Source organism: Rheinheimera tilapiae (genome assembly GCF_042432165.1).
Lineage (GTDB): Bacteria > Pseudomonadota > Gammaproteobacteria > Enterobacterales > Alteromonadaceae > Pararheinheimera > Pararheinheimera tilapiae.
The window spans coordinates 228,480-343,822 of sequence record NZ_JBHLXP010000005.1; the positions used below are offsets into that span (position 1 = coordinate 228,480).

109 protein-coding genes, 3 tRNA genes and 1 riboswitch (1 of these 113 only partly in view) are annotated in these 115,343 nt (G+C 50.5%); of the genes, 30 read left to right on the forward strand and 82 right to left on the reverse strand.

Translation table 11 applies throughout. From position 1 onward, the window contains the following. Positions 1 to 174: 174 nt before the first annotated feature. The 6 genes from rluB to ACFFJP_RS17350 all read right to left on the reverse strand — a co-directional run bounded on the left by rluB (position 175) and on the right by ACFFJP_RS17350 (position 4,690). Positions 175 to 1,125, reverse strand: coding sequence for a 23S rRNA pseudouridine(2605) synthase RluB (gene rluB, locus ACFFJP_RS17325; RefSeq protein WP_377247140.1), 951 nt, complete (start codon positions 1,123 to 1,125; stop codon positions 175 to 177). Then, on the reverse strand, positions 1,122 to 1,721 hold the full coding sequence (gene scpB, locus ACFFJP_RS17330; RefSeq protein WP_377247143.1) for an SMC-Scp complex subunit ScpB: 600 nt from the start codon (positions 1,719 to 1,721) through the stop codon (positions 1,122 to 1,124). The genes rluB and scpB overlap by 4 nt, the downstream gene beginning before the upstream one ends. A 63-nt stretch (positions 1,722 to 1,784) precedes the next feature. Beyond that, complete coding sequence (locus ACFFJP_RS17335) at positions 1,785 to 2,612, reverse strand: segregation and condensation protein A (protein WP_377247146.1); 828 nt, start codon at positions 2,610 to 2,612, stop codon at positions 1,785 to 1,787. Between the two features lie 11 nt (positions 2,613 to 2,623). Beyond that, positions 2,624 to 3,244 carry an L-threonylcarbamoyladenylate synthase gene (locus ACFFJP_RS17340; protein WP_377247149.1) on the reverse strand — a complete coding sequence of 207 codons (621 nt, stop codon included), beginning with the start codon at positions 3,242 to 3,244 and terminating at the stop codon, positions 2,624 to 2,626. Positions 3,245 to 3,329: 85 nt separating this feature from the next. Next, positions 3,330 to 4,271 (reverse strand): RNase RNM, encoded by a 942-nt coding sequence (gene rnm, locus ACFFJP_RS17345; protein ID WP_377247152.1) that lies wholly within the window; start codon positions 4,269 to 4,271, stop codon positions 3,330 to 3,332. A gap of 113 nt (positions 4,272 to 4,384) precedes the next feature. Further along, positions 4,385 to 4,690: a TraR/DksA family transcriptional regulator gene (locus tag ACFFJP_RS17350; protein ID WP_377247155.1), complete on the reverse strand. Its 306-nt coding sequence runs from the start codon at positions 4,688 to 4,690 to the stop codon at positions 4,385 to 4,387. Positions 4,691 to 5,246: 556 nt separating this feature from the next. Between ACFFJP_RS17350 and ACFFJP_RS17355 the strand changes: the two genes are divergently transcribed. From ACFFJP_RS17355 to trpA, 6 genes are read left to right on the forward strand one after another with little or no spacing between them, the layout of a single operon-like run. Next, a complete protein-coding gene (locus ACFFJP_RS17355; RefSeq protein ID WP_377247158.1) occupies positions 5,247 to 6,869 on the forward strand; it encodes an anthranilate synthase component 1 in 1,623 nt (540 codons plus the stop codon). Next, positions 6,866 to 7,462 carry an aminodeoxychorismate/anthranilate synthase component II gene (locus ACFFJP_RS17360; RefSeq protein ID WP_377247161.1) on the forward strand — a complete coding sequence of 199 codons (597 nt, stop codon included), beginning with the start codon at positions 6,866 to 6,868 and terminating at the stop codon, positions 7,460 to 7,462. The genes ACFFJP_RS17355 and ACFFJP_RS17360 overlap by 4 nt, the downstream gene beginning before the upstream one ends. After that, a complete protein-coding gene (trpD, locus tag ACFFJP_RS17365; protein WP_377247164.1) occupies positions 7,459 to 8,511 on the forward strand; it encodes an anthranilate phosphoribosyltransferase in 1,053 nt (350 codons plus the stop codon). Before ACFFJP_RS17360 ends, trpD begins: the two co-directional genes overlap by 4 nt. Continuing rightward, positions 8,501 to 9,955: a bifunctional indole-3-glycerol-phosphate synthase TrpC/phosphoribosylanthranilate isomerase TrpF gene (gene trpCF / locus ACFFJP_RS17370; RefSeq protein ID WP_377247167.1), complete on the forward strand. Its 1,455-nt coding sequence runs from the start codon at positions 8,501 to 8,503 to the stop codon at positions 9,953 to 9,955. The genes trpD and trpCF overlap by 11 nt, the downstream gene beginning before the upstream one ends. Beyond that, complete coding sequence (gene trpB / locus ACFFJP_RS17375; protein WP_377247170.1) at positions 9,952 to 11,175, forward strand: tryptophan synthase subunit beta; 1,224 nt, start codon at positions 9,952 to 9,954, stop codon at positions 11,173 to 11,175. The genes trpCF and trpB overlap by 4 nt, the downstream gene beginning before the upstream one ends. Next, on the forward strand, positions 11,175 to 11,981 hold the full coding sequence (gene trpA, locus ACFFJP_RS17380) for a tryptophan synthase subunit alpha (protein ID WP_377247173.1): 807 nt from the start codon (positions 11,175 to 11,177) through the stop codon (positions 11,979 to 11,981). The genes trpB and trpA overlap by 1 nt, the downstream gene beginning before the upstream one ends. Positions 11,982 to 12,305: 324 nt before the next feature. On the opposite strand, the gene ACFFJP_RS17385 is transcribed toward trpA, so the two are convergent. The 5 genes from ACFFJP_RS17385 to ACFFJP_RS17405 form a co-directional block, all read right to left on the reverse strand. Beyond that, the gene (locus ACFFJP_RS17385) at positions 12,306 to 12,593 is read right to left on the reverse strand and encodes a hypothetical protein (RefSeq protein WP_377247176.1); all 288 of its coding nucleotides are present in this window, start codon (positions 12,591 to 12,593) and stop codon (positions 12,306 to 12,308) included. A 132-nt stretch (positions 12,594 to 12,725) separates the two neighbouring features. After that, on the reverse strand, positions 12,726 to 13,229 hold the full coding sequence (locus tag ACFFJP_RS17390; protein WP_377247179.1) for a hypothetical protein: 504 nt from the start codon (positions 13,227 to 13,229) through the stop codon (positions 12,726 to 12,728). Between the two features lie 81 nt (positions 13,230 to 13,310). Continuing rightward, positions 13,311 to 14,087, reverse strand: a complete 777-nt coding sequence (locus ACFFJP_RS17395; RefSeq protein WP_377247182.1) for a hypothetical protein — start codon at positions 14,085 to 14,087, stop codon at positions 13,311 to 13,313. Positions 14,088 to 14,537: 450 nt separating this feature from the next. After that, complete coding sequence (locus ACFFJP_RS17400) at positions 14,538 to 15,020, reverse strand: hypothetical protein (RefSeq protein ID WP_377247185.1); 483 nt, start codon at positions 15,018 to 15,020, stop codon at positions 14,538 to 14,540. A gap of 90 nt (positions 15,021 to 15,110) precedes the next feature. Further along, positions 15,111 to 15,524: a hypothetical protein gene (locus ACFFJP_RS17405; RefSeq protein ID WP_377247188.1), complete on the reverse strand. Its 414-nt coding sequence runs from the start codon at positions 15,522 to 15,524 to the stop codon at positions 15,111 to 15,113. Between the two features lie 455 nt (positions 15,525 to 15,979). Next, a riboswitch (TPP riboswitch) is annotated at positions 15,980 to 16,080 on the forward strand. Between the two features lie 285 nt (positions 16,081 to 16,365). Between ACFFJP_RS17405 and thiC the strand changes: the two genes are divergently transcribed. The 9 genes from thiC to ACFFJP_RS17450 all read left to right on the forward strand — a co-directional run bounded on the left by thiC (position 16,366) and on the right by ACFFJP_RS17450 (position 25,869). After that, positions 16,366 to 18,195, forward strand: a complete 1,830-nt coding sequence (gene thiC / locus ACFFJP_RS17410) for a phosphomethylpyrimidine synthase ThiC (protein WP_377247191.1) — start codon at positions 16,366 to 16,368, stop codon at positions 18,193 to 18,195. Beyond that, the gene (locus tag ACFFJP_RS17415) at positions 18,182 to 19,765 is read left to right on the forward strand and encodes a thiamine phosphate synthase (protein ID WP_377247194.1); all 1,584 of its coding nucleotides are present in this window, start codon (positions 18,182 to 18,184) and stop codon (positions 19,763 to 19,765) included. The genes thiC and ACFFJP_RS17415 overlap by 14 nt, the downstream gene beginning before the upstream one ends. Further along, the gene (locus ACFFJP_RS17420; RefSeq protein ID WP_377247197.1) at positions 19,755 to 20,639 is read left to right on the forward strand and encodes a HesA/MoeB/ThiF family protein; all 885 of its coding nucleotides are present in this window, start codon (positions 19,755 to 19,757) and stop codon (positions 20,637 to 20,639) included. The genes ACFFJP_RS17415 and ACFFJP_RS17420 overlap by 11 nt, the downstream gene beginning before the upstream one ends. A 2-nt stretch (positions 20,640 to 20,641) precedes the next feature. Then, entirely contained in the window at positions 20,642 to 20,842 is a 201-nt protein-coding gene (gene thiS, locus ACFFJP_RS17425) for a sulfur carrier protein ThiS (RefSeq protein WP_377247200.1), read from the forward strand. A 1-nt stretch (position 20,843) separates the two neighbouring features. Continuing rightward, positions 20,844 to 21,626, forward strand: coding sequence for a thiazole synthase (locus tag ACFFJP_RS17430; protein ID WP_377247203.1), 783 nt, complete (start codon positions 20,844 to 20,846; stop codon positions 21,624 to 21,626). Continuing rightward, positions 21,626 to 22,753 carry a 2-iminoacetate synthase ThiH gene (gene thiH, locus ACFFJP_RS17435; protein ID WP_377247206.1) on the forward strand — a complete coding sequence of 376 codons (1,128 nt, stop codon included), beginning with the start codon at positions 21,626 to 21,628 and terminating at the stop codon, positions 22,751 to 22,753. Before ACFFJP_RS17430 ends, thiH begins: the two co-directional genes overlap by 1 nt. Positions 22,754 to 22,936: 183 nt before the next feature. Then, complete coding sequence (locus ACFFJP_RS17440; protein ID WP_377247209.1) at positions 22,937 to 23,950, forward strand: efflux RND transporter periplasmic adaptor subunit; 1,014 nt, start codon at positions 22,937 to 22,939, stop codon at positions 23,948 to 23,950. After that, the gene (locus ACFFJP_RS17445; protein ID WP_377247212.1) at positions 23,950 to 25,122 is read left to right on the forward strand and encodes a sensor histidine kinase; all 1,173 of its coding nucleotides are present in this window, start codon (positions 23,950 to 23,952) and stop codon (positions 25,120 to 25,122) included. Before ACFFJP_RS17440 ends, ACFFJP_RS17445 begins: the two co-directional genes overlap by 1 nt. A gap of 6 nt (positions 25,123 to 25,128) precedes the next feature. After that, entirely contained in the window at positions 25,129 to 25,869 is a 741-nt protein-coding gene (locus ACFFJP_RS17450) for a LytR/AlgR family response regulator transcription factor (RefSeq protein WP_377247215.1), read from the forward strand. 139 nt (positions 25,870 to 26,008) lie between these two features. Here ACFFJP_RS17450 and ACFFJP_RS17455 read toward each other — a convergent pair whose 3' ends face one another. Further along, positions 26,009 to 27,382 carry a serine hydrolase domain-containing protein gene (locus ACFFJP_RS17455; protein ID WP_377247218.1) on the reverse strand — a complete coding sequence of 458 codons (1,374 nt, stop codon included), beginning with the start codon at positions 27,380 to 27,382 and terminating at the stop codon, positions 26,009 to 26,011. A gap of 105 nt (positions 27,383 to 27,487) precedes the next feature. Between ACFFJP_RS17455 and ACFFJP_RS17460 the strand changes: the two genes are divergently transcribed. Continuing rightward, the gene (locus ACFFJP_RS17460; protein ID WP_377247221.1) at positions 27,488 to 27,613 is read left to right on the forward strand and encodes a M35 family metallo-endopeptidase; all 126 of its coding nucleotides are present in this window, start codon (positions 27,488 to 27,490) and stop codon (positions 27,611 to 27,613) included. 296 nt (positions 27,614 to 27,909) lie between these two features. On the opposite strand, the gene ACFFJP_RS17465 is transcribed toward ACFFJP_RS17460, so the two are convergent. From ACFFJP_RS17465 to ACFFJP_RS17480, 4 genes are all read right to left on the reverse strand, one after another. Then, the gene (locus ACFFJP_RS17465) at positions 27,910 to 29,694 is read right to left on the reverse strand and encodes a M14 family metallopeptidase (protein WP_377247224.1); all 1,785 of its coding nucleotides are present in this window, start codon (positions 29,692 to 29,694) and stop codon (positions 27,910 to 27,912) included. Between the two features lie 276 nt (positions 29,695 to 29,970). Next, positions 29,971 to 30,765, reverse strand: coding sequence for a putative porin (locus tag ACFFJP_RS17470; protein ID WP_377247227.1), 795 nt, complete (start codon positions 30,763 to 30,765; stop codon positions 29,971 to 29,973). Positions 30,766 to 30,970: 205 nt separating this feature from the next. After that, the gene (gene uvrB / locus ACFFJP_RS17475) at positions 30,971 to 32,965 is read right to left on the reverse strand and encodes an excinuclease ABC subunit UvrB (protein WP_377247230.1); all 1,995 of its coding nucleotides are present in this window, start codon (positions 32,963 to 32,965) and stop codon (positions 30,971 to 30,973) included. Further along, on the reverse strand, positions 32,949 to 34,328 hold the full coding sequence (locus tag ACFFJP_RS17480; RefSeq protein WP_377247233.1) for an MATE family efflux transporter: 1,380 nt from the start codon (positions 34,326 to 34,328) through the stop codon (positions 32,949 to 32,951). Before ACFFJP_RS17480 ends, uvrB begins: the two co-directional genes overlap by 17 nt. A 555-nt stretch (positions 34,329 to 34,883) precedes the next feature. Between ACFFJP_RS17480 and ACFFJP_RS17485 the strand changes: the two genes are divergently transcribed. The 12 genes from ACFFJP_RS17485 (at position 34,884) to gloA (ending at position 44,543) form a co-directional block, all read left to right on the forward strand. After that, a tRNA-Asn gene (locus tag ACFFJP_RS17485) sits at positions 34,884 to 34,960 on the forward strand. A 27-nt stretch (positions 34,961 to 34,987) separates the two neighbouring features. Beyond that, positions 34,988 to 35,064 (forward strand) — tRNA-Asn (locus tag ACFFJP_RS17490). 31 nt (positions 35,065 to 35,095) lie between these two features. Then, positions 35,096 to 35,172: transfer RNA gene (locus ACFFJP_RS17495), tRNA-Asn, on the forward strand. Positions 35,173 to 35,459: 287 nt separating this feature from the next. Continuing rightward, positions 35,460 to 37,385, forward strand: coding sequence for an EAL domain-containing protein (locus tag ACFFJP_RS17500; protein WP_377247236.1), 1,926 nt, complete (start codon positions 35,460 to 35,462; stop codon positions 37,383 to 37,385). Positions 37,386 to 37,549: 164 nt separating this feature from the next. Beyond that, positions 37,550 to 38,131, forward strand: a complete 582-nt coding sequence (gene rsxA / locus ACFFJP_RS17505; protein WP_377247239.1) for an electron transport complex subunit RsxA — start codon at positions 37,550 to 37,552, stop codon at positions 38,129 to 38,131. 1 nt (position 38,132) lies between these two features. Then, positions 38,133 to 38,690 (forward strand): electron transport complex subunit RsxB, encoded by a 558-nt coding sequence (rsxB, locus tag ACFFJP_RS17510; protein ID WP_377247242.1) that lies wholly within the window; start codon positions 38,133 to 38,135, stop codon positions 38,688 to 38,690. Next, positions 38,691 to 41,108 (forward strand): electron transport complex subunit RsxC, encoded by a 2,418-nt coding sequence (rsxC, locus tag ACFFJP_RS17515; RefSeq protein ID WP_377247245.1) that lies wholly within the window; start codon positions 38,691 to 38,693, stop codon positions 41,106 to 41,108. Then, positions 41,105 to 42,163, forward strand: coding sequence for an electron transport complex subunit RsxD (gene rsxD, locus ACFFJP_RS17520; RefSeq protein ID WP_377247248.1), 1,059 nt, complete (start codon positions 41,105 to 41,107; stop codon positions 42,161 to 42,163). The genes rsxC and rsxD overlap by 4 nt, the downstream gene beginning before the upstream one ends. 3 nt (positions 42,164 to 42,166) lie before the next feature. Beyond that, positions 42,167 to 42,790, forward strand: coding sequence for an electron transport complex subunit RsxG (gene rsxG / locus ACFFJP_RS17525; protein WP_377247252.1), 624 nt, complete (start codon positions 42,167 to 42,169; stop codon positions 42,788 to 42,790). A gap of 7 nt (positions 42,791 to 42,797) precedes the next feature. Beyond that, entirely contained in the window at positions 42,798 to 43,493 is a 696-nt protein-coding gene (locus ACFFJP_RS17530) for an electron transport complex subunit E (protein ID WP_377247255.1), read from the forward strand. Positions 43,494 to 43,499: 6 nt separating this feature from the next. Next, positions 43,500 to 44,132 carry an endonuclease III gene (nth, locus tag ACFFJP_RS17535; RefSeq protein WP_377247258.1) on the forward strand — a complete coding sequence of 211 codons (633 nt, stop codon included), beginning with the start codon at positions 43,500 to 43,502 and terminating at the stop codon, positions 44,130 to 44,132. A 9-nt stretch (positions 44,133 to 44,141) separates the two neighbouring features. Continuing rightward, positions 44,142 to 44,543 carry a lactoylglutathione lyase gene (gloA, locus tag ACFFJP_RS17540; protein ID WP_377247261.1) on the forward strand — a complete coding sequence of 134 codons (402 nt, stop codon included), beginning with the start codon at positions 44,142 to 44,144 and terminating at the stop codon, positions 44,541 to 44,543. Between the two features lie 63 nt (positions 44,544 to 44,606). Here the strand turns inward: gloA and ACFFJP_RS17545 are convergent, their stop codons facing one another. The 6 genes from ACFFJP_RS17545 to ACFFJP_RS17570 all read right to left on the reverse strand — a co-directional run bounded on the left by ACFFJP_RS17545 (position 44,607) and on the right by ACFFJP_RS17570 (position 48,176). Next, positions 44,607 to 45,509 (reverse strand): aspartoacylase, encoded by a 903-nt coding sequence (locus tag ACFFJP_RS17545; protein ID WP_377247264.1) that lies wholly within the window; start codon positions 45,507 to 45,509, stop codon positions 44,607 to 44,609. A gap of 123 nt (positions 45,510 to 45,632) precedes the next feature. Further along, entirely contained in the window at positions 45,633 to 45,854 is a 222-nt protein-coding gene (locus tag ACFFJP_RS17550) for a (2Fe-2S)-binding protein (protein WP_031571178.1), read from the reverse strand. Positions 45,855 to 45,927: 73 nt separating this feature from the next. After that, positions 45,928 to 46,326 (reverse strand): DUF2750 domain-containing protein, encoded by a 399-nt coding sequence (locus ACFFJP_RS17555; RefSeq protein WP_377247267.1) that lies wholly within the window; start codon positions 46,324 to 46,326, stop codon positions 45,928 to 45,930. Between the two features lie 83 nt (positions 46,327 to 46,409). Beyond that, positions 46,410 to 47,300 (reverse strand): peptidylprolyl isomerase, encoded by an 891-nt coding sequence (locus ACFFJP_RS17560; protein WP_377247270.1) that lies wholly within the window; start codon positions 47,298 to 47,300, stop codon positions 46,410 to 46,412. Next, the gene (locus ACFFJP_RS17565) at positions 47,300 to 47,746 is read right to left on the reverse strand and encodes a YqaA family protein (RefSeq protein ID WP_377247273.1); all 447 of its coding nucleotides are present in this window, start codon (positions 47,744 to 47,746) and stop codon (positions 47,300 to 47,302) included. Before ACFFJP_RS17565 ends, ACFFJP_RS17560 begins: the two co-directional genes overlap by 1 nt. A 16-nt stretch (positions 47,747 to 47,762) precedes the next feature. Next, on the reverse strand, positions 47,763 to 48,176 hold the full coding sequence (locus ACFFJP_RS17570) for an MAPEG family protein (protein ID WP_377247276.1): 414 nt from the start codon (positions 48,174 to 48,176) through the stop codon (positions 47,763 to 47,765). Positions 48,177 to 48,345: 169 nt separating this feature from the next. Between ACFFJP_RS17570 and ACFFJP_RS17575 the strand changes: the two genes are divergently transcribed. Together ACFFJP_RS17575 and ACFFJP_RS17580 are read left to right on the forward strand one after the other, a co-directional pair. Continuing rightward, a complete protein-coding gene (locus tag ACFFJP_RS17575) occupies positions 48,346 to 48,924 on the forward strand; it encodes a thymidine kinase (protein WP_377247279.1) in 579 nt (192 codons plus the stop codon). A gap of 12 nt (positions 48,925 to 48,936) precedes the next feature. Beyond that, entirely contained in the window at positions 48,937 to 50,049 is a 1,113-nt protein-coding gene (locus tag ACFFJP_RS17580) for an MJ1255/VC2487 family glycosyltransferase (RefSeq protein WP_377247282.1), read from the forward strand. Positions 50,050 to 50,119: 70 nt separating this feature from the next. Here the strand turns inward: ACFFJP_RS17580 and ACFFJP_RS17585 are convergent, their stop codons facing one another. From ACFFJP_RS17585 to ACFFJP_RS17880, 60 genes are all read right to left on the reverse strand, one after another. After that, positions 50,120 to 52,078 carry a polysaccharide biosynthesis protein gene (locus ACFFJP_RS17585; RefSeq protein ID WP_377247285.1) on the reverse strand — a complete coding sequence of 653 codons (1,959 nt, stop codon included), beginning with the start codon at positions 52,076 to 52,078 and terminating at the stop codon, positions 50,120 to 50,122. Between the two features lie 116 nt (positions 52,079 to 52,194). Beyond that, the gene (locus tag ACFFJP_RS17590) at positions 52,195 to 53,379 is read right to left on the reverse strand and encodes a polysaccharide pyruvyl transferase family protein (protein ID WP_377247288.1); all 1,185 of its coding nucleotides are present in this window, start codon (positions 53,377 to 53,379) and stop codon (positions 52,195 to 52,197) included. Continuing rightward, the gene (locus ACFFJP_RS17595) at positions 53,369 to 54,388 is read right to left on the reverse strand and encodes a nitroreductase family protein (RefSeq protein ID WP_377247291.1); all 1,020 of its coding nucleotides are present in this window, start codon (positions 54,386 to 54,388) and stop codon (positions 53,369 to 53,371) included. The genes ACFFJP_RS17590 and ACFFJP_RS17595 overlap by 11 nt, the downstream gene beginning before the upstream one ends. Before the next feature lie 527 nt (positions 54,389 to 54,915). Further along, positions 54,916 to 56,367: a Slr4 family S-layer protein gene (locus tag ACFFJP_RS17600; RefSeq protein ID WP_377247294.1), complete on the reverse strand. Its 1,452-nt coding sequence runs from the start codon at positions 56,365 to 56,367 to the stop codon at positions 54,916 to 54,918. 175 nt (positions 56,368 to 56,542) lie between these two features. Next, positions 56,543 to 58,639 carry a secretin GspD/PilQ domain-containing protein gene (locus tag ACFFJP_RS17605; protein ID WP_377247297.1) on the reverse strand — a complete coding sequence of 699 codons (2,097 nt, stop codon included), beginning with the start codon at positions 58,637 to 58,639 and terminating at the stop codon, positions 56,543 to 56,545. Positions 58,640 to 58,677: 38 nt separating this feature from the next. Beyond that, positions 58,678 to 59,085 (reverse strand): hypothetical protein, encoded by a 408-nt coding sequence (locus ACFFJP_RS17610; RefSeq protein ID WP_377247300.1) that lies wholly within the window; start codon positions 59,083 to 59,085, stop codon positions 58,678 to 58,680. Between the two features lie 92 nt (positions 59,086 to 59,177). Further along, on the reverse strand, positions 59,178 to 59,717 hold the full coding sequence (locus ACFFJP_RS17615; protein WP_377247303.1) for a hypothetical protein: 540 nt from the start codon (positions 59,715 to 59,717) through the stop codon (positions 59,178 to 59,180). Next, a complete protein-coding gene (locus ACFFJP_RS17620; RefSeq protein WP_377247306.1) occupies positions 59,707 to 60,867 on the reverse strand; it encodes a hypothetical protein in 1,161 nt (386 codons plus the stop codon). The genes ACFFJP_RS17615 and ACFFJP_RS17620 overlap by 11 nt, the downstream gene beginning before the upstream one ends. After that, on the reverse strand, positions 60,864 to 61,751 hold the full coding sequence (locus ACFFJP_RS17625; RefSeq protein ID WP_377247309.1) for a type II secretion system minor pseudopilin: 888 nt from the start codon (positions 61,749 to 61,751) through the stop codon (positions 60,864 to 60,866). The genes ACFFJP_RS17620 and ACFFJP_RS17625 overlap by 4 nt, the downstream gene beginning before the upstream one ends. Beyond that, a complete protein-coding gene (locus ACFFJP_RS17630) occupies positions 61,748 to 62,449 on the reverse strand; it encodes a type II secretion system protein (protein WP_377247312.1) in 702 nt (233 codons plus the stop codon). The genes ACFFJP_RS17625 and ACFFJP_RS17630 overlap by 4 nt, the downstream gene beginning before the upstream one ends. Beyond that, a complete protein-coding gene (locus tag ACFFJP_RS17635; RefSeq protein ID WP_377247315.1) occupies positions 62,449 to 62,865 on the reverse strand; it encodes a prepilin-type N-terminal cleavage/methylation domain-containing protein in 417 nt (138 codons plus the stop codon). Before ACFFJP_RS17635 ends, ACFFJP_RS17630 begins: the two co-directional genes overlap by 1 nt. After that, positions 62,862 to 63,248: a prepilin-type N-terminal cleavage/methylation domain-containing protein gene (locus tag ACFFJP_RS17640; RefSeq protein ID WP_377247318.1), complete on the reverse strand. Its 387-nt coding sequence runs from the start codon at positions 63,246 to 63,248 to the stop codon at positions 62,862 to 62,864. Before ACFFJP_RS17640 ends, ACFFJP_RS17635 begins: the two co-directional genes overlap by 4 nt. After that, positions 63,248 to 64,450: a type II secretion system F family protein gene (locus ACFFJP_RS17645; protein WP_377247321.1), complete on the reverse strand. Its 1,203-nt coding sequence runs from the start codon at positions 64,448 to 64,450 to the stop codon at positions 63,248 to 63,250. Before ACFFJP_RS17645 ends, ACFFJP_RS17640 begins: the two co-directional genes overlap by 1 nt. Further along, the gene (locus tag ACFFJP_RS17650) at positions 64,450 to 66,117 is read right to left on the reverse strand and encodes a GspE/PulE family protein (RefSeq protein WP_377247324.1); all 1,668 of its coding nucleotides are present in this window, start codon (positions 66,115 to 66,117) and stop codon (positions 64,450 to 64,452) included. Before ACFFJP_RS17650 ends, ACFFJP_RS17645 begins: the two co-directional genes overlap by 1 nt. Further along, a complete protein-coding gene (gene gspG / locus ACFFJP_RS17655) occupies positions 66,117 to 66,515 on the reverse strand; it encodes a type II secretion system major pseudopilin GspG (protein WP_377247327.1) in 399 nt (132 codons plus the stop codon). Before gspG ends, ACFFJP_RS17650 begins: the two co-directional genes overlap by 1 nt. Positions 66,516 to 66,566: 51 nt before the next feature. Beyond that, positions 66,567 to 67,406: a glycosyltransferase gene (locus ACFFJP_RS17660; protein ID WP_377247330.1), complete on the reverse strand. Its 840-nt coding sequence runs from the start codon at positions 67,404 to 67,406 to the stop codon at positions 66,567 to 66,569. A gap of 189 nt (positions 67,407 to 67,595) precedes the next feature. Next, entirely contained in the window at positions 67,596 to 68,600 is a 1,005-nt protein-coding gene (locus ACFFJP_RS17665) for an MraY family glycosyltransferase (protein ID WP_377247333.1), read from the reverse strand. A gap of 26 nt (positions 68,601 to 68,626) precedes the next feature. Further along, a complete protein-coding gene (locus ACFFJP_RS17670) occupies positions 68,627 to 69,583 on the reverse strand; it encodes an NAD-dependent epimerase/dehydratase family protein (protein ID WP_377247336.1) in 957 nt (318 codons plus the stop codon). Continuing rightward, positions 69,576 to 70,712 carry a glycosyltransferase family 4 protein gene (locus ACFFJP_RS17675; RefSeq protein WP_377247339.1) on the reverse strand — a complete coding sequence of 379 codons (1,137 nt, stop codon included), beginning with the start codon at positions 70,710 to 70,712 and terminating at the stop codon, positions 69,576 to 69,578. Before ACFFJP_RS17675 ends, ACFFJP_RS17670 begins: the two co-directional genes overlap by 8 nt. Then, complete coding sequence (locus ACFFJP_RS17680) at positions 70,713 to 71,867, reverse strand: glycosyltransferase (protein ID WP_377247342.1); 1,155 nt, start codon at positions 71,865 to 71,867, stop codon at positions 70,713 to 70,715. Further along, positions 71,864 to 73,828, reverse strand: coding sequence for an asparagine synthase (glutamine-hydrolyzing) (asnB, locus tag ACFFJP_RS17685; protein WP_377247345.1), 1,965 nt, complete (start codon positions 73,826 to 73,828; stop codon positions 71,864 to 71,866). Before asnB ends, ACFFJP_RS17680 begins: the two co-directional genes overlap by 4 nt. Before the next feature lie 56 nt (positions 73,829 to 73,884). Beyond that, a complete protein-coding gene (locus ACFFJP_RS17690; RefSeq protein ID WP_377247348.1) occupies positions 73,885 to 74,994 on the reverse strand; it encodes a glycosyltransferase family 4 protein in 1,110 nt (369 codons plus the stop codon). Beyond that, entirely contained in the window at positions 74,995 to 75,969 is a 975-nt protein-coding gene (locus tag ACFFJP_RS17695; protein WP_377247351.1) for a hypothetical protein, read from the reverse strand. A 160-nt stretch (positions 75,970 to 76,129) separates the two neighbouring features. Further along, positions 76,130 to 77,644, reverse strand: a complete 1,515-nt coding sequence (locus tag ACFFJP_RS17700; RefSeq protein WP_377247354.1) for a lipopolysaccharide biosynthesis protein — start codon at positions 77,642 to 77,644, stop codon at positions 76,130 to 76,132. 374 nt (positions 77,645 to 78,018) lie between these two features. Next, the gene (tviB, locus tag ACFFJP_RS17705) at positions 78,019 to 79,296 is read right to left on the reverse strand and encodes a Vi polysaccharide biosynthesis UDP-N-acetylglucosamine C-6 dehydrogenase TviB (protein ID WP_377247357.1); all 1,278 of its coding nucleotides are present in this window, start codon (positions 79,294 to 79,296) and stop codon (positions 78,019 to 78,021) included. 13 nt (positions 79,297 to 79,309) lie between these two features. Continuing rightward, positions 79,310 to 80,254, reverse strand: coding sequence for a Wzz/FepE/Etk N-terminal domain-containing protein (locus tag ACFFJP_RS17710; RefSeq protein WP_377247360.1), 945 nt, complete (start codon positions 80,252 to 80,254; stop codon positions 79,310 to 79,312). Positions 80,255 to 80,264: 10 nt separating this feature from the next. Further along, positions 80,265 to 83,060, reverse strand: a complete 2,796-nt coding sequence (locus ACFFJP_RS17715; protein ID WP_377247363.1) for an SLBB domain-containing protein — start codon at positions 83,058 to 83,060, stop codon at positions 80,265 to 80,267. A 111-nt stretch (positions 83,061 to 83,171) separates the two neighbouring features. Continuing rightward, the gene (locus ACFFJP_RS17720; RefSeq protein ID WP_377247366.1) at positions 83,172 to 84,188 is read right to left on the reverse strand and encodes an SDR family oxidoreductase; all 1,017 of its coding nucleotides are present in this window, start codon (positions 84,186 to 84,188) and stop codon (positions 83,172 to 83,174) included. Between the two features lie 13 nt (positions 84,189 to 84,201). Next, on the reverse strand, positions 84,202 to 85,338 hold the full coding sequence (gene wecB, locus ACFFJP_RS17725; protein ID WP_377247369.1) for a non-hydrolyzing UDP-N-acetylglucosamine 2-epimerase: 1,137 nt from the start codon (positions 85,336 to 85,338) through the stop codon (positions 84,202 to 84,204). Positions 85,339 to 85,489: 151 nt separating this feature from the next. Then, complete coding sequence (locus ACFFJP_RS17730) at positions 85,490 to 85,933, reverse strand: DUF2802 domain-containing protein (RefSeq protein ID WP_377247372.1); 444 nt, start codon at positions 85,931 to 85,933, stop codon at positions 85,490 to 85,492. A 10-nt stretch (positions 85,934 to 85,943) separates the two neighbouring features. Next, positions 85,944 to 86,438 (reverse strand): chemotaxis protein CheW, encoded by a 495-nt coding sequence (locus ACFFJP_RS17735; protein WP_377247375.1) that lies wholly within the window; start codon positions 86,436 to 86,438, stop codon positions 85,944 to 85,946. Positions 86,439 to 86,509: 71 nt separating this feature from the next. Then, complete coding sequence (locus ACFFJP_RS17740) at positions 86,510 to 87,253, reverse strand: chemotaxis protein CheW (protein ID WP_377247378.1); 744 nt, start codon at positions 87,251 to 87,253, stop codon at positions 86,510 to 86,512. Beyond that, positions 87,246 to 88,034 (reverse strand): ParA family protein, encoded by a 789-nt coding sequence (locus ACFFJP_RS17745; protein ID WP_377247381.1) that lies wholly within the window; start codon positions 88,032 to 88,034, stop codon positions 87,246 to 87,248. The genes ACFFJP_RS17740 and ACFFJP_RS17745 overlap by 8 nt, the downstream gene beginning before the upstream one ends. A 1-nt stretch (position 88,035) precedes the next feature. Further along, entirely contained in the window at positions 88,036 to 89,055 is a 1,020-nt protein-coding gene (locus tag ACFFJP_RS17750) for an OmpA family protein (protein ID WP_377247384.1), read from the reverse strand. Position 89,056: 1 nt separating this feature from the next. Beyond that, positions 89,057 to 89,800 (reverse strand): flagellar motor protein, encoded by a 744-nt coding sequence (locus tag ACFFJP_RS17755; protein ID WP_377247387.1) that lies wholly within the window; start codon positions 89,798 to 89,800, stop codon positions 89,057 to 89,059. Further along, positions 89,793 to 90,938 (reverse strand): protein-glutamate methylesterase/protein-glutamine glutaminase, encoded by a 1,146-nt coding sequence (locus ACFFJP_RS17760; RefSeq protein ID WP_377247390.1) that lies wholly within the window; start codon positions 90,936 to 90,938, stop codon positions 89,793 to 89,795. The genes ACFFJP_RS17755 and ACFFJP_RS17760 overlap by 8 nt, the downstream gene beginning before the upstream one ends. A gap of 11 nt (positions 90,939 to 90,949) precedes the next feature. Further along, on the reverse strand, positions 90,950 to 93,205 hold the full coding sequence (locus tag ACFFJP_RS17765) for a chemotaxis protein CheA (protein ID WP_377247393.1): 2,256 nt from the start codon (positions 93,203 to 93,205) through the stop codon (positions 90,950 to 90,952). 15 nt (positions 93,206 to 93,220) lie between these two features. Continuing rightward, positions 93,221 to 93,973, reverse strand: a complete 753-nt coding sequence (locus ACFFJP_RS17770; RefSeq protein WP_377247396.1) for a protein phosphatase CheZ — start codon at positions 93,971 to 93,973, stop codon at positions 93,221 to 93,223. Between the two features lie 26 nt (positions 93,974 to 93,999). Beyond that, entirely contained in the window at positions 94,000 to 94,371 is a 372-nt protein-coding gene (gene cheY, locus ACFFJP_RS17775) for a chemotaxis response regulator CheY (RefSeq protein WP_206099418.1), read from the reverse strand. 53 nt (positions 94,372 to 94,424) lie between these two features. Beyond that, a complete protein-coding gene (locus ACFFJP_RS17780) occupies positions 94,425 to 95,144 on the reverse strand; it encodes an RNA polymerase sigma factor FliA (RefSeq protein ID WP_377247399.1) in 720 nt (239 codons plus the stop codon). After that, positions 95,141 to 96,004, reverse strand: coding sequence for a MinD/ParA family protein (locus ACFFJP_RS17785; RefSeq protein ID WP_377247402.1), 864 nt, complete (start codon positions 96,002 to 96,004; stop codon positions 95,141 to 95,143). The genes ACFFJP_RS17780 and ACFFJP_RS17785 overlap by 4 nt, the downstream gene beginning before the upstream one ends. Before the next feature lie 10 nt (positions 96,005 to 96,014). Next, entirely contained in the window at positions 96,015 to 97,451 is a 1,437-nt protein-coding gene (gene flhF / locus ACFFJP_RS17790) for a flagellar biosynthesis GTPase FlhF (protein ID WP_377247405.1), read from the reverse strand. A 10-nt stretch (positions 97,452 to 97,461) separates the two neighbouring features. Continuing rightward, complete coding sequence (gene flhA, locus ACFFJP_RS17795) at positions 97,462 to 99,564, reverse strand: flagellar biosynthesis protein FlhA (RefSeq protein WP_377247408.1); 2,103 nt, start codon at positions 99,562 to 99,564, stop codon at positions 97,462 to 97,464. An 84-nt stretch (positions 99,565 to 99,648) separates the two neighbouring features. Beyond that, a complete protein-coding gene (flhB, locus tag ACFFJP_RS17800) occupies positions 99,649 to 100,779 on the reverse strand; it encodes a flagellar biosynthesis protein FlhB (protein WP_377247411.1) in 1,131 nt (376 codons plus the stop codon). Positions 100,780 to 100,791: 12 nt separating this feature from the next. Next, positions 100,792 to 101,565, reverse strand: a complete 774-nt coding sequence (gene fliR / locus ACFFJP_RS17805) for a flagellar biosynthetic protein FliR (protein WP_377247414.1) — start codon at positions 101,563 to 101,565, stop codon at positions 100,792 to 100,794. 1 nt (position 101,566) lies between these two features. Continuing rightward, positions 101,567 to 101,836, reverse strand: a complete 270-nt coding sequence (gene fliQ / locus ACFFJP_RS17810; protein ID WP_377247417.1) for a flagellar biosynthesis protein FliQ — start codon at positions 101,834 to 101,836, stop codon at positions 101,567 to 101,569. A gap of 1 nt (position 101,837) precedes the next feature. After that, positions 101,838 to 102,581, reverse strand: a complete 744-nt coding sequence (gene fliP, locus ACFFJP_RS17815; protein WP_377247420.1) for a flagellar type III secretion system pore protein FliP — start codon at positions 102,579 to 102,581, stop codon at positions 101,838 to 101,840. Positions 102,582 to 102,590: 9 nt separating this feature from the next. Next, on the reverse strand, positions 102,591 to 103,037 hold the full coding sequence (gene fliO / locus ACFFJP_RS17820; protein ID WP_377247423.1) for a flagellar biosynthetic protein FliO: 447 nt from the start codon (positions 103,035 to 103,037) through the stop codon (positions 102,591 to 102,593). A 1-nt stretch (position 103,038) separates the two neighbouring features. After that, positions 103,039 to 103,431: a flagellar motor switch protein FliN gene (gene fliN, locus ACFFJP_RS17825; RefSeq protein ID WP_377247426.1), complete on the reverse strand. Its 393-nt coding sequence runs from the start codon at positions 103,429 to 103,431 to the stop codon at positions 103,039 to 103,041. Then, a complete protein-coding gene (gene fliM, locus ACFFJP_RS17830; RefSeq protein ID WP_377247429.1) occupies positions 103,431 to 104,528 on the reverse strand; it encodes a flagellar motor switch protein FliM in 1,098 nt (365 codons plus the stop codon). The genes fliN and fliM overlap by 1 nt, the downstream gene beginning before the upstream one ends. 27 nt (positions 104,529 to 104,555) lie before the next feature. After that, positions 104,556 to 105,110 (reverse strand): flagellar basal body-associated protein FliL, encoded by a 555-nt coding sequence (gene fliL / locus ACFFJP_RS17835; RefSeq protein WP_377247432.1) that lies wholly within the window; start codon positions 105,108 to 105,110, stop codon positions 104,556 to 104,558. Between the two features lie 104 nt (positions 105,111 to 105,214). Then, positions 105,215 to 107,197, reverse strand: a complete 1,983-nt coding sequence (locus tag ACFFJP_RS17840) for a flagellar hook-length control protein FliK (protein ID WP_377247435.1) — start codon at positions 107,195 to 107,197, stop codon at positions 105,215 to 105,217. A 121-nt stretch (positions 107,198 to 107,318) separates the two neighbouring features. Further along, positions 107,319 to 107,771 (reverse strand): flagellar export protein FliJ, encoded by a 453-nt coding sequence (gene fliJ, locus ACFFJP_RS17845; protein WP_377247438.1) that lies wholly within the window; start codon positions 107,769 to 107,771, stop codon positions 107,319 to 107,321. A gap of 2 nt (positions 107,772 to 107,773) precedes the next feature. Next, a complete protein-coding gene (fliI, locus tag ACFFJP_RS17850) occupies positions 107,774 to 109,123 on the reverse strand; it encodes a flagellar protein export ATPase FliI (RefSeq protein ID WP_377247441.1) in 1,350 nt (449 codons plus the stop codon). A gap of 18 nt (positions 109,124 to 109,141) precedes the next feature. After that, positions 109,142 to 109,954, reverse strand: a complete 813-nt coding sequence (gene fliH, locus ACFFJP_RS17855; protein WP_377247444.1) for a flagellar assembly protein FliH — start codon at positions 109,952 to 109,954, stop codon at positions 109,142 to 109,144. Positions 109,955 to 109,993: 39 nt separating this feature from the next. After that, the gene (fliG, locus tag ACFFJP_RS17860) at positions 109,994 to 111,031 is read right to left on the reverse strand and encodes a flagellar motor switch protein FliG (protein WP_348734388.1); all 1,038 of its coding nucleotides are present in this window, start codon (positions 111,029 to 111,031) and stop codon (positions 109,994 to 109,996) included. After that, positions 111,024 to 112,730, reverse strand: a complete 1,707-nt coding sequence (gene fliF, locus ACFFJP_RS17865; protein WP_377247447.1) for a flagellar basal-body MS-ring/collar protein FliF — start codon at positions 112,728 to 112,730, stop codon at positions 111,024 to 111,026. Before fliF ends, fliG begins: the two co-directional genes overlap by 8 nt. A 14-nt stretch (positions 112,731 to 112,744) precedes the next feature. Continuing rightward, on the reverse strand, positions 112,745 to 113,080 hold the full coding sequence (gene fliE / locus ACFFJP_RS17870; RefSeq protein ID WP_377247450.1) for a flagellar hook-basal body complex protein FliE: 336 nt from the start codon (positions 113,078 to 113,080) through the stop codon (positions 112,745 to 112,747). 266 nt (positions 113,081 to 113,346) lie between these two features. Beyond that, positions 113,347 to 114,696 carry a sigma-54-dependent transcriptional regulator gene (locus ACFFJP_RS17875; RefSeq protein WP_377247453.1) on the reverse strand — a complete coding sequence of 450 codons (1,350 nt, stop codon included), beginning with the start codon at positions 114,694 to 114,696 and terminating at the stop codon, positions 113,347 to 113,349. Further along, on the reverse strand, positions 114,683 to 115,343 hold the 3' portion of the coding sequence (locus tag ACFFJP_RS17880) for a sensor histidine kinase (RefSeq protein WP_377247456.1). It continues 518 nt past the right edge of the window; only the last 661 of its 1,179 coding nucleotides appear in the window; its start codon lies beyond the right edge, outside the window; the stop codon is at positions 114,683 to 114,685. The genes ACFFJP_RS17875 and ACFFJP_RS17880 overlap by 14 nt, the downstream gene beginning before the upstream one ends.

Here is a 115,343-nt window from a genome sequence, read left to right on the forward strand (position 1 = left end):
AGGGCGGTGTATCTGTCGGACTTACATGACCAAAGTAAACACTTCGCGGTCAGCTTTGATGATTTGCAGGATGAACCACAGATCCATCAGAGCTCTGATATTTATTATTGACTCGGCTGCTTCAGACGAAAAACGCAGCCGAAGCTGCGTTTTTTGATTGTCGCAAAACAGTGGTCAGATCCGCGTCCGGCTTTTGCCTTTAAACGGAGTTTTACCTGGCTTTTTCTCATCCGTTTTCGGCTTTTCAGCACGCGGTTTTGCCGCAGGCTTTTCGCCTTTTTCCACCAACTTCTGATTCACCTGATACTTCCGCACCGCGCGTTTAATTGACGCCATGCGACGACGACGCTCATCACGATCTTCGGCTTTGGCCAGCGATTCAGTTTCCAGTGACAGATGCACCAGTTTGCGCAGGTAATTTACATCTTCAAGGCCCATTTCGGTATAACCACCAGCCGGTAAATGCTTCGGCAGCAGCAGATCACCATAACGGATCCGGATCAAACGGTTCACCACAGTACCCTGGGATTCCCACATCCGCCGAACTTCGCGGTTGCGGCCTTCGGTCAGCACCACGTTAAACCAACGGTTGACCCCTTCGCCACCCATCGCTTTGATTTTTTTGAAGTTGGCTTTGCCGTCTTCCAGTTCAACGCCAATTCGCAGGCGCTGGATAATAGCGTCATTAACTTCGCCAAATACCCGCACTGAGTATTCGCGCTCTACTTCAAATTTCGGGTGCATCAAGCGGTTGGCCAGCTCACCGTCAGTGGTGAACAGTAATAAGCCTGAGGTATTGATATCGAGCCGGCCGATCGCAATCCAGCGCGCGCCGCGGATATTAGGCAGACGGTCAAACACAGTTGGACGACCATCCGGGTCGGTACGGGTACAAATTTCGCCTTCTGGCTTGTGGTAAGCCACCACGCGGCAGACTTGTTCTTCTTCGGTGGCGATTTTGACCGGATGACCATCGACGCGGACCAGTTGATTGGCATTGATCCGATCCCCAAGATGCGCCACTTTGCCATCCACTGTGACGCGGCCGGCGCTGATCACAGTTTCCATTTCGCGGCGTGATCCGACACCACTGCGTGCCAGGACTTTCTGTAGTTTTTCACTCATGTTTGCGACTCCTCAGTCATCGCGACTGTGTGTTCAGAGATTGAATTAAATAAAGGTCCCAATGGAACCAGTTCAGGTAATGGCGGTAGCTGATCGAGCCGTTTCACGCCAAAATAATCGAGAAATTCTTTAGTAGTGGCATATAAACCCGGCCGCCCCGGCACTTCTTTATGTCCGACGACTTTGACCCAACCGCGGTCGAGCAAGGTCCGCATGATCTGGCTACTGACCGACACCCCACGCACCGCTTCAATTTCGCCGCGCGTAATCGGCTGACGGTAGGCAATCAATGCCAGCGTTTCCAGCACCGCTCTGGAATAGCGCGGTGAACGCTCCGGCCACAGTCTCGCCAGATAAGGACTCCACTCGGACTTGGTCTGGAACTGCCAGCCACTGGCCGTTTCTACCAGGCCAATACCACGGCCCTGATAATCCTGCTCCAGCCTGGTTAGCGCTGCCTGCAGCCGTTTTTTGCTAAGCTGAAAATCAGCCAACACGGTTTCCAGCAATTCAGTCTGGCTCAGCGGTTTCTCGCTGGCAAATAAACAGGCTTCTAACAGCTGAACCAGCTGATCATCCTGAATTTTTGTTGCCATCGGTGCCCCTCTTCTGCCGTGCGTCGCCCGTCGCCTGTTCCAGCGCCGAAAAACGGCCGCGCATTATGCCAATTTCAGGTGGATCTGACCATAAGATTCAACCTGGGTCAGTGTGATCAATTTCTCTTTGACCAACTCCAGTACCGCCAAAAAGGTCACGACGACGCCCTGCCGGCCTTCCTGCAACGCAAAACACTGGCCAAACGCCAGTACCGGCTGTTGACGCAGCAATTCGAGAATGCGGCTCATCCGTTCCCGCGTTGATAATTGTTCTTTTTGGATCTGGTGATGCTGAAAATCTTTAGTGCGTTTGAACACGTCTTGTAATGCCAGCACCAGCTCGGCCAGACTGACGTCCGGCTCGATGACAAAAGGCGCAAAATTATCAGCCAGCGCGGCATGGGTAGGGAAAAAATCCCGTTCTTGCCGTGGTACTGCGTCGAGCTGCGTGGCCGCCAGTTTAAACTGTTCGTATTCCTGCAGCCGGCGCACTAATTCTGCGCGCGGGTCCAGCTCTTCAGTCTGCTCAGCTTCGCGTTTAGGCAGGAGCAGCCGGGACTTTATTTCCGCCAACATCGCCGCCATCACCAGATACTCAGCGGCCAGTTCGAAATTCAGCTCCTGCATCAAGTTGATATATTCCATGTACTGCAGCGTGATTTCATTGACCGGCAAATCGACAATATCGAACTTGTGACGGCGGATCAGATAAAGCAAAAAATCCAGCGGGCCTTCAAAAGCTTCCAGTAACACTTCCAGCGCGTCCGGCGGAATAAATAAGTCTTCCGGCCGCTCCAGCACCGCTTCGCCGCGCACAAACGCCAACGGCAGCACTTGTTGTACCGTCAACGGACTGAGTGATTCTGCTTCGGTTGATGTTGTTGCGGGCATCGACGGCGCTGTTATAAAAACGGCTGCACGGCACCGGCGCCTTCACGCACCACTACCGGGTTGTCATCAGACAAATCGATCACCGTGGTTGGATTACCGGCCAGAACGCCACCATGCAGAATCAGATCGACCTGACGTTCAAGTTGATCGCGCATTTCTTCCGGATCGGATTCGGCAAACTCGCGTCCCGGTAAAATCAACGAGCTGGACATCAAAGGTTCACCAAGCTCGGCCAATAACGCCAGTGCGATTTTATGATCAGGAATGCGCAGACCAACGGTTTTTTTCTTCTCGTTCAGCAAGCGCCGTGGCACTTCTTTAGTTCCGCGCAGAATGAAGGTATAAGCGCCCGGCGTGTTGTTTTTAATCAGCCGAAACGCGGTATTTTCAACTTTGGCGTAGATAGATAATTCGCTGAGGTCGCGGCACATAATGGTGAAGTGGTGTTCACCGCTGATATGACGGATTTGCAGAATACGTTCCAGCGCGATTTTATCACCGAGCTGACAGCCAAGCGCATAACCGCTGTCGGTTGGATAAATCACCACACCACCCTGTTTGATGATGTGGACGGCTTGTTTCATCAGCCGGCTTTGCGGTGTTTCCGGATGAACGTAGAAAAACTGGCTCATGCCTGAATCCTTATTGCCTGCGGCAAATCTTGAAAATGAATGGAGATCAGCAGCTTAAATCGAAACTGCAACCATTTACTACAGCTTAGCTGCAAAGCGCCGGCTTGTCAGAGCTTTCGAGATGTACAGCTTCAGCTGCAAGTTCTGGTTGCGCTTCCGGCTGTGGTTCTGGTTGCGCCTCTAATTGCGGAAAAAGCGCCGGAAATTGTTGCCAGACGGTGCGGATATCGTCGGTCAGATACAAACCACGGCCCAGATCGCTCCAGTCGGTCGGCTGATGGAAATCCGATCCTTGTGAAGCGACCAGACCAAATTGCTGGCACAGAGTCCAGACGTCGCGCTTTTGTACCGGTGTCAGCTGGCAACTTGCCACTTCGGCAGCATCACCGCCCGCAGCAGCAAATTCCCGCATCAGCTTGGTCAGCCATTTGCCATTAAGGTTATAACGCAGCGGATGCGCCAGCACGGCGATGCCGCCGGCGTCATGGATCCATTGCACGGCTTCAGGCAACGTGACCCAATTATTTGGTACATAACCGGCTTTGCCACGCGCCAGATAGTGTTTAAATACGCCTGCCATCGAGGTCGCTTTACCAATGGTCATCAAATGACGGGCAAAATGAGTGCGCGTCACGGCGCCGCCATTCGCCAGAGCCATCACTGCGTCGAAGCAATCCGGAACATTGTGTTTGGTCAGACGCCGCGCCATTTCGCGGGCGCGTTCCAGCCGGCGCTCTTGCTGACTGACCAGCCGTTGTTGCAGGCTTTCATTGCTCGGATCTATCGCAAGACCAACGATATGGATCTCAAATTCATACCAGCTGGTTGAGATCTCCACGCCATCCACCAGCCGGATCGGTAATTCGCCATCAGCAATAGCGGCGCGGGCAGGCGCCAGGCCTAATAAGGTGTCGTGGTCGGTGATCGCCAGTACATCGACTTTGCGCTCAATTGCTCTTGCCAATAAATCGGCAGGACTGAGCATACCGTCGGAATAAAAAGTGTGACTGTGCAGATCAAATTTCATGAAAGACTCAATTGACGTGAAGAGCGCGCCGGAACACGGGCGCTGACGCGTCAATTGTGCCACAGAAGCGCTGCTGCGGCTATCGGCACCGCCCGCCTAACCCAGCCATCACCTCAGGCGCAATGCTGGCAACGCAAGGCAAACGGCAGTAGTTTCAGCCGCGCCGGCGCAATAGCTGCACCACATTGCTCACATAAACCGTAGTCACCACGCTGCTGCCGCTCCAACGCCAGATGCAGTTGCAACAGCTCGCGTTGTAATTGCTGTTCCAGCTGTTGCAGCACTTCATCATTTTCGCGTTGCTGCGCTTGTTCGGCGCTATCTGCATCATGACCTTGACGTAAGTCACGCTGCACGGCACTTAAACGTTGTTGTAGTTGTTGTTGCAAATCCAATAACTGTTGGCGTTGTTCGGACATGGGGGTGCTCCCTGACGTTGCGCTGTGAACTAGCTCTGTAAAGATGCATTTAATCTATCCGCTCAGCCAATCTGCGTGTTGATCCAGCGCAACAGCATGCCGGGTAAAGACAATAATTTCAGACATCCAGACGCCTTTACGGTTTTATTTTCCGATTTCGCCGATTTTTGCTTGACGCCATCCCTGCATTTGCGGTTTTATGTGGGCCTGACCGATATCCGGTCGCAGTATTCGAGGAATAGACAATGGCCGTTCCACACACTCTCAGCGCAACTCAGCTGATCACTTGGTGGTGGCATACTCCTTAACGGGCGTGTGTTGGCGGTGTATTCCGAAAAACCAAAGGCCCGTTCTCACAACGGGCCTTTGTCATATCTGGCGAAACAAATTTTTAAGCGTGGAGTTACTAATGAGCACAACAGCACTGATTTCCTGGCGATGGTGGCAATTTTCAAAGGGCAATTGTGGCCCGGCTTTGGACTATTGTCGTTTTAATTAAGGTCAGCTGACCGCCCGCACTGGCAACGCAGCTCAGCGGGTATACAGGAACTTCCGGATGATTTTCAGTCATATCACACAGACACCGGGCGAAGTCGCATCTATTGCTACCGCCATCCCCTACCAGAGCGACGCGCTCGGCTGCTATCAGCAGTTAAGCCGGCTCAGCCCCTACAGTTTATTGCTCGAATCGGCCGAAATTGACAGCAAAGACAATCTGAAAACGCTGTTACTGCTGGACGCGGCGCTGCGCATTGAATGCCAGGACTTAACCGTTCAGGTCGACGCCGTTTCTGACAATGGCCTGCCGCTGCTGGATTTTCTAGCCGCTAAATTAGACTCCATCGCCCGCGTGAGCCGCAGCCCACGCCAGCTCAGCGTGCAATTTAGCCGGCCAGACCCACTGTGCGATGAAGCCAGCCGCTTATTGGCTCCTACACCGTTATCGGTGCTGCGCTCGCTGCAGCAAGGCTTGTGCAGCCACAGCGACGAACCTTTCGCGGTATTTTTAGGTGGCGTCATCGGCTACGACTATGTCGCCAGCGCAGAGCTGCTGCCAGACGTGCCGGTTGGCAACAACGCCTGCCCGGATTTTGTGTTTTATCTGGCTGAAACGCTGCTGGTGCTGGACCACCAACGTCAGCAAGCTCGCCTGGTCGGCAATGTATTTTGTGGTGAACAGGCGATGCAAAGCTGTTTTGGCATCGGTAAACGGTTGGAGCAACTGAACCGCGCTTTACAGGGCGCCTGTGTGTTTGACCCGGCACTGGAAAGCCGTTCAGCTGTAAGCCCGGCCGATTTACAAGTCGATATCAGTGATGCGGCATTTACCGCGCAGGTGGAACAACTCAAACACAATATCGTCGCTGGCGACGTGTTTCAGGTGGTACCAAGCCGCTGTTTTTCACTGCCCTGCCCGTCACCGCTGGCCGCTTATGCCCGGTTGAAGCAACAAAACCCCAGCCCTTATATGTTTTACCTGCAGGATCCGGCGTTTGTGTTGTTCGGTGCCTCACCAGAATCGGCACTGAAATTCGATGCCGCCAATCGGCAGGTAGAAATCTACCCAATCGCCGGCACCCGCAAACGTGGTTTTAATGCCCAAGGCCAGTTAGATCGTGACCTCGACAGCCGGATCGAACTGGAACTCAGACAAGACGAAAAAGAAAAAGCCGAACACCTGATGCTGGTGGACTTAGCCCGTAACGACGTGGCGCGTATCAGCGTGCCGGGCAGCCGTTATGTTAAAGAGCTGCTTAAAGTCGACCGCTATTCTTATGTGATGCATTTAGTCTCCCGCGTCGTCGGCACGTTAAAAACTGAATTAGATGCGCTTCATGCCTATCAGGCCTGTATGAACATGGGCACGTTGGTTGGCGCCCCAAAAGTGCGGGCGGCTGAACTGATCCGCCAGGTCGAAGGCAAAAAACGCGGCAGCTACGGCGGTGCGGTCGGTTATTTATCCGGCAACGGCGATTTTGACAGCTGCATCGTGATCCGCAGTGCTTATGTGCAAAACGGCACCGCTTATGTACAGGCCGGCGCTGGCGTCGTATTCGACAGCGTGGCGCAGGCTGAAACCGAAGAAACCCGCAGCAAAGCGCAGGCGGTATTAAGTGCCATTCTGGCGGCGCATGCCATCGACAGTGTGGCAGCAACAAGCACTGGAGGTGCCGTATGAGCCTGGTGTATTTGCTGGATAACAAAGATTCATTTACCTACAACCTGGTCGACGAACTGGCGCAGCTGGGCTGTCGCCTGAAGCTGTACCGCAACACAGTGCCGGCCGCTTATATCTTCGAAAAAATGTGTTTGGAAACCGAACCTGTGGTGCTGTTGTTGTCCCCTGGCCCCGGCGCCCCTAAAGATGCCGGCTCGATGCCGGAGCTTATCCGCCGCTGTGCCGGCCGTTTTCCGATGCTCGGTATCTGCCTCGGCCATCAGGCGTTAGTAGAACATTATGGCGGCGTGGTCGGCCGTGCCGGTGAAACCGTGCATGGCAAAACCTCACTGATTGAGCTGGCCGACCATCCGCTCTTTGCCGGCCTGCCGCGGCCTTTTGCTGTGGCGCGTTATCACTCGTTGATGGCAATCGAAGTACCAGCCTCTTTACAGGTGATTGCCAACTACCAGCATATTCCGATGGCGGTGCTACATGCAGAGCATAAAGCACTGGGTTATCAGTTCCATCCGGAATCGATTCTGACCACTCAGGGTAAACCGCTGTTGGCGCAGAGCCTGGCGTATCTGACGCAAACGGAGGCCGCGCTATGACTGCAATACTGAACCAAGATCTGACACCGCGCGAACTGGAGATTGCGACAGTCAGCCAGCTGTTGAACCGTGAGTCGTTAAGCGAAGCGCAAAGCGAAACGTTTTTTGCCGCCGTGGCGCGCGGCGAGATTGACCCTATTGTGCTGGCAGCTGTGTTAACAGCGCTGAAACTCAACGGTGAAACCGCGGCAGAAATCGCCGGCGCCGCCAAAGCGTTTCGCGCTGCCGCCACGCCATTACCAGCGACAGACCTTGCCGTCATCGATTGCTGCGGCACCGGCGGTGATGGCAGCAATACCATCAATATTTCTACCACTGCAGCCATTGTCGCTGCAGCGATGGGGCTTAAAGTTGCCAAACATGGCAACCGCAGTGTGTCGTCGCAAAGTGGCTCTGCCGACTTGCTGGAACAGCTCGGCATTGCCATTCAGATGAGCCCGCAGCAAGCCGCGCAGACACTGGCAACAGCAGGCGTCAGTTTTTTATTTGCGCCGGTCTATCACAGCGGCATCCGCCATGCGATGACGGTCCGAAGTGCCTTAAAAAGCCGGACTTTGTTTAATTTGCTTGGGCCTTTATTGAACCCAGCAGCGCCGAAATTTCAGCTGCTGGGTGTCTATGACAAAGCGTTATGCCCGGTGTTGGCGCAGGCGCTGCTGCAACTGGGCGTTGAACGCGCCTGGGTGGTGCATGGCGAAGGCTGTGATGAAATTGCGCTGCATGGCGTCACCGATGTCTGTGAAGTCCGCGACGGCCAATTGCATCAGTTCCGCTTAACCGCCGCCGATTTTGGTCTCTCGCCGGTGCCGCTGGAAGCACTGCGAGGCGGCAAACCGGCCGAAAACGCCGACGCTACCCGCAATATTCTGGCGGGTAAAGCACCGCAAGCACATCGGGATGCCATCGCGGCCAATGTCGCCGCCATGCTGAAGATCTGTGGCCAGGGCGAAGATTTGGCCGCCAATACCCAAGCCGTACTTGACCTGCTCGCGACCGATCAGGCGATGACCACCTTACAGCAGTTCCGGGAGGCCAGTCATGGCAACTAATCCGACCCCAATCACCAATTCAGTAACAGCTTCGGCAACGGCTTCCACAGCCAAGCCGAACATTTTGCAAACCATCATTGCGCATAAAACGCTGGAAGTGGCTGAAGACAAAATCGCGCTGCCGCTCGATAGTTTTATCGCCAATGTAGTACCGACCAACCGCAACTTCCTTAAAGCGCTGACTGCGCCGGGTGCGCGTTTTATTCTGGAATGCAAAAAGGCTTCGCCATCCAAGGGGCTGATCCGCGCCAATTTTGATTTAAAAGAAATCGCCGGCGTCTATGGCAAATATGCCGACTGTATTTCAGTGCTGACCGACAAAAAGTTCTTTCAAGGCAGTTATGACTATCTGCGCACGATGCGTGATCTGGTCGACCAGCCGTTGCTGCACAAAGATTTTATCATCGACGAGTATCAGATTTACCGCGGCCGCGCCTGTGGCGCAGATGCGGTGCTGCTGATGTTGTCGGTGCTGGACGATACGCAGTATCAACAACTGGCGGCGCTGGCGCACAAGCTGAACATGACCGTGCTGACCGAAGTCAGTAACGAAGACGAAACGCTGCGCGCTGTTGCGCTCAAAGCTGAACTGATTGGCATTAATAACCGTAACTTACGCACACTGGAAACGGATTTAAATACCAGTTTCCGGCTAGCGCGGCTGGTGCCGCCATCGACCCCGCTGGTCAGCGAATCCGGCATTTATTTTAACCATCAAGTGCGCCAGCTGGGTAAAGTGGCGACGGCCTTTTTAGTCGGCAGTTCGCTAATGGCCGAACCGGACTTAGACCGGGCTGTGCATGCACTGACCCGCGGTGAACACAAAGTCTGTGGCCTGACGACGCCAGAACAGGCACAACAGGTCGCCGCGGCTGGCGCTTTGTACGGCGGGCTGATTTTTTATCCGCCGTCCCCGCGATTTGTCACGCAGCAACAGGCTAAAGCAATCCGCGACAGCGCAGCTTTGAGGTTTGTCGGTGTTTTTGTTAACGAAGCGCCGGCCCAGGTGGCCTTGGTTGCCCGTGAACTGCAGCTAGCCGCAGTACAGCTGCACGGCGATGAAGATGAAAGTTATATCGCCGGTTTAAAAACCTTATTGCCCAAAGGCTGTGAGATTTGGAAAGCCTATCGGGTGAAAGACACTCTGCCGCAATTTAGCCACAGCGCAGACAGGATTTTGCTGGATGCTTACCAGCCGGGGATCCCGGGCGGCACCGGTTTGTCGTTTGACTGGAACCTGCTTGGCGAGCGTATTTTACATAAACCAGTGATGCTGGCCGGTGGTCTTAATCCCGACAACGTCCAGCATGCCTTAAGAACGGCCGCCAGCGGTCTTGATATGAATTCCGGTTTGGAATCGGCGCCTGGCGTCAAAGATCCGGCCAAAATTCTCACAGCATTTCAACGTATCAGAGCTTTCAGTTTCGGAGAAACCCAGTTATGACAGCACCCAAGCTTAATCCTTATTTCGGTGACTACGGTGGCATGTTTGTGCCTGAGTTGCTGGTTCCGGCCCTGCTGCAACTCGAGCAGGCTTTTATTGACGCGCAGCAGGATCCGGCTTTTCTCGCCGAGTTCCAGCAGCTGCTGAACGAATACGCCGGCCGGCCGACGCCACTGACGCTGACCCGCAATATTTCGCCAAATCCGCTGGTGAAAATCTATTTAAAACGTGAAGACTTGCTGCACGGCGGCGCGCACAAAACCAATCAGGTGCTGGGGCAAGCATTACTCGCCAAACGCATGGGCAAAAAAGACATTATTGCGGAAACCGGCGCCGGTCAGCATGGTGTTGCCACGGCCTTAGCCTGTGCCCTGCTCGGCCTTAATTGCAAAATTTACATGGGTGCCAAAGACATTGAGCGCCAGCAACCGAACGTGTTCCGGATGAAACTGATGGGCGCGACGGTTATTCCAGTGACCGCTGGTTCCGGTACGTTAAAAGATGCGGTCAATGAAGCGATGCGTGACTGGTCCGCCAGCTATGCCACCAGCCATTATCTGCTCGGCACTGCGGCCGGCCCGCATCCGTTCCCGACTATCGTGCGCGAATTCCAGAAAATGATTGGCGAAGAAGCCAAACAACAAATTCTGCAGGCTGAAGGCAAACTGCCGGACGCGGTGCTGGCTTGTGTCGGCGGCGGTTCGAATGCCATCGGTATGTTCGCTGATTTTATTCCGGAAACTGGTGTGCGGCTGATTGGTGTTGAACCGGGCGGTATGGGCATCAATACCCATCAGCACGGTGCGGCGCTGTCGACCGGCAGTTTCGGTATTTTGCACGGTGCCTTCACCGCCATTATGCAAACGGCGGATGGCCAGATTGAAGAGTCCTATTCAATTTCCGCCGGTCTCGATTATCCGGCGGTCGGCCCGCAGCATACTTATTTATCGTCGATTGGCCGCGCCGAATATGTCGCCATCAACGATGACGAGGCGTTAGAAGCCTTCCAGTTGCTGGCAAAATCTGAAGGCATTATTCCGGCGCTGGAAAGCTCACATGCGTTAGCGCACGCGCTAAAAATGGCCAAAGCTGCGACCGAACCTATGGTGCTGCTGGTGAACTTATCCGGCCGCGGCGACAAAGATTTAGGCCATGTCATGTCGGTGCTGGCCGCACAGCAGCAAACCAAGAATGAAGCGAATACAGGGAGTGCCCACTGATGCAACGTTACGACCAAATGTTCAGCCGCTTAACAGCGGCCAATCAGGGCGCTTTTGTGCCATTTGTCACCTTGGGTGATCCGACTGCTGAGTTGTCATTTGACATCATCAAAACGCTGATTGATAACGGCGCCGATGCGTTAGAGCTCGGCATTCCGTTTTCCGACCCTATCGCGGACGGCCCGACCATTCAGGGTGCCAATATCCGTGCTTTAGCCGCCGGTGTAACGCCAGCTGATGCCTTTGCCATTATCGCTAAAGTGCGCGCCTATGCACCGGACCTGCCGATTGGTTTGTTGCTGTATTCGAACTTAGTGATGGCGCGCGGCATCAGCCATTTCTATCAGCAAGCCAAAGCGGCCGGCGTCGACTCGGTGCTGATCGCCGATGTGCCTTTAATTGAAAGCCTGCGCTTTCGTCAGGCGGCGCTGGCAGAAGACATCGCACCGATTTTTATCGCAACGCCCAACGCCACTGACGAGACCTTACAGGAACTGGCCAGCTATGGCCGCGGTTACACCTACCTGTTATCGCGCGCCGGCGTCACCGGCACCGAAACGGTGGCCGCAATGCCAGCCGATGCGATGCTGAGCAAGCTGAAAAGTTATGGCGCAGCACCGGCCCTGCTCGGCTTTGGTATTTCCAAACCAGAACATGTTAAAGCCGCGCTCGATTCAGGTGCAGCCGGCGCGATTTCCGGTTCGGCTATTGTCCAGCTGATTGAAAAAAATCTGGCGGCACCGGCGACGTTGCTGCAGGAACTGGGCGATTTTGTCCGCGGCATGAAAGCGGCAACGCAGCACTAAGCAGCGTTTCATTTGAGCAAAAGGCCTGAAATTTCAGGCCTTTTTTACCTTTGCCGCGCTGTTTTGATCAAAAGCGAGCGCACCGCAGCTGCTGCTGCCAAGGCCGTTGCACAAGCCGAAATGCAAAGCTTGTAGCTGTCATGTCACTGAGCCAATATTCGGCGCCGTAAAGCATTCAGAGCAAAACCAACCTAAAACATCAATAGATCAGGACCAAGCTTATTTGGCGTAGGCTGATAGGCTCGCTTACGCTGAGCGCACGCGCGGAAAACTGCAGCGCAGTTGACGTCGCTGCGGCCGCAGGCCGCAAAGTGCCGCGATTTGTTAGCTGTTATGCATACCATTTTGTTTCACTTTGTTCAGGATAAAGCCATAAATCATCGAGCTAATTACAATCACATATATAGCAAGCAAAAAAAAGCCAACTGCCTCTAACGCATCAGGTTTGCACTCGTTTTTTAATATTGAGCAATAAAAAAAATCAACGACAAATGGAGACGCCACTCCAAGCACAAAAATTAGTAAAAAACTCAACCATACCCTTAATTTTAGTGAAATCACGATTGATAGAACAATAAGAACTGGTAATCCAATAACTAGGATTGTTGTCATAAGATTCGTCCTTGTCGGTTCTGACAGCTAACGCTTTGCTAATTGACTGCCGCAGCACAGCGTAAGCAGTCCAGTGGAGGCCACGCTGTTTGTGGCCGGAACGAAATTAAGCAACTTGTTAGAAATGTTAACCTATCTTGGTAAGGCATTTGACAGCTGCTGCTGAGTAATTTTTATTTTTCCTACAGTTTCACTGAATAGTGATAAAAGTTTTTCCGTACTTGGTAATGTAGGGTCTGTAAACAGTGAAACCAGAGCAGGTTCTGTTGAACCTAATGGTTGATAATGAACTTTGCCTTGTTTTGGTATCAGATCGCTATGGGCAAGAACTTTATCCCGAAGCTCCATCACAACTTTATGAAGATAAAAATTTTCTTTTGATAATTCAGGAGGCGTCAATTTATACCTGTATTTCACGCTGCCAAACGCTGAAGTATATGCTTTTGCATATTCAATAATAGCTAACCTTGTTGCGGCATCCTGCAAAGTCGTACTTATCATATCAACATGACCATCCAGCTCCTCTAGAATCTTAATAGCTCTCTCAAAGCAGCTCAAACAATTAACAAGATGAAAGTACTCTTCTTCCCTTTCTGTTAACGGTTGATAATTCTGTCGCGGTGGCTGAAAAATCAAAGAACCTCCAAAATTTCTAACGCCTCATTAAGAGGCTAAATATAGTGGGCTATAATTGAGCGGAGCGAGAGCCCGCTGTATTTAGTCCAGCTTGAATGACTTGTTATGTATTCCACTGATAATACCGTTGGCTAGCCCATTGAGATATTCTTTAGCAATGCCTGCTATGAATGAATGTGCTTCTGATAACTCCATACTTGGAGTTTTGTTTTCTTTAACAGCTTGTTTAAACCCATGCCTAGAATCCAGGCCTGACAAGGTATAGTTGTTAGCCGTATTCGTAAAAGCTGTTCTTAATTTCTTATCTACTGAAATTTCTATACCTGTTTTTTTTGATAGAGTCTCTAATGTCTCAAGAGTTTTATAATAATTGATAAAACTTCCTTCAACTGCGAAATATTTCAATATCAAATAAGCATCTTCACGCTCAGCGGCCAAGTTCATCATAAAGAAACGAACATCTGATTTTTTTACTTTTTCAAATTCCTGATTATATAGATAGTCTGAAATATTTGGTTTCCCTAATAAGGCTAAGATATTTCTTTTTTGGGGTTTTCCAACTCTAACACCATGATGCAATAAGTCGGCTAACTCCAGTTTCCGAACATTTTCAGATAATATTGACGAAACTCCATTGTATAAGCTTGCTAGCTCATACCCTATTTGCCACACAACTTCAGGATCGTCCTCGTCATCAAAATATACAGATGAAAGGCGGAAGTCATCATTCATGCAATCATGGTAGTGATCAATCCCACCATAAATATCAAAGTACAAATTCTTGCGTCCCTCAGAGTAGCCTCTAAAATATCGAGAATCTCCGTCTAAATAGAATTCCCACTTTACTGCTTCGGTCAAAATTCGCTCCTGATACATAACGCTGAGCGCACGCGCAGCAACTGCATCGCAGTTGACGACGCTGCGGCCGAAGGCCGCAAGTGCCGCGATTTGTTAGCCGAAAGCCCGGATAAGGGCAACGCAAAAACTCTAAGAACGCCGCACGTGCAAATTTAAAACTTACCCCACAAGCAGCTGACTTTTGCAGCTTGCTGCCACAAAGCGCTGAGCGGAGCCTGTAAATAATTGGTGAACACCAAACTACCAGAAGGGAAACGAAGAACACAATTTCCGTTTGCACTTTACCCAAGCAACGCACTGCCCGAACAAAGCCACCTTCCTGGTGTTGGCTGCACAACCAGCCAAAAACTTTAAAACCGATTAACGGCTAACTATGCGCGCACGCGCGCGAACCATGGTGAGCGTCGCTGCGGCCGCAGGCCGCAAAGTGCCGCGCTTTGTTAACTGTACTTACCAAAATTGCCACCATGGCTTTTTTACGCCATTGTGAGTTACTTTTAAATATTGTGGCTCGCTTTGACCTCCGTCTTTAGAGACTGCGACTATTTTAAGGGTTATGTCTATAGGCTCCTGCTCGGTAGTACGGCCATCATTCCATATAAAAAAGTATTCATCCGTTCCAGTGTGGCCGCTCTCTAAAATCATCGGTTCAGGATAAAAAAGTTGGTCTTCAAATTGGCCTTCTTCAATGGAAAATATAAAGCCAGTGTCTTTCTCGGCAGAGGTTGTAACTAAAGTAAGTACTCCTGCATCAGCACAGGAACCGGCACTACCGTTCTCTCCACGTGAAATTGACTTCACTGAGAACGATGGTGTTTTGGGAATGGTATTGCCTTCATTGGTGTGTTCAAAATCAATAAACGGTCTGTCAAACGAACAAGCAAACGCGTTCCCATAAAATAAAACCGCTGAAATAGTTACAAAAAACTTCATGGAGTTTCCTAGTACAGTTAACTATAAGCGCACGCGCGCGAAACGCAGTGAGCGTCGCTGCGGCCGAAGGCCGCAAAGTGCCGCGCATTGTTAGCTAACATGTTGAGTTTTCCTATCTTTATAAAAAGCACGATATATCAGCGCAATACAAATCACCGCAAAGACATTTATCCCAAAACCCCAATCTACTTTTGCGAGAGGATCGTTGAATGCGCCATCCATAAAAATGCGTCTCCAGTAGAAATTGATTCCGGCTGAAAACTCAAACTTTTGTTCTCCAATATAAAAGCTCAGCAATTGCGGGATATAAAAAAGCAAAAATTCGAAGCCTGTAAATTTCATTTTTTTGATGTACTTATAAATTATAAATGCACCAATTATCGAGAAATAAAAATTGCTGTATGGAGCTACTAGACCAGAGCTTAGATCCACAAAAATGAAAATAAAATTCCCTAAAAATAACAGAGCAGTAAGAACAAACAGAGAAAGGCCAAACTTGTTCAAAATATATTCCTTGTGCATAGCTAACAATTTCATCAAAAGGAAAAAGCACGCTTTTAAGCAGGGGTAACCCTTTTGAGTTTTTTAACATCCTGCAACGCTACCGTAAAAATTCATCAATCTCAAGCTCTTGGCTACTTAGGCGTTGTGATGAAAAAAACAAAGCGCGGATAAACCCGTTAAGTTATTTGATAACACATGTTTTACATTTGAAGTGTTATGTTGCCTCAACCGCTAGGACGTTTTTAACCTCTTGCTGAACTTTTACCAGCCATCTGTTCGATTGGTGGTTACGGTTGGGGCTTTGCGATTGCTGATTTTTCCTCAGATGGCGAATCAATAATCTCGACCTTGCCGTCTTTGCCCTGTTGGCGTTTACGCAGCATTTTCAGCTGATGAAAATACAATTCCGCCACAAAACATCGGTTGTCAGCCTGGATTTTTTTTGCTTATACTGCGCGCACTTGTCGGAGTGCCCACTGGGCTGAGACCGCGAAAGCGGATACCGTTGAACCTGATCAGGTTAGAACCTGCGAAGGGAAACAAGGGGATCACTGCCACCCTGCTGCCACAGATCCATTCAGTGTCAAACCTTTGAGAGAAGGTGTTGCTGGATGCGAACTTGCAGCGGAAACTGCAGTTGTCTGTGCTGTTGGAAAGCTTTAATACCAGCCTTTACCGTCTGCTATCGATTAAATTCGAGCTAAGCCGGTCATTGCCGGTGGCGTTCCTGTAGCACTGGCTATTTATCAAATGTGTACCGCAGCGGGTGCTTTTTGCGCCTGCGTTGCTGCACGCGTTTGCCCCACTCCGGACAAGCAACTCAACTTTATTGGAGCTTGCTATGTCTGACTGTACTACCACCCCAAAAATTAATGCTGCACCAGCCAGCCGTCGTGATAAACGCGAAGCGGCGCGCCGGTATATTGTCGATTTTAAAACCGCCGCCCATACCGGTTCACGCCGGATTTACCTGCAAAGTGCTGATGGCACTGTCGCAGTGCCCTGCCGTGAAGTGTCGTTACACCCTTCGCCGGATGGCAGTAACAATGCACCGGTGCCGATCTATGACTGCAGCGGGCCTTATGGCGATGCCGATTATCAGGCCGATGTCAGCCGAGGTTTGCCACCACTGCGAGCGGATTGGATTGCTGCACGCCAGGATACGACCTTTTGCAGCACGCCGCTGTCGGCCTTAGCGGTGGAGCTGGACGCGCAACAAGGTCAGTTTCAGCATCAGGTCCGTCAGGCGCTACCAGGTTGTCGCCCGACGCAGCTGGCCTATGCCCGGGCCGGCATCATCACAGCGGAAATGCAGTTTGTTGCGCTTAGGGAAAATATGGCGCGCGCTGCGCAGCAACAAGCCGCCAGCGATTTACAACCCCAGCACACCGGGGAAGGTTTTGGTGCCGGCATTCCGGCGCAAATTGACGCTGAATTTGTCCGTGCGGAAATCGCCGCCGGCCGCGCCATTTTGCCAGCCAATATCAATCACCCCGAAGCCGAGCCAATGATTATCGGCCGCAATTTTCTGGTCAAAGTGAACGCCAATATCGGTAATTCGGCAGTCAGTTCCAGCATCGAAGAAGAGGTGGAAAAGCTGCTGTGGTCGGTGCGCTGGGGCGCCGATACCGTGATGGATTTATCCACCGGCCGGCATATCCACCAGACCCGCGAATGGATTTTGCGCAATTCACCGGTGCCCATCGGCACAGTGCCGATTTATCAGGCGCTGGAAAAAGTGCGCGGTGATGTAGAAAAACTGAGCTGGGAGCTATATCGCGACACGCTGATTGAGCAGGCAGAGCAAGGCGTGGATTACTTCACTATTCATGCTGGCGTGCTGAAAGATTTTATTCCGCTGACCGCCCGGCGCATCACCGGCATCGTGTCGCGCGGCGGCGCTATTTTGGCGCAGTGGTGTCAGCTGCACGACCGCGAAAATTTCCTGTACCAGCATTTTGCCGAAATTTGCCAGATCTGTGCGCAGTACGACGTGTCGCTCAGCCTTGGTGATGGCCTGCGACCGGGCTGTGTTGCCGACGCCAATGACGCCGCGCAGTTTGCCGAGCTGCGCACTTTAGGTGAACTGACCAAAATTGCCTGGGCTTATGATGTGCAGGTAATGATTGAAGGCCCGGGCCATGTGCCGCTGCAACTGGTGCAGGCCAATATGACGGAGCAGCTGGCGCATTGTCACGGCGCGCCGTTTTACACGCTGGGACCGCTGATCACCGACATTTCACCGGGTTATGACCATATCGCCTCCGGCATTGGCGCGGCGCTGATCGGCTGGTTTGGCTGCGCCATGCTGTGTTATGTCACGCCAAAAGAGCATTTGGGCCTGCCGGATAAAGAAGATGTAAAACAAGGGCTTATCGCATACAAAATTGCCGCCCACGCCGCCGATTTAGCCAAAGGACATCCCGGCGCGCAGCTGCGCGACAACGCCTTGTCCAAAGCCCGCTACGAATTCCGCTGGCTCGACCAATTTCATTTATCGCTCGATCCCGACACCGCCAAAGCCTACTACCAGGCGGCGCTGCCAGAAGGCGCCGACACCGAGTTTTGTGCCATGTGCGGGCCGAAATTTTGTTCGATGAAACTGAATCAAAGTGTCAAAGCCAGTACCTTGTCGGCACCACCGGCGGAGCGCGCAAATGAACCTGCCTGAACCCGGTCTGATTTGGCTGATTGGTGGCTCGGATTGCAGCGCGTTGGCCGGTATCCAGGCTGACCTTGCCACAGCGCAGGATTTAGACGTGCCGGCCGTGACAGTGCTGACGGCCGTCACCGCGCAACATAACGGCGCCGTACTGGCGATCAATCCAGTGACTCCTGCTGTGCTGCAGTCCCAGCTTGATGCGCTGACAGCAACTGGCCAGCCGTTGCCAGTCGCGATAAAACTGGGTCTGGTGCCGGATCTCGCCACGCTGGAGCTGCTGATTGACTGGCTCGGCCGGTTTAAGCATCAACATCCGCACATTTGGATCATCGTGGATCCGGTGCAAGTGGCCAGCAGTGGTGATGTATTGCAGCGCCTGAGTCCCTCAACTTTTGCCCCCTTGCTGGCCCTGACTGACGTGCTGACGCCCAATGGACCGGAACTGCGGGCACTGGCCGGTTTAGCGGCGGACGCTGATGCAGAACTTGCAGTCCAACTGCTGTTGGCCCAAGGAGTGAAAGCCATCTGGTGTAAAGATGGTCACGGTAGCGGCGTGATGCTACGTGAAAGTCTGTATCTGCATCCGGCGGCCACTCAGGCCTTTAAACTCTGGCCGGCACAGGCGCAGAACAACACTTTGTCGGCCGGTGCGCCGCAAAGCGCGTTGCAACTGGAAAAACCACGCCAAACCGGTAGTTGGCGCGGTACCGGCTGTAGTTTTGCCACCGCACTGGCCTGTGCTTTGGCGCAGCCGATGTTATTGCCCGATGCATTAGTGCTGGCAAGCCTGTATATGCAGCAATGCCTGCAGCGCCCGGCGACCAAGCCGTATCTGCTTGGCAGAGCCGGCTGGCCGCTGGCCTTGCAACCACAAGACCAAATCACGTTGCGTGGGCCGCTGGCCGGCGTTACGAGCATGTCGACGACAGGCTTTGCATCGCTGCAACAGGCGCCCGGCATTTACCCGGTGGTCAGCAGCTTTAGTCAGCTGTTTGATGTCGCCGCTGCGGGTCTGCGCACTGTGCAGCTGCGGCTGAAAACCGGTAGCGAGGAACAGCTCCGACAGAGCCTGCGCGCTGCCATCGCATTTGGTCAGGAACATCAGCTACAACTGTTTATCAATGACCACTGGCAACTGGCGCTGGAACTCGGCGCTTACGGCGTGCATCTGGGCCAGGAAGACTTACAAAGCGCCGACCTTCCGGCTATCCAGCGTGCTGGCCTGCGCCTTGGTATTTCCACACACGGTTATCTGGAGCTGCTGCAGGCGCTGCAAATACGTCCGTCTTACATTGCGCTTGGCCATCTGTTTGCCACGCCCACCAAAGATATGCCGTCGATACCACAAGGTCTGCGGCTCGTTGGCCTGCAACAGCAGCTCTGTCAGCAGCAACAGATCCCGGCGGTGGCGATTGGCGGCATCAACGCGTCACACCTGCAGGCACTGCGCGTCATGGGTCTGTCCGGTGTCGCGATGGTGCGCGCAGTTGTAGCTAGTGACGATATCCGCGCCACTTGCCAGCAACTGTTGGCCCTATGGCAGCAGCCAATGCTGCGGGAGGAGCGCCATGCCTACTGAGACCAAACACGCTAAAACGCAGCGCTCTGATATACAGCATGCGAAGGCCACACTGTCCGACGCTGAATTTATCCGTTATAGCCGCAGCCTGATGCTGGGGGATGACGGCGACAAACGGCAACTACGGCTGAAAAATGCCCGCGTATTGCTGTTGGGTTTAGGTGGTCTGGGCTGTCCGGTCGCCACCACGCTGGTTGGCGCTGGCATTGGCCAGTTGATACTAGTCGACGGCGATAAAGTCGAGTTATCCAACCTGCCGCGCCAGAGCCTGTATCAAACGACCGACATCGGCAAGCCAAAAGCCGAAGTCGCCGCCGTCAGGTTGCATCTGCATAACCCGCATCCGCGGCTGACCGTGCTGGCCTGTCGGCCGGACGATCAGCAATTGCGCCAGGCTATTACCGCTTGTGATGTGCTGGTCGATTGCAGCGACAACTTGCCGACCCGGCTGCAGCTAAATCGGCTGGCGCGTGAAGCCGGTAAGCCACTGTTTGCCGGCGCGGTGAGTGGACATTCCGCGCAGTTGTATCTGCTCAGTCCGGCGACGGCCTGCTACCAGTGCCTGGTCGACCCCGACTGGCAAGCACTGCAAAACTGCCGAACGCTGGGGGTTGATCCGGCGCTGGTGGCGCTGACCGCCCAGCAGCTGGCGTTGTTACTGCTGCGCTTTTTACAGGCCGAACCTGTGCCGTATGCCGACGTCGCACAGCACGATACCGGGCTGCCGTTTGGTCACTATGCCCGGTACCAGCAATGGAGCCAGGGCCAGAGTACAGTCAGCGGTTTTCACTGGTACGCGCTACAGACCAATCCACTTTGCGACTGCTGCGCCCACGCCACAGCCGCCAACCACTTTACTGCGACAGGAGTCTGAACATGCTTTATGTCAACCAACAGCCACACACGCAGGTAGCCAACACAGTGGCCGAACTGGCCGAAACGCTGGCGCTACCCGCGCAAGGCATCGCGCTGGTGCTGAACCAACAACTACTGCCACGCACGGTCTGGGCACAAACGCCATTACCAGACAGCACAGATCACCATATCGAAATTTTTCATTTAGTAGCCGGGGGTTAACATGCTGACGATTGCCGGTACCACTTTTCAATCGCACCTGCTGCTTGGCAGTGGCAAATTTCACAGCGCGTTACAGATGCAGCAAGCTGTGATCGCCAGTGGTACTGAACTGGTGACGCTGGCACTCAAACGCCTGCAGCCGGGACAGCCGCAAGATGATATCTACAGCCCGCTCAAAGCCCTTGGCGTGCAGCTACTGCCAAACACTTCAGGCGCGCGCACGGCAGAAGAAGCGGTGCAGGCTGCCTTGCTGGCTCGCGAAGCGGTCGGCACAAACTGGCTGAAACTGGAAATCCACCCGGAACCGAAGTATTTATTGCCAGATCCGCGTGAAACCCTCAAAGCCGCCGAACAGCTCTGTGCGCTGGGTTTTGTCGTGTTGCCCTACTGCAGCGCCGATCCGCTGCATTGTAAGCAACTCGAGCAAGCCGGCTGTGCCGCGGTGATGCCGCTGGCGGCGCCGATTGGTTCCAATCAGGGCCTGCAAAACCGCGCCATGCTGGAAATTATTATTGAGCAGGCCAATGTGCCGGTGATTATTGATGCCGGCATTGGCGCGCCGTCGGACGCGACGCTTGCGCTCGAGCTGGGCGCCAGCGCCGTGCTGGTCAATACTGCTATTGCTTCGAGCCGCGATCCGGTGCGCATGGCACAGGCTTTTCGGCTCGCCGTCGAGGCAGGTGTCTGCAGTCAACAAGCCGGTCTGGGCCGCAAGCAACTGCTGGCAGATCCCAGCAGTCCGTTGCAAGCCAGTTTTGCCCAAGTGCTGGCGGGGTTAAGCTGATGCTGCAACGCCCCATTTTCCGCATTGATCAAGCGCAGTTTGACCGGCTGCAGCGCCAGAGTTGTGCGCCGGATCGCCAAGCAGTGTTGCAGGCGCTGAGTAGCGCCAAGCCCGATTTCACCGATCTGCAGGCGCTGTTAAGCCCGGCCGCGGCCGAATTTTTACCGCAGATGCTGGCACGGGCCACGCAGCTGAAGCGTCAGCGCAGCGGTTTGACGCTGTCGTTATTTGCGCCGCTGTATCTGTCGAACCTATGCAGCAACGAATGCAGTTATTGTGGTTTCTCCAGAAGCGTTGCGGTGAAACGGCGTATTTTAACCGTCGACGAAGCACTACAGGAAACAGCCGCCATTCAAGCGCTGGGGATCTCACAGCTATTGCTGGTCACCGGCGAACACGAGCGCAAAGCCGGGGTCGACTATTTATTGGCGATGACCCAGGCGCTGCGTCCGCAGGTGGCGAAACTGATGCTGGAATCGCAGCCGCTTGCCGTCAGAGACTATCAGCAGCTGCGCGTCGCCGGGATCGATGCGGTGATGCTGTATCAGGAAACTTACGACCCGCAAAGCTATGCCCGCCATCATACTTTTGGCGCCAAAGCCGACATGGCCTACCGGCTGGATGCACCGGCAAGAGTGGCGGCCGCCGGCATTGCTCAGCTCGGCATGGGCGTGTTACTTGGCCTCGCTGACTGGCGCACTGATGTGCTGCTATTGGCGCAACATCTGCGTTTTTTACAGCAGCATTGGTATCAGCTGGCCTTTACAGTGGCGCTGCCACGGCTAAAACCCTGCGCCGGCCAAAGCACGCAACAAAGTGGCGTATCCGATCGCGATTATCTGCAACTGCTGTGTGCGCTGAAAATCTTTGCGCCGGAACTCAGTCTCAGCGTCTCTACGCGCGACAGCCCGCAACTGCGCGATTTACTGCTGACCAGCATCGCCTGCTCGGCCAGTGCCGGCAGTAAAACCCAGCCTGGCGGTTATACCGTGGCGCCGCAAAGTCTGGCCCAGTTCAGTATCGACGATGAGCGTAGCCCGGCCGAGATCGCCGCGATGCTCAGACGCAGTGGCATTCAACCGGTGTGGCAGGACTGGCATCCGTTGTTGGGCCGCAGCAGCGTCTGACTAGTCATTGATCGCAGCAAAACAACAGCCCTAGGGAACTTGTTGGCGTTGCTGCTGGTCAATGGCCGGTGTTTTGGGTATAAGAACCCATATAGTCCAAACGTCGGGGGAGACATGCCGCAGTTGTTGAAAAAATGCCGTACCGCCTTGAGTCTCTGCGCCCTCCTGCTGCCGGTGGTTACCGTGCACGCCGCGCCAGAAAAAACCGTGTTGACCGACGAGGTCTTGGCGCATCATGCCGCCGTGGTGCATCCGCTCAATTGCACCATCACCGCGCCACAAAGCTTTCGGATCTCCAGTCATGCCACCGCTGAACTGCTGCAGATGTTGCCGGTCGGCAGTTCAGTGAAAAAAGGCCAGCAGGTTGCCAAGCAAGATGACGCCTATCTGCAGCGCCAGATCAACATTATCAAAACCGATATCGAATCGGCGCGAGTGGCGAAAAACTTCGCCAGCGAAGAATTCCACCGGATGAACCGGCTGAGTAAATCCGGCCTCACGGCCGCTACCGAAATCAACAACCTGAAGTTTCAACTCGACAGTTCAGAACTGAAGATCCAGCGGCTGGAGCAGGAACTGCAACTGGCGCAGATGAAACAAAAACGCTTGAGCCATTTTGCGCCTTTTGACGCACAGGTGATGAGTGTCAGCTCTGAGCCGGGCTCGCAGCTGGTTGAAGGCCAGCCGATCATGCAGCTGTTGTCGACGCAAAATAAACAGCTGGAATGTCTGCTGCCAGTGATCAGCTACAGCAGCAACGCTGAATTAAAACGCCATCAGTTTATCTTGCAAGGCAAAGCGTTAAGTTTGCGCGAAGTCAGCCAGCAATTGGATGCCAAGGCCGAACATCTGACCTTATATTTTGACCATCCGGCGTCAGATCGCAGTAATTTATTGGTCGGCCAGATCCAGCAAATTGATATGCAGGTACAGTCGGAAACCATCACCAAAGTACCCAATGAAGCGATTGACTTAGAAGGCGAAGTGTTTCGCACCTGGAAAATAGGCAAAGACGACAAGGCCGAACGGGTCACACTGAAAATTCTGTCGACGCTGGACACTCATTACATCGTGGAATCGGCGCTACGGCCCGGTGACAAAGTGGTGATCCGCGGCCAGCATGGCTTGCAAAATGGCCAGGCCGTCAAAGCAGACAGCAAGCCGGAAGCAGGCCGCAATGTGCCGAGTTATGAATAATGCCTCTGGCCAAAGTGCTGACAAACAACGTCACTGACCGCGTCCAGCCTGCCCCCAGCGGCTTTTGGCTGTATCAAAGCGCCGGTTGGAGCTTGTTTGCCTTATTGCAATTATTAATGCTGGGCAGTGACGAACCGCTTAGCCTGCACACCCTATTTCCGGCAATGTTATTGTTAGTGCTGGCGCTCAGCGTTAGTTTGGTTTTACGCAGGCTGTATCAGCGCTGGCGGCAACAACAGCATTCACAGGGTGCAACACTTGGGCTGCTGGTTGGCGCTGCGCTGCTGTGCGCTTTAGTGGTCGACTGGCTGCATTATTGGCTGTTGTGGCCCTTGGCACAGCTGCCGCTGCTGTGGCAGGGCCAGGTATTTGTCTGGTTTGATGCGCAGCCTATGGGGTCGAAACTACCGTTGTTGCTGCTGTTGTATCTGGTCTGGAGCATGTTGTACCTGACCTTAAGCCGTCAGCAGGATGTCCGCCATGGCGAACAACAGCGTCAGCAGTTAGAACTGCATATGACGGAGGCGCGGCTGAGCAGCTTATTAGCGCAGCTAAGCCCGCATTTTATGTTTAACTGCATCAACAATATTCGTGCGCTGATTTTGGAAGACAGCCACAGTGCGCGCCAAATGCTGACCCATTTTGCCGATTTACTGCGTTATCAAATTCAGGCGCAGTCCGACGCGTTGGTGCCACTGCGGGAGGAGTTACTGGTGCTGGATGATTATCTGGCCTTGCTACGCATTCAGTTTGAACAGCGGCTGCAATGGCAGGCAGACGTCGCGCCCGACTGTCAGGCTCGGCCGGTACCGCGTCTCGCGCTGCAGTTGCTGGTGGAAAATGCCGTCAAACATGGTATTGGCCGCCGCCAGGCCGGCGGTTGTATTGAACTGAAAGTCGAACGGCTGGAGTCGAAGCAGTGGCTGCTGCAGGTCAGTAATCCTGGTCTATTGACCGCGCATATCGCACCGCAAGGGCTGCAAGCCCCAGATCCTGGCAATACCGGCACCGGTTTAGTCAATTTGCGCCAACGGCTGGCCCTGCTGTACGGCAACGAGGCCAGTCTGCAGCTCGTCCAGGATGGCGACTGGGTGCGCGCACGGTTAATCCTGCCGTGGCAGGCTGGAAGCACAGCTGCCGGAGCCGCAGTGCAGACATCAACTCAGGAGTAACGCTGAATGCGGGTAGTGATTGTCGAAGATTCAAGATTGGCGCGGCTTGAATTAAAAGAACTGCTGCGGGCCCACCCGGCACTGACCTTGGTCGGCGAGGCGGCGAATGTACCGGACGCGAAGGTGCTGATCGAGCAACAACAGCCGGACCTGGTGCTGCTCGATATCGATCTGGCCGGCGACAGCGCCTTTGATTTGTTAGCGCAGCTGGTGTTTATTCCACGCATTATCTTTACCACTGCTTTTGCCGAACATGCGTTGGCGGCCTTTGATTATCCGACTGTGGATTATCTGTTAAAACCGGTCAGCAGTGCGCGCCTGGCGCAGGCAATCGCCAAACTGCCAACCCTCAACACACCAGATGACCACCCGCCAGAACCAGCCTCGGACGCAGCCGCCAACGGGCCTTTGCTTGATTTAGACGCAACTTTTTTTGTCAAAGACGGTGAACGCTGTTTTTTGTTGCGTTTGGGTGATGTGCAGTTATTTGAAGCCATTGGCAATTACAGCAAAGTTTGGGCGGGAACGCAGGCACCTATGGTGTACCGGTCTTTAGGCAATATTGAACAACGCTTGCAACCGGGTTTGTTTTTCCGCGCCAACCGGCACCAGCTGGTCAACCTTAAAGCTATCAGTGCGATTGAACCCTGGCTCAATGGCGGGCTGTTGTTAAAGCTGCACTCTGGTCAATCGATCGAAGTGTCGCGCCGGCAAAGTGCCCTGCTGCGCCAGCAGCTGAGCCTGTAAAGCGCCAGCGGCTGAGCCTATATTGGGCCTGCGGCTGAGCGTGCACAGCGCCTGCGAAGCATCACGCCAACGAGCTCTGTATCCCTGAAATAAAAAAACCGCAGCATCGATTCGCGACACTGCGGCTTTTTGCTATTTATCAGGATTTCGGCACGACTTTTTTACCATCCTGCTGCGGAAATCCGCGCATCATCAGCTGCAATTCAGTGCCGGCCGGATTAAAGGTCAGGTAGGTAAAGTCCCCTTGCAGATAAAACTTCCCTTCCGCTGTTGGGATTAACGTCATCTGCGGCATGTCCGGCGCCTGATACACCAGTTCATTACCCTGCTGGCGAATGTGATGCACAGATCCATCCGCCAGCTGATAGCTGCCCGCCAACACTTTCAGCCGCGTTGGATTCAACGCAATCGCTTTGGGTTCAAACGGTTTGCCGATGGCAATCGCTGCCAGCTTCACGGCCAGACTGTAAGTGTCGGCTTCGGCACTGTTCGCCAGTACAGTGACGTAGACCTGCTCAGATGGAATGCGGATGATGTATGAAGAAAATCCTTCGATACCACCACTGTGTTCCTGACTCGGTACGTCCTGTAAATCGGCCATCATCCAGCCATAACCATAAGGCTGTGGTGTACCGTCCAGCGCTTTATGCCGGACAAATGATTGCTGTAACAGCGGCTGCTTCACCAGTTTGTCGGTATAGAGCGCCTGGTCCCACAGGTTCAGGTCGTCGACGGTGCTGTATAAGGCACCAGCGCCTTGCGGCCGCGTCATGCTGATGGTGCGGGCATTTACCAGTCCTTCCGGTCCTTGTTCATAACCGCTGGCGCGTTTTAGCAGGATTTTACTGGCGCTATCATAGCCACTGTGTGCCATGCCGAGCGGCGTGAATACATGCTGCTGCAGATAGTCGGCATAACTCTGTTCACTCACAGCTTCAATAATGGCCGTCAACAACACATAGTTTGAGTTGGAGTAGCGGAATTGGGTGCCGGGTTTAAACTCCAGTGGCAAGGTTGAAAACAGCGCCACCATCTCCGCCAGCGTGGCATCTTTGGGCTTGTTTTCGCGAAATTCCGGTAGCCGGCTTAAATTTTTCAACCCTGCGGTATGAGTCAGTAGCTGCTGCACCGTTAAATCACGGCCGACAGCCGGATAGTCTTTTAAGATGCTGCCAACGGTATCGGTCAGCTTCAGTTTACCAGCCTGCACCAGTTGCAGTACCGCCACGGCGGTGAACTGTTTAGTTTGTGAAGCGATGCGGAATTTCATATCGGCTTGCATCGGTACACCGAGTTCCAGGTTCGCCATGCCATAACCACCACGGCTCAAGACTTCATTGCCCTTGCGCACCAGTACGGCAAAACCGGGCTGATCAGCTTGCTGGGTTTGTTGCAGCAGTTGCTGCATTTTGTCCTGCATCTCAGTATTCGTCATGCCAAATACCGGGCACAGATTCAGCGCCAGGCTGGCTAACAGCGTTTTCACAATAATTTTTGGACCTGTGTTCATCATGGATTCCTCAGTAGTGACAACAAATGGACTGAGGGCAGATTAAGGCGAGTCAGCGATCCCTGCGCCAGATTTATGTTGAGCGGTATTTTTGCGATGTGAGTGGTCGTGGGGGCCACCATCTGGCAACTATGGAGCGCCGCCAAATCACTGGCGCTCAGTAACCCGACGCAAGCGGTGAAAAACGCCGACAGCCATGAGTATTTTGCCGAGAACACCCCGGCACAGAACTGACGCTGCACCGACAAGCTCTGGGTACCACGTACCTGCATTGTCGGCGTACCGTACATCCATGAACATCGCCGAAAAAGCTCTGGGTACCACGTACCTGCATTTTCGGCATACCGTACATCCTGTACATCGCCGAAAAAGCTCTGGGTACCACGTACCTGCATTTTCGGCATACCGTACATCCTGCACATCGCCGAAAAAGCTCTGGGTACCACGTACCTGCATTTTCGGCATACCGTACATCCTGTACATAAAAAAGCCCTGTCAAGACAGGGCTTTAGCTATCAACAACTACAGATTTAACGCTCTATCAATACCGGATATTTCAGGTAAGTCTGGTCATAAAACGGTGAGCGTTGATAAAACCAGTGCAGCCGCGCCTGACCATCTTTAGCCAGCTTCGGATCAGCTTTCACTGCCGCGGCAAAATCGGTGGCCAGCGTTTTATTGGTCTTCAGTTCCTGTTCAATCCACGGCAACATCGCATAGGTTTCAAAGTACTCGGTCCGTTCAAACATACCGTGGAAAAAACCCCAGCTGAACAATGAATCCGGCCCTTCCGGCTGCAGCAACGCCACCGCCAATGCACCTAATGGCTGATCTGTACTGACCCGCACCGAGCCTGCCGGCAACGCAAATTCACTCCAGCTTGGCGTGAACGTGGCTTTGACGCCGACCCGCCCTTCAAATGAGCGGCTGGCCAGCTCGTGACTACTGGCACTGAGTTGCTGCAACTCCAATTTGCCAGATTTTTCCAAGCGGCTGAATTGAATGCCATGGTGCTGCAGACGCGTGATCACGTCCTGATACTGTGGTGGGATCCAATAGGCTTTGGGCACTTCCACTTCAACCGCTGGCACTTTCTCCCAAAACACCGGCAAAGCTTCGTACTCTTTCGGCTGACCTGTCCATTTCACATAAGGCCCGTTGATAATATCGCTGTGGGCGATTTCATAACTGATGCCTTTAAACGGGATCAGATCCGGCTGTTCGGCCGCTTTAAATGCCAATACCTGACGCTGTGGCCGGGCATTTTCATCGGCCTTTTTCGCCAGTTGCAGCGCTTTGCCCTGTTGCGCTAACAGCTGCAGACTGTGCTCCAGCAGCACATAAGTGCCCAGCACGCGCTGGCGATATGGTTTTAAACTGTGATTCTCTACCAAAATAGTCGGCAGATGACGGACATCGCCATAGCCGGTGGAAAAACGTGGGGTCGAGGTCGAGCCCTGTAGTCCTTTGGCAAAATCCATTGGATCTAAAGCAAACACCAGCGGCCCCGGAATATGGCCCGCCGCACTGAGCGCCTGATCTAACGCTGGCCGGTAGACTGAAGCCAGCCAACTGGCACCATTCGGGCTCTGGCTGGCAAATGGCTCATTGAAGCCATAAGTGATGTCGTACTGATAATCTTCGCCGTCAGTGACATGCACATCCATATACAGATCCGGCTGGTAACTGTTGATGGCTTTGAGTACCGCCTGCATTTCCAGACTGTCGGCTTTGGCATAATCGCGGTTCAGGTTCAGGTTTTGTGCCGTACTGCGCCACCCCTGCTCGACCGGTCCCCGCTGGTTCATCCGGTTAAACTTGCCTTTGCGCTCATGCGCATCGACGGACAGGATCGGAATAAACAAAAAATCGACCTGCGCCAGCAGAGATTGCTTATCGCCATGCACAATGTCGCGCAACAGCATCAGACCCGCGTCTTTGCCGTCAATTTCACCACTGTGGATCCCGGCCTGCACCAGCAAAGTCGGCCGGCCGCTTTTTCCTTTATCCTTGCCAATCAGTTCTGGCTGCATGCTGGCCTTGATTAACCAGATATCACGGCCTTGCGGACTTTTGCCAATGGATTCCATCCGCAGCAATGCACTGCTAGCTACCAGTTTTTGCAGATAACTGACGGTGGCGGCGTAATCCGGCGTTTCGGTTAAATTACTCAATTCCGCTGGTGTGACCCAAGGGTGTTTTGGCTGGATCAGGCTTTCAGTACTGCCTTGCCAGGGCAGCAGCGGAGGTAAAATATCAGCTGCCAGCGCACCGGCCGACAGCAGCATCAGAGGTAAAATCACACGAATAGTCATCGAAAATCCCGTCAGAACACAGCAGCTGATAGGCTTGTCGGAGCTGCTGAAAAAAAGAGGGTCAACATAACAGAGACAGGCCAGCTACTGTCAAGCGCTGTTGCGGGCAACAGACAGTTGCTGCGCTGACTTGCAGGAACATCGCACTCCTTGGCCCAACGTCACGGGATTGCGGTGTGACTCAGGGTAAGCATTTCATTTGGTCAGTTCCGGTGCAAATGACAAAAAAAGCCCCGCGATGCGGGGCTAAATCAGCTTGGAACTATGTAACACAAATCAGAAGCGGTAGCTGGCGCCTACTGCGAACTGGTTTTCATCGTCAGCGCCAACATCAACCCGGCTAAGGGCTCCACGCAGTGCCAGTTGTGGCGTAACAAAATATTCAGAACGCAGTTCAACGCTGTCACCAAACACATTTTGCAGCGTTTGCATGTCATTCCGCACCGCTAAACCAACAGACCAGTATGGACGGATGTAATAATCTGCTGCGACGGCGTGACCATTGCCTTCTTCGAAATCAGCGAAACTAGCCGTCAACACCACGTGATCGCCATTCATCACCGGCACAATCGCTTTAGTACTCACACCATAGTCGGTGCTGCTACCTTCGTTATCCGGGTTACTGTGATAAACATCCAGTGCCACCAGCCAGTTTTGCTGCACAAAGAAACCCAGCTTGCCAGTAGCGCCGAAGCTGTTATCACCGTTTAAGAAGTTCACATCTAATGCGGCGTAGAAATCATGGCTGTTGCTCATGTATTCGCCGCCGATGCCCCATGAATTCAGTGAGTCATCTTGATTGGTGCCGTCGGTTTCAATGCGGTTATACGTCAGATTGGCACTGCTGCTACGGCTTAAGAAGGCCGCTTCACGCCATGGCTGGTTGTCACCGTTTTGCAGTGGCGACAGGAAATATTGCTGGCGTATTTGCATGCCGTTGACGTCGGCTGGACCCAGATCTGCACTGTTGTAATCAGCATCAGTCTGGAACTGGAAACTTTGCGCATGGGCGCCGACTGCGATGGTTGAGGCTAAAACGGAAACAACAAAAGGAATAACACGAGCTTTCATAAAATGCCCTCCGGCAGTTAAACAAGTCGGGGGCACTTTATGATTTTGAAACTTAATTGAATCTGAACACGAAAATGAACCGAAATATGATTCCCGTTCATTTATATAAATTTATTCCAATAAATTTAGCAACTTAAAAATATTTCCGCATTTTTATTTCAGACGAAAATGCGTATTTCAAACATTTTGTTACAAAGATAACTGTTTAAATCTCCAACAATGCTGCTTTTAACGCATGAACCTGATCGCGTAGCGTAGCGGCTTGCTCAAACTCCAGATTTTTCGCGTGTTGCAGCATTTGCGCTTCCAATTTTTTAATTTCTGCCTGCACCTGATACGGCGTCTTACCTTTAATCAGTTTTGCATGCTCTGCCACTTTCGGCAGTTCAACATCATCCTGACCTAAGTCCATCACATCACCGACTTTTTTGCGGATCTGTGTTGGCGTGATGCCATTGGCTTCGTTAAAAGCCACTTGTTTGGCGCGGCGCCGATCGGTTTCATCCATCGCCCGTTGCATCGAGCCGGTGACACGGTCTGCATACAAAATCGCTTTGCCATTGACGTTACGCGCCGCCCGGCCAATGGTTTGGATCAGCGATCGTTCCGAGCGTAAAAAGCCTTCTTTATCTGCGTCCAGAATGGCCACTAACGACACTTCCGGGATATCCAGACCTTCGCGCAGTAAGTTAATGCCGACCAATACATCAAACACGCCAAGGCGCAAATCGCGGATGATCTCGACCCGCTCCACCGTATCCACATCCGAGTGCAGATAACGCACTTTGACATTGTGACCGGCGAGATAATCGGTCAGATCTTCTGCCATCTTTTTCGTCAGCGTCGTGACCAGCACGCGCTCGTTCAGACCGGCACAGCGCATCACTTCAGACAATAAATCATCGACCTGAGTACCGACCGGGCGGATCTCAATGATCGGATCAATCAGGCCCGTTGGCCGCACCACCTGCTCGGCGATATCAGTGCCGGATTTTTCCAGCTCATAAGCGGCCGGTGTCGCCGATACATAAATGCGCTGTGGCGCGATGGCTTCAAATTCTTCGAACTTCAGCGGTCTGTTGTCCAGCGCCGACGGCAGACGGAAACCATAATTGACCAGATTTTCTTTGCGGGAGCGGTCGCCGCGAAACATGGCGCCAATTTGCGAGATGGTGACGTGTGATTCGTCGATAAACATCAGGCCGTCATCCGGGAAATAATCCAGCAAAGTCGGTGGCGGTTCACCTTCGGCCCGGCCGGACAAATAACGCGAGTAGTTTTCAATCCCGGAGCAATAGCCAAGCTCGACCATCATTTCCAAATCAAACAAGGTGCGCTGACCAATGCGCTGCTCTTCAATCAGTTTGTTTTCCGCCAGTAGCTGCGCACGTCGTGCCGCCAGCTCGACTTTGATTCTGTCTACGGCTTCGAGGATCTTCTCGCGCGGCGTAACATAGTGCGTTTTTGGATAGATGGTGTAGCGAGCGACTACGCGGTCAACGGCGCCGGTCAGCGGATCAAACAAACTGATGCGTTCAATCTCTTCATCAAACAACTCAAGCCGCACCGCAAGCTCGTCGGATTCGGCGGGATAAATATCAATGACATCGCCCCGTACCCGGTACGTCGCGCGTTCAAACGCCATATCGTTGCGCTGATATTGCAGCTCGGCGAGGCGACGCAGAATAAAGCGCTGGTCCACCACATCACCAACGCGCAGATGCAGCAGCATTTTCATGTAGGACTCAGGATCGCCGAGGCCGTAGATCGCCGACACTGACGCGATGATCACGACGTCGCGTCGCTCCATCAGCGCTTTAGTTGCCGACAGCCGCATTTGCTCAATATGTTCGTTAATTGAGGCATCTTTTTCGATAAAGGTATCGCTGGCCGGCACATAAGCTTCCGGCTGATAGTAGTCGTAATAAGAGACAAAATATTCGACGGAATTGTGCGGGAAAAACTCTTTCATCTCGCCATACAGTTGCGCCGCCAGTGTTTTGTTATGCGCCATGATTAAGGTTGGACGGTCGACCTGCGCAATAATATTGGCCATGGTAAAAGTTTTACCGGACCCGGTGACCCCCAATAAGGTCTGATGTGCCAGGCCCGACTCTAAGCCATCGACCAGTTTAGCGATCGCCGTTGGCTGGTCGCCGGCCGGCTGATAGGGCGAATGTAACTCAAACTGCTTTGCCATCAACGGCCTCTTTTTGTTGCAAACCGTTCAGACTACGCTGGAACCACAAATAAGCGATCAGCGCGATAAACACATTGGCACTAAGCGCACCACCATAAACGCCAAGCACACCAAACAATTTGCCACCTAACCAGGCGATGGGTACATAAAACACAAATAGCCGTACGACACTGAGCGCCAGCGCACGCATTGGTAAATGCAGAGCATTTAATGACGAATTAGTCAGGATCACCACGCCCTGCAAACCATAACCGAGCGGCAGAATCCAGATAAACCAGCAGATCAACCGCTCGACTGCCGGCTCAGTGGAAAACAGATGCGCAATAAAGGGCGCGGTCAACGCCAACAGCAGATACACCGCGAACTGCCATTTCAGTACAAAGCGGATACAGAGCTGATAACCGGCTTCGACACGACCAAGTTGACAACCGCCCAAATTCTGGCTGACAAAAGGCGGCAAAGTCATCGACAAGGCCAGCACCACCAGACAAGCAATGCTTTCAATCCGGGCGCCAACACCAAACGCCGCAACGGCATGCGCACCATAACTGGCCATCACCGCAGTTAGGATTGCCATCGCCAACGGCGTCAGCATATTGGCGCCAGCTGCCGGCAAGCCAATTTGCAGAATACGCCGGCTGATGCGGATAAACTCAGCCGGGCTTTGATGGCCGCCGTCGACCAGCTTGCGCCGCACCACAATCAAATACAGGATCAGGCTAAAACTGACCGCCCAGGAGATCACACTAGCAATAGATGCACCTTCCACACCCATTGCCGGAATGGGTCCCCAACCAAAAATCAAAATCGGGTCCAGTATGGCGTTGATGACACCGGAACTTGCCATCATCAGACTAGGGGTTTTGGTATCGCCGGCGGCGCGCAGTACCGCGTTGCCAATCATTGGCGTGATTAATAACACTGAACCGGCAAACCACCAGCTCATATAGTCGTGAATAAAAGGCAGCGTGTCGTCGGTCGCGCCCATCAGACGGAATAAAGGTTCCATGCCGAGATAACCCAACAGAGACAATATCGCGACCAGATACGCCGATAACCACAACGCCGCCAGTCCATCCGCGCGCGCCATCGCACTGTCACCACTGCCATGGGCTTTGGCGATTAATGCTGATGTACCGATGCTCAAACCAATCGCCAGACTGATCACAGTAAAAGTGACCGGGAAAGTAAAACTGACCGCCGCCAGCTCATGGGTCCCCAACATACTGATAAAGAAAGTGTCGACCAGGTTAAAAGACATTAGCGTGATCATGCCAAACAACATCGGGATGGTCATCCGGGTCAGGATCTGGCGGATATCGCCTTGGGTCATATCGATTTTGGCACTTTGCACTGCGGACATAAAAACCTGCGGGACAACAGAAAGTAGCCATTGTAGAGAAAAGCCGGCGGCGGCTCTATCTACATCAGAAAAAAACTGTGTAACTCGGTGTGTTGCCGGCAATTCCGCCGCTTTGCGCCTAAAAATAGTTCACAAGCCGACACATTGCTGAAATATACAGCTGCTTGTGGATTATTCAGCATTCAGCCAACTGCAGACTATTTGCATCCTATTGTTTTTATTGAACTTAATTTTTTTCGCATTTAATCTTGATCTGGCTGCAAGCCGCATTTTCATTGGTCTTACACAGGGGCAACACGGCTCATGCACAGAGTTATCCACAGATTCTGTGAGTAAGATCGGCCAACCCGCGCCACTCCTGCGTTTGCCGTAACAGGCGATTTGACTCTATGCACTATTGCACGAGAAAAGCTGCATAGCGGTAACAGAACGCTGTCAATTTCACCGGTTTGGCTAAAGATCCAGCGCTTGAATCACATCACCCGAAAAGCGCAGGCGAAAGTGTTGACAGCCTGTTTAGGTGGCATTAGTATTGCGCCCCGTTGCAGACACAGTTCCTCAGTAGCTCAGCCGGTTAGAGCGGCGGACTGTTAATCCGTAGGTCGTTGGTTCGAGTCCAACCTGGGGAGCCACTGTAGTCTACAACACGTTATTTCAGTTCCTCAGTAGCTCAGCCGGTTAGAGCGGCGGACTGTTAATCCGTAGGTCGTTGGTTCGAGTCCAACCTGGGGAGCCAACTGAAATAACATCACATAACCGCGTACATTTCCTCAGTAGCTCAGCCGGTTAGAGCGGCGGACTGTTAATCCGTAGGTCGTTGGTTCGAGTCCAACCTGGGGAGCCATAACGCCAAATAGCACTTGCTGTTTTGCGTCTCAAAATATGCTGAACACAGCAAACACAATCGCCTTTTACCCATTGCCATCAAGTATTGCTTCAACATCAGCAACATCACTTGGCATGTTACCTCCCCCATCGTCTTGTCTATTGCATGGTTAAATCTACGGTCACATGGCTGAAACTGCGGCCTTCAGTTTATTTTCCCGCAATTTTTTGTTTTAATTAGCTTTATCCGTATCAACGCAGCCAGACTTCTGGTCTGATGGCGTATTCAGCCAACAAAGAAAAATAATGATGAAAAATCTCCGGGTCTTTTGGTTTATCCAGCTTTGTGGCGCCTTAGTGCTGCTGTTGGTGTCGATGATCACTTTACTGCAATCGGCACAGCGCAATACCGACAACATCACCCTGTTGCATCAGCAAGTGATTAAGCAGCTCAGCAATCAGTTTTCCGGTGATGACTATAAGATGCTGGTGCAGCAAATCCGCAATAGCCTGAACCCGCAACAACTGCAAATTAAAACCGCCGATGGCAAAATCGTGCACGAACACAATACCGCGACGGCTGTTTCTTCAGGGGCGGAGCAAATCCTGAGAGTGTTCGGTTTTTCCCGCGAAAACAATCAACTACAAAGCACTGATGGCCAGTTAACCATCAGTTTTAAAGCCAATCTGGATGATGTGGACGCCCAGTTCGTCACGCAATTTTGGCTGGCGTTACTGCTGCCATTGTTGTTGGTAATTGTACCTTTATTAATAGTGCCGGTTCGCCAGCAAGCTCAACAGAAAACGCTGTCCCGCCAAATCGCCAACGCTTTAGATCAAATTGTCAGCAGCGACAACAAGCTGCAGCCCGACATCCACTTACCGGATACGTTTGAACAAACTCGGCTGACGTTATTAAAAGTGGCTGATTTTCACCATAAACGGCAAGCTGACCTGCTCAAGTCTGCCCAGCAGATGACGGAAGATGCCGCCAAAGATACAGTGACGGGTTTACCGAACCGGAACCGCTTTGTACAGTTTTATGAAGAAACCCTGCGCGACACTAAACATGTCGATTTTGGTATTTTTGCTATCACCCGTTGTACTGAACTGCAAAATATCAACCAGAGTCGTGGCTACCACGAAGGCGACAAGTATGTGATCCAAGTCAGCGATCTGATCCAGCGTGCAGTTGCCGGTTATCGCGATTTTAAAATCTTCCGGCTGAACAGTTCGGATTTTGGCATTATTCTGCCGCGCATCACGGCCAAAGAAGCTGAGAACTTTGGTTCACAACTGCAAAGCCGGCTCAGCGAATATCAAAAATTGGCTGAACTGGATTCCGTCGCGTATACCGGCATGGTCAATTACGCCAGCGGCAAAGTACTTGGCGAGTTGCTGGCGATTGCCGATACCGCGATTAGTCTGGCGCAAACCCGCCAGAGCAATGGCTGGCATCTGGTTAAAGATGACGGCTCGGTCGATCAGACTGCCTTGGGTTTTGGCAACCAGAACTGGCGCCATGTCATTGAAGATGTACTGGAAAACAATAAAATCCATTTATTGGTACAACTGATCCAGCCGGCATCCCGTAGTGCTAAAACCTATTCTGAAGTGCTGGTGCGTTTTTACAGCGAAGAAGATCAGTTGTTGCCCACGGCGTCGTTTTTGGCGATGGCAGAAAAGCTGGATAAGATCATCGAAGTGGACCGGCTGATTGTCGAAACCGCGCTCAGCACCATTAAGAATAAAAACCTGCAAGATCAGTATTTTGGCTTGAATTTGTCGTCGCGCTGTATTCACGATGACCACTTCTTAATCTGGTTAGAACGGCGGCTATTAAAAGATGCGGCGATCGCCAGCAGATTGGTGTTTGAAGTCAGCGAATATGGCATGCAGCAGAATCTGAAAACCAGTAAACGTTTTATCGACATGCTGCACCGCAATGGCGCAAGGCTAACGGTAGAAAAATTTGGTACTGGCATGACGTCATTTAAGTTTTTCCGCGATATCAAACCCGACTTTATCAAAATGGACGGCAGTTATACCCGACACATTGATGACGACAAAAACAATCAGTATTTCATCCGCTTAATGGTGGATTTGGCGCATCGCATCGGTGTCGGTGTATTTGCTGAAAGTGTCGAAACGCAAGAAGAAAAACAAATGCTGGAATCGCTGTTTATCGACGGAACCCAAGGGTATTACATCGGTAAACCACAACCTATCTAAGCGACGGCGCGTAAACAGCAAAAACCACAAAACGGTCGCGGTTGTTTGCGCCGTCACAACAACGCATAATAGCGCCCCCTGTAGCATCTGGGGCGGAAACAGGCCTGTCACTGACAGGCCTTTGCGCATGACAAACTGCATCTGCAGCGCAGTGAGACAGCAATATGACTGAATTTTTCTTACTTCTGATCAGCACCATCCTGGTGAATAACTTTGTATTGGTGAAATTTCTTGGCCTCTGCCCCTTTATGGGGGTGTCGAATAAACTCGATTCGGCACTGGGCATGTGTCTGGCGACCACCTTTGTACTGACGCTGGCGTCATTGTGCAGTTATCTGGTCGATCACTATGTGTTGCTGCCGTTAGACCTGGCGTATTTACGCACGCTGACGTTTATCCTGGTGATCGCCGTCGTGGTGCAATTCACGGAAATGGTGGTGCACAAAACCAGTCCGGCCCTGTATCGCGTATTAGGGATCTTCCTGCCTTTGATCACGACCAATTGTGCCGTACTGGGGGTTGCGCTGCTGAACGTTAAAGCCAATAACAGCCTGTTTCAGTCGGTAGTATATGGTTTTGGCGCATCCGTTGGTTTTAGCCTGGTGCTGGTGTTGTTTGCCGCCATGCGTGAACGACTGGCGGCCGCCGATGTGCCGCTGCCGTTTCGTGGTGCCTCCATTGGTCTGGTAACGGCAGGCCTGATGTCTTTAGCCTTTATGGGCTTTACCGGACTGGTGAAATCCTGATATGTCGATGTTAACTGCCCTGCTGGCGCTTGGTGCGCTGGCGCTGATCTTCGGCGCTATTCTTGGTTATGCCGCGCTGCGTTTTAAAGTCGAAGCCGATCCACTGGTCGATCAAATCGACGATATCCTGCCACAAACTCAATGTGGCCAATGTGGCTATCCCGGCTGCCGGCCTTATGCCGAAGCCATCGCCAACGGCGATGCAATCAACAAATGCCCGCCTGGTGGCGACGCTGCAATCAAAAAACTGGCTGATTTATTGGGTGTTACGGCGCCCGCTTTGGACAGTGCGCAAACGCCTGCGGTGAAGCGCGTCGCTTTTATCCGCGAAGACGAATGTATCGGCTGCACCAAATGTATTCAAGCCTGTCCGGTCGACGCCATTGTCGGTGCGTCCAAACAGATGCATACCGTGATTAGCAATGAATGTACCGGCTGCGACTTGTGTGTCGAGCCCTGCCCGGTCAACTGTATCGATATGGTGCCACTGCCGGTGACTGTTGAGCGCTGGAAGTGGGACTTGCAAGCCATCCCGGTCACTATCGTGGAGAGCAATTAAGTGCCGTCGTTGTTTCAACAAATTAAAGCCGGTCAGCTATGGGACTTTCATGGCGGCATTCACCCGCCGGCGCGAAAAAAACTAACCAGTCAGGCGCCGATTGGCCAGATGGCGCTGCCTGAGCGGCTATATATCCCATTGCGCCAACACATCGGCGTGGCTGGAAAGTTACTGGTGAAAGCCGGTGATCTGGTACTCAAAGGCCAGCCTTTGACCGCTGCCGACAATGCGATGGCTATTCCGGTACATGCGCCAACGTCGGGTCAGGTACTGGCGATTGAAAACTATCCGTCAGCACACCCTTCGGCGCTGCCAGAACCTTGTCTGGTGTTGCAACCGGATGGCCTCGAGCAATGGCGGCCGCGCCACGCGCTGGATTACCTCCACACTGAGCGCCCGATGTTACTGGCCCGTATTCAACAGGCCGGCATCGCTGGCATGGGCGGCGCCGGTTTCCCGACCCATATCAAATCCGGCGCCAGTACCGGCGTGGATTACCTGATTGTCAACGCGGTGGAGTGCGAGCCTTACATTACCGCCGACGATGTGCTGATGCAGCACCATGCGGCAACTATTGTGCGCGGCATTGAGATCCTGTGTAAGTTACTGAATCCAAAAGCGGTACTGATTGGTATCGAAGATGACAAACCACAGGCTATTGCCGCGATGCAGCGCGCCTGTCAGGGCAAAGATGACTATTTGCTGCGTGTGGTACCGGCGAAATACCCATCTGGTGGTGAAAAACAACTGATTAAGCTGTTGACCAGTAAAGAAGTGCCGAATGGCCGCCGGCCGCTCGATATCGGCATCGTGATGCAAAACGTCGGTACTGTGTTTGCCATCGCGCAAGCGATAGAAGAAGACATCCCGCTGATCAGCCGGATCGTCACAGTGGTCGGCCAGACGCTGCAACATAGCCAGAATATCCGTGCCTTGATCGGTACACCGGTCGGCGCCTTGCTGGACGCCTGTGGTTTCGCCGCAGAACCGCAACAACGGGTCATTATGGGCGGCCCGATGATGGGATTTACCCTGCCCACGCTGCAAATCCCGCTGGTAAAAACCACCAACTGTATTATTGCGCCCACCAAACATGAACTGCCGGCCGCGGGCACTGAAATGGACTGCATCCGCTGTGGTGCCTGCGCTGAAGTGTGTCCGGCAGTATTGCTGCCGCAGCAGTTGGTCTGGTACGCCAAAGCCAAAGATTATGAACAGCTCAAATCACACCATTTGGCCGATTGTATTGAATGTGGTGCCTGTTCTTATGTCTGCCCCAGTGAAATTCCGTTGGTACAGTATTATCGGGTCGCCAAAGCGGAGATCCGTGAGCTGGCACGGGAGGAACTAAAAGCCGAACAAGCCAAAGCACGGTTTGAAGCGCGTAATGAGCGGCTGGAGCGGGATAAACAACAGCGTGCCGAGCGTAATCAGGCATTGGCCGCCCAGCGTCAGGCCATGCTGGCTGAGCAGCAAAAACAACAAATTGCTGCTGCGCAGCAACGCGTCGACACTGCTGCGCCGCAAGAACTGAGCAAAGAACAAATTATCGCGGAGCGGGAACGTAAAAAAGCTGAAGCACGCGCCTATCAGGCCGCCAAAGCCCAACCGGCAGACGAAAAAACAACCAGCGCAGGTACAGCGCCGGACAGCACTCCAGATCCGCGCGCAGCAGCCGTAGCTGCAGCCATTGCCCGTGCCAAAGCGAAAAAATCCGCAGATGCCGAGCCACCTGCGGCACCGGACAGTCCATTGCCGGATAGCGCTGAAGTCACTGCGACCGACGACCCACGCAAAGCAGCCGTTGCTGCAGCCATTGCCCGCGCCAAAGCGAAAAAACTGGCCGAAGCCGAGCCGGCAGCGCAGCCTGAAGACACACCAATCACGGCTGAGCCCGCAGCTGAAGATCCACGCAAAGCTGCCGTAGCAGCAGCCATTGCCCGCGCCAAAGCGAAAAAACTGGCCGAAGCCGAGCCGGCAGCACAGCCTGAAGACACACCAATCACGGCTGAGCCCGCAGCTGAAGATCCGCGTAAAGCCGCCGTTGCTGCCGCCATCGCCCGTGCGAAAGCGAAAAAGCTGGCCGAGGCCGCACCGGCAGCACTACATGAAGACACACCAATCACGGCTGAGCCCGCAGCAGAAGATCCGCGTAAAGCCGCCGTGGCAGCAGCCATCGCCCGCGCCAAAGCGAAAAAGCTGGCCGAGACTGCAGCAGCTGAGCCTGGCGGCGCAATGATTTCAGCCGACGAGCCAACCGAATCGCCAACCGAATCGCAGAGCGTCGCCGCCAGCAACGCTGAAGCAGCGCCAGCCGTCTCGGCAGAAGATGCCAAAAAAGCCGCAATTGCCGCAGCGATCGCGCGGGCCAAAGCACGTCAACAATCAAAACCGACAGATCCGGAGCAGCCGTCATGAGTTTTCGTATCGCGACCTCACCGCATCAGCACTCACTGGCGCAAACGCCGGCGCTGATGCGTACCGTGGCGCTTGCCTGTCTGCCGGGGATCGCAGCCCAACTGTACTTTTTTGGTTATGCCGTGCTGATCCAGATCGCCCTAGCGATTGTTACTGCCTGGGCCAGCGAAGCACTCATGCTGAAAATACGCAACAAGCCAGTACTGCTGCGCTTAAAAGACCATAGCGCGCTGGTCACAGGTTTGCTGCTTGCTCTCGCCATTCCCGCTGCCGCGCCCTGGTGGATCATTGTGCTCGGTACGGCCTTTGCGATTATTGTCGTGAAACAGCTGTATGGCGGGCTCGGACATAATCTGTTTAACCCGGCGATGGCCGCTTATGTATTGCTGCTGATCTCCTATCCACAGCAGATGACCAGCTGGTTGCCGCCTACAACCTTGCAACACCATGCGATGACGGGCGCAGATCCGGTTTGTCTGGTATTTAGCGGATTCAGCTGCCAGGGCTTTTCGGTGTCACAGCTCAAAGCAGATGTGGACGGCCGCACTATGGCTACAGCACTGGACACCTTGCGCAATGATTTGACTGCCGGTAAAACCGTCAGTGAATCAATGCAACAACCGGTGTTTGATGGCTATTCCGGTCTCGGCTGGAGTTGGATCAACTTCGGTTTTTTAGTTGGCGGCTTATTTCTGCTGCAACGCCGGGTGATCCAATGGCGCATCCCGGTGGCAGTGCTCAGCAGCTTAGTGTTGTGCTCCAGCATTGCCTGGTTGTCCGACAGCGATCGCTTTGCCACGCCGCTATTCCAGTTATTCAGCGGCGGCACTATGCTGGCGGCTTTTTTCATTGCCACAGATCCGGTGTCAGCCTCTACCACCGCGAAAGGCCGGCTGATTTATGGCGCATTAATCGGGCTGCTGGTGTTTGTGATCCGAACTTTTGGCGGTTATCCCGATGGCTGGGCTTTTGCAGTGATGCTGGCCAATCTGTCGGTACCGCTGATTGACGCTTATACCAAACCACGCACGTACGGCCACAGGTCGGGGAATTAACTCATGCTGAAGTTTGTCAGTAAAAACGCCTTGTTACTGAGTATTGCTGCGATTGGCTGTGTGGCCGTGATCGCCGGTGTGAATCAACTCACCGCATCGCGCATCGCAGAGCAGACGCAAGCAGAAAAGCTAAAAGTGCTGCGTGAAGTGTTGCCGGCGGACCATCAGGACGATGCGCTGCTGGCTAATTGCCTTGAAGTCAGTGCCGTAGATGCATTTGGTGTGACGCCAACCAAACTTTACCGCACCTTTGTCAATGCTCAGCCCGTCTATGTCAGCGAGACCGTAGCGCCTGACGGTTATAGTGGCAATATCAGTTTACTCGCCGCGATCAGCGCTGACGGCACAGTGTTGGGGGTCAGGACTGTCGCACACAAAGAAACACCAGGACTTGGCGATAAAATTGAAGTCAAACGCCACCCATGGATCCTGAGCTTTGCCGGTCAACAAGTGGAATCGGCAGATGACAAACGCTGGGCGGTGAAAAAAGATGGCGGCGAATTTGATCAGTTTACCGGTGCGACCATCACTCCGCGAGCAGTGGTTGGAGCGGTAAAACGCGCAGCACTCTATATCAAAGCGCATCCGGACCTGGCGACTATGGCCACCGGCTGCAGCGCAGAATGAGGTGAATATGCAACAATATCAGGAAATTATCCGTAACGGCTTGTGGCAAAACAATCCGGGCCTGGTGCAGTTGCTGGGCTTGTGTCCACTGCTGGCCACCAGCTCATCGCTGACAAATGCCTTGGGTCTTGGCTTTGCCACTATGCTGGTGCTGGCCGCCACCAACGGTGTGATCAGCCTGTTCCGCCAGCATATTCCAAACGAAATTCGCATCCCGGTGTTTGTCATGATCATTGCGTCCGTTGTGACCGCCATCGAACTGCTGATGCATGCTTATACCTTTGCTTTGTATCAATCGCTCGGGATTTTTATTCCTTTAATTGTGACCAACTGTATCGTCATTGGCCGGGCTGAAGCTTTTGCCTCGAAAAATGCCGTGTTGCCATCGATATTTGATGGCCTAATGATGGGTACCGGGTTTTGTGCTGTGTTAGCCACTCTAGGGGCTATTCGCGAAATTCTCGGCCAGGGCACTTTGTTTGATGGCGCCGATTTATTATTTGGCCCTTGGGCCACTGTACTGAAGATTGAGCTGTATCAGGCGGACAGCCATTTCCTGCTGGCCATTTTACCGCCAGGTGCCTTCTTAGTACTGGGAGGCCTGATCGCCGCGAAAAATGCCATCGAAGCGCGGCGTAAAGCACGTCAGCAGCACAAAGGCAGCATCCAGCGGGCGCGTGTCACCCATGTCAGTACGAATTAAATCGCGATGAATAAAGATAAACGGATCGCCATTTTAAGCCGGTTGCGCGAAGCCAACCCAACGCCCACCACTGAACTGGAGTTCAGCAGTCCATTTGAACTGCTGATTGCTGTGTTGTTGTCGGCACAGGCCACCGATGTCAGCGTCAATAAGGCCACCAAAGGCCTGTTTGCCGCAGCCCCTACTCCATCTGCCATGCTGGCGCTGGGTGTCGACGGTGTGAAGCAGCATATTAAAACAATCGGCCTGTTTAATACCAAAGCCGAAAACGTGATCAAAACCTGCCAAATTCTGCAGGACCAGCACGGCGGTCAAGTGCCGGAAAACCGCGAAGCGCTGGAAGCCCTGCCGGGCGTTGGCCGCAAAACCGCCAACGTAGTCCTCAATACCGCCTTTGGCTGGCCGACCATCGCCGTGGACACGCACATTTTCCGCGTCAGCAACCGGATGAAATTTGCGCCGGGCAAAAACGTCGATGAAGTTGAACAGAAATTACTGAAAGTGGTGCCGGCCGAATTTAAGATCGACGTGCATCATTGGCTGATCCTACATGGCCGCTATACCTGTGTCGCGCGCAAACCGAAATGTGGCTCTTGTATTATTGAAGATCTGTGTGAATTTAAAGAAAAAACCGAATAGGAACATTCCATGCGTATTCTGCACACTATGTTAAGGGTCGGTGACCTACAGCGTTCTATCAGCTTTTACACTGAAGTACTTGGCATGTCCTTGCTGCGCACGTCAGACAATCCGGAATACCAGTACACGCTGGCGTTTGTTGGCTATGGCGATGAAGCCAGTGGCGCCGTGCTGGAGCTCACCTACAACTATGGCGTCACCAGCTACGACAACGGCAATGCCTTTGGCCATATTGCGCTGGAAGTGGACAACGTCTATAGCGCCTGTGATTTAATCCGCGCCCGCGGCGGTGTGATCAGCCGCGAACCAGGCCCGGTCAAAGGCGGCACCACTGAGATTGCTTTTGTGCGCGATCCAGACAACTATGCGATTGAGCTTATTCAGAAAAAAACCAGCTATCAGCAGCTGTAATTTCTCCATATCAGCCATAAAAAAAGGCGACCAGTGGTCGCCTTTTCTGTCTCAAAGACCTGATTACTCGACGTCAATCCAGACTTTGTCGTTTAGCGACATGGCCAGATTGTTGTCGTAATAAGCCGCTTCATTGATAAAAGTCGGATACACCACTTCAGTGCCGTCGTAGTCGATCTCAGAACCATCAAACAAAGCGAACAGTGGCGCGCCCGGCTCAATTGGCTGATAGTCGCGGTCCTGAATATTCTTGTGCACCATGCCCAGGCGCTCGCCGTTTGCAGACAACGGCAATTTGATTGAATGCAGATAACGGAAGGCTTCAACGCGTTTTGGCAGTTCAGGTAAGGCATTGGTATTGTACAGCTCGATAAAGTCCAGAATGTGCTGGGTCATCTCATGCATTTGTTCCAGCACGTCCTGCCGTAAGACTGACTGCGGCTGCGGCCCGACTTCGACGATCACGCCAAAAGTACCCACTGTGCAGAGCAGCGCATGATCTTCGGCAGCAAAATGATCTTCATCCCGCGAAATCACCGCATCTGGCATTTTCAGTTTGACGTATCCGGCCAGCAAGTTATAGATCCGTCCGGGTTGGGTCAGGATCAGGCAAGCGCCCATATTGCTGGTGGTGTTGTGCAGGTCAATGACAAAGTCAGTTTTAGCCGCGCCTTTTGGCCCAAGCTCAGCGTTAATCACTTTGGCCCGGCTTTGTTCGTAGTTGCTTAACAAAGGATTGGCCAGATCCGCAGTTTTAAACTGACGGTTTAAGTCACTTTGTACATAACGTTTATTAGCTGCATGTGCTTCTGGATTGGCAAACAAAGTACGGCAACTGAAGCTACTGCGAGTCATCAGTTCCGGCTGCTGGCGATAGCGTTTTTCCAGATAAATGCCGGAGAATTCATTGCCATGGGTGCCGCCGACGATAGCAACAGTGCGGATGGGGAAATGGGCTGTATTCATGATGACCTCAAGGCTGTGGCAAAACGACGCGGTATTATGCCCGTTTTTAGCACGATGAGGCAGAGAAAATGCGGTTATATCAATACAAATGCAGTTTTACTGCATATAAAACCAAAAACCGGCTCAGGCGGCCGGTCTTTGCATAATCACCTGACAAGGGATATGTAAGGCTGAATGTTGTTGCTGCAGACTTTTTTGCAGCACGTCCTGGGCAGTTTGCACGCACTTACCGCACTGACTGCCAACGCCCAGGCATTGTTTCATTTCACGCATTGAGGTCATACCCTCAGCAACGTGCGCCCGGATCGTTTTGTCGGTTACGGCTTTACAAACACAAACGTACATATGAGCTCCGGCACAAGGTGTCGGCGCTCATTGTAATAGTATTGCGAATTGTTATCAATAGCGTAAAGGCAGATTAGTGTTCGTTTTCTTCTTGCGTGGCTTCGAGCAGCGTCTCAGACAGTTCGGTTGGCTCCACCACAATGCCCGGTTCGTCCGCATGTGGGAATACCGCAACCATCAGCTCATCACCATCCAGACCTGACGTCCATTTGTCCAGCCAAGTGGCGATATCAACAGCCTGTGCCTGACAATTTGCCCAATCGCCTTCAATCCACAGGTTGGCGATTTCAGCATGTGGCCATACCGGAATACAACGTTCGTCTTCCGCTGTAACCAGCACAAACCCTTCTTCGTCGGTCAGGATCCAGATCTGTTCCAGATCGGCGACTGCATTAATAAAATACTCGTAACGCTGTTCGGCATCGAGTTTAGTGATTTTTTGAATATCGTCCGGGGTCAGTGCGTATTCCATGCTGAATTACCTTTTATGTTTTTAGATACCACATGATGACGCAAAGCCGCGTTTGCAGCCAGTGCTTTGTCATGCAGCCGCTGTTACTGCTCTGATTTTAACCGCACCGGTGCGCCGAGATAGCAGATATCCAGCTTGCCGTTGCCTTTATATTGATAAAACTCGTCAGCCCGCTCCCGCCGCCGCTGCAGCATTTGCTGAAAATCAGCGCTGTTGGTCAGTTGCTGCTGCAACGCTAACTGTTTTGAAGCGGGCAGCTCTGTGCCTAAACGGGCACTCAGAATCGCCCCCCGACGTTGTTGGGCGCTGAGGATCCCGCCACTGGCTTTCTCACCGCGCGGCAGCAGATTTAGCTTTTCGGCGCCCCAAACCACCCGGGCAAATACGTTCATATTCTGATCAAGATGTCGTGGAGCCTGACCCTGCATGATGGCAAAATCTGTGGTGGCGCTGGCAGGGTTAGCGTCACGCGCCATATTGACCAGATTCGGGCAATGGATCAACCATTCGCGACCTTTAGCCCGGCCGACTGCAAAGCCCTGATTAAAACCGGTTTCTTCGGCAAGCAGATCGCCGCTTTGCACTGGCGTATATGGGTCGGCGCTACGCACCGGCCAACTGAATTCAGCTGGCAAAGCCGGATAGCTTTTTTTCAGTTGCTGTGGGTGCGATTCACCTTCCGGTAAGCCCGCCTGCAACACAAACTGATCAATCACTCGATAAAATGGCAGGCCATCATAAAAGCGCTGTTGGACTAACTGGCGAAACCGCGCACTGGTCAAAGGCGTAAAAGCATCGGCAAGTTGCAGCACCACAGTCCCCTCCCGGCCAGCCGCATCGCTGACTTGCAGATACACCAGCTGCTGCTGCGAAATGTCCTGCCAGGGGCTGGTGTCAGCCTGCACCAGCTGTGATATGCCGAGCAGCAAAGCGCTACTCCACAGTTTTAGCAATCGCGATGACGTTGATGCCATTAAACAAATCCTTTTAATAACGTATCCGCAGCCAACAGCAACACACCATAACGCGCACCTTTAGCAATAAACACCAGCAGAATAAATTGCAAAATCGGGTAACGCAGAATGCCGGCCACGACGGTCAGCGGATCGCCGACCACGGGCAACCAGCTGAGTAAAATCGCATAAGGGCCAAATTTAAAACTCCACTGCTGCGCACGCTGAATTTGTTCCGGGGATGCCGGAAACCAGCGCTTATGCTGAAAACGCCCTACCTGGGATCCCAGCCACCAATTCAGCACAGAGCCGGCGCAATTCGCACAGGTGGCCACCAGCCAAAGCAGCCATAGGTCGTAGCCTTGGTACCACAAGGCGGCCAGCACCACTTCTGAACTGCCGGGTAACAAACTTGCAGACGTAAAAGCGCTGAGCGCCAACAATGCATAACCAGATAAATCCCACATCGTTACCAGTATCCTATTACCACATCACTACAACCAGCCGCAGCCAGAACGCCCACAATACTACGCAGCTGAGCAAAAACAGGTTAAAGCGCATCCGCACCTGATTGCTGGTCACGTGCACCAGACTGTGCAAAGTACGCAACGCGACATAAACACCTGCCAGCAACACAAACACCAAATCCGCCTGTCCCTGTTGTAGAACTGCCAGCACGCCGGCAAAAAACAACACCGGCATCTGTAACAAGTTGTCGAAGTTGCGACTGGCGGTAATGACTTTTTCATTGGCGCCAGCTAAATCCATGGTGCGAAAGGCACTTAAATGAATTTCGCGGTTTCGCGCCGCAGCAAAACGACGCCGGCCCATCAACAGCATGATACCGCTGGTTAGTAACACCTGCAGAAACATAATTAATACCAGATACTTATCCATAGACCCTCTCCTGTTGTTGCCATTAGCCTAATCCATTCGGCACGACGACACCATACGGCTGCGTTAAATCGTCATCTGGTTGCCATCAGTCTGCAATCCAACACTGACATCTTGGGTCCAACCACCGGCTTTGGGTATACTGGCGTTTTTCCGACGCGGAGTCTGCCTGATGGCGCAGCTGTATTTTTATTATTCGGCGATGAATGCCGGCAAATCGACGGCCCTATTGCAAAGTGCTTACAACTACCAGGAACGTGGTATGCAGGCGGCCATTTTCACGGCGGCGTTTGATGACCGCTTTGGCCTTGGCAAAGTCAGTTCACGCATTGGCTTGTCAATGGACGCCTTGTTGTTCGACGAGGAACTGGATTTTGTTGAACGCTGCCAGCAACTTCGCGAAACGTTGGGCCGGCTCGATTGTGTGTTGATCGATGAGGCGCAGTTTCTGAGCAAAGCGCAGGTTCGCCAGCTGACCGATGTCGTCGACCAGCTGGATATTCCGGTGCTGGCGTTTGGTCTTCGCACCGACTTTATCGGTGAAACCTTTGCCGGTAGTCAGGCACTACTGGCCTGGGCTGACAAGTTAATTGAATTAAAAACCATCTGTCATTGTGGCCGTAAGGCCAACTTCGTCGTACGGCTTGACGCTGACGGCAATGCGGCACGCGCTGGTTCGCAGGTCGAGATCGGCGGCAATGATCGATATGTCTCAATGTGCCGGCTGCATTTTAAGGAGCTGGTCTGGTAACAAGGAACAGGCATGCGGCTGTTATATGGCGTACAGGCGACAGGCAACGGTCACATCAGCAGAGCACGGGCGATGCAACAGGCGTTGGCTCCACTCGATATTCAGGTCGATTTCTTATTTAGTGGCAGGCCAGTCGGTCAGTTATTTGACATGGCCGCCTTTGGTAACTTTCAATGGCGACAAGGGCTGAGCTTTGTCAGTAAAGCCGGCAAGATAAGCCATTGGCATACTTGGCAACAAGCTAACCTTCGCCAGTTGTGGCGAGACATTCATCAGCTAGAAACTCGCCGTTATGATGTGGTGCTGACAGATTTCGAGCCAGTCACGGCCTGGGCAGCCCGCCGCCAAGGTACGCCGGTGATTGCGCTCGGTCATCAGTATGCACTGAACCCACCAACGCCACTGTGTGGTATGGACTGGTTTCAACGCAGCTTGCTCGCTTATTTTGCGCCAGCCCGACACAGTATAGGCCTGCACTGGCATCACTTTGGTGACCAGCCACAGCAAAACCGGCTGATTTTACCCCCGATCGTTGACCTGCCAGCCCATAACAATGGTGTAGTCGACGCGGACACTGTACTAGTCTACCTGCCGTTTGAAGACCCGGACGATGTTGTTAAATGGCTGGCGCCGTTACAGCAGTATAAGTTCTGTATCTATGGCGCTGGTTTACCAGCGCACTCACTGCCACATCTGCAATTCTGTCCGCCTTCGGTTCATGCGTTTAAACAAGATTTAATCCGTTCCGCAGCGGTGATCAGCAATGCTGGTTTTGAGCTGATCAGCGAAGCGCTGCAACTGGGTAAGCGGATCATGGTAAAACCATTACTTGGACAACCGGAGCAGCGCAGCAATGCCCTGGCATTGCAGCAGCTTGGTCTGGCCTCTGCACAGAATCAGCTCAGCAGCCAATGTATCGTTAAGTTTCTGACCGAGTTTCAGCCAGCACAATCAGTTCGCTATCCTGATGTGGCAGCGGCGATCGCACATTGGCTGGTTAAAGGTGATTGGTATGACCATTCTGCCCTACAACAGTTGTGGCAGAAGGTTCTATTTCAACCAAGAGATGTCCGCGCAGATTTACCAGACACGGTAGACGCCACAAACACTATAGGTGTCACCTAAATCTGTGTCTTCGCAAGTAAGATTGAACGACAGGCATCCGGCCAGTACCGCTGGGCAACAACCACAGAATTTAACTCAATCTTGCCATCGCGACCGGTAACTCGGTCAGTTCAGCAGTCTTGAGCGGAAACTTATCTACTGGTTGCAGCACAGGTTGTAAGTCAACCAGATCACAGACGGCACTGCTATGACTAAACCCTGTTGGCGCTTCAGTGATCAGTTGCACAATACGCTCGACCGCAAAATGGTCGCAATGATGTTCCAGCTGGCGCAATAATTCCGCCATGTCCTTCCAATTCAACGATACCTCATTGGCGGCCATAATGCGCGGATGTGCGGTCTGACGTACATTTTCGCCAATGAGCAATTCTTCATATAATTTCTCACCAGGCCGCAGGCCCGAGAAACAAATTTCGATATCGCCATCCGGGTGTTGCGCGTCTTTTACTTCGAGCCCCATTAGGTGCACCATGCGACGCGCCAGATCAGCGATACGCACCGGTTCGCCCATATCAAGTACAAACACATCCCCGCCTTTGCCCATGGCGCCGGCCTGGATCACCAGCTGTGCGGCTTCGGGGATCGTCATGAAATAGCGAATAATTTCCGGGTGCGTCACGGTAATTGGCCCACCATTACGGATTTGTTCACGAAACAGTGGGACAACTGAACCAGAAGAGCCCAACACATTGCCAAAACGCACCATGCAAAAGCGCGTGCGGTTTTGTCTGATCGCCAGCCCTTGTAACACCAACTCAGCCAGGCGTTTTGAAGCCCCCATAATATTGGTTGGACGTACCGCCTTGTCGGTGGAAATCAACACAAAGGTTTCCACTCCGGCTGCCACCGCCGCTTCAGCGGCCCGCCACGTGCCAAACACATTATTAAACACACCTTCGACCACGTTATATTCAACCAGTGGTACGTGCTTGTATGCAGCTGCGTGATACACCGTCTGTACGCCGAACTTCGCCATCACGGCCTGCACACGTGCTTGTTTTTGCACGTTGCCAAGCACCGGCTTTAACTCAACATCGAGTTTTTCGTCCTGTACCAGAGCCCGCAGTTCCTGTTCGATGCTGTACAGGGCAAACTCTGACAGTTCAAACAATACCAATGCCTTTGGTTCATATTGCACAATCTGACGGCACAATTCAGAACCGATAGACCCGCCGGCACCGGTGACCATCACCACTTTATCTTTGATATTTGCGTGCATCAGTTTGAGTTTGGGCTCAACCGGATCACGCCCTAACAGATCTTCAATTCTGACGTCCTGCAGCTCATCAATCCGCATCGAACCGTCAACAATATCGCTCATGCCGGGTACTGTCTGCACCGGAATTGGCATATTCCCTAAGCTTTCAAGCACTTCACGCCGACGGGCGCGGCTTGCCGACGGCAGTGCCAATAAGATACGACTGATATTTTTTGACTTAATAATGGCGGAGATTTGGCCAGGGCTACCAACATGGATCCCCAGAATAGTGGAACGTTGCAACGTGATGTCATCATCAACAAATGCAACCGGATGGAACTGCTCACCGTTCAGTAAAGCCTGTGCTAACTGACGCCCCGACGACCCGGCGCCATAGATTAATACGCGCTCTTTATGGCCGTTATGGCGCTGAAACAACACCATCCGTGCCACTAGACGCAAACCGCCGGCAGTGACTAACGCCATGATAGCGTATACAAAAATCAGATTGCCTTTATCGCTGATACTGGCCAGCTGAAATAACATCGCCAGCAACAAGGCATTGCTGATAATGCCCGCAAGCACAGCACCAAGCGCATGTTGACCAATATAGCGAACAACTGCGCGATACAAACCCAGTTTAGTAAAAGCGATAATAGTGGCCGGAACGGACAATAAGAAAATAGGCAAGGTCTGACCCAAACTGCTAACAGGGTCGGCCTGAGTTGCAAACAGAGCGACTAGCATTGAGCCGCTGAGAAATACCAAATCTGCCATGACGGAGATAAAGCGTTTAGCGTATCTGGGTAAGGACAACAACCACTCCAGCATCAGCAAAGCTCCTTTTTATTCTTATGGTTCCGAATACAGCTCATCAGAATCGGTATGAAAACACCCGCTATTATAGCGGAACGTAGTACAGAATTACTATCGATGTCTGTGCGGTATCATGCGCGCTTTATTTGAACCTTACCTGAATCGATCGCTTGCTGAATTTTTGTGAACACCAGCTGCCATAGATCGTCAGAGTGAATTTTCCAAAACGCGGCACGTTGCTGCAGTACCTGAAGATTCTCTTCAGTCATCACTCTGGCGAACAAAGCGCTTAGCTCTGTTTCTGACGTTTCTGGCTTGATCAAAGCATCTTGTTGCTCGTACTCCGCGAATAACATTTCATACTTATGGCTCCAACTAGTTCCTATACATGGAACACCAGACGACAAAGCGCTGACACAGCCATGAAAGCGTGAACAGACTACTAATGTTGCCGCCGCGATCCAACCTTTAACTTCGGCAGGATGAGCCGGACTCACAAGTTGTAGACCATCCACTGCAGCAAGCAATTGGTGACACAAAGCTGCGTCCGCTTCTCCTTCGTGATTCAGCACAATCGGTATGATACCGAGCTGCCGCATCAAGGTAGCGCTGGTGATCAATTGATGTACATAGTGTTCGCGCCAGGCGCTATTGCGATTGCGCGGACCCAACATCGCGGAGTTTGGGATGATCAGGCCGTAACGCTGTGGTTGTTGTAAGCTAGCCGATACCTCAGGCAAGCGTGGCGCGACTAAATTGGTAAAATCAGCAAACTGCTGAATATCAGCATCCGGCGCACTATCTTTCAGGTATTGAAAGCTTTGTTCATCACGCGCACAGACCAGCAAGGCTTGTGGTAAACCCTGCGCCAATGCCTGCTTATCAGCCGGTTTACTGAAAGGTCCAAATGCCTGTGGCAACAAAATATAACCAGCCTTGTGACGTTTCAGACGTCGAATCTCGGCACCAAGCAAACGGACATTCCGCCCACCCCATTGATCTCCATATGCGAAACCTGAGGCGTCGATGACTAGATCTATATCGGATTCGAAGACGAACCCGAACCAATGCCGCAAAAAGTGCTTTAACTTCGAAGGGATAAAGTAGCTCAACACATTCAAGTCAACTCCGCGAAAGCGGAACGACACTTTCTGAAATGCCCCGATGGAAGCACGCGATAAAAAAGGCGAGTTTTTATTTGGCGCCAAACAGATCTTCGCCTCTGGATAATGGCTTCTGACCTGTTCAAGGCATGCCACAAGCATTAAATAAGCGCCTTTATTTACAAATTGAACACCCCGGACTTCAATCAGCATCTTTGTCCTCGATTTGAGTCGACCTAAACGGTACCAGAAGCTGGGCGACAGATTTTTTTGCTGAAAACGGAACGCCTCCAGTGGGATCCGGATAGCCAACAGCAATCAACATTACAGGTCTTTGCCACGGTTTCAAATGCAAAAAAGCATCCATTTTGCGTTCGAGAGCCTCGACATCCGGCCAATTAATCGGGCAACTCGCAAGGCCTAAAGTATCAAGTGACAACATCAGCTGCATACTGGCCAGTGCGCCGTCAATGTAAATGACATGGCGGTCACGCTCAGCTGGATAAGCACTTAAGTCACCCAACACGACCAGCAACGTTGGGATCTGAGCTGCGAATCCTGTAGTTCCCATGGCGAAGCCTGCAGCTGTGGCAGCGTCATCACCGCTGAGCTGGATAAATTTAAAGGGTTGACGATTACAAGCAGATGGAGCAAGTGCAGCGGCCTGAGCCGCCTGTTCTAACAACAGTTGTGGAACTGGATCTGCTAAAAACCAACGGACCGAACGACGCCGCTGACAAAGCAGGAAAAAATCTTGGTAATTGATACTAGGCTTAGGAAGATCAGCATAGAGATATGGCACCGCAGTATGATTCTCGACGGGTTGCGGATTTTGTTTAAAGACCAACGCAAACATGCTTCGCGCTTTGGTAATGTCTCCACGATCTTCTACAGTGTCAAAATATTGCGCTAGAACCTGCAAAGCCCACTCCCGCTCAGCCACTTCTAGAGTAAGAATATTTGTCTGCAAAGCAGTAACTGTCTCATAAATATAATCTTCAGCAAACACCGCTCGACGTGGCCGCATAATAAGCCCCTTCTCAAGACGATGAATATTGCGACGTAGTAGTGCACTGGAGCCGGACGCTGCGGTTAAGGCACGGGCATACTCGGTTCTGCCAGCAAGCACTGAGTGCTGTTCACGACGGAAGGATGCGTTAATGCACAGGTAATAAACGCTGCTGAGCCAGCCAAAACCGGAAAATAGCCTGGCAAAGTTCATTTGGCACGAGTCCAGTAGGGATTTTATACGAAGCTTTTGTCGGGCTGTTAACCTCGACAGTAGAAAAGATCTAAACATAATGACTTTATTTGGCTATGGACATGGCGAGGTTAACATAAGTTGTCCGATTTCAATCTGAATTATCCGCCGGACTACAATGTATCAGGCTTAGCATCAGGCTCAAATACCTCCGACAAGGCGCACTGTGACGAATTACGGGCAAAAAAAACCCAACTCAAAAAAGGTTGGGCATTAAAATGAAATTGAATTCAGTCCAAGTTAAGTGTATCGCAACTTCACGCAAAAAGCTGCAGTTTATTTAGCTCCGACCATATATTTTTTTACATCAGACTGCCAGAGTCTTATGCTAAAACAACGAATTACAAAATTATAACCGCCAACATAAATGACCACAGCTAAAACGGGCCAAAAGCCCGGGATTGGCTGGTGGGATCACTGCAACCATCCCGCCTTTTAAAAAGCAAAAAAAAACGGGCTAAAGCCCGTTTTTTATCAGTCAACTAAAATTACTTAGTTTGAACTTTAGAATCGTTGTTCACGATTGCACGCTCGCCACCGTTCTGAGAATCGGTGTAAGCAGAGTAAACCAGTACATCAGCAGCTGGAACGTTAGTTGTTACAGTTACAGAGAACTTGTTTACTAATTTAAGGTCTTTACCTTTAGCAACCAGAGCGTCTTTGATTTTGCCAGAGACGTTTACAATTGTGCCTGGAGCTGAAGAACCAGCGTTCAGAGCTGAAGCGATAGAAACACCAGCTTCGTCAACGATGTCTAACAGAACTTCACCTGTACGTGAACCTGAGTTAGAAACTGTAACAACAGTACCGAAGCGGCCGTCTTGCAGCACTAAGTATGGAACTTTAACTACTGAACCATCGATAGTCCATGCACCAACATCAGCATCTGCTGCGATGTTGAAAGAACTGTCTGTTGTAGAAGCAGTTACAGTGGCCAGGAACTTACCTGGGTTGATAGCTGAAGCAGAAGATGCCTTAGCTGGAGTTGTAACTGCTGGAGGAGTCACTGTCAGAGTAACTGCAGTATCCAGAGTACCAACCGCAGTTTGCGTAACTGTCAGTTTGTTATCAGCAGACAACGTGTAAGTGAAAGTGTCGTCAGTTGCAGTAGCTGCAACGATAGTAGCAATTTCAGCTGAGTTTACTGAACCATTAGCGTTACCACCGAAATCAGCTTTGTCCGCATCACGTACGAAACCGAAATCACCAGCAACAACATGAGTAACTTTAGCTGTAGTACCAGCAGCAACAGTTAACGCTTTTAAGTCTGAGCTGTTGTTAGTCAGAGTAAGAACTGCAGACTCAACGCCAGCAGTAACATCTGAGTTAGCTACGAATTCTTTACGAGCTTTTGCAGTTGCAACAGTTGCCTTGAACGGCGTAGTAGCTTCTACTGACAGCTGTGGACGAACCTTAACCAAATCAAAAGATGCTTTGTCATACTCACCGATAACTGTGTTCAGTGCTTGAACTTTAGAGCTAACAGTCACTTTAGAGCCTGAAGTTACAGAACCAACTTTCAGCTTAGCGCCTTGCAGTTGGAAATGTTGTGCTGTACCAGCAACAACTGGAACACCGCCAGTTTTAACGCGGAAACGGATTGTATCTTCACCTTGATAGTCGAAGAAATCGTAGCCGCCAGTCTGAGTGCCTTGAGCAACCAGAGATGGAGTAGCAGTGGTATCGAACTTAGCGCCAGCAATAGTAATAACCAGAACGTCTTGTTCTACGTTAGTTACTGAGTTTTTCAGCAGGATTGCAACGTCTGTCTGAGCCGTCAGTGTACCGACCTTAACTAAACCTTCCAGTGAACCATTTAAAGAGGTAGCTGTAGATGTACCCAGTTCAGTGTCGATGTTACGGATGCTTGCTGCGTTTGCGGTACCGATGAAGGCCAGCGCTGCAGTTGCAATCAACGTCTTTGTGAAAACAGTTTTCATTAGAACATTCTCCAATTTCATGAAATTGAAACAATCAGGCGTCTTGCCTTAGTTTCTTGTTTTAGTAAGAAGTTGGGTCGACCCAATTTCTTACTAGCATTCTATTACCGCGGTTTCGTTTGTCAACGCAAAAATTTCAGATTTTTTGGCATAAGTCCTTTTATGCGCTTAAAAATTAGTCGTGCAGTTTCAGATATTTCAGACCATTGTCCAGTTTAAGGCGGATTTGCTGCCATTGCTCGGGCTGGTCAATCACTTTAGGGGTGATCAGTAAAATTAATTCGGTTTTACGGGTACTGTCTTTTTCACCCTGAAACAGATTGCCCAACAGCGGTAAATCACCGAGTAGCGGTACCTTGGTGTTCACCCGATTTTTGCTTTCAGACATCATTCCCGCCAGCATCACAGTCTGACCGCTTTGTGCTAGAACCTCGGTCGTTACCGCGCGGGCTGAGATAATCGGGCTGCCGGCCAATGTAGAGCCCTCTTCTGTGTTCGAGATACTCTGATTGATTTGCAGGACAACCAGACCTTGCGCATTAATCGTGGGTGTTACAGATAGCTCCACCCCCGTTTTACGGTATTCCACACTTTGGCTTTCGGTTTCAGTGCCTGGGTTAATCGTTGTAGCGCTCACCACCGGCACATCGGTGCCCACTGACATCGTTGCAGTCACCCCATCACGCACCACAATACTTGGACTGGAGAGGACATTCACGTTGGAATTGGACTGCTTTAGCTGCACCAGCAGCGATTCCGCACCGTCAATGTATGATAACCCCAGTCCTCCAAACTTACTGACGCCAAAAGCATCCTTGGTTCCGGTGCTGAACTTGCCATTTTTAATCGCGAATTCAACCCCCATCGCAAGGTCGTCCGTTAAGGTGACCTCCGCGATTGTCGCTTCCAACAGGATTTGTTTTGGCATCACATCCAGTCGCCGAATCATTGGCAATAAAGTTTGGTACTGGATACCCGAGGTGTAAAAAATAATCGTATTGGACCGGTCGTCAACCGTCATGGTCATAGCATCAGTGCGCACAGAGACCGCACTTCCGGTCGTTGCGTTATTCTGATTCTGCTGTTGTGGCTGATTATTTTGCTGCTGTCGCTGCTGATTATTGCCAAAAGCACTGGCAGTATCCCTATTTTGATTGCCCTGCCGGTTTGCTGCTGGTGCCGCCGAGCCACCAATTAATGCACTAATAGAGTTACCTAGATCCGCCGCCCGGGCAAAACGTGGATGAAACACATAATACCTTTTCTCAGCACCTTCACTTGGCTGGTCCAACTGTGACGCCCAATAGTTCACCCGGTCGAGATACAGCTGGTCACTACCAAATACCGCAACAGCACCAATTTGTTCAAGCGGTACCAACACCAGGTTGGTCTTACCGTTATCACCGGCATCGACCGGGATCCCCTCCGCTTTTAACAGCTTCGAAATTTTCCCAATGAACTGTTCGGGGTTGGTATAAGTCAGACGAAGGATGCCGACATGTTGGCTCCGACTCGGTGGTAAGTCTAACAACGAAATTAAATCGAGTGCACGCAAAATTTCCGAACGTTCACCGGTGATAAACAACACATTTTTTTCAAAATCAGGCACTACTCTGGCATTAATCAAATCGTTAAGCGTTCGCTCCAGACTGATGTTAATACCATATTTGATCGGCACGATTTGCATCACAGGGCCTACCACCTGTGGCACATCGGCAGGCCGGCGACCGATGCCAATCGTTTGCCCACCTTTGCCCTCGACTTTTTTCGGCCCAATAAAATAAATCCCATCCTGAGTGGTAATAGACATCTCTTTTGAGTCAAGGATTTGCGCCGACAACTGATACAGTTCACGACTAGAGACACTGCGTTGCAGGTTTAAAGTCACCGGAAGTTCACTGGTACTGATCTCTTCAGCCATGACGTAGTTCAGTTTCAACAATTCACCAAATACCGAGTGAATGAATTCAGGCAAAGGCATATTGTCTGCAGCAAAGTTCAGCGCATCTGATTGGCTTAAAGCCGCAGCGGCTGAATCTGCCGGAAGTCTCGCACCGGTCCCTTGAGACAGCGGCGTTAATGACTGAAAGCCCTTGGCTCTGTTACTGGTGCGCTGAGGGTCCACGTCATCAGAAACCGTTGATTTATAGGCCTCGCCGTTGGCGATCCGCGCGGCTTCGACGTCAAAGACGCGTTCCGGGCTTGCACAAGCATTTAATAATCCTGTCGCAACAAGCAGCGGCAACAAACGGGAGGGAATTTCTTTATTCATAGGTCGTTTCATAGCTTTTTTCATAGTACACCTGATGCTCAGTCCTGACGCGATCCAGGCTTGAATAATTGAATGGTGGTGGTTTCACCGGCAAATTCGATGGAGATCTGATGAGACTCGATGTTACTGATGGTCAATTCATCGATCTGCTCACCTTGCTTCACGCGCAATAATTCGGCTTTACTTTGCTCGGATCGTACCACACGGACAGCGGCCACAAATCCCCGCTCCTGATAAATGGCGAGCAATTTTAATTTCACATCGCCAAACTGACGAGTCTGGTTGTCTTTACTTTGTCTGGCTTCTACAGGTTCCACAGCAGAAAGCGGTTGCTGCAAGGTCGCCGCCAACTCGTCAAATTGAATTTGTTGATACGGTGGAGTCATGACTGTCAGAGCAAGTGGCGCTCTGACCAGATCGCGATTGGTTGCGTCCGACCAAATCATCAATCTGCTGCAAAAATCGGCAACGCACACTAAGGTAACTATTAGTGCCGGCCACAAAAACTCTTTACGGGACAAAAATGCTAGTTTTTTTATCATGGTGCTACCCGATAATCCAAGTCGACAACCAGTTGCAATTCTATCTCGCTGGATGCTCTGAGCGCTTCTGACCAGCCCGCACGTAACTCACGGATCTGAATACCCGGAAAACCTTGTTCCAATTGTGCGTGTACCTTTAATAGATTCGGGTACGTTCCTTTTAGACGTAAGTTTATCCGTCCACGCTGCAGATCAAAGACACTTAAAGAGCGGTCACTGTTCCATTCAAACAACAACAGCTGGACCTGCGCGCTTTCTAATTCCTGCTGTAATTGCTGCTGAAAACTGATTTTATACTCAGCAGCTGCCGGAACAACTGCCAAACCTTGCATCAATTCATCTGCCACAGAGTCAGCTTGGGCAGCCTGCGATATCACCTGTTCCTTCGCCGTTAACAAAGCTTCTGACCGATCTAAACGCTTTGCTAAAGTCTGTAGCCTGACGAACTGTTCATCTTGCCATTCCAACCAGGGCACGACAACAAACCGCAAAGCTAACAAAAAAGCCAGTAACCAGATTAGATTTTTATTTTGCATCAGAATCAGCCCCCTGCACTTCGGCTCGCTGATTTAACTGAAGTCGAATTACAAAAGATTCCTTATCACCTTCACGCAAAACTGGGGCTGAAAACTCACTAAAAACCACCAGAGGATTCGCTTGCACTAAGGCCAGCAAAGCGGTCGCTCTGCTGGTTTTGCCACGAAGAACCAGAAATTGCTCTTCACTGTTCACACTGTTTAATTCTAAGGTTGGATCCTGATCGTTCATAGTGGACAGCAACAACCATAAATGCGCCGTAAACTGTTTTTCCTGCTTCATGGCCTGATATTGATTAAAATCCTCGACTTGTTTCTCATAGCGGCTTTGTCTGTCCAATAACGAATTGACTTCACTGCCAAGTTCAGCAATGGCTTGTTCATGCTGACTGACCGACAACTGCAGATACAATGACGCAGCACCAAAATAAACAACCAGCGCAGTGATAGCTCCAAAACCCGCTAACTTCAGTTGCGTTGCACTCCAGCGAGCGCGGGGTAACTTCCAGAACAGATGAAGGGTGGATGAGAAGGCCGAGCGTTTGAAACCTGAATATAACGCTGAAGGTAATTGGTCAGCAGCAATATCCCGGATCGGTGTCTCACTTGGCAACCCTTGAGAAAGTTTAAATGTGTCGGCATTTTGCAATACCGGATTGAGCCGTTGCGACAAAGGCAAATCAGAAGATGTTGCGAGAAAGAACGGCAGTTCTGTCTTCACATGATAAATAGCTGGGGTCGATGAGCCGAGCCAAAGCAAAAGTGATTCAGGCAGAACCATAACTGCCGATGCCAATGTCTCAGCGATATCTTTTGAAAAAACATAAGTACAAACTCGACGCTGATTGCCATCTGCTGCACTAATGACATGCTTCACCAGTGTTTTGTCGGCGTATTCCTGCCCTAAGACCGCATGAAGCTCTTTCAAAGAGGTTATCGGGTAGGACTTTACAAATTCCTGATAACGATGACGCGCAACGATAACAATTGGTAAGCCACCTTGCTGTTTAGGTTCTTCACGGAGAACTAGAGTCCCATTGCTAAAAACAAACCTATGTAAGGTGTTGGACAAGTAGCCGACTTTATGCTGAAACAGCCAATTTAGTGCAGCGACTGCGGGCTTTAAGTCGTTTTGATTCAACAAGGTCATTGAGAAGTTTCCACCAGCGGCGTTTGGTGCCGCAACTCAAATAATTCGACAGGTACTGGCTGAACAGGGGCGATACGGACCGTTATTTCACGCGAGAGCTTAACATCGGAGTCATGGGCTGTGAAGCGTATTCTAAACACTGGCCCTACACCAAAACGACTGAACTCATCGATAACTCGGCCCATGACTCGTTCCATACCACTACTGGATAATTGCAATTGATCTCTTTGTCTGACTAATTCTTCAAATTGCGTAGCCGGATATTGCAGTCGCCATAGAGCGTCGGGTTGTTGATTAACATTAATACCACGTGTGAAAAATGAAGTCAGAGGTATCAATTGATTATAAAGTTCAGGTGTCATTCCTTGAATTAACTGCAGTTCTTCGATGAACTGAATGCCTGAATTGCGGACCTGAATCGTTGGGGGATAGCTATCCTGTTCCGCGCCTTGATCCGACGGTCTGTTATCAGGATCTTGCCAGTCTTTTAACACTGCGACTAATGCATCTGCGGCAGCTTTGTTATTCAGTAATTGCTCTAATACTTTGCGGTCGATGGCTGAAATGTTCATCAGCCCCGACGTATCCTGCACATTTACAGACACTGTGCCGAGTTGAAAATCTCTGCCATGAAAATTCCACGCGATACCTTTGCTGGCTGACAACTCAGGTAGTTTCTGCCACTCTTCAGTCAACAATTGAAACATCACTTCAGATTCTGCTGAGCGGAGCTGAAGTGAGGCGTCGGCGTATGCTTCAGCCGCCTGCGCCATTTTCAAATGTTCCCGAACCTGAAAATTCATCGACAGCATAACTACAGACAAAACTGCACTCAAAATAAGTACCTGAATAAGTGCAATGCCTTTGGGCGCCATCCGATTCATATACTTTCATCCGGATCTGTGCGTTTTAAACCAAGCGCAGTTCGGTTTGGCAGTTGCAACAGAAACTCATTATTGCCCATTTCAATTTTGATTATGTCGGGTTGAAAACCACGAACAATGCCATCGTATTCAGTGAACCAACGCTGGGCAGCTTGCTCGCCGGGGTTCGTGAATTCTGACGACGAATTCATCTTGGTATCAAGGCTTTCCCAACCAAAATAACTAAAGTTAATGGCGTCTGTCGTTTCTAAAATGGTCTGACGAAAACTAAAATTCAGTGGCTGATCAGCGTAATTCAGCACCATACCCCGCATGCTTGCTTCCTCGTAGACCAAACGTTGTCCACCATCTTCCTTGTTTTCACGAAAAACCCGAATGACCGCGGGATAACCCGTACTAAAAATAGGGGACGACGTGATTGCGGTAAAGCCCTCTTCTCGCCCCAAGAAATAGAAACCCCAACGATTCATTTCAGTAGCGCTTTTTCGCACGGACAGCGGAATAACAGCCTGACAAGCATTCACAAAAAGCGACACATGCCTGAACTCAGAAAATGTTTGTTCGATTTTCGATAAATCTTTTGTCCAGACCCGGGTATATAACTGATAGGCCGTCCCCGCCATCACCAGGACTGTGAGCATAATTGAAACTGCAAGTAGTAACTCAACTAATGTAAAACCACGATGGCGCGGAAGCATTACCAGACCACCTCAGTGTAGCTTTTCTCGATAGTGAGTCCCTGCGAAGTCAACTGTAGTTGTACCTGATATAATTTGAATCGTTTCGGAGTTACTTCAAACTGACCGGTATCAGGGTTCATTTGACGTGGCGCAGCTTTGTGTGCAATTACTTCAGCCTGCCATTGATAACTCAAATCACCGAACTGCCCTGTCCCAGTGGCCACAGAGTCATCTGAAGATTGCTTTAATTTCGTCTGGATCTGCGGCGTAACAAGATTTATGTAGCTTAATAAATGGATACGTCTTTCGGCTTTGGCACTGCTTGCGCGATAAGTTTTGACAGCCAATGCTGACAAACTCAACACGGTAAACATAATGGTTGCAGCAACCAACACTTCAAGCAGAGTGAATCCTCGCGGCTTAGATAACCTCACTTATCACCCTGTCCAGTTACGGCAATCTCTAAATTGCGTCGACCAGCAACAACGCTCACACTCTCTGAATCCGTATACCCGTGAGGATTAAAAACTAACTGCTGTTTTGGAAAAAACAGGTGATTGTATTCAATTCGCTCATCACGGCCAGCAATCTGACGATTCAAAGTTTTACCGTCGAAATACAACACCACGCGCTGATTTTGTAAAAATGCGACCTTGCCACTGTTATTGATGTACTGTCTTGCTTCAATGTACTCCGCTGATGCATCAGCCCTTTCTACCTGATGTTGTAACATCGGGCCGACCAAAGTCAGTACCAAACCCATTAAGCCAAGCACGATAAGTATTTCAACTAGAGTGAACCCTGAGGCGCGAGTCATCAGAATCCTACATCCGTTACCGACGTAATACTCATCATCATCACCACCACCACACCGCCGACGATTCCGCCCATCACAATGATTAGGAGAGGTTCCAGTAATGCGGTTATGCGCGTCACCCAGGATGAAAATTCTCGCTGACTGCGTTGCGCGATTTCTGCGAAAATACGTGCTAATTGACCACTTTCTTCACCTACTTTTAATAGGGAAACCAAAAATTGTGGAAAAAGTCGGGTTTGACGCAGAACCTGACTAAGTTGCTCGCCTCTCTTCACTTTACCCAATGCAATATTGATCTCCTGCCGGATGTGCGGATGGCGTATATTGCCACATGACAATTCCAAAGCCCGATCCAGAGCTACACCAGCATTGAGCATCATGGCAAGGCCACTGTTGAAACGTATCCGCTCGACCAAAATAGTGGCAGAGCGCAGTACAGGTAAATTCAATCGTAAATAATTTCCGGCATTTTGCATCATAGGTTGTTTACGCAGCGACCAACCAGCTACACCGGCGCAACTGACACCACCTGCCAGCCACCACTGATATTGCGCCAACCAATCAGATAAACCCAATAACATCGCTGTATAGACTGGCAAATCCTGTTGGCCGGCAAAAAGGCTTTTCATATTGGGAACAACATAATTAAAAATAAAGCCGATAGAAACTAAGCAAACAACAAGTATAACCATTGGGTAAGTGAGCGCTTGAGAGACCTTTTGCTGTAAATCCCGACGAAATGCGAGGTCTTTACTAAGCTCGCGAAAAACGGTAGGTAGTTTGCCGGTCGCTTCACCTATTGCTATCAGGTTGATATAGAGTGGGTCAAATACATCTGGAAAGGCTTGCAGTGCTTGCGACAACTGCTGGCCTCCACGCAATGAGTTGCCAATTTTATCCAGCATCACCGCAAGTTGTGGTTTTTTACTTGAACTTTTTAGTAGTTCAATCCCTCGATCAATCTTTAAACCCGCATCCAACAATACAGACAATTCGGATGTAAGAAACTCGATATCCGCCAGCGAAACATGACCCTGACCTATTCCAAAAGACTTATCTGCAGGTTTTACTTCTTTCAGAGACGAAATCATTACCCCTTGACGGAGCAGCTGCGCCCGAGCGTCCTCAAGACTGGATGCGTCGAGTTCCCCGGAAACAGTAGCACCAGAACTATCAAATCCGCGATAACTATACATCGCCATCAGCCAGCAACCCTTAACACTTCTTCAATAGTGGTCTGACCCAGAATAACCTTTAAAAGACCATCCTGTAGTAAATCTCTGCCGCCCCGGGCCTGGTTCAACTGTTTTGCTTCAGACAGGAAATTTTCGTTTTTTGGTAGCTGTCGAATCGCTTCATCACAACGCAGATACTCAATGATCGCAATTCGCCCCCGATAACCGGTGCCATTGCAATGGTCACAGCCTTTTGCATTTTTTAGCTGTAAACGACTGCCGTTAAAGCGGTCAGCGATGCCTTGTAATTCATATCGTTGCCGTATTTCATTTTGCATTCCCTCAGCCATCGGCTCTGCACAATGTAAACACAAATGACGGACCAGACGTTGGGCCACGATTGACACTAGAGCAGCATTGAGCAAAAACTCTTCAACACCCAAATCCAAGAGCCGGGTATAGGCACTGGCTGCGTCATTAGTATGCACTGTAGAGAAAACTAAGTGCCCGGTCAGTGCAGACTGCATTGCAATCCGGGCGGTTTCCTTATCCCTGATTTCCCCTAACATGATGATGTCTGGATCCTGACGGACAATACTACGAAGACCTGCCGCAAAATCGAAACCGATATCAGATTGCACCTGAACCTGATTAATCCCCGGCAGCTGATACTCTACTGGATCTTCCAGGGTAATAATTTTGACGCCTGGCTGATTCAGGCGATGTAAAAATGTATAGAGACTGGTTGTCTTACCAGAGCCAGTTGGGCCCGTTAGTAAAATGACTCCGGAAGTCGTCTGAATATCTTGCAGAATCTGCTGTTGCACATCTTCAGAAATGCCAAGCGCAGCCATATCGTACTGAATTGCATCTTTACGCAGAAAGCGCATGACGACGCTTTCTCCGTCGTTTAGTGGTAATGCAGAGACACGGATATCAAGATCAGAACCAGCAACGCGCATTTCTATTTTGCCATCCTGCGGACGACGACGTTCCGCAATGTCCATCTCGCTCAAGATCTTTAATCGTGTGACTAGCGGCAGCACCAAACGCTGTGGGATAGATTCAACTTCCTGCAGCACCCCGTCAATTCTGAATCGAATTCTTGCTCCAAGCGCTGATGGCTCAACATGCATATCAGAAGCACGCATACGAATCGCACGATTCACCAATGCATTTAATAAATTAACAGTAGGAGCCTCAGATGCCAGTTCGCGCAGGCGAGCCTCTTCAACGGAAGTTAAACCAGAAACGCCTTCCGGCACAGATAGCTGTTCAACTTTCAACTTCAGCTGGTTGAAATGCTCAGTTGAACAAACGACAACAGTAAAGTCGTTCTTCAAATCTGATAGGATTTCGAGCGCATCTTTAGCAAGAGGGTTGGTTGTCGCAAACACAACATGTTCGTCAGACACACTAAACGGTACCCAACCGCAAACTAGCAGCGCATTGAGCTGAAATTGCTCTCCCCATTCCGGTGACGGCAGCCAATCCGAAACATCCTGCTCCTGCAGAACCGGCAAGCCGAGAACGCGTGAATATACTGCAGGTAGCATTTCGGAGGAAAGACTCCCCATACTCACCAGAATGCCTTCAAGTGTGCCATGATATTTTGCTTGAAAGGATCTGGCTTTATCCAGATCTGCCGTTGAAACGTTGAAGTCCCGGCTCAATACAGATTCTAAGAGTGACATCAGAGCACTAAATCCGCATCGTCCCCTTCACCACCCGACTTACCATCTTTTCCGTAAGACCGTAGATCGAACGCTTTGCCGTCAGAGCCTGGAGCCGAATAAACGTATGGATTGCCCCACGGATCTAATGGGACTTCTTTAGGCAAATATGGGCCATCCCAGTTCTTCGCGGTACCTTTAATTAACTCATCGAGACTGGCGGGGTGTTTACCTACATCAAGACGGTAAGTATCGAGCGCAGTTTCAAGCAACTTCAATTGCGTCTCTGCTGTTTTAACTTTGGATGAATCCACTTTTGAAAACATCTTGGGTGCGACCAACGAAGCCAGTAACCCAAGGATCACCAACACAATCAACAACTCAATTAATGTAAAACCCAAACCTCGTTTCAATTTCATTCAATGCACCTCAAATGTTCAAGTTCAAAGACCACAAGGGTCTGAAAAGATTCAAATATCGTAACCAATTTTTCGCAGCAGATACACCTTCAATGCCACCATCAGCTGACTACGCGGTGCCGCTTTGAGGATTTGCAGTAAACTTGGATTTTCTGTGTACAGTAAGCGATAAAACAGCTGACTGGCCCGTTGCTGTTCATTCATCAGATGCTGATGTTTGTTGTACAAATACTCGTAGCCTAATTTACGGCGCACGTGGCTGGAGATCCGCTGCGAGCCGTGGTCCTGGTGCACGATATAACTGATTTCTGCGCTGCGATAACCTGAGCCAAATTTTTCAACTAACCGGATCCAGGTGTCGTAATCCTGACAAGAAGGCAAATTGATATCGAAACCGCCAATAGCCCGCATCGCCTCTGTGGTGGTCATCACCTGATTACCAATCACGTTTGCATACAGAAGGTCATCCAGTGCAATGTCTTTTTCACCGCGACTACTGGTCAGCATCTGCCCACTCGCAGCTTTGATCAGATAACCTGAACTGACAAATGAGGCCCGCGGGTGTTGCTGATAGGCATTCAGCAGTTGCTGCAAGCGCTGCGGCATGAATTCATCGTCATCATCCAGACCAGTCAGATATTTTCCGGTTGCATGACTAATCGCCAGATTGCGTGCCGCGCAAGCACCCTGTGGCACGTCCAGTTGCATCACTTTAATTCTCGGGTCTAAATCTGCTATTGCTGCAATCTGACCACGAATCGATTGATCGGATGCATCGTCAACAACAATGATCTCAAAATCTGCAAAGCTCTGCGCCAGGCAACTTTGAATAGCCCGCAGCAGCAGCTCTAAGCGATTACGGGTCGGAATATACACGGTCACTAATGGCATGAAAAACCCTGACTTGCTTTGTCGACTGCAGCAATCACTGCAAGACCAAAGGAAGTAACAAATAAGAACAATTGCCTCAGACTGCTGGCTTATCATACAAGCGCGCAGCAGTACGGCTTTATTTTTTTAACCCCTGACGGAGATTTACATTTGGTTATAATGCAAAACCTGCATTTATATCATAATCCGCTAACTCTTGTCCCGTCCGGCGCCATAATAGTGCGCGACATAAATCAGTGGGATATAAGCTAAAGTCAGCGCAACTGCACCATCTACCGCATATTTGACGACCAACCAACTCCACGGCAACAACCAAAATAAGTTAATCAGTAAAACCATGTAACTTACTTTCCAATGTTTGCCAAAAATCTGGGCGCTATGTTGATAGGCGTGACTGCGATGCGCCTGATAAAAAGGCTTTTTCCGATATAATCGGACTATCAAAGTATAAGTCGCATCGACGATAAAAACGCCTAACATAATCAGCCAGCACCAAAGCAAATCTGCATTCTGCCAGCTACTGAGCAGCGCAAAACAGGCCAAGATAAAACCGATAAATCCACTGCCGGCATCGCCCATAAAGATACGAGCTGGCGGGTGATTCCATAGCAAAAATCCTGCAACTGCTGCAGCCATATAAAAATGCAGGTCGACCAACCACTGCTGCGCGTTTACTTCGATGGCGAGAAAAGCAACACACAAGCAAGCTGACAACGCTTCAAAACCCGCAATGCCGTCGATACCATCCATAAAATTGTATAAATTAAGCAACCAGATAACCGCGATAGTCGCCAAAACCCAACCAATCAAGCCAAAATCGATCACTTTGCCAAAGAGTTCCAGTGGCGGCAGGCCATTCGACACCCATACCACTGCTATTGCAGAGACACCATGCACTAACAAGCGCCAGCGTGCATTGACATGGCCATGGTCATCAAGAAAACCAATGAGTGCGACTAGGATCCCGGCACCAAGCAAGCCACTTCCCAGTAGCAACGGGACTTGCGAATAAAAACACAGGGCGGCCAGTGCAAGACTAAAACTGATAACCACAGCCAACCCGCCGCCCCTTGGCGTCGGTACCGAATGTGAACTGCGGGCGTTTGGCAGGTCCATGACATTTTTGTGCAATGCGTACCGGCGCAACACACCTGTCAGAATCAAACTTAACAAGAAAATAAATAGAAAATTCATCTCGGTACTAGATCTCACTTTGAGAATTATTTAGATAACTCAGCGACAACCGCTTGGCTAATCACGGCCTGAGGTTTAAAAGGCGGCTGCCATTGCAACAATGCCATGGTGGGCGAAATATCAATCCGAAGATCACCACAGAGTCGGTCAATCGCTGCTTTTTTACCAAACATTCTGCCGAGACCGTGCAGCAATGCCGGAGGGAATGGGATCAACCAGGCCTTTTTTCCGCCTGCCGTCGCAATCATCGCCATCAAATCTGCAGTGGATAAATCATGATTATCACTCGCCAGAAAAACCTGATTTGCAGCCGCAGGGTGTTCGATACAACGCTCAATCAGGCTGATTAGATTGGGCAATGCTAACAAGCTACGACTATTGTTGACGGCTTTGAATGGCAGCGGAATTTGTTTTTGCATCAATCGGATCAGCTGTTGAAAATTCGCTTTGACACCTTCACCATAAATAAGCGGCGGACGGATGATGACGACCTCCATCTCAGTTTCTCTACTTATCTGTAGCAACCCCTGCTCCGCTTCATATTTTGATTGTGCGTAAGGATCTGCAGGGTTCGGCGTCTGGTCAGAGCGAAAGGGCACCCCGGCTAAGTTGGCTTCCCCCATGACTTTGATCGAACTCAAAAATATAAAACGGCGGACTCCTGCTGTAGCTGCCTGTCGCGCCAGATTTAATGTCACCTGCGTATTCATTAACCTGAATTCAGCCAGCGGGTCTGCCGCGTTATCCTGCATCATATGGACTCGCGCGGCCGTGTGGATCACGACGTCTTTACTGTGTAAAACCGCCGATAAATCGGTACTAGCAGATAATTCTGTCTGCACATGCTGCGCCTGCTGGAATCCGCTTTGACGCCGGCTCAGCGTTGTCAGATTTATATGACCACTCCGCAACAGATGTTCGCACAATGCGGAGCCAACAAATCCGTGAGCGCCTGTAACCACCACAGAAAGCTGCTTAGCCATGACTATCTGCTCCGGCGATCAGTTGCTGATAAAGACTCATATAGGTCTGACCAATTTGTGCCTCGCCAAATCGCTGTTCTGCCAATTCACGTCCGGCACGGCCAAACTGAAGCCGCATTTGCGGATTATCAATGAGCTGTCCTATCGCTGTAGCCAGTGCCTGTGCATCCTTTACCGGCACCAACAAACCAGTGACATCCGGTATAATGACATGACGGCACCCCGCCACGTCCGAGGTCACGACCGGTCGGCCACATGCCGCTGCTTCAATCAACACTTTGGGCAAACCTTCTCTGTACGAAGGCAATACGATCACATGACACTGTCGAAACAGCGCTGCCATATCATCGCAAAAGCCAACAACCTGAACGCTGCCTTGCTGTTTAATCACAGCTAACTCTTCGCTACTCAGTGATGCCGGATTATCGGGATCTATATCGCCTGCAAGTACAAACTCAACATTAGGCACATCCTTGAGTTGCTGCGCCGCAAGCAGAAACTCTTGCACTCCTTTATCACGCAGTAACCGGGCAGCGAAGATGACTCGCACTTTGCCGACAGGCTCCGGGACAACATGAAAATGCTCTAAATCCACCCCGGCGCCATGAACAACAACAGTACGTTGGGGTTTGACAATCCCGGACTGGCAAAACGAATCCCTGTCTGAGTCATTTTCAAATAACACCCGAATGTTACGATGGCCAAATACGTAGGTATAAAGCGCAGAAATGACTCTCTTCAGACCTAAAGTATTTCCTTGCTGATTAATAAACACATATCCCAAACCCGTGACCGCTGACAGGACCGCTCTTACCCCGGTCAGGCGTGCTGCGATACCGCCATAAATCACTGGTTTGATTGTGATCAGGTGGACTAAATCCGGTTTTACCTGTCGAAACAACCGAATCACGGCCCACAAACTTTTAAGTTCCCGCCAAACATTAGTTCCGCTGCGGCTCATCGGGATCTCATGATGGATCAGTCCGGCGGCATGGATCTTTGCCACGTCAGGTCCCGCCATCGTTGCAACATGCACCTGATAGCCAGCAGCTTTAGCCGTTACCGCAATACCCAGCCAGTGAGACAGAAAAAATTTCGGGATATTGACGACGATTAACACTTTCTTCATTTAAAACCCTGATACATCCCGATAAATAGCCAAATAACCCGCACTGACTGCTGAAATTGAGAAACGTTCGATCACGCGTTGGCGCCCTGCCTCGCCGCGGTTATGCAGCTGAGCAGTATCCATTTCACTGTGACGCAGGATAGCATCAGCCATCGCATCAATATCTTCCGGGCTGACAAAAGTAACACAATCGCCACCCAGTTCTGCGCAATCTCCGACCTGAGTAGCAACGCAAGGCAAGCCGGCTAACATGGCTTCCCCCAATGCCACCGGAAATGCTTCACTGCGTGAAGGCATACAAAACATATCGAATTCAGTCAGCAGCACCGGTATGTCATCTCTCTCGCCAAGCAACAGCACACGGTCACGAATCCCAGCTTGTTCCAACAAATCGATTAATTCGCTATTAAATTGATCACAGCCGCGCCCTGCGAAGACAAATCTGACGGCTTTATGCTGCAGACACTTGGCTGCGGCAGCTACCAGTAAATCCTGGCCTTTGTCTGGATGAAACCGACCAACACAGCCCACCACAAACTCGTCACGCTGCACACCCAACTGCTGCAGAATTGGTCTGAGTTGTCCTATGGCACGCACGGGCGTGTCGATATTAAACCCGTTAGGGAGCACCAACATTTTTTCCGCGCAATAACCGTAGCTGAGATGATTTTGCCGCGCCGCCTCTGCAACACAAATAATACGAGCCGGAATAGAGTGTGAAAGCCAAGCGCAGCATTGCATCACCCACTTGGTCAAAGGGCGCCCAATAGGCACCTTTGTGCAGTGAATGCCCCAGATAACATGTCGGTTTCCGGAAAAATATGCAGCCAGACCGCCTAACAAATCTGCGTGATACATCCATGTTTGCACCACATCCGGACGGATAATACGCAATAAACGAATCAATCGATAAAGCGCGACAGGAAAAGCCCATTTGCCCTGCATGTTCAGTGCATAAACCTGAAATCCGAGCTGTTGTAACTGTGCGCCAATTTTACCGAGCCCCAGCAACGAAATCACAACGATGTTTGCACGGTTGTCCGCTTGTATCTCAAGCATCCGCTTTAACATCATTTCAGCGCCACCGATATCCAGATCAGTGCTGATATGACAAGTGACAGGCCCAGACTGTGCGGATTTAAGTAGCGAATTCAATGGAACCGTCCAGCGGAATTTTGGCCGGATTGGTCCTGTAACCATTGCTGAAATATCAAAATATTCCACAACTGAAAATGCCAGTCCGCCACGTTTTGCTGATGTTGTTGCCACATTTTTTCGACCAGGCCTGCATTCAGATAGCCTTGCTGCTGCAATATTTCACCATCCAATAGCGATGCAGCCCAAGTCTTTAAAGGGCCTCGCAGCCAGGCGGCCAGCGGCACACCAAAGCCTTTCTTTGGACGTTCAATCAATGACCGCGGCACATATTGATCAAGGATCCGCCGCAAACACCATTTTGTTTGACCTTCTCTGAATTTCCATTCCAAAGGCAACTGCTGTGCAAATCTGACAATTCGATGATCCAGCAACGGGATCCGGCTCTCCAATGATACCGCCATCGATGCCCGGTCTACTTTTGTCAGGATATCATCGGGCAGGTAGGTCTTTGCATCGACAGTCATTAACGAATCGGTCGTGGCCGACAATGCAGCAAATTCGGAAAACTGCGAACCAACACCTTTCGTCTGAAGCACTAAATTATGTGGAAAGGTGATATGTGACAGCATGTTAGCGTAGTAGTGCACAAAAGAACTGCTCTGACATGCCTGCGCCAGTTTTGCCAACCGATGGCCAGGATTGGCTCCTTCAGGTTTAATACCAACAGCATGGCAGATCTGGTTGATCTGGAATGGCGATAGCAACTGACAACTGTGGGCCAGTAATGAACGACCTAAGCCCGGTAACTGTTGGATACGCTGCCAACTGTTTAAACAATGCTGATAACGACTGTAACCCGCAAAGAGTTCATCACCCGCATCGCCGGATAATGCAACTGTGACTTGTTGCCGGGCCAACGCGCTAACCAGATAGGTCGGGATTTGCGAGGAGTCGGCGAATGGCTCGTCGTAAATGTGCGCCAGTTTAGGCACGACACTCAGGGTATCTGCATCGGACACATACAATTCAGTATGCTCAGTGCCTAGGTGAGCCGAAACCTGAGCTGCATAAGGCGCTTCGTCAAATGACTGTTCGGAAAAGCCGATGGTAAAAGTTTTCACCGCGCTACTGCTCTGTGCCTGCATCACCGCCACGATTAATGATGAGTCCACTCCCCCAGACAAAAAAGCACCGACCGGCACATCCGACATCATCTGATCTTGTACTGACTGCTGAATGAGCTGATGCAAGTGACCGATAATCTTCTGCTCCGTCCCTTGCTCAGTCACACGATTATATTCCGCTGGATCCTGTTGTTGCTGCAGCTCCCAGTACGGAGCAGAGACTGCATCTGCTTGAAGACCAGTCTTCAGACACAAAAAATGGCCGGCTTCGAGCTTCTTGATCCCCTGATAAATAGAATGCGGGGCCGGCACATAGCTATATTGCATAAACAACGCTAATGCCTCTCGATCAATACTGCCATTAAACGACGGATGACAACGTAATGCTTTTAGCTCAGAACCAAACAGAAAAACGCCATTGTTCCAGCCATAGTAGAGTGGCTTTTCCCCGAGGCGATCACGGACCAGTGTCAATTCCCCAGCTTCTGCATCCCAAACCGCGATACTAAACATCCCAACGAGTCGATGGATTGTCGGCAACACTCCCCAATAGTCGAAACAGGCTAACAAAGTTTCGGTATCAGAATGACCGCGCCAATTCACGACCACTCCAGTGGTAGCAAGCTCGGCCCGTAACAGTTGATGGTTATAAATTTCACCATTAAATGCGATGACATAGCGTTGACTTACGGACGTCATCGGCTGATGTCCTGCCGGTGACAGATCTACAATTGCCAGCCGGCGGTGTGAAAAACCAACCTGGTGCAACGCATCAAACCAGATGCCGTGATCATCCGGCCCACGATGGACTATGGTTTGGCCCATCTGCAGCAAACTTTCGTGGGCACCGGGTTCTGTTTGGTTTCCTCCGAGAAAACCAGCAAATCCACACATAAAAAACTCTACTCCACCTTAACCGAGCCTTTTGGCACAATCCGAGATCAAAACACTTAGTTGCGGCTGTTAAATAACACCGTCTGAAAAAGTCGTTCCCATTTTTCTACAATCGCATCGAGACCATATTTCTGGTGCACCACTTCAGCCGCCAACTGCCCCATTGCCTGTCGATATGGAGGTGTTGCCATAAACTTTTCCAACGCAACAATCAGTTCTGCTTGATTGTTTAACGGCACTAACGCGGCGATCCGCCCTTGCTCAGTGATCTCAGCCGGGCCACTTGGGCAGTCGTAGACAACTGAAGGTAACCCCAGACCTAAAGCTTCGAGCAGCGCATTCGGGAAGCCTTCAAAGCGTGAGGTCATTACGAAAATATCAGCATTTGCCATCTCAACCCATGGCTGCCGGGTATCGCCATGCATTAAAATCCGCGAACGATACGCATTATTTTCAATCAACGCTTCCAATGCGACTCTTTGCGGTCCGTCGCCAAAAATACTCAAATCCCATTCAGGGTAGCGACCTGCAAGCTCGGTAAAAGCGCGAACTAAATGCTCAGTTTGTTTACCTTCAGTTAAACGCCCCAGGCTGATGATTGTTGAGCGGGAACCGGCAGCTTTCTTTTGTAGCTGCGGCAGCGGAAAAGGCAATGGATTTGGCATCACACTGACCTGATCAACATGATTAAACAGCCGGTTGACTTTCGCAGCCACAGCTTCTGTCTGTACTGTCAATAACGCTGCATATTGATACAAATGACGGCACATAAACCGCCAAATCCATGATTGAGGATAGTGTTCCGGATCTGTTCTTTCACTGACAATCACCGGTAACTTCAAGCCAATAGTCGCCAAGATCGCCATAACATTGGCGCTGGGTAAAAAAGACACCACGATATCAGGTTGCTGCTTTGCTAATATTTGCCGCAATTTATAAAGCCTGGGCAATGATCTTCGGCTACGCCCGAACAAGCCTGACTGCGGGTCAGCTAAGTATGAAAGCTGGACTGCAGGGTCCAGTTTAAAATAACTTGGTTCAGTGCCTGAGTATGTGGCGATCAATGAAACATGATGGCCACGTTGGGCCCAGGCATTACACAAAGTGGTTGCCACGCGCTCTGCGCCACCGAACTGCAGTGAGCTGACCAAAAACGTGATCTTCATTTATCTTACCCAATAAATCCATTGCACAATTGAAAACGCCAGAAAAATAAGGATAACCAAGGGTCTCTCTACAGTCCCAAATCGAAACAACGCGACAAATATGAAGGGAAGCGCAGCGGATAGGAATCGCAGTCCATACACCGAAAATGCCGTACAGAAAACAAATACTGACAAAAATGTGACTGCAATCGCATTCGAGTAATCTCGGAAAAACTCACGCCTTTGAAAATAGGCCATACCGAGCAAAAACACCCAGATCGACGCATATGACCATGTCGATGCATCAACGTCGTAGTTTACCCGCCGGTCACCAAAAAACTCAAGTATCCAGACACGTAATGGCCCTACGGCGATAGCAACGATCGCTCCGGTTATGACCAATAAGGTACAAGAGACGATATTCTGAAAATTATATTTCTCAGACCACTTAATCACAAAATGGACAACAAACACGATAAAACAGAATAAAAATGAAGCGGTATGAATAAAAAAAGCGGCGCAGACGAAAATGAGTGCCAATGTCCTGATCCGAGTATTAAATGCTAATAGCAACAACACCATCGCCGCCGCCATTCGCAACTGAGAACAGGCCAGATCGATAAAAATAGGGTTGATAATCAGGGGAACCGCCGCTAATCCCACGCGAACAGCGACAAAATAGCTATATGACAACGCGATAAGGAACGTAACTCCGCCGAAAATCTCGTCCAGAGACAGCCCTACGGATACATTTAACCAACGAACGCCTTTGTTCCAAAGTTGTTCATTAAAAAGGAAAAAGAAAAATGTCTCTTTATTAAACTCGATATCGTAATCGGGCTTTCCTTGGAAAATAAAATAATAAACATGCCGATCTTCGAATTGATTACCAAAAACCGATTCCCAATTGACCGTGATGAAAAAAATGGCAAACAGCAACGAGACCATTAAAGCCATAATTTTATTTTCAAAGCTATTGTATTTCACGTCGGACATTACAGTTAATCTATTCCAATTCAGATTCGTCAAAGCTTGATAACACAAACAAAAATAATACACCCATCAAGCAATGACATTTAAAACATCTATGCAGTCGTATGATAATCAAATCTGATGTGCAGTCACCTTCAAAAAGCAGTCAATTCACCACCTTCGATCAGTTTTTTACAGGCTTAAACACATCGCATGCAAATCTATAAACGATACCCCTAGCGTTTGAGAAAAATACGCCAAAAAGCAGTGAACAAAAGAACATGCCTGTCACAAACAGTATTATCTGAATTCTCGAAAATCCACTCACGTCAATGAAGAACCACATCACGAAAACGACAAAACAGCATGTTATAGGCCATAAAATATCAGCGAAAACTGATTTAATGAAAAATCTCTTGCCAAACTTACTGTACAAATGTGGCTGTGCCACTATAAAAAACAAAATATTTAATGTGAGCCAACTATAGATGATGCCATCTGCCGAAAACCATTCACCAGCAACATATAAAACCGGTAGATAGATGACCAACGCGACTGCTGATAACTTCATACGGGCGTCGAAATCACCTGTTGCAAAGCAAATGCTATAAGACAGGTAATTCAACGCAAAAAACAAAGAGCCAAACAGATACAGTGGCGCAAATTGGCCAGCCTGAGCAGAGATGGCAGGATCCCCGGTCCAGGCCCAGAGCAATTCCTGACTCCATAATACGCCCACAGTACAGCAAGCACCGAGGACTAACGAGACGAATAACGAACCGGTACGAAACAGTTGAATAGCGGAATCTTGCTGCTGCTCTGCCAGTAATCGTGCCATACGCGGACCAATTGCATAAATAAGCGGAGCTGACAATAACACTAGTACCGATGCGGCAGTCACGACGATGCTGTACGCTGCAAATTCACTGAGTGAAGAAACTCCCAGTACAAAGAATTTATCCGCTTGCGTCAGCACTGCCCAAATAAAAGCGGTTGCACCAATTGCTGCTGAGCTTCTTAACGCAATACCGACAGTATTGAATCCGATGCCCTGAAATCGTTCACCAGGTAAATAATCAACATGACGTGCCACTTTAAAAAACAAAAACACCAGTTCCAGTAAATTCGCAAAGAGCTGAAAAAGGAAGTACGCCACGATGCCGCCCTGAATAAACCATAGAAACGGCAGGACAGCAACAACACGGATCGTTGAGAATAAAATGTTAAACCAGGATACCCATTCTATTTTTTCAGCACCGAATAAAATGGCGCGATAAAAAGTCTGCAACCAACGCAAAGCGACAATAATGACCATGAGGACAATAGCCTGTATCGCGACTTGCGGGTCGACCGATTCGATATCTAACCAAGAGTTCATGATCCATGAGCTGCCGCTTATGCCGCTGAGCAGTAATAACGCCGCGATACTGCAGAATATCACTTCAACACTGTTTAGCGAGGCTAAATAATCCTTTCTTGATTCTTTGCCAGCCATATACAAGGTGGTGTTTCGCGAAACCGTGGCTGACACGCCAATATCTAATACTGTAATGATGGTCTGGAGTTGCAGAAAAAATGCGATCAGTCCATATGCCGTCTGACCAAGCAGCGTGAGATACAGTGGAATCGTCAATACAGCCAATGCGGCCATATACACCTGACTGCCCGTATTAAGAACAATTTTCTTTAATGTCGACAAGTGATGTTCCCTGAGCGTCAAAACCAGCTGGCGACCGACCGTATCTAAGCATCAACAAAGACGACTCGCCACAAATAACATGATGGCTGTCAGCCGTTCGCCCGCACGACATCACGATCAAACACGCAATAAATTACGAAGCATCGAGTGCTATTGTCGGCAGCGAGCCCGAGCTGTGATGACCAACGCAGCGGACATTTGACGCTTATAAATTTAGCCTGCTGAAGAAAACATCGTCAGGCTGCAATTACGGGCCCGAATCTACACTATCCTGCCGGCGTACCAAGTGTTGCCGTATTGGCTGATAGCTGACTCAAAAGCGGATATGATCCAATCAGCTCCGCTTTTGGCATCAGTATCTTAACGATACGAAATCACAACCGCAGATCTGACTGCTCCCGTGGCAGTACGTACTTCAAGTCATACAACACATGCAGAGGTTTTCCTAAAGCGCGGATCCCCTCGGCACCTAAGGCTCTAAATTGCTTATGAGCAACTGCCAATACAATCGCATCGTAATAACCTGCGACCGGAGTCTGTACAGGCGTCAGGCCATATTCGTGTTGTGCTTCTGCGTGATCAATCCACGGATCAAACACGTCTGCCTGCATGCCGTATTCTTTCAGTTCGGCCAGAATATCCACCACTTTTGTATTGCGAATATCTGGACAATTTTCTTTAAAAGTCAGGCCCAATACCAAGACTTTGGCCCCTGACACCGGCATCTGCTGCTTAATCATCTGCTTCACCAGCTGCGACACGACATACTTGCCCATACCGTCATTGATACGACGACCAGCCAGAATGACTTCAGGATGATAACCAAGGGCCTGCGCTTTGTGAGTCAGATAATACGGATCTACACCAATGCAGTGGCCACCAACCAAACCTGGCCGGAACGGCAGAAAATTCCATTTCGTCCCCGCGGCTAATAAGACTTCTTCTGTGTCTATGCCCATCCGGTTGAAGATCACTGCGAGTTCATTTATCAACGCGATATTCAAGTCACGTTGCGTGTTTTCGATGACTTTAGCCGCTTCGGCGACTTTAATGCCAGAGGCCAAATAGGTACCCGCGGTAATAATGCTGGCGTACACCGCGTCGACAAACTTAGCAATTTCAGCAGTCGAGCCAGATGTCACTTTGCGGATATTGGTTACCCGATGCTCTTTATCACCCGGGTTGATCCGTTCCGGGCTGTAACCGGCAAAAAAATCTTGATTGAATTTCAGGCCTGAGATGCGCTCGATGACAGGAATACAGTCTTCCTCAGTCGCGCCAGGATAGACAGTCGATTCATAAACAACGATATCGCCAGCTTTGATTACTTTCCCTAACGTCTCTGACGCTTTAATCAGTGGTGTCAGGTCCGGTTGGCGGTGTTGGTCGATCGGCGTTGGCACTGTCACAATGTAAAAGTTCGCGGCGCGTAAAGCTTCAATATCTGCGCTATAGGTCAGTTGACTGGCTTCACTCAGCTCTTGCGGTGATACTTCCAATGTATGATCTTCGCCACTTTGTAATTCAGCGATCCGCGCTTTGTTGATATCGAAGCCTAGCGTGGGATATTTTTTGCCAAATTCAACTGCCAGTGGCAAACCAACATAACCAAGACCGATAATAGCGATTTTGACTTGTGCTAACTGATGCATTGCAATTCCTTCTTCATAGCTGCTTTTGCTGCTTTTTCAAACAACGCAGGTATGCAATCATTGATAAAAATAGCATGACCCCAAACATTGATAACAACACCACTGCTGAACGTCTGGGTTTAAACTTTTCTTCAGGCAAAAAAGCAGGATCGACCACTTTGAGTGCGTACTCCTCTCTGATGTTTGCCAACATCAAAGTTTTAGTCTGGTCTTCAATCAGTTGAACCAACGCACTCCGTAACTCAGTAATTTGTGTTTGAGCTAATTGTTCATTCAAATAACGCAAACTATTTTCTGATTCCTGAATATCTCTGGTTCTAATCTCAGCGTTAACGGCTTTCACCAAATCCTGTACCCATTGCTGCGCAAGCTTCGGTGACAGGTATTCAAGGCTGATTTTAACTATGCCGGTCGTTTTATCTTTGTTCAATTCAATCAATTCGGACAGAACTTCTGCGGCTTCAGTAAGACTAGGTTCGGGTTTTCGCGGTGGTGGAACATCACGTAACCAAGTTTTGGTCGCGGCATCATAGATATCCTCATCCAACACCAATTGATCAGTCGTCATATTCCAGTTTTTTGTTGCCATCAAAGGTAAGACCAATTGATTTTTTTGGATAAACGCAGCCAAAAACGCCTTAGACTTTAACAGCTCAATCGCCAGATCAGTTTTATCGATAGCACCAGCTGCAGATAAATTTACGCCGGCCAACGACGCAAGCCCACCCAACTGACTACCCAATCCACCTAAACCAGCTTTTTTCTCCGTCGCAGGCGCTAATACAGACGTGGTCCGATAGATATTAGGCATTTGTAGCGCAAACCAGGATGACACGGCAGCTGTCAGGATAAGTATGCAGGCAACAGATTTTTTATACTGCCACAGCTGCGCAAATATCTCTGAAAACCCGAGCGGAGACGCCGGAGCGTCAACCGTTGCATTATCTTTCACTACCACTATGACGCCTTTAATTCGTTGTATTGTTGATTGCTGCCAGAGCAACAATGCTTTGAGAAATAATTGTTGTAACTTTTGACCACAATGACAATCGAGTTGTGTAATCCGTATCTAACGGCACAACAATAGTGTCACCTGCCTGTAAGGCATTGTCAGAAACGGCGAACCAAGATGATTGATTCGGTACAAATACCGAACCATCTGCTCTAATGACATATACGCGTTCATCGTCAGCACGTTTTCTGAAACCGCCGGCCAGCTGTAGATAGTCATCAACCGTCATGCCGTTTTTAAACCTGTGACTAGATGCGTGCTGTACCTCTCCGACTACAGCAACAGTGGTTTGATGATATGGCACATAGAGCTCGTCACCTTCTTCGACTAACAAATCAAAATCGGGATTCGCTCGTAACACTTGATCTACGTCGATAACCAATCGGCCAATAGGTTTAGCTTTCTCAATTTCCGCAATCATCATAATGGCGTCTTCAGGTTTTGTTTGCATGCCATCAGATTCCGCGCTTAAGTTCTTTGCGGCAATATCAGAGCGCAATTGCTGCATTAACTTACTGAGCTGCATACTTTCCTGCTCGCGAATTTGTTTACGCGTAAATACAGTACCTTGCGGGAAAGCATCCTTGGTTAGTCCACCGGCTCGCGCCAGCACTTGCGACAACTTTTCGCCACGCTGAATACTGTATTTTCCCGGGAACTTGACTTGCCCGGTTAGAGTGACAGACTTCTCCGTCCCCCAATCTGGCACAGCAAAAACCATCAAGCGATCGCGGCTTTTTAATGGCATTGCAGTTGTGCCCTGCAATACATCAACAAGATTCACGGCATGATGCTGGATCGTCATACCTGACTGATTTTCGCTCTGACTGACTGAACGGGTTAATTCTGCGCGTTCAAGATAAGCATTGTCGGTTAAGCCTCCGGCTGCAATCAACAGGCCCGCGACGCCTGCATTTTCAGTGAGCGGATACTCACCGGGAAGTTTTACCTCGCCATCCACAGAAACAATTTTGCTGGCTGCGTTAAACCGGGCCTGCTGCCGCAATTTCTCCAATAATGGATACAGCAATTCTGTTCTGGTCAGATGGCCTGACAGCTTTAACAACTCTGGATCTGAATAAACATTATTCAAAAATTCAGTGATCTGTGCTTTTAAATACGCTTTGTGCTGAAAATTCTGCGGAAGCTTAGGCTCTTCCGGTTTGACGCCTGGTCTTGGTTCTTCCACGTCATTTTTTTCAGTCAGCGCAGCAAATGCTTGTGTGGTGATAGCTGAAACATCAACTACAAAAGGTTTGGGTTGTTTGTCGTCAAGCAATGGCTCAGTTTTGGCAAATAACTTCTCTTCCGGATATTGGTCCAGTAATTTTGTATAAAGAAATTTATCTAGTTCAGAGCGCTGAAATGACAGATCACCATGGTGGAAAACCAACACAAGGTCTCTGGCACGTAGCTCAAGATTGTCGCTACTTTCAGGCGAGTTAATCGCTTTGCCTAAGTTAAATTGCAACACACTTAACTGGCCTGCGGCAGAATTTTCACGCACTACCAAAGCAAATTCTAAATCGACAGTCAAATGCAAATCGGACCATAACGAGGTCAGTAGATCATTCACCCGAATACCAGGTGCCCACGCAAATTGGCCTGGACGAACGACTGCACCAGCAACCGTCACCATGTGTTTCACCCGCTTGGACGTCTGACCTATCCGAATGACATCGCCATTACGCGCCAAAGCCTTGCCTTCTGCAGCCTTTGTTAAATCGACATTGAGCAGTTCGCGGATATTCTCATCATTAAATCGCTCTACTACAACCTTACGGGGGAAAGCGCCAGCCTTACTGCCACCAGCCATTTTCACCACGTCAGCAACGGTCTCGTCAGCCAGTACTTCGTAAATAGCGGGTCTTTGTACTTCGCCACTGATCTCTACTGCAGATTTAATTGGCGAAATAAAAACGACGTCGCCATGCTTGAGGAAAACGTCTCTACTGGCATCACCATGCATCAATAATTTGTACAAATCGAAATTCGCAACTTCAACACCGGCACGCTTTACCTTGATTTCGCGAAGCGACCCGATGTCACTGACACCACCGGCCACAAATAGAGCTTGCGTCAGCGTCGACAGGGCTGAAACCGTGTAACTACCCGGAAATTTAGCCTCCCCCACAATCATGACGTTAATGGTGCGGAGTTTACCCATACTCACCGCTACTTCAACGCCCAAATTTTGTTCTTTAATCCGTGCTGCGATTAATTCCTTCGCTTTGACAAAACTCAAACCAGCGACATTAAAAGGAGAAAAACCAGGGATCGATAATGTGCCATCACGGGCAACTTTCACTTTCTCTTCAGCACTTTGTTTACCAAACAACTGAATCAACAGTTCGTCGTCAGCACCAAGCGAATAACTATCAGGTACCGGAACATTACCGATAGGGGCAAAGGTACTGATGGTCGGATCAAACATGTTCATACCAAAACGAATAGGCTTTTTATCCTGTTCGTTCAGTTCTTTCTTTTTAATCTCTTCAAGTTGCTCAGGTGTTTTCAACGGCTCCAGTTGGACCTGGCTGTCTTTTTCACTGGTATCCACTGCATCTGCAGAGGGAGACTGATTCAGTTTGTCTAAATCAAAACCATATTGGCGGGCGATGCGCTGTTGTTCAGATTTCGGCAGTTTCTTTAATTGCTCCAGCATTGCTGGTGAAGGTGTAACAGCTAAAGCACTGATACTAAACACAATAACAGCAAAAAAAAGACATAACCTAGAAACAAACCTTTTCACTCAATTACTCCACTATGTGCCATTTGCTGGTTGCCACTATCAGACCAACGAAAAGCTTAACTATGATCTCTACCAACAGCACGATCGCTATCCGTACTTAAAGAACTTCGCTTATTGCGCTAAATACCAAGGCATCGCAACGTCCAGCCCTTGCCAGATAGTATGGCTCGGTTCAAATCCAAGAATTGTTTTAGCTTTAGATACATCAGCTTGTGAGTGCCTGACGTCACCAGCACGGAATCCCTGATAAACCGGAGCCAATTGATAAGAAGAGCCATTATTAGCCAATGTGTCGCGGATTGCATTGAACAAATCGTTTAAAGTTGTGCGATCACCTACAGCAACATTAAATACTTCTGCTTTTTCCAGCGCAGTTGTAGCCGCTAAAATATTCGCTTGTACCGCATTGGCCACAAAACAAAAATCCCGACTGGTTTCGCCGTCACCATTGATAAGCACCGGCTGCCCACTAATCATTGCCGCAGTCCATTTTGGGATCACCGCCGCATAGGCGCCATTTGGGTCCTGACGCGGCCCAAACACATTGAAGTAACGTAAGCCTATTGCATTAAAACCGTAGCAACGTGAAAAGACATCTGCATACAGTTCATTAACATACTTAGTTACCGCATAAGGTGACAACGGATTGCCGATGTTAGCTTCTACTTTTGGTAAAGCAGGATGATCACCATAAGTTGAACTTGACGCTGCATAAACAAACCCAGTCACTGAAGCTTGGCGTGCTGCCTGCAACATATTCAGAAAGCCACTGATATTGGTCGCGTTAGTGCTCACAGGGTCGTTTATCGAGCGCGGTACTGAACCCAAAGCGGCCTGATGCAACACATAATCTACGCCCTGAACGGCCTGCTCACAGCTGGAGTAATCCCGAATATCCGCCTCAATGAAACGAAAGTTCTGCCACTGTTCTGCAGTAACGAGGTTTTTAACCTCATCCAAATTACGTTGATGGCCGGTAGCAAAGTTATCAAGACCAACGACTTTCTGATTTAGTTTTAACAACTGTTCAAGTAAGTTTGACCCTATAAATCCAGCACACCCTGTCACAAGCCATGTCGCGGGGCTTGCAAGCAAGCTCTGTTTCCGCTGTTCAAATACAGTAGTCATACTTTTCCTGAGATTAGTTTTTATCGGCAAAATGACGCTTGATGCTTTCCACGATACGACCACACGCCAAGCCGTCACCATAAGGATTGTGCGCAAAACTCATACTGTCGTAATAGGCCTGATCGGTCATCAGTTTGTGAACCTCTGACACAATCACCTGCTGGTCAGTTCCAACCAATTTGACTGTTCCGGCTGCCACGGCTTCTGGGCGCTCAGTCGTATCACGCATCACCAGCACTGGTTTGCCCAACGATGGAGCTTCTTCCTGGATGCCACCAGAGTCTGTCAATACCAGATAACTGCGGCTCATCAGATACACAAAAGGCAGATAATCCTGCGGCGCGATCAGGTGTACATTCGGGCTGTTGCTAAGTAAACGGTAGACAGGTTCGCGCACATTTGGATTCAGATGCACCGGATACACGACATCACAATCCGGAAATTGTTCAGCAATAGCTTTGAGCGCAGCGCAGATGTTTTCGAATCCCGCGCCAAAACTTTCACGGCGATGGCCTGTCACCAGGATCAGGCGACGACCATCCTGGCCATATGGGAAATCACTAGCGAACTGCTGACTTAAAGCCTGGTCAGCATCAATTTTGGCGACAACCTGATGCAATGCATCAATCACTGTGTTACCAGTCACTTCGATATTGTCGGCAGCAGTATTTTCACGCAACAAGTTATCGCGTGAGGTTGCAGTTGGTGCAAAATGCAACGTGGTGATGGCGCCGGTTAACCGGCGATTAGCCTCTTCCGGCCATGGGCTGTAGATATTCCCGGTACGTAAACCGGCTTCAACGTGGCCCACTGCTATTTTTTCATAATAACAAGCTAAAGCTGCCGCAAATGTCGTACTGGTATCACCATGCACCAGCACGATGTCGGGCTGGAAATCCCGTAATACCGGTTTGATATTCAACAGGATGCTAGTCGCAACGTCATACAAATCCTGGCCTGCTTTCATAATAGCCAGATCGTATTCTGGTACTATATGAAAAAGCTTAAGTACCTGATCGAGCATTTCCCTGTGTTGCCCTGTCACGCAGACACGGCTATCAATCGATTGATCTTGCTTTAACAAATTGACAAGTGGGGCCATTTTGATGGCTTCAGGACGGGTACCAAAGACACTCAGGACTTTAATCATCTGCGAATTCCATTGCGATCATTATAAAAACGGCGTTTAGCTTAACAAAACTGTGACGAAACGCATAGTGCGGCTTGGTAGTCATCGCAATTTGAAGGGGCATTTAAAGCAGGCGGACAAGCTGATTGTCAGGGGAAACAACCGTTTGTCGTTAATTTTTATGTAAGTTGTACAATAATTCGGCTTCGGCACGCGGCAATTCACATTCCCGCATGACTTCTTCTAATGGCGCACCAAGCTGAACCATTTTCATTGCCCGGCTATAGAGCTTGGATTCAGGGTCAAACATGTCAATTTTTTGTTGCTGCTCAGCGAGTTGCAACTGTGAATCCACGATTTCATCGACTTGTTGATTCAATGCCCTTTGTTGCTGTTCGACTTTAAGCACACGCTGACCGATTCCAATCAGCCCAGATCTGATCTCTTCTAATTCAGCCGACAACAGTTGAAGTTGTTCTTGTGCTAAAGCGAACTGCTGGCTCAACGCGACCTGCTCTTCGTTTTGTCTTTTATGCTGCCACAGCACAAAAACAACCAGCAGCACTGAGGCTGCCGGCACTGTTAACAACACTAGGAGTTCAAACGATAAAGTCACAGGGTGCCCATCAGATACTGGTGATCTCTTCCCACTCTTCATCAGTGAGCAGTTTGTTCAAATCGACCAGAATCAACAGTTCGCCGTCCCGGTTCGAAACGCCCTGAATAAACTTGGCGCTTTCGTCGGTACCCACATTCGGCGCTGTATCGATCTCAGAAGCTCGCAGGTAAACAACCTCAGCCACACTGTCGACCATAATACCGATCACCTGTTTGTCAGCTTCGATAATCACAATTCGGCTGTTTTCAGTGACATCGCTCGGTGGCAAGCCAAAACGGGCCCGCGTATCAATAACGGTAACGACATTACCACGCAGGTTAATAATACCAAGAACGTACATTGGAGCGCCCGGCACTGGCGCGATATCGGTATAACGCAGAACTTCCTGTACTTGCATTACATTAATACCGTAAGTTTCTTCCTGTAACTTAAACGTGACCCATTGCAGTACCTGATCAGTGGTCTCTTTGCCTTTGCCGGACTGTGCCAGTAAATTACTCATTTAACGCTCCTTTACCTGATTCATTCTCAGCGACCTGATTCATTTTCAGTGACCTGATTCATTCTCAGCGTTTAGTCAGAACTTGCTGCACCTTTTGCCAACAGGGCAATCATGGCTTCAACATCTAACAACGCACACATATGTTGTTTAATTAATCCGGCGAGCCAAGGCCGTTTGCCTTCAGATGAACGCCACTTCACATCATCCTGCTCAAGGGAAATGGTGTTCACCAGTTTTTCGCAGGCAAGACCCCAAGAACTCTTTCCAAGCATAATAACATATTGATAGTTTAGCTTTTCTGCCAGTGCATGATCATATTTTTCTGGCATAACCCACATAGCAGTGTTCACGACATTAATCTTTTGATCACGATAGAGCATCACACCCTTATACCAGTCAGGTTTGCCCGGCAGGGTATTTAGCGTTCCAATCTGGTGGATCCCACCGAGTTCCTTTAATGGCAGAGCTACTTTTAATCCAGCTACTTCGAAAAACAGCGCCTGAAACTTGCCACTCCGATAATCCTTCGGTGTCACTACAGGTTTCGCTGGAGGCGGCACAGCGACCTGACGCACAGGCTGTACAATTGCAGGCGCTACTGGCTCCGCAACTTTTGCGACAACAGTTTCTTTAACCGGAGTAGGTTTACTGATCGGCGGTGTAACCACTTCGACCTGAGGTTTGACCTCGGCCAACAGTTTATTTAACTGTTGCTTCTGCACAGCCGCGGTTACTGGTGGCGGCTCCTGTTCTTCAGTCAGCAAAGCATTCAGATAGCTGCGCATCACCTTGCGGCTGGCGAACAGATCACTCATGCGCAGACTCCTGATTTAGCTGTAACAGGTAAGTCAACAGTGTGTTGTAAGCAAATACCCCACGCGATTTCGGTGCATATACCGGTGGTGGTGTTTGGGCCAAGCTGGCATCCCGCATTTTAGTGTCAATCGGGATCACCGCAGACCACACCAAATCACCATATTTAGATTTTAATTCCTTGTACGCTTCGAGCGACGCTTTTGTCCTCTTATCATACATAGTCGGTACTATCGTAAACGCATAACCAGGTTGATTTGGCGACTGCATCAACTGCATTGTGGCAAGCATGCGGTCCAAACCTTTGAGAGCCAAGAACTCTGTCTGCACGGGGATCAAAATCCGATCACAGGCTGCCATCGCATTAACCATCAGAACACCGATCACCGGCGGACAATCGATTAACACATAATCATATTCGTCTTCGACCTTTGCCAGTGCTTTTTTCAGGATCAACCCCATGCCACCTTTATCCCCAAGCGAACGGTCCAAAGTGGCAAGCGCCATAGACGAAGGCAGGATGTCCAGATTGTTTACCCCGCTGGGACACAGCGACTGCATGATCTCTTCTTTAGAGATACTCTTTCCACGGATAAAAATATCGTAAACACTGTTCTCCAATTCTTCGGCATCAATACCGAAGTAATAGGTCAGCGATGCATGCGGATCGGTATCAATTAATAACACTCGGAAACCGCGTTCAGCGAGTAATGCGCCTAGTGTCACAGTCGAGGTGGTTTTGCCAACCCCGCCTTTTTGATTCGCAATGGTCCAGACTACCAATTCAATTATCCCGTTTTTGTTGCGCCGGCGGCGGACTGTCTGCCGCTGACGTAATTTTAATACCACCATGCGGCAAACGGATTACTTTGATTGTTCCGTCTGCAGAGATCTCTGCGGGTTCCATCTGAGATTGCGCTGGGGACGGCAATCCTTCAGGATTCTCCGCGGCCTGCTGCAAAGCACTGACATCTACCGAAGCATCCGACGAACTACTGCCAGAGCCTTTAGCTGACAATTTCGACACTGCAATCACGACTTTACGGTTCTCAATACGGCCTTCGGTCGTTGCATTGTCAGCAAATGGAGCATACTGACCGTAACCTTCCGCAGCCATCCGATCTGGTTTGACGCCAAGAGCCTGTAAACGGCGCAACACAGCCATCGCCCGAGCCATTGACAGCTCCCAGTTAGAATCAAAAATTTCGTTATGAATAGCCTCATTGTCAGTATAGCCACGTACTCTGATCACATTATTGGTCTGATTCAGCACTGTGACGATCTCTTTCAGCACGATATCAGCGGAAGCTATTGGTGAACCACTGCCGCTTGGAAATAACAGTCCGCTGTTTAGCTGGATAGTTAACCAATCTTCATCTGATTCCACTTTAGCAACGCCTTTTTCAATGAGGTTTGCCAAAGACTGTGTGAGTTGTTCTTGTAATGAGACCAGCGGGTTACCAAACTGAGGTTTCTCCAGTACGGGCTGTTCTTTGGCATCCGCGACAATTTCAGGGCCGCTGGCAGATTCCAGCGAAGTACCGAACTGTTGATAATCGCTTTTCGGCTGGTTATCGGTCAGTACCGCGTCTCCGGTGACACCAGTTTGCTTATCCACTGGTTTTTCAAACACCTGCGATAGTGTCTCTGAAATGGTCTTGTATTGCTCTTCTTTATGAATAGCGATCGAATACAGCACTACAAACAACGCAAACATTAACGTGACGTAATCGGCGTATGACACCAACCAGCGATCCAGCGGTTCTTGTTCGTTGTCCTGATGGCGGACCCGATTCCTGTACATTTCAGCTCACCCGGTATGCTGCAAGCTTACGCTCAATCACCCGCGGATTTTCGCCGTTAGCAATCGACACCACACCTTCCACAATTAACTCCTGGTACAGACAGCGTTGTATCACTACCGCTTTTAACTTGTTCGCGATCGGAATAAAAATCAGGTTAGCAAATCCGACACCGTAGATAGTCGCGACAAAAGCAGTCGCAATCCCGCTACCAAGGAGTTCAGGGTTATTGATATTCTGCATGGCTTGGATCAGGCCAAGGACAGCACCGATAATGCCAATAGTCGGGCTGTAGCCGCCCATCGATTCATATATTCTAGCACTGCGTAGTAATCGTTCCCGTTCCAACGTCAGTTCAGTATCCAGAGCATCCTGAATGATTGACGGTTCGATACCATCCACCAACAGATTCAGCGCATTGTGTAAAAATGGATCTGATTCCTGCAGCGCTTCCGCTTCCAATGATAAGAAACCGTTGGTGCGGGCTGCAGTGCCCCAGTTAATCAGTCGCTCGACAGTTGCATTTAATGGTACATACTGAGCCTTAAACACCCAGGCCAGCATCTTGATACCTATAGTAAACTGCGGCAATGGCGTCTGAAACAGTACAGCTCCCAGCGTACCGCCAATGACGATGACCAACGCCGGTAAATCAAACAGTGTACTCAGCGTGCCGCCATGTAACGTAAAACCGCTAGCAATCGCAAACAATCCAAGCGTCAGGCCTAATAGTGCCAGTCTATCCATGACCAACTTCCGAAATCAGCTTCGACGCAACATCAGCCAGACCCACTTCAACATCTGTCAGTCCCGCAGCAGTGACTGCCTGCGGCATACCATATACGACGCTACTGGCTTCATCCTGAGCCCAGATCCGTGAACCGAATTGTTTCAGCAAACGAGAACCATCCCTGCCGTCTGATCCCATCCCAGTTAAAACCACCGCTAAGACCTTGTCTTGAAAAACTTTTGCGGTACTGCCAAAAGTAATATCTACACTGGGCTTAAATGTGATCCGCGGAGAATCGTCTTCTTTGATACGTATTTTACAATGTGTCTCAGAGCCTTCTAACAGCATTTGTTTACCGCCGGGTGCGAGATAAGCCACGCCGGGGCGCAAGACGTCTCCATCTGCAGCTTCTTTGACTTCAATTTTTGCCAATGTGTTTAGGCGTGCAGCAAAAGCGCCGGTAAAAGCAGCCGGCATATGTTGTACTAACAAAATTGGCAGAGGAAAATTCGCAGGCAAGGCCGTTATGATGGTTTGTAGCGCTACCGGTCCACCTGTTGAGGTACCTATCGCCACAATCTTGTATTGTTTGCCGGTAGGCTTGAAAGGCCGATCAAGACTTTCAGACGAGTCTAGTCGATCAACTGTTCGGAGCAATTCGGCTCGACTTGCTGGCGTCCGGGCGATCGGGGCTGCTACCGGTCGGCTGATTGGCGCCGGCGGGGTTACCGCTGGCGTTGCCGGTTTCACCGACAAACGCCGTTTAGCAACAGCTTTTATTCTCTGACGCAGCAAATCAATGGCATCAGCCTTGTCCCGTGCGATATCTTCAAACTTCTTGGGGAGAAAGTCCGTTGCTCCGGCCTCAAGCGCATCCAACGTGGCTTTAGCGCCGTTGTGCGTCAATGATGAAAACATCAGAATTGGAATTCTCTGTGTTTTCAAAATTTCGCGCACAGCCTGGATGCCATCCATCACGGGCATTTCAACATCCATCGTGATCACATCAGGCTTTAATTCCAAAGCTTTTTCAACCGCTTCACGGCCGTTATTTGCGGTGCCAGCGACGACCATCTCCGGATCAGCCGCAATAATTTCAGTCAGACGACGACGAAAAAAGCTTGAATCATCAACCACTAATACTCTGATTGCCATAGAGTTGGCTCCTATGACACTAAGTTATTAAAACGGTCAAATTTGATTTTGGATTTTTTCGCATAGTGCTTTAACAGATTAGGCACATCAAGTATCAGCGCGATACTACCATCCGATGTGATGGTAGCTCCGGCCATGCCTGGAGTCCCCTGTAATAATGCGTCCAACGGTTTGATCACGACCTCTTCCTGTCCGACCAAAGAATCTACAACAAAACCAACTTGTTGCGTACCAATCTGCACGATCACGACATGACCTTGTTCTCGGCGCAATTTTTTATCGGAGCCACGAACCAGCCAGTGTTGTAAATAAAACAGAGGAATTGCTTTGTTCCGAACCACTATCGTTAATTGGCCGTCAACGATATTGGTTTTCGACAGGTCCAAATGAAAGATTTCATTGACTGTAGCCAAAGGCAAAGCAAATGGCTGCTTACCAACGACGACCATCAACGTCGGCAGGATCGCCAGCGTCAGTGGGACTTTAATCTCCAGCAGTGTGCCTTGACCCAGCTTTGAATGGATATGCACGGTACCATTGAGCTGGTTAATTTTGGTTTTCACCACATCCATGCCCACGCCGCGGCCTGAGATGTCAGATATCTGTTCTTTAGTGGAAAAACCAGGCGCGAAAATCAGGTTAAACGCTTCAGTATCTGACATACGGGCAGCTGCATCAGGATCCAGCACTCCACGTTTGATCGCGATAGATTTCAGCTTTTCAGGGTCCATCCCTGCGCCGTCATCCTGAATGGTCAGTAAAATGTGATCGCCTGCCTGTTGAGCCGCTAGTTTTACCAGACCATTCCTAGGTTTACCAGATTTGACCCGAACATCAGGCATTTCAATACCATGGTCCACAGAATTGCGTACTAAGTGCACCAGTGGGTCGGCCAACGCTTCGACCAGGTTTTTATCTAAATCGGTCTCTTCGCCTTCCAGCTCAAGATTGATTTCTTTTTGCAGTGAGCGCGCAAGGTCTCGAACTACGCGTGGAAAACGACCGAATACTTTTTTTATCGGTTGCATCCGAGTTTTCATCACGGCGCCTTGCAAATCGGCGGTGACAACATCAAGATTTGAAATGGCTTTGCTCATTTCCTCATTCTGCGCAACGCTTGACAGACTCACCAGTCGGTTACGCACTAACACCAGCTCGCCGACCATATTCATGATTTGGTCAAGCCGCTTGGTATCGACCCGCACTGTTGTGTCGGCCTGAGCTGCGCCTTTGCTGTCGCCATCACCGCTATCTTTTTCTTTTGCTACGATAGGTGCAGGTGCTGGCGCTGGAGCAGGTGCTGGAGCAGGTCTTGCAGCTTCAGCTTTTACCGGTTCGGCTTTCGCAGGTGTTGCCGAAGCAGCAGGTTGTGCAGCCTGAGGTTTAACTGCAGGTTTTGCTTCAGCAGCAACACCCACCGGGGCTTTGCCTTTGCCGTGCAATTCATCTAGCAACGATTCAAACTCATCATCACTGATATCATCGCCGGCTTTTGCGGCCGCTTTTGCAGGTGTTGGCGCCGCCGCAGGTTTGGCCGGAGCAGTAACAGGTGCTGCAGGGTCGGTCTGCCCGGGGATAAATGAACCCTTGCCGTGTAACTGGTCAAGGATCGCTTCAAATTCATCATCGGTTATGTCTGTATTCGACGACGTTGCGGCAGCTATGACTGGAGCAGCCACCGGTGCTGCGTCGCGCCCAGGAGCGCCACCGCCATGCAGCTCATCGAGCAGTCGTTCAAACTCATCATCATTAATATCATCGACTGAGCCTGAGACAGCTACAGGTTCTGCATCTGTTTCAAACGAAACCGCAGCATCAAAGGATTCGATGCTCATTTCCGGTTCTGCTACCGGGGCCGCATGATGTTCATCCGCGCCTTCAGGCTCGCTGAGGCGATGCAATGCTTCCAGCAATTGCGGCGTTGCAGGCTCCAGTGGCTGGCGTGCCTGCACATTGGCAAACATCTCATTGATCGCATCAAGTGCCTGCAAAATCACATCCATCAATTCGGAAGTGACGCGACGCTTACCTGTGCGTAAAATATCGAAAACGTTTTCTGCACCATGACAGGCATCAACAAGCTCTGTCAGGGACAAGAAACCAGCGCCGCCTTTAACCGTATGAAATCCACGAAATATTGCGTTAAGCAAAGCAGAATCGTCGGGGTTGTTTTCTAGTTCGACCAACTGTTCTGCCAATGCTTCCAGGATCTCGCCGGCTTCGACTAGGAAATCCTGTAAAATATCCTCATCTAAATCAAAGCCCATGCCACCTTACCTCTCTCAGAACCCTAAACTCGATAATAAATCGTCAACATCATCCTGTCCCTGCACTACATCATTCCGGCTGCCGGCATCAATAATCGGCCCTTCGGCTTCATGCCCGGCTTTGGGCTTGCGTACTACAGCAGGTCTGGCGTCAGCAGCGACAGTGACATGTCCAAATGCAGTTAATAATCCGATCAAGCTGTCTTCTACTTCTCGAACCAGTTCTATCACGCGGCGCAGGATCTGCCCGGTTAAGTCCTGAAATCCCTGTGCCATCAGCACTTCGGTCATTGACCCTTGCAATGCGTTAACATTGGTTGTGGATTCATGTAGAAAACTATTTAAACTATGGCATAAGGCTTTGAATTCACCAAGTTTTAGGTTCCTGGTCATCAATTTTTGCCATTCAGGAAGGATTGCATTCAAACTAGTACTCAGCTTGTCCGCAATCGGTAAACAAGTTTCAACTGCGTCCATAGTTTGATTTGCCGCCTGCTCAGTCATGTCGATGACATGCGATAACCGGCGTTTGGCATCAGGAATATCCTCTTCCAGCAAATTACTGATGGAGGGGTCGACCTGAAAGCTTTTGAGAGAATCATGCAGTTGCCGAGTCAGTTTCCCTACTTCGGCGAAGAGCTCAGACGAACCTGGCACCGCAAGTCCCTGAACCAGCTCGTTGGCGGCATCCTGCTCGCCCATCTCCAGCAACTGCACAAGCTCGCGCGCCTGTTGCAGGGTGATTATAGGTGCCGTATATGCAGACATAGCGCCACTCCTGTGTCAGATACGGCTTAACCTAAGCGCTCAAATACTTTTGATAACTTCTCTTGTAATGTTGCTGCAGTAAATGGCTTAACGATATAACCGTTCACTCCGGCCTGAGCAGCAGCAATAATCTGCTCCTTTTTGGCTTCAGCAGTGACCATCAGAACCGGGATATGCTTCAGTCTTGCATCTGCGCGGATAGCCCGCAACAAATCAATCCCTTGCATTCCTGGCATGTTCCAGTCGGTGACGACAAAATCAAAATCACCATTTTGCAGCATAGGCAGAGCCGTGCTGCCATCATCTGCTTCCTGTACGTTCGTGAAGCCTAAATCACGTAACAGGTTTTTAATGATGCGTCTCATAGTAGAAAAATCGTCTACCACGAGAATTTTCATATTTTTATCCAAAATCCCCTCCGACGAGATACCCCAGTGGTTATTCTCAAAATTTACAACCAGTCTTGCATCCGCGACCGCAACCGCAGCAATGCCTGACTATGAATTTGACTCACCCGAGATTCGCTGACGCTCAGTACTTCGCCAATCTCTTTTAAATTGAGTTCATCATTATAATAGAGTGACAATACTATTGCCTCGCGCTCCGGTAAGCTACTGATATTTTTTACCAATGCTTGCTGGAACGAATCGCTGGCCTGTTCTTCAAACAGCTGATCACCCTGCTTATCATTTGCAGTGACCAGCGCATCTTCGCTAATCCCTAAGTCTTCCATACCAACGATACGGCCATTACTCGCGTCACTGAGCATGTGATGATATTCATCTAAAGTTATATCAAGTTTTTCAGCAACTTCAACATCTTTTACGTCTCGACCCAATGTTGCTTCGAGTTCGGCGATTGTTTCAGCAATTAAACGGGAGTTACGATGGACAGACCTTGGGGTCCAATCACCGCGGCGGATCTCATCAAGCATAGATCCGCGGATCCTGATCCCTGCAAAGGTCTCAAAACTGGCACCTTTGGTATTGTCAAAATTTTTTGCCGCTTCAATCAGACCAATCATGCCAGATTGAATTAAATCATCGACCTGTACACTAGCAGGTAAACGCGCCAATAAGTGGTATGCAATTCGTTTAACCAGTGGCGCATGTTTCTCTACCAGCAACTGTAGCTGATTATTTCCGCCATATGCTGCTAAACGACTATTCACATCATCCCCCGCCGTTCCGATTGCGGCTGAACCAACTGCTCAAGAAAAAACTCCAGATGCCCCGAAGCGCTGGGTGGAACCGGCCACTGCACGGCGCGGGTCGCAAGCGTCTTCACCGCCAGCGAGGCCGGTGTTTTTGGAAATGCATCAACAAAAGCGCGTTGTTTTCGAGCCGCTTTACGCACGTTCTCGTCAAAAGGAATAGTCGCGACCAGTTCAAGCGTGACATCCAAAAAACGATCTGTTACCCGACTTAACTTGGCAAACAATTCCTGCCCTTCGCGCAGACTACGAACCATATTAGCGACAATTTTAAAACGTTGCACTGCATGTTCCCGACTCAGGATCTTCATCAGTGCATACGCGTCGGTAATGGATGACGGTTCGTCACAGACTACAACAAGAACATCCTGGGAGGCGCGTGAAAAGCTCAATACCATGTCAGAAATACCGGCTGCAGTATCGACCAGTAGTACATCAAAAGGGGTACGTAATTCGCTGAAAGCCCTGATCAGACCTGCGTGTTCGGCCGGGCTCAGTTCCGTCATTGATTGTGTGCCAGAAGTCGCTGGCACGATTTTGATGCCAAATGGACCTTCTATCAGAATATCGTCGAGTTCGACTTCGCCGGCCAACACGTGGAACAAATTTTTCTCGACACGCAGACCTAGCATCACGTCACAATTGGCGAGGCCGAGATCGGCGTCTAGCACTAAAACCTTTTTACCCATTTGGGCCATAGCCATAGCCAGATTCAGCGTAACGTTGGTTTTACCAACACCGCCTTTCCCACCAGTCACTGCTATTACTTTTACCATCTGCTTTTTCATTCTTCTCAGGCCGCTGGCTTGATCAAACATTAATTCATGATTATGCATAGGTTCCATCCGCCCGGGCTGCTACATCCTGATACCACTGATGGCCTGCATTGCTATGCGCCAGTCGGAGTTGTTCAGCCTGCGTTACCATCAATTTGGCCTGAGCAGCTTCAATGTCTTCAGGAACCCGTTGACCATTGGTCAAATAACTGACTGGTAAAGCATTTTGAATTGCGATATTGATAATTTCACCCAAGCTTAAGCATTCATCAAGTTTTGTGAAAATACAACCCGACAATGAAATTCGTTTAAAGTGTTCCACGGTCTCTTGCATTACACGGGCTTGCGAGGTCGCAGACAATACCAGATAACTTCTTATTTTGACACGCGAATTATGCATCAGCGCTGAGAGTTTTTCTGCCAGACGAACGTCGCGCTGGCTCATACCTGCTGTATCGATCAGGATTAGTTTACGTTGCTGCAACTGCGTTAACAGTAAGGCTAATTCTTCGTGATCTTTAGCTTGTTTTACCGGACAACCAATGATACGACCAAAAGTGGCCAGCTGTTCAAATGCGCCGATACGAAAAGTATCGGTTGTAATCAAAGCGACCTGTTCCGGGCCATGCAGACGGGCAAATTGCGCTGCGAGTTTGGCGACAGTCGTGGTTTTTCCGACGCCGGTCGGGCCAACTAAAGCCACAACACCGCCGCGACGCATCAGGTCGTCATTGGTCGTGGTCAGCTGACCGGCCAGTAACTCCAGAGCACATTCCCAGGCATCGCCATCAGCGATATCTTCTGGCATAAAGCAGGCAAGTTGATCAGCCATTGCTTCTGACAAACCTAATTCGCAGAGTTTATCGATCACCAAGGCCCGGACCGGTTCGCGTCGTGCCAGGTCCTGCCACATCAGCCCAGACACCTGATGCTGCAGTAACTGCTTCATCGAGCCCATTTCCTGGCGCATGCTGTCAAATTGCTGCTGCATCAATTGCATCTGTTGCTGTTGTAGCTTGTTGAAATCCGCCAGCGCTGCAGTCGCGACTGGCGCAGTGGCAGTATTCTGACGCTCTTGCGGCGCAGCCGGACGATTTTTGTTCAACAGTGGCGATTGCAAAACTTCAGCGCCGACTTTTGTAGTCAATTTTTTGTCGTTTGTAACGGCCGGCTCGGCATGGGCTTTTTGTTGTTTGATCATCTGCCGGGCGAGCAGCGCGCGCAACGAATCTGCCGGCGCCTCTTGTTCTGGTTCATCATCGTCCACACGAATATTGAGCTGACTGCCAGTCGTAGCAACAGCGGGCTTTTGCAGTTCTTCAGCCACAGGAGCCTTGCCGGGCTTGGCTTCCGGGTCTACCGCCGCAACCAGCTCAATGCCTCCGGCTACTTTTTTATTCGATAGAATAATCGCGTCTGGCCCCAGAAATTCCTTCACTTCCGCCAATGCTGTGCGCATATCTTTTGCAACAAAGCGCTTTATTTTCATCGTTTAACTCCTAACCCGCCTGGCCAACCACGCTGACGATCCGTACTTGTTTGTCGTCGGGAATTTCCTGGTAGGATAAAACCCGTAATCCTGGAATGGTGTACTTCACGAATCGTGCCATCACACTGCGTAAAATGCCGGAAGTCAGCAAGACCGCAGGTTCGCCAGCCAATTCTTGTTGTTGTGACGCTTCGCGCAGCGATTGCTGGATCCGCTCTGCCAGACCTGGTTCAATGCCAGCGCCATCGCTCCCTGCAGCCTGCATCGACTGATGCAGCATTTGTTCAAGCTCAGGGGCAAAAGTCATGACCGGAATTTCTGCAGCACCGGCGGCGACTTCCTGCACGATGAGACGGCGGAGTGAAATGCGGCAGGACGCTGTCAGAACATCAATATCCTGGCTGCGGGCACCGGTATCCACCAAGGTTTGTGCGATAGTCCGCATATCACGGATCGGCACACCTTCGTGCAACAGATTCTGCAGCACTTTGACCACAGAACGCAGTGGCAGCGTATCCGGCACCAATGCCTCGGCCAGTTTTGGCGACGTCTTCGCCAGCATGTCCAGCAGATTTTGCACTTCTTCATGGCCAAGCAGACTCGCAGCATTATTAGTCAGTATTTGGCTTAAATGTGTCGCGACCACAGTGGCGGCATCAACTACGGTGTAACCTAAAGTCTGGGCGTGTTCACGCTGATTACGTGGGATCCACACGGCATCCAGGCCAAACGCCGGGTCTTTGGTAGCAATCCCTTTCAGATTACCAAACACCTGGCCTGGATTAATTGCCAGTTCGTTATCATGCCGCAGTTCTGACTGACCGGTGTTAACCCCCATCAGGGTAACGCGGTAAGTATTGGGTTCCAGATCCAGGTTGTCACGGATATGAACAGCCGGAATAAGGAATCCCAGCTCTTGCGATAGTTTCTTCCGCACCCCTTTGATCCGGGCCAGTAATTCGCCGCCCTGTGCTTTGTCCACGAGCGGAATTAAGCGATACCCCACTTCCAAGCCAATTACATCGACAGGCTGCACATCATCCCAACTAATTTCCTTTTGTGGTGCCAGATCAGAAGATGGAACCAGTTCGGAACGGGCCTGTCCCGCAGCTATGGCTGGCACACTTGATTTTTTGTGCACGAAATAGGCTGTGCCACCTAATAAAGCGGCCAAACTTAAAAAGGCTAAATGCGGCATACCCGGTACTATGCCCATGATGGTGAGCAAAACTGCAGCGATTGTCAGCACTTTCAAGTTGCCTAGTTGGCCACTCATTTGTTCGCCGAGATCTGCTTCTTTGTTTTGGCGGGTTACAATGATTGCGGTGCCGATCGACAGCAGTAAGCCAGGGATTTGCGCGACTAAACCATCACCAATTGTCAGCAGCGTATATACCTCCATCGCTTCACCAAAAGGCAAATCATGCTGCAATGTACCGATAAAAATTCCGCCGATGAGGCCGACAAACAAAATGATCAAACCGGCTACGGCATCCCCTTTTACAAACTTGGTGGCACCGTCCATTGAGCCATAGAAATCAGCTTCTGCCGTGACTTCTTCGCGGCGTTTACGCGCTTGGTCCTGGTCAATAAAGCCTGAATTCAAGTCGGCATCAATCGCCATTTGCTTACCAGGCATCGCATCAAGGGTAAAGCGTGCAGTAACCTCTGCGATGCGGCCCGCACCTTTGGTCACGACGACAAAGTTGATAATAATCAAAATGGTAAACACCGCGATACCGACGGCATAATTCCCGCCAATAACCACGTGACCGAAAGCTTCGATCACCGCGCCCGCCGCGTCTGGGCCAGTATGCCCTTCTAACAGCACAACCCTGGTACTAGCTACGTTTAACGCCAGCCGCAAAATTGTCGCGACTAATAACACGGACGGAAAAATAGCAAAATCCAGCGGTTTGTTGACATAAATCGTCACCAATAACACGACCAATGCGAGCGCTATATTAAAAGAGAACAGGATATCCAGCAGAATAGGCGGCATCGGCAACACAATCATCGCCAGGGCGGCAAGGATCAGTAAAGGGGTACCGATCCCCTTCAGATGTTGCAGGTGGGACCGGTCAAACCGTGTCAGGACATTGGCTAACTGCATGGGAGTTCCGTCGGAAAATTGACATACTCCCTGCTAAGGCAAAAACCGTTCCATGATGGAACAACGCAGCCGACTCAAGCCTGATTAGTGACGGAAACCTTCCGGAATTGGTAGATCTTTCGCCAATGCTTTTGGTTTTTGGCCTTTGCCGCGCCGATACACTTTCAACTGAAAGACATAGGCTAACACCTGTGCCACCGCAGAAAAAAGTTGCTCCGGAATGGGGTGATCCAATTCAGTGGTGTGATAGACAGAACGCGCCAGTGCCGGCGAGCGGATGATAGGGACTTTATTCGCTTCAGCGATCTGGCGGATATATAACGCCATCTGATCAACCCCTTTTGCTACAACGACGGGGGCGCGTTGCTTGCCATGTTCGTATTTAAGCGCCACTGCATAATGAGTTGGGTTCGTCACAACCACATCAGCGGTGGGTACAGCCTGCATCATCCGACGACGGGACATCTGGATCTGCAGACCGCGGATCCGACCTTTGATTTCAGGGTTACCTTCAGAGTTTTTATATTCGTCTTTGACTTCTTGTTTAGTCATTTTCATCTGCTGAATGTGCCGCCACTTTTGATAAGGTGCATCGATAGCAGCAATCAATAAGGTACTGGCGCACAAGCCAAAAAACATCCAGCATAATAAATAGACGGAGGCGGCAATATCATCCGGACTGGTCATTAGCGACAACGCCATGATGTCATCAAAAAACAGCTTCAATAGCAAATATGCTGAGCCGGACACCACAGCCACTTTTAAAACACCTTTGACCAGCTCAATCAATGAGTTGACGCTGAACATCCGTTTGATTCCGGCTAAAGGACTGAGCTTATCCGGTCGGAAACTGGCACCATACCAAGTAAAATTGAAACCACCCAGCAACGTATTACCAACAAAACCGGCGATCAGGATCACCAGGCACAATTTCAGAAATGCCGGCGTGACTGCCGCTATGGCAGCGTAAGACGCCGCTGACATCATCGTCGGGTCTTGCACATCTTTTTGATTCAGGCTCAATAGCCGCCGGCATACCTGTAATGTCGCTTCGGCAAGCTCTGTACCGTAAATCAGAATACCAAGGCTGCTACCCAGCAGAACCAGCGCGGTGCCCAGATCCTGAGATCGGGCGATATTACCTTTTTCCGCCGCCTCACTGAGCTTTTTACTCGTGGGGTCTTCGGTCTTTTCCATATCGCTGTCGGCAGCCATGGCATTCCTCCGTCAGCAGCCAATGAGCTTGCACGTCACTTCAATGCCGTGCTGCCATTGCAGATTAAAATGAAACATAAAGGTGTTCATCGTCAGCCACAGGATTAACAGACCTGCGATCATCGTGACCGGAAAACCAATAGAGAAAATATTCAGCTGCGGCGCGGCACGGGTCATCACACCAAAGGCCAGGTTGACTAACAGCATCGCCGTGACCGGTGCCAGCGTGATTGCCAGTGAGGTGGCAAAAATCCAGCCGCCGAATTCGGCGATGGTCAGATAGTTGTCAACGTCCCACCACTCCCCGTTAATCGGCAGCGATTCGAAACTAAATACAATCATCTGAAACATGATCAGATGACCGTCATAGACCCAGAACATCAATGTCGCCAGGATCAGGTAAAACTGACCGATGGTCGGGATGCTAATACCACTGGCCGGGTCCACTAACGACGAAAAACCTAAACCCGTCTGTGTCGCCAAGATTTGACCAGCCTGTACGAATGTATTGATGAAAATCATCGAGATAAAGCCCATTGCCGTGCCAATCAGCAATTGCTGCATCACTTGTATCACGGTAAAGGCCGACATCAGATTGGTATCTTTAACTGGCGGTATCACCGGCATGATCACCAGCGTAAACATCACCGCTAAGCCAATCTTAATCCGGTTCGGCACTGTTTTGGCGCCAATACCGGTCATCAGCGCAAACATCGCACCGATGCGACACAGTGGCAGCAGAAAATCTGCAATGCCCTGTAGCAGCACTGATAGCGGAAATTCCATCTCAGCTGACCAAGGTCGGGATGGATAAAAACAAGGCGGTGATATAGTCCATCAGCGTCTGTGTGATCCAATGCCCGCCGTAAATCAGTGCCAGCAAAGTCACAATCAGCCGTGGCAGAAAACTCAGGGTTTGTTCGTTGATCGACGTTGCAGCTTGAAATATCGATACTGCAAGGCCGACAACCAGCGAAGGCATAATGATGATACTGACCAGCAGGATCACCAGATAAAGGGCGTCATTGAGGATGTCAACGTACGTTTCTGGGGTCATCTCAGACTCCTATCCCATAACTGTTGGCAAGTGTACCCATGACCAGCAGCCAGCCATCCACTAATACAAACATCATCAGTTTAAACGGCAGCGAAATGATCATTGGCGACAGCATCATCATCCCCATCGCCATCAGCACTGACGCCACAACCAGGTCGATAATCAGGAATGGGATAAAAATCATAAAGCCAATCTGAAACGCGGTTTTGAGTTCTGACGTGACAAAGGCCGGGATCACGATGGTAATAGGGTAATCCTGATTGTTTTCGACCTTCGGATGTCCGGCGATTTCAGCGAAGGTTTCCAAATCTTTGATACGGGTCTGATGCAGCATAAATGCCTTCATTGGCTTAATCGCCGCATCAAGCGCCTGTACCGACGTGATATCTTCTTTCAGATAAGGTTGGATCGCCTGCTCGTTCACTTGTTTAAAAGTTGGCGCCATGATGAAAAACGTCAGGAATAACGTGATACCAACTAACACCTGATTCGACGGACTCGACATCAGGCCCATCGCCTGACGCAGAATTGCCAGAACAATTATAATGCGGGTGAAGCTGGTCATCATAATCAATGCGGCTGGCAGAAAGCTCAGTGCCGTCATCATCGCCAGAACTTGCAAAGTGACGCTGTATTCCTGACTACCATCAGGATTGGTGGTGATTTGCAATGCCGACAACCCTGAGTTGTCAGCAAAAACTGCCGGACTGACCAGCACCAGCAGCAAAATAAGGATTCGGAACATAACAGCAGATTACTTTTTCAGAAACGACTGTAACTGCGTATGAAAGTCTGATGCCAACTTTTCTTCTGGCAGGGAATTTTCCAGTTCGAACAGGAAGTTGACGCTGTGTGGTGTGACACCGATCACGCGTTGTTTTCCTTGAATTTCAATCACTAAGAGTCGTTCTTTCTGTCCGACCGGCAAGGTGGCAATCACTTTAAAATGTTTTGAGCCGGGCATCTTCAGTTGCAGTTTTTTATACAAAAATGCCAGCAACACAATGGCTGCAACCACCAGCGCCAAAGAAATGACAATCTGACCAAGCCCCGGCAAACTGGCAGTTTGCTTCAGCGGCGCAGCAGTCTTGTCAGCCTGTTCCGCCACCTGTGCCCAAGCGCTCTGAGCGCTCAGCACGCCAGCTAAGCCCAGAAACCATTGTCTAGACCTGCCATGCCGGAAAAGCTGCTGTGAACGCATGCTAACGCAGCTTCTTAATACGTTCGATTTGGCTGATCACGTCGGTCAACCGGATACCGAACTTATCATTGACGACAACCACTTCACCGTGGGCGATCAGAGTCCCGTTCACCAGCACATCCAGCGGTTCGCCGGCTACGCGTTCCAATTCAACTACGGAGCCTTGGTTCAGCTGTAACAGATTACGGATACTGATTTTGGCGCGACCGACTTCCATCGAAATAGTGACCGGAATGTCGAGGATCGTTTCCAGTTTGCGCCGCTCGTCACCGGAGATCGGCGAGTTCTCTTCGTGCAACTCGTCCAGTTCTGCTGTTTCAACAATGTCACCGGAGCCTTCAGCTTCGGCCAATGCGGCAGCCCATTCGTCCATGGTATCTTTATCGTCAGCCATTACCATTTTTCCTCTGTGCGTTCATTCAAGACCAAATCTGCTTCCAGTTCACTGATATCGGCGTCGCTGTCGAGGCGGCGACCACCCTTGGTAAAGACATGCAGCTCAGACTTCACTGATTCTGGTCGTTTGATTTTTTCTACAATTTTTAATGCCACATTGTCGCGGGATTTACCCATTTTGGCGCGATAAGTCGGCAAGTCTTCAATCAATACCGTAATGGTTTCCGGGATCTCGACCGGGATGATGTCACCGGCTTTGAGATTCATCACTTGTTCCAGCGACAATTCCACATCCATCATTTTGGTGGTTAGATTGACTTTCACATCCATGATTTCGTCGCGCAGCGCTTTACTCCAGCGTAAGTCAGTATCTTCTTTGTCACTTTGCACACCGGCATCCAGCAGTTCGCGGATGGGCTCCAGCATCGAATATGGCAATGCAACATGGAAGTCACCTCCACCACCATCCAGCTCTATATGGAATGAACTGATCACCACGACTTCAGTGGGACTGACAATGTTGGCCATCGCCGGGTTTACTTCGCTGTCGAGATACTCAAACGACACATCCATCACGGGTGCCCAGGCTTCTTTGTAATCTTCAAAGATTAACTTCAGCAGCATCTGGATGATCCGGCGTTCCGTCGGGGTGAATTCGCGGCCTTCAATTTTTGCGTGATAACGTCCATCGCCGCCAAAGAAGTTGTCAACGAGGATAAAAACCAGCCGCGCTTCCATCGTGATGAGACCAGTGCCTTTTAATGGCCGGAACCGCACCATGTTCAAGCTGGTTGGTACAAACAGGGTATGGACGTATTCACCGAACTTAATCATCTGTACGCCGTTGATGGAGACTTCGGCAGTACGGCGCATCATGTTAAAAAGGCTGATACGCATATGGCGGGCAAAACGTTCGTTGACCATCTCCAGCGTCGGCATCCGGCCGCGGACAATCCTATCCTGCGAAGAAAAGTCGTATTCCATGGCCGAGCGTCTGCCGCCCGGTCCGGAACTGTCCTCTATCTCTTCTTCTTCAACGTCATCGACACCATGCAATAGCGCATCAATTTCGTCCTGGGATAATAAATCTGTCAATCTGTCGCCCTCCGGTCAACACCGGCCTTACTGCATTACAAACCCGGTAAACAGGATCTCTTCTACCACAGGAGAACCTGCCACGCCTTTCAGCGCTTCCTGTACATCTTTTAACGCTGCCGCTTTAATCGTTTCTTTGCCGGCGGCCGTCACTAACTCGTCGGCATTGGCTTTACTGAAAGTCCGCAGCATCGTGCTTTCTATCAGTGGAATATGTTGTTTTGCCGTTTCTTCGTTCTGAGTGCCGCGCACCAACAGCTGTGCTTTGATTTGCACCAGACGATCGCGATTGGCTCCCGCGACATTAAAGACAAAAGGTCGTGGCATCCCGACATATAAGGCAGAACCAACTTCAGGCCCACCCGCTGCGGCTGCGGCACCGTCAGCTGCAGGTGCAGCGCCCTCTGCGGCCGGAGCACCTTCAGCTGGTGCGCCTTCAGCTGCTGGCGGCGGATCCCCGCCCATCATCATAAAAGCGGCACCACCACCACCGAGCAACACTACAGCTGCTGCCGCAATGATGATCATTTTTTTCTTTTTGCTGCCGCCATCACCAATTTCGAGCTCTTTTTCCGCTGCCATTGCTGTACTCCGTACCTGTTGTTTTCGTTATTATTTACTTCGTTACGGAACAAAGGCAATCAACATCGTCAGATCAGGCTGTTTTGACTGCATCTGGCCGGCATTTATGCATAAAAATCAACCATTCGGTCCGAAACCTTCATTTGTACCGTCTGGACTGCTGCAAGTTCAGACTCTGCACCGGCGTGATTGCCGTGGCGACCTGAATGTTGCTCCTGTTGCGAACGGGACTGGCGTTGTTCCACTTGTCCTTCACTCAACGCAATGCCTTGTTGTTCAAGTAACTCCCTGAGTTTCGGCATTTGTTGTTCTAATGCTTCTTTGGCAGCGCCTTGCTGCACGACAAACTGTACGCTGAGCTGATCCTGCTGCAAGTTCAGTTTAATCTGCATGGACCCCAACTCTTCTGGATGTAACTGAACTTCCGCAGTCTGCAATTTATGCTGAATTTGCACCATGACCCGATCTTTGATTTGTTGTGCGGCTGCGGGCTCGGTTAAAGCCAAAGGTGGCTGCAAGGCTGCGGATTCAGCTGGACGTGCTGACAGCAAAGTCGTATTGCCTGGTGTTATCGCTGCACTTGATGTAATGGCCTGGCCGGCAGTGCCCGCGACCGGAGTGGTTTCTGTGACCTGCTGTAATTGCTGGGCGAATACCGGCGTAGCCGAGGCCACAGGTCCGGATAAATTCAGCGCGGACATATCAATATTTGCTTTGGCCTGACCTTGGCCTGGTTGCTGCTCAGCGCCAGACTGGGGCTGTTGCTGTTGCTGTTGCTGTTGCTGCTGCGTTTGGTTTACTGCACGCAAATGCACGGCAAAAGCATTGGCGGCCGGCGCTTTGTCGCTGCCGGTGGTCTGTGTTCCGGTTGGCCGATTCGCGGTCACAGTACCGGCTTGTATTGCTGTCATAGCGATGGACTGTTGGCCAGCAATCTGGCGTTCCGTCTCTTGTTGCATCGCCACTTGCTCGGAAGCGGATACTGCAGGCTCCGCTGCGGTTTTTGCCGCCTGTTTATCACTACCACTCGCGGTTATTTTCTGCATGGCAGCGATAGCCGGTATGTCGGTTTGTTCAGTCTGCGCTTCAGTCACCTGCACCTCATTTTGCCCGTTAACCGTCACTGGCCCGACTTTTTGCAGTTCTGTGTTTTTCGCTGTGGTCCCGCTAGTGCTTACAGGTGTGCGAGACTCGGGATCTGTTTGCCCAGACGCGCCTGTCGCAGTCGTTACTGGCGCTGGTAAAGTTGCTGCGGCATTGGTTGTCTTGGTTACAGGCTCATCTGCAACAGGCTGCAGCAGTTGTCCGTCAGTACGTACATCCGCGCTTTCTGTCTCTTTAACAGTGCCATGCACTGGGGCAACATCAGCCGAAGCCGAGGGATCTGCCGCTACAGTCTGTGTTTTCACTGGCACTGATCCCGCGTCAGTCTTCGCAGCTCCGCTCAGCAATCCGGTTGATGTTGTGACCTTAGATTCAGATTCGGAATTGAATTTGGAGTTGGATTCAGTCTTGGATCCGAATTTCGCCAGGTCGGCCGAAGTCAAAAGTAGTGGCTGAGCCTTCTCTGCCTGGCAGTCCTGTGTGGCGCTTAGAGCAGCAAGATCTGCCGGTAGCGGTTCGAGTTTGGGGTCAATGGCAACTGCAGCACTTTCCGTCACTGCTGATTCGGCAGCACTGCGGCTATTGGTTTTATTCGCCTGCAGCACCGGGCTGTAACTGTTTGCTTTTTCAATGATATCCAGCCACGGTTTATCACCAGCAAGGGGGTCAATCGACTCGTCATCAGCAGATTCGGCCCCTGCTAGCCCCGCTAATGGGTCTTCCTGCCAAACTCTGCCGTCTTTGTCCGTCAACGTTTCAGCATCAGCGGCAATCTGCTGCCGCGCGGCAATCTGTTCTAGCAATGCCGGATCTGTTGCTTTCCCGTCCTCTGGTAGCATCAAAGGTGCCAGCTCGCGTTCACTCAACTCATCGGCTAATTTCAGGCTAAACTCCTGATCTGACATATCTTCTGTGATAACAGCAGAGCTTGATGCACTGTCCGTGACCGGACTGCCTAATGTCAGATTGATACTGAGATTCATGTTCACGCCTCCGTCCGTTGCGAAATTCTGCGCCCGGACTTTCTACTGCGGCAATGCCGCGAGCTAGTCAAAGTCAATGTTCTGCTTCAGCTATACAAAATTCGCGCCACCGAGGTCAGATTCAGACGCCAGTTTGTTGAAGACGGCGGAAAAACTGCTGCGTGGCAATTTCATCGAGCAGCTTCTGTTCCAGTTTGTTCTGCCGTTGCTGGCTGGCAGCCAGTTCTTTATCAATCAGTAATTCGATGGCCTTGCGCTTTTTCTGCATGGTCAACCATGCGGTCCGTCGCATATCCACGACCCGCTGCGCCTGTTGAATTTGTAGGTTCTGCTGTTCCAGCGCCTGATCCAGTTTAGTAATAAAGTTCAGGTACTGATTGAATTGCCGGCTTTGCACGCCCTCAGCACCGCGTTGCTGGGTCTGACGGATATAATCTGTACGGTAGTCAGCCAGGCCTTGGTAGCGTTCATTGCAGGTCTGCAAAAATTGCTGAGCCTGAGTAAAATTAGCCAACAACTTTTCTTCTTTATCTTTTTGCACTTGTACTAAAAGTTGCAGTTGTTTCAACGCCATACTTAAAAGCTCCGGTTGGCAGGTAACAAGGTATTGAGACCCGACAGGCACTCGTCATAAGGCACGACATCGGTCATACCCTGTTGCAAGAATCGGTTTATTTTTGGCATCAGTGTGATGGCCTGATCTAACATCGGATCTGAGCCTTTGACATAAGCGCCAATTGAAATAAGGTCTTTGCTCTGGCTGAAACTGGCATACAGCTGCTTCACCGCTCGCGCCAGTTTCTGATGCTCCATGCTGGTGACTGCCGGCATTACCCGACTAATGGAGCGTTCGATATCAATCGCCGGGAAGTGACCACTGTCCGCCAGCTGACGGGACAGGACGATGTGGCCGTCGAGAATGGCCCGTGCCGCATCGGCGATCGGATCCTGCAGGTCATCGCCTTCGGATAACACGGTATAAAACGCTGTGATTGAGCCCTGCCCTTCACCGCCGTTACCAGCCCGTTCCACCAGCGCCGGTAATTTGGCGAATACCGATGGCGGATAACCTTTGGTCGCCGGTGGCTCACCAACCGCCAGCGCGATCTCACGCTGTGCCTGCGCGTAGCGGGTAATGGAATCCAGCAACAATAGGACGTCTAGTCCCTGGTCACGGAAATACTCGGCAATTTGCACCGCAGTTTCACAGCCTTTTAGGCGCATCAATGGCGATACATCTGCCGGTGCTGCTACGACAACAGAACGTTGCCGGCCTGCTTCGCCGAGGATCTCGTCTATAAATTCTTTGACCTCACGACCCCGTTCACCGACCAGCCCGACCACAATCACATCAGCAGCAGTGCCGCGCGTCATCATGCCAAGCAACACGGATTTACCGACACCTGAGCCGGCAAATAAGCCCATCCGCTGGCCTTTGCCGACGGTGATAATGCTGTTGATCGCGCGCACGCCAACATCCAGCGGTTGTTTGACCGGCCGACGATTTAACGGGTTAATCGGATTTTTCTTCTGTTTGGCAAATTCAGTCGAACGAACCGGGCCTTTGCCATCTAGCGGATTGCCAGCGCCATCAATCACACGGCCCAGCAAGGCCATCGTCAGTGGGACGCCAAGGTAATCATTCAACGGCGTAACCCGAGCCCCTGGAATGACACCGGTGATATCGTCTTTTGGCATCAGGAAAATGCGATCCTGAGCAAAGCCCACTACTTCGGCCAACAATTCACCGTCAAAAGTATCCACACTGCAGGTTTGACCTATCGCCGCAGATAAGCCGGTGGCTTCCAGAGTCAGCCCAACAACCCGCACCAGACGCCCGGCAACCACTGGACGATTCGGCCGAATAAACTGTTGCTGTTGCTGCAGGCGGTCAGCTAATGCGCTGCGCCTTGTTTCAACTGTCATGCTTTTGACACTGCCGCTTTACAAATCCGAATAATCAGCAGATTGCAGGAAGTGTTCCAAGCTGAGTTGCAGGCGTTGTTTTAAACTGCGTTCAACTGAAGAATCGCCGGCGTCGATGCGAATATCGCCAGGCTCCAATGCAGGTTCGGCTCTAAGTTGCCATTGCCGCTCGACTAAATCTTCAGCGCTGTAATGCTGCTGGATCACAGCCAGATCCTGCGGATGAAGCCGGATCTGAATTTGGTTTGCTTTGAGTGGTAAAGCGTCAATCGCCTGACGCAGTGTTTGTAAAATCACTTGCGGGTTGGTTTTGATTTCTACAGCAACCACCGCCTGAGCCATGGCAATGGTCAAATTCAACAATGTGTGTTCAACACGTTGATCGATTTGCAGCAAAGGTTGCTGCAGTTGTTCTATGAGCAGCTGCAACTGTGCCAGCTGCTCGCGGATCAGGCCTTCTCCCTCAGCCAAGCCGATTTTGCGTCCCTCAGCCTGCCCTTGTTGCAAACCATCCTGATAACCTTGCTCCCGCCCTTCGGCGTACCCCTGACTGAAGCCTTCTTCCTTGCCCTGCCCGAGGCCTTCGTCAAATGCAGCCTGACGGATTTGTTCAATATCATCGGCAGTCAGCGGTTTGATTTCTTCCTCTTCCACTGACCGGGCCAGCAACCGGGTTCCTGGCTGAGGTGGCGTTTTATATAACGCATTTGTTTTACTGGTTTTTTTCTGAGGTCCAGCCTGAAAATCCGGCGCAGGCCAATTGCGTAGCAGCTCCAGCACTTCCGCATCCGGCTCAAAAGGCCGGTGCTTAATAAAATCGTTCAGGCTCATTTGCTACTCCAAAAGCCGCACCGCTTGGTCGGGCATCAATTACAGGAAGTCTTCGCCGCCGCCGCCGCCCAGCATAATCTCGCCAGCATCGGCCAGACGCCGTGCAGTGGACAGAATTTCTTTCTGCGCTGTTTCGACTTCGCTGACCCGCACCGGCCCCATTGCTTCGAGGTCGTCGGCCAGCATTTCTGCCGCCCGTTTTGACATATTTTTCAGGATCTTCTCTTTCAGATTGTCGTCGGCCCCTTTGAGCGCCTTCATCAATACATCCTGCTGCACTTCGCGCAGGATGGCCTGAATCGCGCGGTCGTCGACTTCGAGTAAGTTCTCGAACACAAACATCAGATCCTGAATTTGTTGTGCCATTTCTTCGTCGTGTTCGCGGATAGAATCCATCAGCTGACCTTCGACGTTGGTATCCAGGTAGTTCATGATGTCGGCCGCTGCTTTGAGACCGCCCATCTTCGCCGCCTGAGCACCGGCCTGACCGGCAAACTGTTTCTCCATAATCTCGTTTAATTCCTGCAATGCCGCTGGCTGAACTTCTTCCAGGTTGGCAATCCGCATTGTTAAGTCGAGGCGCACTTTTTCCGGGAACTGCGACAGGATCTCAGCCGATTGTTCCGGTTCAAGGTAGGACAATACAATCGTCTGGATCTGCGGGTGTTCGTTACGGATGATGTTGGCCACCTGCTTCGAATCCATCCATTTCAGTGAATCCAGACCTTTGGCGCCACCGCCCAGAATGATTTGATCAATCAGATTCGAGGCTTTTTCTTCACCCAGAGCCGCTGTTAAGGCGCGGCGGATGAAATCCTCGCTCTGGAAGCCGATGGTGCTGAAGTTCTGGATCTGTTCGATAAACAGCCGGTGCACCGCCGAAATTTTGGCCTGGTTCAGATCCTCAATCGACGCCATCGCCATACCGACTTTCTGAACCTGCTTTGGTTCCAGATGTTTCAGGATCTGCGCCGCATCTTCTTCCGACAAGCTCAGCAGCAGGATGGCGGCTTTTTCTACGCCATCGAGCTTACCAACATCAAAAGCCGGTTTTTGCGTTGTTTCTACATTACTCATCTTCAGCCAACCAGTTTTTCACGACCAGAGAGGAAAGTTCAGGCTCATTGGCAACCAGCGCCCGCACCGCTTTTAACAGATCTTCGTCACCATGCAGATCTGGCAGCATTAAGGTGCCATCTGCAGCGAAACCAACAGATTTCGCATCGAATTCTTTACTTAACAGGTCGATGGTATCATCGCCCAGATCAACACCGCGTGACAGCGACATTTCGTCATAGCTTTCAGAAGTATCTTCAGGGTAGATCAGTTTCTTCAGCATTGGCCGGACGATAAAGATGATCAGCACGATAATCACGAGTACCGCGGCAACCAGTCTTGCCAGACGCATAAACCATTCTTGCTCGTATATTGGCAATTCAGCCGCGGCGACTATCTCTTCGCGGGTAAAAGGTACCGACACAACTTCGATGGTGTCGCCACGTTGCACATCAAAGCCAACACCGCCCTGCAATAACCGCCGAATATTCTGCATTTCGGCCTGACTGCGTGGCTCTGGTTTGGCTGGTGCATCGGCCGCGGCTGCACCCATTTTATAATCGACCGCAACGGACACGCTGATGCGGCGGATCACACCACTTTGTTGCGTGCTGTGGCTGATGGTCGTGTCCAGTTCATAATTGCGCGTGACTTCTTTGCTGTTACGACCAGGCACGACCGGTGCTTCGCCGTCGTTGGCTTTTTCCGGAATATTCGAATCCAGTGGCGGTTGATTCGATAACGCCCCGGGGATCCCCATCGCGCCGCCGCCCACACTGTTTTCTTCTGAAGTCATTTCACTGCGTACGGCAGGTAAATCTGGGTTGTAACGTTTCTGCGTCTGTTCAGTGGCAGTGAAATCCATTTGCAGATCGACCTGCGCCGTATAATTGTCCATGCCGAGCACAGGGATCAGGATGGAGTCAATTTTCTGACGATATTCATCTTCACGTTTTAGCTCAATTTCGTATTCCCGGCGTGAACGCGCGGATGCAGCATCCTGTGATCCACTGTTTAACAAGCGGCCATTTTGGTCTGTCACTGTAACTTTGGACGGCTCCAACCCCTGTACCGCCGAAGCGACCAGATCAACAATGGCGTCGACTTCGCTGTCCTTAATCGCCTTGCCACCTTTAGCGGTGATCATCACCGTGGCCGATGGTTGCTTTTCCACCCGGGCAAAAATGTTTTCTTTTGGAATAGCCAATAACACCCGCGCACGGGCAATGCTCTGAAACTCTTCAATGGTGCGGGCCAGCTGTTGTTCACGGCTGTGTTTGAGCCGCTCCATTTCCAGACGTTGACTAACACCAAAACCACTGTCCTGCATCAGAATTTCGTCGCCGCTGTTGGCGTCTTTTTCCAGTCCGGCCCGGTTGAGTCCCAGTTTGACATCCTGGTATTTATCGCCGCGAACCAGAATGGTGTTGCCTTCCAGTTTGTATTCGATTTTTTGCGCATCAAGATGATCGAGGTGGGTGATGAGTTCGCTGGTTTCAAAAGTGCCCAGCGGACGCATATCCGGTTCGCGTGCCCACATAATGATCAGGATCGCAATCGCGATACAGATCGTTAATGCAATGATCAAGGCGATCTGCCGGACTATGTCCATACCGCCCATAGAACCAATAAAACCAGATTTCTGTTCGACAGGGGTGCCCGAGTCAACCGGCTGGTTAAAGTCACTACTGCTTAAGGTTAATTCTGTTGATTCAGCCATTTAGATTGCTCCCATCACACCGGCATCGCCATGACTTCTTTATAGGCTTCCACTAGTTTGTTGCGGACCTGTACCGTAGCTTCAAACGCAATGGAGGCTTTTTGTCCGGCAATCATCGCCTGAGCCAATGACACTTTTGGATCGCCCAGTTCAACAGCTGTCGCCAATTCACTGCTGTTCTTCTGCAGACCATTCACAGTGTTCAGAGCCTGTTTGAATAGCTGAGAGAAGTCACTCTGGCTGGTATTTTCAACCTGAGCCGGCCCAGTTTGCACGTCACCGGACAGACTGCGGGCCTGCCGGGCAAAAGCCTGCATTTCCTGGTAAAGCCCTGCGCCTTTAATATCCATGATGATCTCGCCTGTGAAGCTATTGATATAGGCTGATTAAGCACAAGTTGTGCCAAGATATTATTGTTTATATTCATCAACTTAGATGGAAATCGAAAGAGTCAAAAAAACGACACCGAATAAGATTTCGTGATATGCGGGCGCGATGGCAGGTCTGAGGGATGCTTGCGAAGCGGCTGTTCAGTTGGTGAAGCGGGTAAGCAACAGCCGGCCACAGCAGTGCAGTGGCCGGCTGATTCATCAGCGATCCTGGTCAATAAAGCCCGTCAGAAAGGCAATGCAATACCTGACTCTCGCATCCTGGCCAGTTTGTAACGCAGGGTTCTGGCACTGATGCCCAGTTTTTCCGCCACTTCTTTGCGGCGATTGGCACAGGCCCGCATGGTTTCCAGAATGATCCGGTGCTCCTGCTCATAGACGCCGGATTTAAACACGCTGAGTTCAGGATCGATACTGACTGCAACAGGCTCTGGCCGGTTCAGACTCAGCGGGCTGTTTTCCAGCATAATATCTTCGTCGCTGATCAGATTGTCGTTGTGCACAATCAACGCCCGTTGGATCACGTTATCCAGTTCACGCACATTACCCGGCCATTCATGCGTTAACAACTTGCGTTTGGCACCGGCTGATAACTCTGGCGTCGCAATCCCCTGCTGTTGGCAATGCCGCTCCATCAGATGGGCTGTCAACGGCAGAATATCCTCTGGACGCTCCCACAGGGCCGGCCAGGTCAGTGGAAACACATTGAGCCGGTAGAACAGGTCTTCGCGAAATTGACCTTGTGCCACAGCCTGACGCAGGTCGCGGTTGCTGGTGGCAATCACCCGAACATCCAGCTTAATAGTTTTACGGCTACCCAGCCTTTCAACTTCGCGCTCCTGCAGCACCCGCAATAATTTTGCTTGCAGGTTCAGGTCCATTTCGCTGATCTCATCAAGCAAAATGGTGCCCTGTTGTGCCTGCTCGAATTTACCCGGACAAGCTGAAATGGCGCCGGTGAACGCGCCTTTTTCGTAACCAAACAACGTCGATTCCAGCATATTTTCTGGAATTGCCGCGCAGTTAATCGCCACAAATGGCCCGTCGTGACGCGCCGACTGCAGATGGATGTACCGTGCCAGCACTTCTTTGCCTGAACCACTGGGACCAAGCACCATCACATTGGCGTCGGCCCGGGCGACTTTTGCCGCCAGTTTGACCAGCTGCTGGCTGCAAGGTGCAGCAACAATCGGCTCAAACGGTAATACTTCTTCCGGACTGACATAGCGGCCAACCATATTGATCAGTACTTCCGGCGAAAAAGGCTTAGCCAGATAATCCACCGCACCTAAGCGGATCGCGGTCACCGCGTCGTTCACTGTGGCGTAGGCTGTCATCATCAATACCGGCAGCTGTGGATAATTCAGTTTGACCGATTTGAGCAATTCCAGACCGGAGATAGCCCCCATCTGTACATCACTGACAACCAAGCGGATTTTATGCTGTTTTAATTGCTGTAATGCCTGTTCGGCATTCGCTGCCAGCACCACATCATATTGGGCCAGCGTTAGCGTATCGGCCAGAGCTTCCTGCAAACCGGCGTCATCTTCTACAACCAGAATTTTAGGCTTCTGCATTGCAAGGCTCCTCGATTGGTAACGCACTGCGAAACACAGTGCCTGGATCTGCCAGACAAACTGGCAGGGTCAATTCAAAACGGGCGCCACCGTTGCGACCGTTCAGACAACGGGCAATACCGTTGTGTGAATTCGCTACCGCCTGCACTACGGCAAGGCCAAGACCAGTGCCGTTGCTGCGGGTAGTAAAAAATGGTTCGAAAATTTGCTGCTGCAGGTGCTCTGGCACGCCAGGGCCTTCATCTTCAACGGCCAGCACCACTTTGCGCTGATCTTTGCTGGCAATGGCAGACAACTGAATGCGGGCTCCAGGTCCGGCATGTTCCAGCGCGTTATGCACCAGATTGCTGAGGGCGCCAGCCAATGCGCTATGGTTGCCAAGCACAGTGACATCGGGATCAGGTAGTTCGACGACCACAGTCCCCTGCTGTTGCAGGACTAGCGGTTCAACGGCGGCAAAGACCTCGCTGAGCAGTTGCTGCATCGACAAAGGTACCGCCTGCTGTTCACGCCCAGCGCGGGCAAATAGCAGTAGATCATTCACCTGCTGTTCTAAATCGGTCAGCCGGTTCAGCAGTTTTTGCGTAAATTGCTCGCGCGCTGCCGGACTTAATTTTTGATTGGCCAGATTGCGGGCATACAACAAA

Excerpts from the sequence above, each read along its gene's own strand:
- rluB (WP_377247140.1), bottom strand. The coding sequence starts at position 1,125 with ATGAGTGAAAAACTACAGAAAGTCCTGGCACGCAGTGGTGTCGGATCA.
- scpB (WP_377247143.1), bottom strand. The coding sequence starts at position 1,721 with ATGGCAACAAAAATTCAGGATGATCAGCTGGTTCAGCTGTTAGAAGCC.
- ACFFJP_RS17335 (WP_377247146.1), bottom strand. The coding sequence starts at position 2,612 with ATGCCCGCAACAACATCAACCGAAGCAGAATCACTCAGTCCGTTGACG.
- ACFFJP_RS17340 (WP_377247149.1), bottom strand. The coding sequence starts at position 3,244 with ATGAGCCAGTTTTTCTACGTTCATCCGGAAACACCGCAAAGCCGGCTG.
- rnm (WP_377247152.1), bottom strand. The coding sequence starts at position 4,271 with ATGAAATTTGATCTGCACAGTCACACTTTTTATTCCGACGGTATGCTC.
- ACFFJP_RS17350 (WP_377247155.1), bottom strand. The coding sequence starts at position 4,690 with ATGTCCGAACAACGCCAACAGTTATTGGATTTGCAACAACAACTACAA.
- ACFFJP_RS17355 (WP_377247158.1), top strand. The coding sequence starts at position 5,247 with ATGATTTTCAGTCATATCACACAGACACCGGGCGAAGTCGCATCTATT.
- ACFFJP_RS17360 (WP_377247161.1), top strand. The coding sequence starts at position 6,866 with ATGAGCCTGGTGTATTTGCTGGATAACAAAGATTCATTTACCTACAAC.
- trpD (WP_377247164.1), top strand. The coding sequence starts at position 7,459 with ATGACTGCAATACTGAACCAAGATCTGACACCGCGCGAACTGGAGATT.
- trpCF (WP_377247167.1), top strand. The coding sequence starts at position 8,501 with ATGGCAACTAATCCGACCCCAATCACCAATTCAGTAACAGCTTCGGCA.
- trpB (WP_377247170.1), top strand. The coding sequence starts at position 9,952 with ATGACAGCACCCAAGCTTAATCCTTATTTCGGTGACTACGGTGGCATG.
- trpA (WP_377247173.1), top strand. The coding sequence starts at position 11,175 with ATGCAACGTTACGACCAAATGTTCAGCCGCTTAACAGCGGCCAATCAG.
- ACFFJP_RS17385 (WP_377247176.1), bottom strand. The coding sequence starts at position 12,593 with ATGACAACAATCCTAGTTATTGGATTACCAGTTCTTATTGTTCTATCA.
- ACFFJP_RS17400 (WP_377247185.1), bottom strand. The coding sequence starts at position 15,020 with ATGAAGTTTTTTGTAACTATTTCAGCGGTTTTATTTTATGGGAACGCG.
- thiC (WP_377247191.1), top strand. The coding sequence starts at position 16,366 with ATGTCTGACTGTACTACCACCCCAAAAATTAATGCTGCACCAGCCAGC.
- ACFFJP_RS17415 (WP_377247194.1), top strand. The coding sequence starts at position 18,182 with ATGAACCTGCCTGAACCCGGTCTGATTTGGCTGATTGGTGGCTCGGAT.
- ACFFJP_RS17420 (WP_377247197.1), top strand. The coding sequence starts at position 19,755 with ATGCCTACTGAGACCAAACACGCTAAAACGCAGCGCTCTGATATACAG.
- thiS (WP_377247200.1), top strand. The coding sequence starts at position 20,642 with ATGCTTTATGTCAACCAACAGCCACACACGCAGGTAGCCAACACAGTG.
- ACFFJP_RS17430 (WP_377247203.1), top strand. The coding sequence starts at position 20,844 with ATGCTGACGATTGCCGGTACCACTTTTCAATCGCACCTGCTGCTTGGC.
- thiH (WP_377247206.1), top strand. The coding sequence starts at position 21,626 with ATGCTGCAACGCCCCATTTTCCGCATTGATCAAGCGCAGTTTGACCGG.
- ACFFJP_RS17445 (WP_377247212.1), top strand. The coding sequence starts at position 23,950 with ATGCCTCTGGCCAAAGTGCTGACAAACAACGTCACTGACCGCGTCCAG.
- ACFFJP_RS17450 (WP_377247215.1), top strand. The coding sequence starts at position 25,129 with ATGCGGGTAGTGATTGTCGAAGATTCAAGATTGGCGCGGCTTGAATTA.
- ACFFJP_RS17455 (WP_377247218.1), bottom strand. The coding sequence starts at position 27,382 with ATGATGAACACAGGTCCAAAAATTATTGTGAAAACGCTGTTAGCCAGC.
- ACFFJP_RS17465 (WP_377247224.1), bottom strand. The coding sequence starts at position 29,694 with ATGACTATTCGTGTGATTTTACCTCTGATGCTGCTGTCGGCCGGTGCG.
- ACFFJP_RS17470 (WP_377247227.1), bottom strand. The coding sequence starts at position 30,765 with ATGAAAGCTCGTGTTATTCCTTTTGTTGTTTCCGTTTTAGCCTCAACC.
- uvrB (WP_377247230.1), bottom strand. The coding sequence starts at position 32,965 with ATGGCAAAGCAGTTTGAGTTACATTCGCCCTATCAGCCGGCCGGCGAC.
- ACFFJP_RS17480 (WP_377247233.1), bottom strand. The coding sequence starts at position 34,328 with ATGTCCGCAGTGCAAAGTGCCAAAATCGATATGACCCAAGGCGATATC.
- ACFFJP_RS17500 (WP_377247236.1), top strand. The coding sequence starts at position 35,460 with ATGATGAAAAATCTCCGGGTCTTTTGGTTTATCCAGCTTTGTGGCGCC.
- rsxA (WP_377247239.1), top strand. The coding sequence starts at position 37,550 with ATGACTGAATTTTTCTTACTTCTGATCAGCACCATCCTGGTGAATAAC.
- rsxB (WP_377247242.1), top strand. The coding sequence starts at position 38,133 with ATGTCGATGTTAACTGCCCTGCTGGCGCTTGGTGCGCTGGCGCTGATC.
- rsxD (WP_377247248.1), top strand. The coding sequence starts at position 41,105 with ATGAGTTTTCGTATCGCGACCTCACCGCATCAGCACTCACTGGCGCAA.
- rsxG (WP_377247252.1), top strand. The coding sequence starts at position 42,167 with ATGCTGAAGTTTGTCAGTAAAAACGCCTTGTTACTGAGTATTGCTGCG.
- ACFFJP_RS17530 (WP_377247255.1), top strand. The coding sequence starts at position 42,798 with ATGCAACAATATCAGGAAATTATCCGTAACGGCTTGTGGCAAAACAAT.
- nth (WP_377247258.1), top strand. The coding sequence starts at position 43,500 with ATGAATAAAGATAAACGGATCGCCATTTTAAGCCGGTTGCGCGAAGCC.
- gloA (WP_377247261.1), top strand. The coding sequence starts at position 44,142 with ATGCGTATTCTGCACACTATGTTAAGGGTCGGTGACCTACAGCGTTCT.
- ACFFJP_RS17545 (WP_377247264.1), bottom strand. The coding sequence starts at position 45,509 with ATGAATACAGCCCATTTCCCCATCCGCACTGTTGCTATCGTCGGCGGC.
- ACFFJP_RS17550 (WP_031571178.1), bottom strand. The coding sequence starts at position 45,854 with ATGTACGTTTGTGTTTGTAAAGCCGTAACCGACAAAACGATCCGGGCG.
- ACFFJP_RS17555 (WP_377247267.1), bottom strand. The coding sequence starts at position 46,326 with ATGGAATACGCACTGACCCCGGACGATATTCAAAAAATCACTAAACTC.
- ACFFJP_RS17560 (WP_377247270.1), bottom strand. The coding sequence starts at position 47,300 with ATGGCATCAACGTCATCGCGATTGCTAAAACTGTGGAGTAGCGCTTTG.
- ACFFJP_RS17565 (WP_377247273.1), bottom strand. The coding sequence starts at position 47,746 with ATGTGGGATTTATCTGGTTATGCATTGTTGGCGCTCAGCGCTTTTACG.
- ACFFJP_RS17570 (WP_377247276.1), bottom strand. The coding sequence starts at position 48,176 with ATGGATAAGTATCTGGTATTAATTATGTTTCTGCAGGTGTTACTAACC.
- ACFFJP_RS17575 (WP_377247279.1), top strand. The coding sequence starts at position 48,346 with ATGGCGCAGCTGTATTTTTATTATTCGGCGATGAATGCCGGCAAATCG.
- ACFFJP_RS17580 (WP_377247282.1), top strand. The coding sequence starts at position 48,937 with ATGCGGCTGTTATATGGCGTACAGGCGACAGGCAACGGTCACATCAGC.
- ACFFJP_RS17585 (WP_377247285.1), bottom strand. The coding sequence starts at position 52,078 with ATGCTGGAGTGGTTGTTGTCCTTACCCAGATACGCTAAACGCTTTATC.
- ACFFJP_RS17590 (WP_377247288.1), bottom strand. The coding sequence starts at position 53,379 with ATGCTGATTGAAGTCCGGGGTGTTCAATTTGTAAATAAAGGCGCTTAT.
- ACFFJP_RS17595 (WP_377247291.1), bottom strand. The coding sequence starts at position 54,388 with ATGAACTTTGCCAGGCTATTTTCCGGTTTTGGCTGGCTCAGCAGCGTT.
- ACFFJP_RS17600 (WP_377247294.1), bottom strand. The coding sequence starts at position 56,367 with ATGAAAACTGTTTTCACAAAGACGTTGATTGCAACTGCAGCGCTGGCC.
- ACFFJP_RS17605 (WP_377247297.1), bottom strand. The coding sequence starts at position 58,639 with ATGAATAAAGAAATTCCCTCCCGTTTGTTGCCGCTGCTTGTTGCGACA.
- ACFFJP_RS17610 (WP_377247300.1), bottom strand. The coding sequence starts at position 59,085 with ATGATTTGGTCGGACGCAACCAATCGCGATCTGGTCAGAGCGCCACTT.
- ACFFJP_RS17615 (WP_377247303.1), bottom strand. The coding sequence starts at position 59,717 with ATGCAAAATAAAAATCTAATCTGGTTACTGGCTTTTTTGTTAGCTTTG.
- ACFFJP_RS17620 (WP_377247306.1), bottom strand. The coding sequence starts at position 60,867 with ATGACCTTGTTGAATCAAAACGACTTAAAGCCCGCAGTCGCTGCACTA.
- ACFFJP_RS17625 (WP_377247309.1), bottom strand. The coding sequence starts at position 61,751 with ATGAATCGGATGGCGCCCAAAGGCATTGCACTTATTCAGGTACTTATT.
- ACFFJP_RS17630 (WP_377247312.1), bottom strand. The coding sequence starts at position 62,449 with ATGCTTCCGCGCCATCGTGGTTTTACATTAGTTGAGTTACTACTTGCA.
- ACFFJP_RS17640 (WP_377247318.1), bottom strand. The coding sequence starts at position 63,248 with ATGACTCGCGCCTCAGGGTTCACTCTAGTTGAAATACTTATCGTGCTT.
- ACFFJP_RS17645 (WP_377247321.1), bottom strand. The coding sequence starts at position 64,450 with ATGGCGATGTATAGTTATCGCGGATTTGATAGTTCTGGTGCTACTGTT.
- ACFFJP_RS17650 (WP_377247324.1), bottom strand. The coding sequence starts at position 66,117 with ATGTCACTCTTAGAATCTGTATTGAGCCGGGACTTCAACGTTTCAACG.
- gspG (WP_377247327.1), bottom strand. The coding sequence starts at position 66,515 with ATGAAATTGAAACGAGGTTTGGGTTTTACATTAATTGAGTTGTTGATT.
- ACFFJP_RS17660 (WP_377247330.1), bottom strand. The coding sequence starts at position 67,406 with ATGCCATTAGTGACCGTGTATATTCCGACCCGTAATCGCTTAGAGCTG.
- ACFFJP_RS17665 (WP_377247333.1), bottom strand. The coding sequence starts at position 68,600 with ATGAATTTTCTATTTATTTTCTTGTTAAGTTTGATTCTGACAGGTGTG.
- ACFFJP_RS17670 (WP_377247336.1), bottom strand. The coding sequence starts at position 69,583 with ATGGCTAAGCAGCTTTCTGTGGTGGTTACAGGCGCTCACGGATTTGTT.
- ACFFJP_RS17675 (WP_377247339.1), bottom strand. The coding sequence starts at position 70,712 with ATGAAGAAAGTGTTAATCGTCGTCAATATCCCGAAATTTTTTCTGTCT.
- asnB (WP_377247345.1), bottom strand. The coding sequence starts at position 73,828 with ATGTGTGGATTTGCTGGTTTTCTCGGAGGAAACCAAACAGAACCCGGT.
- ACFFJP_RS17690 (WP_377247348.1), bottom strand. The coding sequence starts at position 74,994 with ATGAAGATCACGTTTTTGGTCAGCTCACTGCAGTTCGGTGGCGCAGAG.
- ACFFJP_RS17695 (WP_377247351.1), bottom strand. The coding sequence starts at position 75,969 with ATGTCCGACGTGAAATACAATAGCTTTGAAAATAAAATTATGGCTTTA.
- tviB (WP_377247357.1), bottom strand. The coding sequence starts at position 79,296 with ATGCATCAGTTAGCACAAGTCAAAATCGCTATTATCGGTCTTGGTTAT.
- ACFFJP_RS17720 (WP_377247366.1), bottom strand. The coding sequence starts at position 84,188 with ATGACTACTGTATTTGAACAGCGGAAACAGAGCTTGCTTGCAAGCCCC.
- wecB (WP_377247369.1), bottom strand. The coding sequence starts at position 85,338 with ATGATTAAAGTCCTGAGTGTCTTTGGTACCCGTCCTGAAGCCATCAAA.
- ACFFJP_RS17735 (WP_377247375.1), bottom strand. The coding sequence starts at position 86,438 with ATGAGTAATTTACTGGCACAGTCCGGCAAAGGCAAAGAGACCACTGAT.
- ACFFJP_RS17740 (WP_377247378.1), bottom strand. The coding sequence starts at position 87,253 with ATGAGTGATCTGTTCGCCAGCCGCAAGGTGATGCGCAGCTATCTGAAT.
- ACFFJP_RS17750 (WP_377247384.1), bottom strand. The coding sequence starts at position 89,055 with ATGTACAGGAATCGGGTCCGCCATCAGGACAACGAACAAGAACCGCTG.
- ACFFJP_RS17755 (WP_377247387.1), bottom strand. The coding sequence starts at position 89,800 with ATGGATAGACTGGCACTATTAGGCCTGACGCTTGGATTGTTTGCGATT.
- ACFFJP_RS17760 (WP_377247390.1), bottom strand. The coding sequence starts at position 90,938 with ATGGCAATCAGAGTATTAGTGGTTGATGATTCAAGCTTTTTTCGTCGT.
- ACFFJP_RS17765 (WP_377247393.1), bottom strand. The coding sequence starts at position 93,205 with ATGGGCTTTGATTTAGATGAGGATATTTTACAGGATTTCCTAGTCGAA.
- ACFFJP_RS17770 (WP_377247396.1), bottom strand. The coding sequence starts at position 93,973 with ATGTCTGCATATACGGCACCTATAATCACCCTGCAACAGGCGCGCGAG.
- cheY (WP_206099418.1), bottom strand. The coding sequence starts at position 94,371 with ATGAAAATTCTCGTGGTAGACGATTTTTCTACTATGAGACGCATCATT.
- ACFFJP_RS17785 (WP_377247402.1), bottom strand. The coding sequence starts at position 96,004 with ATGTTTGATCAAGCCAGCGGCCTGAGAAGAATGAAAAAGCAGATGGTA.
- flhF (WP_377247405.1), bottom strand. The coding sequence starts at position 97,451 with ATGAAAATAAAGCGCTTTGTTGCAAAAGATATGCGCACAGCATTGGCG.
- flhA (WP_377247408.1), bottom strand. The coding sequence starts at position 99,564 with ATGCAGTTAGCCAATGTCCTGACACGGTTTGACCGGTCCCACCTGCAA.
- flhB (WP_377247411.1), bottom strand. The coding sequence starts at position 100,779 with ATGGCTGCCGACAGCGATATGGAAAAGACCGAAGACCCCACGAGTAAA.
- fliR (WP_377247414.1), bottom strand. The coding sequence starts at position 101,565 with ATGGAATTTCCGCTATCAGTGCTGCTACAGGGCATTGCAGATTTTCTG.
- fliQ (WP_377247417.1), bottom strand. The coding sequence starts at position 101,836 with ATGACCCCAGAAACGTACGTTGACATCCTCAATGACGCCCTTTATCTG.
- fliP (WP_377247420.1), bottom strand. The coding sequence starts at position 102,581 with ATGTTCCGAATCCTTATTTTGCTGCTGGTGCTGGTCAGTCCGGCAGTT.
- fliO (WP_377247423.1), bottom strand. The coding sequence starts at position 103,037 with ATGCGTTCACAGCAGCTTTTCCGGCATGGCAGGTCTAGACAATGGTTT.
- fliN (WP_377247426.1), bottom strand. The coding sequence starts at position 103,431 with ATGGCTGACGATAAAGATACCATGGACGAATGGGCTGCCGCATTGGCC.
- fliL (WP_377247432.1), bottom strand. The coding sequence starts at position 105,110 with ATGGCAGCGGAAAAAGAGCTCGAAATTGGTGATGGCGGCAGCAAAAAG.
- ACFFJP_RS17840 (WP_377247435.1), bottom strand. The coding sequence starts at position 107,197 with ATGAATCTCAGTATCAATCTGACATTAGGCAGTCCGGTCACGGACAGT.
- fliJ (WP_377247438.1), bottom strand. The coding sequence starts at position 107,771 with ATGGCGTTGAAACAACTGCAACTTTTAGTACAAGTGCAAAAAGATAAA.
- fliI (WP_377247441.1), bottom strand. The coding sequence starts at position 109,123 with ATGACAGTTGAAACAAGGCGCAGCGCATTAGCTGACCGCCTGCAGCAA.
- fliH (WP_377247444.1), bottom strand. The coding sequence starts at position 109,954 with ATGAGCCTGAACGATTTTATTAAGCACCGGCCTTTTGAGCCGGATGCG.
- fliG (WP_348734388.1), bottom strand. The coding sequence starts at position 111,031 with ATGAGTAATGTAGAAACAACGCAAAAACCGGCTTTTGATGTTGGTAAG.
- fliF (WP_377247447.1), bottom strand. The coding sequence starts at position 112,730 with ATGGCTGAATCAACAGAATTAACCTTAAGCAGTAGTGACTTTAACCAG.
- fliE (WP_377247450.1), bottom strand. The coding sequence starts at position 113,080 with ATGGATATTAAAGGCGCAGGGCTTTACCAGGAAATGCAGGCTTTTGCC.
- ACFFJP_RS17875 (WP_377247453.1), bottom strand. The coding sequence starts at position 114,696 with ATGCAGAAGCCTAAAATTCTGGTTGTAGAAGATGACGCCGGTTTGCAG.